General features: G+C 72.5%; 69 protein-coding genes and 1 pseudogene. 25 read left to right on the top strand and 45 right to left on the bottom strand.

The features are described 5' to 3' along the window. Nucleotides 1-67: 67 nt before the first annotated feature. Nucleotides 68-1282, bottom strand: coding sequence for a CapA family protein (locus ACZ6AA_RS35095; protein WP_471462501.1), 1215 nt, complete (start codon nt 1280-1282; stop codon nt 68-70). Nucleotides 1283-1573: 291 nt separating this feature from the next. Here ACZ6AA_RS35095 and ACZ6AA_RS35090 point away from each other — a divergent pair, with 291 nt between their 5' ends. Further along, complete coding sequence (locus ACZ6AA_RS35090; protein WP_468460738.1) at nt 1574-2089, top strand: hypothetical protein; 516 nt, start codon at nt 1574-1576, stop codon at nt 2087-2089. A gap of 110 nt (nt 2090-2199) precedes the next feature. Further along, entirely contained in the window at nt 2200-2874 is a 675-nt protein-coding gene (locus ACZ6AA_RS35085) for a zf-HC2 domain-containing protein (protein WP_468460740.1), read from the top strand. 137 nt (nt 2875-3011) lie between these two features. Here the strand turns inward: ACZ6AA_RS35085 and ACZ6AA_RS35080 are convergent, their stop codons facing one another. The 4 genes from ACZ6AA_RS35080 to ACZ6AA_RS35065 form a co-directional block, all read right to left on the bottom strand. Further along, nucleotides 3012-3872, bottom strand: coding sequence for an Fpg/Nei family DNA glycosylase (locus ACZ6AA_RS35080; RefSeq protein ID WP_468460742.1), 861 nt, complete (start codon nt 3870-3872; stop codon nt 3012-3014). Between the two features lie 7 nt (nt 3873-3879). Then, nucleotides 3880-5997, bottom strand: coding sequence for a SpoIIE family protein phosphatase (locus tag ACZ6AA_RS35075; protein ID WP_468460744.1), 2118 nt, complete (start codon nt 5995-5997; stop codon nt 3880-3882). 80 nt (nt 5998-6077) lie between these two features. Continuing rightward, nucleotides 6078-7304 carry a DUF6777 domain-containing protein gene (locus tag ACZ6AA_RS35070; protein ID WP_471462498.1) on the bottom strand — a complete coding sequence of 409 codons (1227 nt, stop codon included), beginning with the start codon at nt 7302-7304 and terminating at the stop codon, nt 6078-6080. A gap of 92 nt (nt 7305-7396) precedes the next feature. Continuing rightward, a complete protein-coding gene (locus ACZ6AA_RS35065) occupies nt 7397-8221 on the bottom strand; it encodes a hypothetical protein (protein ID WP_471462496.1) in 825 nt (274 codons plus the stop codon). Nucleotides 8222-8775: 554 nt separating this feature from the next. Between ACZ6AA_RS35065 and ACZ6AA_RS35060 the strand changes: the two genes are divergently transcribed. Beyond that, complete coding sequence (locus ACZ6AA_RS35060; protein ID WP_471462494.1) at nt 8776-9972, top strand: S1 family peptidase; 1197 nt, start codon at nt 8776-8778, stop codon at nt 9970-9972. Between the two features lie 19 nt (nt 9973-9991). On the opposite strand, the gene ACZ6AA_RS35055 is transcribed toward ACZ6AA_RS35060, so the two are convergent. After that, nucleotides 9992-10849, bottom strand: coding sequence for an ABC transporter permease (locus tag ACZ6AA_RS35055; protein ID WP_468483323.1), 858 nt, complete (start codon nt 10847-10849; stop codon nt 9992-9994). Beyond that, nucleotides 10846-11757 carry an ABC transporter ATP-binding protein gene (locus tag ACZ6AA_RS35050; protein WP_468460754.1) on the bottom strand — a complete coding sequence of 304 codons (912 nt, stop codon included), beginning with the start codon at nt 11755-11757 and terminating at the stop codon, nt 10846-10848. Before ACZ6AA_RS35050 ends, ACZ6AA_RS35055 begins: the two co-directional genes overlap by 4 nt. 133 nt (nt 11758-11890) lie before the next feature. Between ACZ6AA_RS35050 and ACZ6AA_RS35045 the strand changes: the two genes are divergently transcribed. From ACZ6AA_RS35045 to ACZ6AA_RS35035, 3 genes are all read left to right on the top strand, one after another. Then, the gene (locus ACZ6AA_RS35045) at nt 11891-13129 is read left to right on the top strand and encodes a sensor histidine kinase (RefSeq protein WP_471462491.1); all 1239 of its coding nucleotides are present in this window, start codon (nt 11891-11893) and stop codon (nt 13127-13129) included. Beyond that, nucleotides 13126-13815 (top strand): response regulator, encoded by a 690-nt coding sequence (locus ACZ6AA_RS35040; RefSeq protein WP_471462489.1) that lies wholly within the window; start codon nt 13126-13128, stop codon nt 13813-13815. Before ACZ6AA_RS35045 ends, ACZ6AA_RS35040 begins: the two co-directional genes overlap by 4 nt. 78 nt (nt 13816-13893) lie before the next feature. Beyond that, nucleotides 13894-15333, top strand: a complete 1440-nt coding sequence (locus ACZ6AA_RS35035; protein WP_471462487.1) for a lipase maturation factor family protein — start codon at nt 13894-13896, stop codon at nt 15331-15333. A gap of 2 nt (nt 15334-15335) precedes the next feature. Here ACZ6AA_RS35035 and ACZ6AA_RS35030 read toward each other — a convergent pair whose 3' ends face one another. Further along, nucleotides 15336-15698, bottom strand: a complete 363-nt coding sequence (locus ACZ6AA_RS35030; protein ID WP_468460762.1) for a DUF805 domain-containing protein — start codon at nt 15696-15698, stop codon at nt 15336-15338. Between the two features lie 346 nt (nt 15699-16044). Between ACZ6AA_RS35030 and ACZ6AA_RS35025 the strand changes: the two genes are divergently transcribed. Then, complete coding sequence (locus ACZ6AA_RS35025) at nt 16045-16608, top strand: GNAT family N-acetyltransferase (protein WP_471462594.1); 564 nt, start codon at nt 16045-16047, stop codon at nt 16606-16608. Nucleotides 16609-16678: 70 nt separating this feature from the next. Here ACZ6AA_RS35025 and ACZ6AA_RS35020 read toward each other — a convergent pair whose 3' ends face one another. The 8 genes from ACZ6AA_RS35020 to ACZ6AA_RS34985 are packed head-to-tail and all read right to left on the bottom strand — an operon-like array spanning nt 16679 to nt 24883. Next, on the bottom strand, nt 16679-17545 hold the full coding sequence (locus ACZ6AA_RS35020; protein WP_471462485.1) for an amidohydrolase family protein: 867 nt from the start codon (nt 17543-17545) through the stop codon (nt 16679-16681). After that, nucleotides 17530-17844: an L-rhamnose mutarotase gene (locus ACZ6AA_RS35015; RefSeq protein WP_468460766.1), complete on the bottom strand. Its 315-nt coding sequence runs from the start codon at nt 17842-17844 to the stop codon at nt 17530-17532. Before ACZ6AA_RS35015 ends, ACZ6AA_RS35020 begins: the two co-directional genes overlap by 16 nt. After that, nucleotides 17841-18905, bottom strand: a complete 1065-nt coding sequence (locus ACZ6AA_RS35010) for an aldo/keto reductase (protein WP_468483319.1) — start codon at nt 18903-18905, stop codon at nt 17841-17843. The genes ACZ6AA_RS35015 and ACZ6AA_RS35010 overlap by 4 nt, the downstream gene beginning before the upstream one ends. Continuing rightward, entirely contained in the window at nt 18902-19657 is a 756-nt protein-coding gene (locus ACZ6AA_RS35005) for an SDR family NAD(P)-dependent oxidoreductase (protein ID WP_471462482.1), read from the bottom strand. The genes ACZ6AA_RS35010 and ACZ6AA_RS35005 overlap by 4 nt, the downstream gene beginning before the upstream one ends. After that, nucleotides 19654-21075 carry an L-fuconate dehydratase gene (locus tag ACZ6AA_RS35000; protein ID WP_471462480.1) on the bottom strand — a complete coding sequence of 474 codons (1422 nt, stop codon included), beginning with the start codon at nt 21073-21075 and terminating at the stop codon, nt 19654-19656. Before ACZ6AA_RS35000 ends, ACZ6AA_RS35005 begins: the two co-directional genes overlap by 4 nt. Before the next feature lie 46 nt (nt 21076-21121). After that, nucleotides 21122-22168 (bottom strand): ABC transporter permease, encoded by a 1047-nt coding sequence (locus tag ACZ6AA_RS34995; protein WP_468460772.1) that lies wholly within the window; start codon nt 22166-22168, stop codon nt 21122-21124. Beyond that, nucleotides 22161-23804 carry a sugar ABC transporter ATP-binding protein gene (locus ACZ6AA_RS34990; protein ID WP_471462478.1) on the bottom strand — a complete coding sequence of 548 codons (1644 nt, stop codon included), beginning with the start codon at nt 23802-23804 and terminating at the stop codon, nt 22161-22163. The genes ACZ6AA_RS34995 and ACZ6AA_RS34990 overlap by 8 nt, the downstream gene beginning before the upstream one ends. Next, nucleotides 23801-24883, bottom strand: coding sequence for a sugar ABC transporter substrate-binding protein (locus tag ACZ6AA_RS34985; protein WP_468460776.1), 1083 nt, complete (start codon nt 24881-24883; stop codon nt 23801-23803). The genes ACZ6AA_RS34990 and ACZ6AA_RS34985 overlap by 4 nt, the downstream gene beginning before the upstream one ends. A 231-nt stretch (nt 24884-25114) precedes the next feature. Between ACZ6AA_RS34985 and ACZ6AA_RS34980 the strand changes: the two are divergent. From ACZ6AA_RS34980 to ACZ6AA_RS34965, 4 genes and pseudogenes are all read left to right on the top strand, one after another. After that, nucleotides 25115-25843 (top strand): annotated as a pseudogene (locus tag ACZ6AA_RS34980) (FadR/GntR family transcriptional regulator); the annotation flags it as partial. 145 nt (nt 25844-25988) lie between these two features. Then, entirely contained in the window at nt 25989-26498 is a 510-nt protein-coding gene (locus tag ACZ6AA_RS34975; protein ID WP_471462476.1) for a helix-turn-helix transcriptional regulator, read from the top strand. A 5-nt stretch (nt 26499-26503) separates the two neighbouring features. Then, the gene (locus tag ACZ6AA_RS34970; protein WP_468460780.1) at nt 26504-26926 is read left to right on the top strand and encodes a VOC family protein; all 423 of its coding nucleotides are present in this window, start codon (nt 26504-26506) and stop codon (nt 26924-26926) included. Between the two features lie 90 nt (nt 26927-27016). Beyond that, nucleotides 27017-29416, top strand: coding sequence for an excinuclease ABC subunit UvrA (locus ACZ6AA_RS34965; RefSeq protein WP_471462474.1), 2400 nt, complete (start codon nt 27017-27019; stop codon nt 29414-29416). 5 nt (nt 29417-29421) lie between these two features. On the opposite strand, the gene ACZ6AA_RS34960 is transcribed toward ACZ6AA_RS34965, so the two are convergent. From ACZ6AA_RS34960 to ACZ6AA_RS34940, 5 genes are all read right to left on the bottom strand, one after another. Then, nucleotides 29422-32436: a glycoside hydrolase family 38 N-terminal domain-containing protein gene (locus tag ACZ6AA_RS34960; protein ID WP_471462472.1), complete on the bottom strand. Its 3015-nt coding sequence runs from the start codon at nt 32434-32436 to the stop codon at nt 29422-29424. A gap of 172 nt (nt 32437-32608) precedes the next feature. Then, nucleotides 32609-33886: a glycoside hydrolase 5 family protein gene (locus tag ACZ6AA_RS34955; protein ID WP_468483313.1), complete on the bottom strand. Its 1278-nt coding sequence runs from the start codon at nt 33884-33886 to the stop codon at nt 32609-32611. A 57-nt stretch (nt 33887-33943) separates the two neighbouring features. Then, nucleotides 33944-34882 carry a carbohydrate ABC transporter permease gene (locus tag ACZ6AA_RS34950; protein WP_468460787.1) on the bottom strand — a complete coding sequence of 313 codons (939 nt, stop codon included), beginning with the start codon at nt 34880-34882 and terminating at the stop codon, nt 33944-33946. Continuing rightward, on the bottom strand, nt 34882-35835 hold the full coding sequence (locus ACZ6AA_RS34945) for a carbohydrate ABC transporter permease (RefSeq protein WP_468460789.1): 954 nt from the start codon (nt 35833-35835) through the stop codon (nt 34882-34884). The genes ACZ6AA_RS34950 and ACZ6AA_RS34945 overlap by 1 nt, the downstream gene beginning before the upstream one ends. Nucleotides 35836-35846: 11 nt before the next feature. Beyond that, nucleotides 35847-37085, bottom strand: coding sequence for an extracellular solute-binding protein (locus ACZ6AA_RS34940; RefSeq protein ID WP_471462592.1), 1239 nt, complete (start codon nt 37083-37085; stop codon nt 35847-35849). Nucleotides 37086-37489: 404 nt separating this feature from the next. Between ACZ6AA_RS34940 and ACZ6AA_RS34935 the strand changes: the two genes are divergently transcribed. Together ACZ6AA_RS34935 and ACZ6AA_RS34930 are read left to right on the top strand one after the other, a co-directional pair. Next, nucleotides 37490-38554 carry a LacI family DNA-binding transcriptional regulator gene (locus tag ACZ6AA_RS34935; RefSeq protein WP_468460791.1) on the top strand — a complete coding sequence of 355 codons (1065 nt, stop codon included), beginning with the start codon at nt 37490-37492 and terminating at the stop codon, nt 38552-38554. Nucleotides 38555-38799: 245 nt separating this feature from the next. Next, nucleotides 38800-39741, top strand: a complete 942-nt coding sequence (locus ACZ6AA_RS34930; protein ID WP_471462468.1) for a phosphotransferase — start codon at nt 38800-38802, stop codon at nt 39739-39741. A 48-nt stretch (nt 39742-39789) separates the two neighbouring features. On the opposite strand, the gene ACZ6AA_RS34925 is transcribed toward ACZ6AA_RS34930, so the two are convergent. Both ACZ6AA_RS34925 and ACZ6AA_RS34920 read right to left on the bottom strand, forming a co-directional pair. Continuing rightward, nucleotides 39790-40518 carry a class I SAM-dependent methyltransferase gene (locus ACZ6AA_RS34925; protein WP_471462466.1) on the bottom strand — a complete coding sequence of 243 codons (729 nt, stop codon included), beginning with the start codon at nt 40516-40518 and terminating at the stop codon, nt 39790-39792. Nucleotides 40519-40723: 205 nt separating this feature from the next. Further along, nucleotides 40724-41518, bottom strand: a complete 795-nt coding sequence (locus tag ACZ6AA_RS34920; protein WP_471462464.1) for an MFS transporter — start codon at nt 41516-41518, stop codon at nt 40724-40726. Here ACZ6AA_RS34920 and ACZ6AA_RS34915 point away from each other — a divergent pair. Next, entirely contained in the window at nt 41505-42089 is a 585-nt protein-coding gene (locus tag ACZ6AA_RS34915; RefSeq protein WP_471462462.1) for a hypothetical protein, read from the top strand. The two genes, ACZ6AA_RS34920 and ACZ6AA_RS34915, sit on opposite strands and share 14 nt — an antisense overlap. A gap of 39 nt (nt 42090-42128) precedes the next feature. Here ACZ6AA_RS34915 and ACZ6AA_RS34910 read toward each other — a convergent pair whose 3' ends face one another. Further along, a complete protein-coding gene (locus ACZ6AA_RS34910; protein WP_471462460.1) occupies nt 42129-42926 on the bottom strand; it encodes a helix-turn-helix transcriptional regulator in 798 nt (265 codons plus the stop codon). Between the two features lie 338 nt (nt 42927-43264). Here ACZ6AA_RS34910 and ACZ6AA_RS34905 point away from each other — a divergent pair, with 338 nt between their 5' ends. Continuing rightward, nucleotides 43265-43972, top strand: a complete 708-nt coding sequence (locus ACZ6AA_RS34905; protein WP_471462458.1) for a methyltransferase — start codon at nt 43265-43267, stop codon at nt 43970-43972. Nucleotides 43973-43979: 7 nt separating this feature from the next. Here the strand turns inward: ACZ6AA_RS34905 and ACZ6AA_RS34900 are convergent, their stop codons facing one another. From ACZ6AA_RS34900 to ACZ6AA_RS34865, 8 genes are all read right to left on the bottom strand, one after another. After that, nucleotides 43980-44612, bottom strand: a complete 633-nt coding sequence (locus ACZ6AA_RS34900) for a histidine phosphatase family protein (protein ID WP_471462456.1) — start codon at nt 44610-44612, stop codon at nt 43980-43982. 61 nt (nt 44613-44673) lie between these two features. Continuing rightward, a complete protein-coding gene (locus ACZ6AA_RS34895) occupies nt 44674-46050 on the bottom strand; it encodes an MFS transporter (protein WP_471462454.1) in 1377 nt (458 codons plus the stop codon). Beyond that, nucleotides 46043-47101 carry an ArsR/SmtB family transcription factor gene (locus ACZ6AA_RS34890; RefSeq protein ID WP_471462452.1) on the bottom strand — a complete coding sequence of 353 codons (1059 nt, stop codon included), beginning with the start codon at nt 47099-47101 and terminating at the stop codon, nt 46043-46045. The genes ACZ6AA_RS34895 and ACZ6AA_RS34890 overlap by 8 nt, the downstream gene beginning before the upstream one ends. A gap of 175 nt (nt 47102-47276) precedes the next feature. Then, on the bottom strand, nt 47277-47450 hold the full coding sequence (locus ACZ6AA_RS34885) for a hypothetical protein (RefSeq protein WP_169786629.1): 174 nt from the start codon (nt 47448-47450) through the stop codon (nt 47277-47279). A 274-nt stretch (nt 47451-47724) separates the two neighbouring features. Beyond that, complete coding sequence (locus ACZ6AA_RS34880) at nt 47725-49308, bottom strand: SDR family NAD(P)-dependent oxidoreductase (protein WP_468460809.1); 1584 nt, start codon at nt 49306-49308, stop codon at nt 47725-47727. Between the two features lie 74 nt (nt 49309-49382). Then, nucleotides 49383-50786 (bottom strand): wax ester/triacylglycerol synthase family O-acyltransferase, encoded by a 1404-nt coding sequence (locus ACZ6AA_RS34875; RefSeq protein WP_471462449.1) that lies wholly within the window; start codon nt 50784-50786, stop codon nt 49383-49385. 259 nt (nt 50787-51045) lie between these two features. Continuing rightward, nucleotides 51046-53394 (bottom strand): GH92 family glycosyl hydrolase, encoded by a 2349-nt coding sequence (locus tag ACZ6AA_RS34870; protein WP_468483303.1) that lies wholly within the window; start codon nt 53392-53394, stop codon nt 51046-51048. Between the two features lie 193 nt (nt 53395-53587). After that, a complete protein-coding gene (locus tag ACZ6AA_RS34865; protein ID WP_471462447.1) occupies nt 53588-56245 on the bottom strand; it encodes a PA14 domain-containing protein in 2658 nt (885 codons plus the stop codon). Between the two features lie 183 nt (nt 56246-56428). Between ACZ6AA_RS34865 and ACZ6AA_RS34860 the strand changes: the two genes are divergently transcribed. The 5 genes from ACZ6AA_RS34860 (at nt 56429) to ACZ6AA_RS34840 (ending at nt 62413) form a co-directional block, all read left to right on the top strand. Next, nucleotides 56429-57451: a LacI family DNA-binding transcriptional regulator gene (locus ACZ6AA_RS34860; RefSeq protein WP_468483301.1), complete on the top strand. Its 1023-nt coding sequence runs from the start codon at nt 56429-56431 to the stop codon at nt 57449-57451. 239 nt (nt 57452-57690) lie between these two features. Beyond that, the gene (locus tag ACZ6AA_RS34855; RefSeq protein ID WP_471462444.1) at nt 57691-58818 is read left to right on the top strand and encodes an ABC transporter substrate-binding protein; all 1128 of its coding nucleotides are present in this window, start codon (nt 57691-57693) and stop codon (nt 58816-58818) included. Between the two features lie 49 nt (nt 58819-58867). Then, nucleotides 58868-60433, top strand: coding sequence for a sugar ABC transporter ATP-binding protein (locus tag ACZ6AA_RS34850; RefSeq protein ID WP_471462590.1), 1566 nt, complete (start codon nt 58868-58870; stop codon nt 60431-60433). After that, the gene (locus ACZ6AA_RS34845) at nt 60426-61391 is read left to right on the top strand and encodes an ABC transporter permease (RefSeq protein ID WP_468460821.1); all 966 of its coding nucleotides are present in this window, start codon (nt 60426-60428) and stop codon (nt 61389-61391) included. The genes ACZ6AA_RS34850 and ACZ6AA_RS34845 overlap by 8 nt, the downstream gene beginning before the upstream one ends. Before the next feature lie 29 nt (nt 61392-61420). Further along, on the top strand, nt 61421-62413 hold the full coding sequence (locus ACZ6AA_RS34840; RefSeq protein ID WP_471462442.1) for an ABC transporter permease: 993 nt from the start codon (nt 61421-61423) through the stop codon (nt 62411-62413). Nucleotides 62414-62435: 22 nt separating this feature from the next. Here the strand turns inward: ACZ6AA_RS34840 and glgC are convergent, their stop codons facing one another. Genes glgC through ACZ6AA_RS34825 form a run of 3 tightly spaced genes read right to left on the bottom strand, consistent with a single transcriptional unit; the run spans nt 62436 to nt 65586 of the window. After that, on the bottom strand, nt 62436-63680 hold the full coding sequence (gene glgC, locus ACZ6AA_RS34835; RefSeq protein ID WP_468460825.1) for a glucose-1-phosphate adenylyltransferase: 1245 nt from the start codon (nt 63678-63680) through the stop codon (nt 62436-62438). Between the two features lie 18 nt (nt 63681-63698). Beyond that, entirely contained in the window at nt 63699-64868 is a 1170-nt protein-coding gene (gene glgA, locus ACZ6AA_RS34830; protein WP_468460827.1) for a glycogen synthase, read from the bottom strand. A gap of 37 nt (nt 64869-64905) precedes the next feature. After that, nucleotides 64906-65586, bottom strand: coding sequence for a (2Fe-2S)-binding protein (locus ACZ6AA_RS34825; RefSeq protein ID WP_468460869.1), 681 nt, complete (start codon nt 65584-65586; stop codon nt 64906-64908). A gap of 316 nt (nt 65587-65902) precedes the next feature. On the opposite strand from ACZ6AA_RS34825, the gene ACZ6AA_RS34820 reads away from it, so the two are divergent. After that, complete coding sequence (locus ACZ6AA_RS34820; RefSeq protein WP_468483297.1) at nt 65903-67093, top strand: DMT family transporter; 1191 nt, start codon at nt 65903-65905, stop codon at nt 67091-67093. A gap of 100 nt (nt 67094-67193) precedes the next feature. Here ACZ6AA_RS34820 and ACZ6AA_RS34815 read toward each other — a convergent pair whose 3' ends face one another. Both ACZ6AA_RS34815 and ACZ6AA_RS34810 read right to left on the bottom strand, forming a co-directional pair. Then, nucleotides 67194-68513, bottom strand: coding sequence for a transglycosylase family protein (locus tag ACZ6AA_RS34815; protein ID WP_468460831.1), 1320 nt, complete (start codon nt 68511-68513; stop codon nt 67194-67196). Nucleotides 68514-68643: 130 nt separating this feature from the next. Beyond that, a complete protein-coding gene (locus ACZ6AA_RS34810) occupies nt 68644-69615 on the bottom strand; it encodes an acetylxylan esterase (RefSeq protein WP_471462439.1) in 972 nt (323 codons plus the stop codon). A gap of 109 nt (nt 69616-69724) precedes the next feature. Between ACZ6AA_RS34810 and gndA the strand changes: the two genes are divergently transcribed. Then, complete coding sequence (gene gndA / locus ACZ6AA_RS34805) at nt 69725-71164, top strand: NADP-dependent phosphogluconate dehydrogenase (protein ID WP_468460834.1); 1440 nt, start codon at nt 69725-69727, stop codon at nt 71162-71164. A gap of 431 nt (nt 71165-71595) precedes the next feature. Here the strand turns inward: gndA and ACZ6AA_RS34800 are convergent, their stop codons facing one another. From ACZ6AA_RS34800 to ACZ6AA_RS34780, 5 genes are all read right to left on the bottom strand, one after another. Next, entirely contained in the window at nt 71596-72036 is a 441-nt protein-coding gene (locus tag ACZ6AA_RS34800) for a nitroreductase family deazaflavin-dependent oxidoreductase (protein WP_468460836.1), read from the bottom strand. A gap of 35 nt (nt 72037-72071) precedes the next feature. Beyond that, nucleotides 72072-72770: an aspartate/glutamate racemase family protein gene (locus tag ACZ6AA_RS34795; protein ID WP_471462436.1), complete on the bottom strand. Its 699-nt coding sequence runs from the start codon at nt 72768-72770 to the stop codon at nt 72072-72074. After that, nucleotides 72767-73123, bottom strand: coding sequence for a GNAT family N-acetyltransferase (locus ACZ6AA_RS34790; protein ID WP_471462434.1), 357 nt, complete (start codon nt 73121-73123; stop codon nt 72767-72769). Before ACZ6AA_RS34790 ends, ACZ6AA_RS34795 begins: the two co-directional genes overlap by 4 nt. A 112-nt stretch (nt 73124-73235) precedes the next feature. Beyond that, complete coding sequence (locus ACZ6AA_RS34785) at nt 73236-73661, bottom strand: cold-shock protein (protein ID WP_468460841.1); 426 nt, start codon at nt 73659-73661, stop codon at nt 73236-73238. 34 nt (nt 73662-73695) lie between these two features. Continuing rightward, nucleotides 73696-75444 (bottom strand): flavin monoamine oxidase family protein, encoded by a 1749-nt coding sequence (locus tag ACZ6AA_RS34780; protein WP_468483361.1) that lies wholly within the window; start codon nt 75442-75444, stop codon nt 73696-73698. A gap of 122 nt (nt 75445-75566) precedes the next feature. Between ACZ6AA_RS34780 and ACZ6AA_RS34775 the strand changes: the two genes are divergently transcribed. Further along, complete coding sequence (locus tag ACZ6AA_RS34775) at nt 75567-76301, top strand: hypothetical protein (protein ID WP_471462432.1); 735 nt, start codon at nt 75567-75569, stop codon at nt 76299-76301. Between the two features lie 131 nt (nt 76302-76432). Beyond that, entirely contained in the window at nt 76433-76699 is a 267-nt protein-coding gene (locus ACZ6AA_RS34770; RefSeq protein WP_405652471.1) for a DUF5988 family protein, read from the top strand. 124 nt (nt 76700-76823) lie between these two features. On the opposite strand, the gene ACZ6AA_RS34765 is transcribed toward ACZ6AA_RS34770, so the two are convergent. The 3 genes from ACZ6AA_RS34765 to ACZ6AA_RS34755 all read right to left on the bottom strand — a co-directional run bounded on the left by ACZ6AA_RS34765 (nt 76824) and on the right by ACZ6AA_RS34755 (nt 81226). Next, nucleotides 76824-79016: an MMPL family transporter gene (locus ACZ6AA_RS34765; RefSeq protein WP_468460847.1), complete on the bottom strand. Its 2193-nt coding sequence runs from the start codon at nt 79014-79016 to the stop codon at nt 76824-76826. Nucleotides 79017-79085: 69 nt separating this feature from the next. After that, nucleotides 79086-80675 carry a PH domain-containing protein gene (locus ACZ6AA_RS34760; protein ID WP_468460849.1) on the bottom strand — a complete coding sequence of 530 codons (1590 nt, stop codon included), beginning with the start codon at nt 80673-80675 and terminating at the stop codon, nt 79086-79088. Beyond that, a complete protein-coding gene (locus ACZ6AA_RS34755; RefSeq protein WP_471462429.1) occupies nt 80672-81226 on the bottom strand; it encodes a PH domain-containing protein in 555 nt (184 codons plus the stop codon). The genes ACZ6AA_RS34760 and ACZ6AA_RS34755 overlap by 4 nt, the downstream gene beginning before the upstream one ends. 196 nt (nt 81227-81422) lie before the next feature. On the opposite strand from ACZ6AA_RS34755, the gene ACZ6AA_RS34750 reads away from it, so the two are divergent. Then, nucleotides 81423-81634 (top strand): hypothetical protein (locus ACZ6AA_RS34750; RefSeq protein WP_380839950.1); only part of this gene is annotated, 212 nt, incomplete at its 3' end.

The following is an 81634-nucleotide window of genomic DNA, read 5'->3' as shown; positions in this document are numbered from 1 at the left end:
TTCTCAGCCGCCCACCCATAATCCCTTTTGTGGTGCCCCCCTGGTTAGGGGTGGTGCGGCGGGTGGGTTAGGGGGTGTTGTGCCCTCCCCCGCCGCGGGCGGGGGCCGTGTGGGGGTGGACGACGCGGCCCTCGCCCGTGTCGAACCAGTACGGCACGAACTCGGCCCTGCGCACCTCCCAGCGGTCGCCGGGGCGTTCGGGGGCGGCGAAGGTGAAGCGGCCCGCGGTGCCCTGGTTGCCGCGCGGGTCGTGGGCGCCCGCGTGGTTGATCATGTCGCCGGCGATCTGGTCGCCCATGCCGTAGACGATCCAGGTCCCGTTGACCTTCTCGTACGCCTGCGGGACGTGTGCGTGGGTGCCGATGATCAGGTCGACGTCCGGCCGCCCCGCGGTGCGCGCGGACGTCAACTGCTTGCCGAGGCTCAGCTGTTGGCGGTCCGGGGCGTCCTGCCACTCGCTGCCCCAGTGCAGCGAGACGACCACCACGTCCGCTCCCGTCTTCCGGGCGGCGCGGGCGTCGGCCAGGATCCGGTCCCGGTCGATGAGGTTGACCGACCAGGGCTTGCCCTTGGGCAGCGCGATGCCGTTGGTGCCGTACGTGTACGCGAGCTGGGCGACCTTCGCGGCACCCGCGCGCAGCCACGCCGGGGAGCGGCCCTCGGTGGCGGTGCGGCCGGAGCCCGCGTGCTTGACGCCCGCCCGGTCGAGGGCGGCCAGGGTGCGGTGGATGCCGTCCGCGCCGTCGTCGAGGGTGTGGTTGGACGCGGTGGAGCAGGCGTCGTAGCCGGTGGCCCTGAGGGCGGTGGCCACCTGCGGAGGCGACTTGAAGGACGGATAGCCCGTGTAGTCGCCGTTCGCGCCGTACACCGTCTCCATGTGACAGATCGCCAGGTCCGCCTTGGCGACCACGGAGCGCGCGCCCGCGAGCATCGGCGTGAAGTCGTAGCCGTCGCCGCCCGCGTCGGCGTTCGCCTTGCGGATGATCGAGGCGTGCGGCAGGACGTCGCCGGTGGCGACCAGGGTGAAGGAGCGCGCGTCGCCCGCGCCGCCGCCCGCCGCGGACGGCGCGGGCGCCGGGTGCCGGGGCGCGGACGCCCGCCGCTGCTCCTTCTCGCCCTCCGCGGACGGCTGCTGCGCGGCGCAGGCCGCCGTGGCCCCGACGAGGGCGGCCGTGAGGACGGCCAGGGCCTGGCGGGTGCGGCGGGTGTGCCGGGTGCTGCGGCCGCGCCGGTTGCTGAGAGTGAGGCGGCCGGGCCGGGCGGGGCGTGTGCGCTGTGTCATCGACCGGACTTCCGTATGGGGAGTTTTTAGATAAAAACGATCCACATACGAATACAAGGGTGAGTCAAGGAGCAATGCCGCGCAATTCACCGAAACGGACTTAAACCCAGAGTGATGTGACCCGAAGAACACAGCCGCCCTCACCTGCGGTGAAACCGGACCCAAGGTCAAGGATCCGTAAAGCGCCTTGCTCAGCACCCCCGTTGGGTAATCGGCTGTCCTCATCCGTGTTCCGGGTCGGGGGGCCTGAAGCCGGTGACGCGTACACGGAGCACAGGAAGGCGGAGCGTGATGCTGCACGAGAGCACGGACGGCACCCAGGGCCCCGGCGGCGACGAGCTGACGGTCCCGATGGCCTGGCTGTACGCCGAGTACATCGCGGACGAGTTGCTGCGCACAGGCGACCTGATGCCGCCCACGTCCTTCGAGTACCGGGCCGGTCGTGACGCGCTCGCGCTCACCATCTTCCTGTCGGACACACGCGGCGAGCTGTCCTGCATCCGCGTGGTCTCCCAACTGGACACCTGGCTCTCCCTGACGGCGCACGACGAGCACTGGCAGGAGTGGGTCCGCGAGCGCATGGACGGCGTCACCGCCGACGCGATGGCCGCGCGCGGCCCCGCGCCCGACCTCGTGCTCGCCGAGGCGGCGTGGCGCTGGCTGGAGGAGACCGAGCTCCTCGCGCCGGACCTGGACGCGGTGCCCGGCGGCGGCTCGGTCCTCGGCGAGGACGACGGCCCCAAGGTGTGGACCCCCGCGTGGCGGCTCGGCCTGCCCCTCGGACATCTGGCCATCCAGCTCTTCTGACGGCTCCCCTTCGGCGTCCGGCACGGCACCCGATCTCGTCCGCCCTTGAGTGATTCGGTGGCCGATTGCGTACGGGAGGGCAAGAAGCACCCTCACCGACAAGGAACGCCATGAGGTCCCTGGAGCGGCATCGTGACGCCGGCGCCTACGCGCTCGGCGTCCTGGACAAGGCGGACGCCTTCCGCTTCGAGGACCACCTCACGGAGTGCGTCCACTGCCGGGAGCGGGTGTCCGAACTCGCCGCGCCCGCACGTCTTCTGAGGACCCACGGCAGGTCCGTCGCGCACGTCTTCGACCCGGCCGCGGCGCCCGGCCCCCACCTGCTCGACCGCCTCGTCGTCGAGACCGGGCGCGTCCGCAGGGCCCACCGTCGGCGGTGGCTCTGCGCCGTCGCCGCGGGCGTGGTGCTCGCCGTCGTCGGACCCGCCGCGGCGGTCCTGAGCGCGGGCGGGGGCGACGCGGCGGTACGGGTCGCGGCGCACGACGGGCGCAGCGGGATGGCGGCCGTGCTCACCGCGCGGGAGCGGGCGTGGGGCACGGAGGTCGGGATCCAGGTGCGGGACGGGGGCGCGGGCCGACGGGTGTGCGAGCTGGTCGCCGTCGGCGACGACGGGTCCCGGGAGGTCGTGACGACGTGGCGGGCGCCGGGTCCCGCGGAGCCCGGGCGGTCGGTGCAGCGGGAGTGGGAGACCCGGGGCGGCACCGCCCTTTCGCCGGACCGGATCGACCGGTTCGAGGTCCGTGACGACGAAGGAGAGCGGCTGCTCACGCTGCGGCCGCGTTAGCCGTGGGCAACCCCGGCACAGGGGAGCGGGGTTGCCCGCCCGCGCACCGGCGGCGGACGGCGCGGCCGGTGCGACGGGTCCCGATCGGCGGGCTGCCTGGTGGCGGGCGGCCTGCCAGCCGTGTCCCTGTCGGCGGGCTACTTGAGGAGGCGCGACATGCGGCGGTCGGCCAGTGGCTTGCCGCCGGTCTGGCAGGTGGGGCAGTACTGGAGGGAGGAGTCCGCGAAGGACACCTCGCGGATCGTGTCGCCGCACACCGGGCACGGCAGCCCCGCCCGCCCGTGCACCCGGAGGCCGGACTTCTTCTCGGACTTCAGGCGCGCCGCGGCGAGCCCGCGCGAGCGCGTCACCGCCTCGTCCAGCGTCGACCGCAGTGCCTCGTACAGCTGCTCCGTCTCCTCCTCGGAGAGGCTGCCCGCGAGCTTGTACGGCGACATGCGGGCCGCGTGCAGGATCTCGTCGCTGTAGGCGTTGCCGATGCCCGCGATCAGGCTCTGGTCGCGCAACGCGCCCTTGATGCGGCGACGTTCACCGTCGAGGAGCCCCGCGAACCGCTCCGGCGTGAAGTCCGCCGCCAGCGGGTCGGGGCCGAGGCGGGCGATGCCGGGCAGCGCGGCGGGGTCCTCGGTGACGTACACGGCGAGGCGCTTTTGCGTACCGGCCTCCGTGAGGTCGAAGCCCGCGCCGGTCGCGAGCGCCACGCGCAGCGCCAGCGGTCCCTTGCCGGGCTTCGGCGGGCCGCTCGGCAGCGGGTCCTTCCACTGGAGCCAGCCCGCGCGGGCGAGGTGCGTGACGAGGTGCAGGCCGCCCGCGTCGACGGCGAGGAACTTGCCGTGGCGGGCGACGCCCGTCACCTCGCGCCCTTCGAGCGCGGTCACCGGCGGGTCGTACGTCTTCAGGACACTGATGGCCACCGGGAGCACCCGGACGATCTCACGCCCGGTCAGCTCCTCGGCGAGGAAGGCCCGCAGGGCCTCGACCTCCGGCAGTTCCGGCACGACCGCCTCACCCCTCACCCGTCCCGTCGCGCGCGGGCACGATGAACTCGCACCACACGCACTTCCCGCCGCCCCGCGAGTCGACACCCCACACGTCCGCGAGCCGGTCCACGAGCAGCAGCCCCCGCCCGGACACCCCGTCGTCGGAGGCCGCCCGCAGCCGGGGCAGCGCGCTGGAGGAGTCCTCGACGTCGACGCGCAGCCGCCGGTCGGCGCCGGACACCACCCGCAGCGTGACGATGGCGGTGCCCTCGGTGTGCATGAGGGCGTTGGTGATCAGCTCGTCGGCGGCCAGCTCGATCTCGTCGGCCCGGTCCCGCGCGCCCCACGCGCGCACGGCGGCCCGGATCATGTGCCGCGCCTCCGCGAGCGCCTCCGGGTCGTTGGGCGCGACGTGCTGCTGGAGGCGGCCGCCGGAGCGCGGCGCGTCCACCACGCGGCGGCGCAGCAGGAGCAGCGCGGCGTCGTCGTCGCCCCGCCCGTCGTCCAGCCGCCCGCAGAGCAGGTCGGCCAGGTCCTCCAGGTCGCGGGGTCCGACCGAGACCATCTCGGCGAGTGCCTGGGTGCCGTCGTCGAGGTCGGCGCCCGGCTCCTCGACGAGGCCGTCGGTGTAGAGCAACAGCATCTGGTCGGGGTCGAGTTCGAGGGTGGTGACGGGGTAGTCGAGGCGCCCGAACTCGGCGGACAGGCCGAGCGGCAGGCCGCCCTCGACGGGCACCCGGCGGCAGGTGCCGTCGGTGAGGCGAAGGAGCGGGTCGATGTGACCGGCGCGCACGAGCTGCACCACGCCGGTGCTGAGGTCGGTCTCGGCGTACAGGCAGGTGGCGAAGCGGTCGGTGTCGAGTTCGTGCAGGAAGCCGGAGGCGCGGGCCATGACGGTGGCGGGGGTGTGGCCCTCGGCGGCGTACGCGCGCAGCACGATGCGCAGTTGGCCCATCACGGCGGCGGCGTGCGTGTCGTGACCCTGGACGTCGCCGATGACGGCGCCGACGCGGCCGCCGGGCAGCGGGATCACGTCGTACCAGTCGCCGCCGATGTCCCGGCCGACCGCCGCGCTGCGGTAGCGCACCGCGATGTCGGCGCCGGGGACGCCGGGGATGGAGCGGGGCAGCATCGCCTGCTGGAGGCCCTGGGCGAGGTCCTTCTCCTGCTCGTAGAACATCGCCCGCTGCAGGCTCTGCGCGATGCTGCTGCCGAGGGCGACCAGGACGGTGCGCTCCTCCTGGGTGAAGCCGGTGCGGTCCTGGTAGAGCAGGCCGAGCACACCGAGCGGCTTGGCCTGGGCGATCAGCGGCAGATACGCGGCCGAGGCGATCCCGAGGTGCTCGATGTGGGGCCAGAGCAGCGGGTAGGAGGCGGCGAACTCCTCCGGCGTCTCGATGTAGCGCGGCGAGAGGGTGCGCACGGCCTCGCTCATGGGGTACGCCTCGTCGACGCGGGTCAGGCGGGTTCCGGGCACATAGCCCTCCGGCGGGCCCTCCGCGACGAGACGGATCCGGCCGGCCTCGACCAGGCCCATCACCAGGTGCGAGGCGCCGAGGTGCGCGAGGCCCTGGGCGTCGCTCAGGACATCGATGACGTCGGCGACGGTGCGGGCGTGGGCGAGCGCCGCCGTGGTGCCCTGGACGACGCTGGTACGGCGGCGGCGGTCCGCCTCCGCCTCCACGCGCTCGCGGTGCGCGGTGCTGTCGCTCAGCTCCCGGGTGGCGTCGCGCAGGATGCCCACGATGCGCTGCGGGCGCTCGGAGCCGTCACGCAGGACGTGGCCCTGGGTGTGCCGCCAGTGCAGGCTGCCGTCGCGCAGCCGCACCCGGAAGTACGCGCCGTAGCCGCAGTCGCCGCTCTTGAGTGCCTGCGACACCTGGACGTCCAGGCGGTGGGCCTCCCCCGGCGGCACCCGGACGGCGAGGCTCTGCGGCCGGTTGTCGAACTCGTCGCGCCGCAGGTCGAAGAGGGCGAGGCCCTCGTCGTCCAGGAGCAGCTCGCCGCTCCTGAGGTCCCACTCGAAGCTGCCCATCCCGAGCCCGGCGCCGTAGGTGTCGAGGAAGCAGCCGGTGGCAGGGGATGCGGAGCCGCCGCCGCAGCGCCGCATCGCTGCCTCGACACCTCCCGTGCCCGCGTCCATGGGCCAACGCTAGGCCGACCCTCGGACGGCCGCATGTGGACGGCCGCCGACCTGCGGCGCGTCCCGTGCGGGGCCGCCCGTCAGCGGCCGCGCGCGCCGGTCGGGAGCGAGGGGCAGCCGGGCGGGAGCGGGGGCCGGGGGCCGCCGAAGGGGTCGCCGGTGCCCGGCGTGGGGCAGTCGGCCGACGTGCTGTCCTCGTCGGGGGTGGTGGGGCCGGGGACGCGGTCGGACGGGCCCGAGGGATCTGAGGGGTCCGAAGGGTCCGAGGGGTCGCCCGGGTCCGTGGCGTCCGACGGGTCGGTGGTGTCGGAGCGGTCGGAGGGATCCGTGCCGTCGGACGGGTCCGTGCCGTCGGAGGGGTCCTGGAGCTGGTCGGGGTCGCGGGTGCCGTCCGGGTCGCCGGAGTCCGAGGGGTCCGTGGAATCGGTGGCGTCCGTCGGATCGGTGGAATCCGAGGGGTCGGTGGAATCCGAGGGATCCGTGGAGTCCGTCGGATCCAAGGGCGACGGCTTCGGGGGCGGCACGGGCCGGTCGTCCTTGCAGTGCTCGTCGCCGGTCCGCCGCTCGATCCAGGTGTTGTTGACGATGTTCACGATGACGATGACGTTGATCGGCCGGGGCGCGGGCGTCACCACGACCACCTTGGCGGGCCGGTAGCCCTGCCACTGCTGCCCGCTGTGGGTCGGCGGCTGCTGGAAGGCGACCGGCGGCCGCAGCGGGTTGCCGCACGCGCAGCGCACCCGGGGCAGGCCGCGGTCGTCGACGAGGACGGCGGTACCGGCCTGGAGGACGGACTGGAAGGCGGTGGCGCGCCCGTCGCGGTAGTCGTGGTTGGTGACGCGGGTGTCCGCGCGCAGGACGACGGGGGTCAGGCCCCGCAGATAGGCGGGGACGCGGTCCTGCGCGATGCCGACGGCTCCCGCGAAGGCGCGGGCGCGCGCGGGTTCGGCGGTCAGGTACTGGATCTGGCGGCCGACGTCGCAGCTGCCGGTCCGCCGCGTGCCGCCGTACAGGCCGGGGGTGCCGCCCGCCAGGGAGCGCAGGCCCTGGTCGGCGGGCGAGGAGGAGCCGCTGGGGGACGGTTGCTGCGAACGGGTGACGGGAGGCGGGGTCGCGGCGGCCCGTGCGGTGGAGTCCGTGAAGGGGTCCGGGCCCTGGGCGGCCACGGGTTCCAGGAACAGCTCACGGCCGCTGTCGGCCTGCTTCTTCTTCTCCTGGCCGCCGCTGTCCGAACCGGAGCAACCCGCGACGGTCAGCGCCGCGGATATCCCGAGGGCCGTGGCCCACGTTCTGGTGGATGCGCGCACGGGGGGTCTCCCGCCTGTTGCCGGGGCGTTCGTCCCTCATTGTCTGGCGGGCGGAGCGGGGCCCCGCAAACGGAGACGGGGGCGGGCGGGGGCTAGGAAGAGCCGTCGTCCGGCCACCGCCAGCTCATGCCGTAGATGCCCTGTCGGCACTGCGCGGCGTACAGATGGGCCGTGCCCGAGGTGTCCACGGCCAGGGGGCGCACCTTGCGCTGCGGTGCGGAGGAGTTCTCGCGGTAGTACGAGTGGCAGAGGGCCGGGTGGCGGTCGTGGGGGAAGTACACGTGCAGGAGGTAGCAGTCCTGGTTGCCGCGTATGCCGCGTTCGTGGAACCCCGTCGGGCGGTCGTAGGGAGCGGCACGGATCTCGTACTCGACGGCCATGGTCTCGCCCAGCGTCAGCGGACGGCCGAAGCCGATCTGGAGCATCACTCCGCCCGAGGCCGCGTCCTGGCGCAGCGACTCCAGCCGCCCGCAGTGCACGGTCGCCTCGGGCAGCCCACCGTCGGGGTCGTCCAGAAAGTGCAGATTCATCATCTGCTCCGGCCCGTCGGCGACGGCGCGGACCAGGTGATTCACGATCAGGCGGCGTACGCAGCCGCGCCGGTCCAGGTGCAGGACCTCGCGGGTGAGGAGCACGACGATGTCCCGGTTGAAGTCCGCGAAGGAGTCCCCGAGTGCCTGCTCCTGCCAGGACTCCTGGCCGTAGAGACGGCGGGTCGCGTGCTCGTCGGTGCGGGCGGCCCGCCGTCCGCGTGGGCGCTGGGGCGGCAGCAGCGCGGAGAGCCCGCCGGGTGGCAGGTCGAGGATGCTCTCCAGGGCGACCACCGCGCGCAGGGAGTCGGAGCGCTCGGGCCGGGTGCGGTCGCGCTGCCAGTAGCTGAGGGTCGCGGGGGTCAGCCGGATTCCGCGGGCGGACAATCGCTCGCAGATACGGTCCAGGGGGAGCCCGCGCCGACGTACCGCCTCACGCAGTGCGGCGGCGAACGGAGCGGGGCGTTCCACCGACAGGGCCGGTGAAAGGACCGATTCCGTGTCGGTTTCCCCATGGTTCGGCTTGCTCGGCTTCAGCCCGGATGTATCCGTCACGAATTCCGCCTCCCGGCATGACAGATGACGACCCACGGCTCCGCTACCAAACCCCGCCGAGGCCGCGTACGTCAATATCCGGAACGCCGCTTCCGCATCACTTTTCGCCCGCGCCAACCCCTGGACGAGCACGGATCGTTGCGTCCGCGTCGCTCTCCGGTGCTCTCGCTTTCCCCGAGTTCGCGCATTAAGTGTTTACGTCTTTCGCCTTAAGACCCCGTGCCCCGCGATGCCTTGTGTGACCGCCCGGAGCGACGGGAGGGTTTCGCCCACGGCCCGGTCCGGGAAATCCCGCATACCGCGCCGATGGCAGTTCGGTGCACCGAATGACCCCACCCCGGTGCACCGAACCGCCATGAGCCCCCACTCAGTTGAAAGGCATTCAGATGGCGCAAGCTCGGCATTTCCTCCTCGCCGCCGCCGCGGCCGGAGCCCTGGTGGCCACAACCGGCGCCACCGGCGCACAAGCCGACGCTCCCCCCGCACCGCGCTACGAACCGCGGATGATCGCGGCCCTGGCGGACACCCTCGGCGTGAGCGACTCCGCCGCCGTGAGACACCTCGACGAACAGGCCGACCAGCAGCGGAGACTGGACCGGCTGCACAAGGACGGCGTGCGGACGGACGGCGCGTTCTTCGACGCCAAGGGCACCCTGACGGTGAACGTCGGCGCGGCCCGCGAGGCGAAGAAGGTCAAGGCCACCGGCCTGACCGCCCGCATACCGAGCCGCGGCGAAGCCGAACTGGCGCGCATCACCGCCGCACTCGACGCGACGGCCGCGAAGCGCGTCCCGAGCGGCGTCGCCTCCTGGGAGGCCGACCTGGCCTCCGACACGGTCAAGGTCACCGTGACCGACTCCGCCACCCCGGCCGCGCGCGCCTTCCTGAAGAAGGCCCGCCAGTACGGGGACGCCGTCCGCGTCGTCAAGAGCGACCGCGAGCTCCAGGCGAAGGCGGCCGTCGCTCCGGGCAGCCGGATGAACATCAACAACCAGCCGGGGTCGTGGTGCTCGGTCGGCTTCGGGGCGCGGAACGCCGCGGGCAAGCAGTACCTCGTCACCGCGGGCCACTGCGTGACCGGCAACCCGGGCCTCTACTTCGACGGCTCCAAGTTCGCCTCGGGATCGACGACCCGCTTCGCGCTCGGCCGCGACAGCGTGGACATGGGCCTGGCGACGGTCGACGCGGGCTCCTCCATCACGACGGCGGTCGGCACCTGGGGCAACGGCGCCCCGGTCGCGGTGCGCGGCAGCCAGCGCGCGGCGGTCGGCGCGAGCCTCTGCAAGTCCGGCTCGACGACGGGCTGGACCTGCGGCAAGGTCAACGCCTACGACGTCACCGTCACCTACACCGACCGCAACGGCGGCCCGGACACCGTGGTCAGGGGTCTCGGCCGGTCCACGGTGTGCGTCGAGGGCGGCGACAGCGGCGGCGCGTACATCGCGGGCAACCAGGCCCAGGGAATGACCTCGGGCGGCCCGACGAACCAGTCCTGCGGCGGGGTGAACCTCCAGGGCTCGTCCTACTTCCAGCCGTTGGACGACACGCTGCGGTACTACGGCCTGACGCTCAACACGAACTGAGGCCGCGCCCGGCTCCGCCTCACTGGTCCCTGCGGTTCACGCTGAACACGGTGACCGCGACGGCGGCCAGCGCCCACACCGCGTACACGGTCCAGGCCCCGCCCTCCGACCACGGGTACGGCCCGAAGTGTGCGCCGGGCTCGGTCAGCCGTCGCCACGCCGGGTACGGCAGGGAGTGGGCGATGAGGGCCGACCAGTAGCGGTCGGGGCTGACGACCATGGGCAGCACCAGGAGCGCCGCCACGGTGGCGACCAGGGTGCTGCCCATGTGGCGCAGGAGCGTGCCGAGCGCCATGCCCGTCAGCGCGGCGACGGGGGTGAGCAGCGCCGACGCCAGGACGACGCGCAGGGCGCCGGGGTGGCCGAGGGAGACCCCGATGTCCCGGCCGGACAGGATCGCCTGCGTGGAGAAGAAGGACACGAAGGCGACAAGGGTGCCGAACGCGGTGGTCACCCCCGCGAGCACGGCGGCCTTGGCCGCCATCACCGCGCGGCGGTCGGGGACGGCCGCGAACGTCGTCCGGATGAGCCCGGTGCCGTACTCCCCCGCGACCGTCGCGGCGCCGATGGCCCCGGCCGCGAGGAGGTGGATCACGACGGCGTTGGACGTGAAGGCCTCGGCGAGGGGGATGCCGTCGCGGATGAACGCGTCCGCGTCGCCCGCGTTCTCGTCCGTCCAGTACTGGTAGGTGTCGTATGCCTGGCCCACGTTGAAGCCGATCACGGCGAGCGCGGTGACCAGGTACGCCCACGGCGTGGACCGCAGCGACCAGAGCTTCAGCCACTCCGCGGCGAGGAGGTCGCGGAAGCGGGCGGCGGGCTCACCGGCCGTCCCGGCCGCGTAGGGGGCGGTACCGGTGGCAGTCCCTGTGGTCATCGTGCTTCTCCCGCGAGGTAGTCGACGCTGTCGGCGGTGAGTTCCATGAAGGCCTCCTCCAGGGACGCCGAGCGTGGGGCCAGTTCGTGCAGCGGCAGGGCGTGGGCGCAGGCCAGGTCGCCGACGTGGGCCGCGTCCAGGCCGGTGACGGTGAGCAGCGGCCCGTCCCGGTGGACCACGGCGCCCTCGGCGGTCAGGACGTCCGCCAGGTCGGCGGCGCGCGGGGTGCGCACGGTGACGTTCGCCCCGGTGCCCCGGGCCGCGAACCGTGTGAGGCTCTCGGCCGCGATCAGCTCGCCGCGCCCGATGACGATCAGTTCGTCGGCCGTGTTCTCCATCTCGGACATCAGATGGCTGGACACGAAGACGGTGCGGCCCTCGGCGGCCAGGCGCCGGAACAGGCCGCGCACCCACAGCACCCCTTCCGGGTCGAGCCCGTTGAGCGGCTCGTCGAAGAGGAGCACCGGCGGGTCGCCGAGCAGCGCGGCGGCGATGCCGAGGCGCTGGCGCATGCCGAGCGAGAACCCCCCGATGCGGCGCCGTCCCGCCGCCCCGGCGAGCCCGACCTCCGCGAGGACCTCGTCGACGCGGCGGCGCGGGATGCGGTTGCTGCGGGCGAGCACGGCGAGGTGCGCGGCGGCGCTGCGGCCGCCGTGCAGGTCGCCCGCGTCGAGCAGCGCGCCCACGTGGCGCAGGCCGCGCGGCCGGTCGCGGAAGGAGCGGCCGCCGACGGTGACGGAGCCGCCCGTCGGCTCGTTCAGGCCGAGGATCATGCGCAGGGTGGTGGACTTGCCCGCGCCGTTCGGCCCGAGGAAGCCCGTGACGTATCCGGGCCGCACCGTGAACGTGAGGTCCTTGACGGCCGTCGTCGCGCCGTAGCGCTTGGTCAGGTCCTTGACTTCGATCATGCGTCAACGGTGCCGGGGGCAGGGGCCGTCCGGCATCGGCCCGCCGCCGACAATCCGGGCCGCCCGGTGTCGACCCTGGTTGTACACCCGTGGACCGATCCCCTGTCGTTGATCACCCGCTTACGATGTCGACATGTCCGTGACACCACCGCAGCCCCCGTTCAAGCGCGTGCCGCCGCATACGTGGACAGCCCTGGCCTGGCTGGTGGGGTCGGCCCTGACGTTCCTCTTCCGGTTCCGGCTCCCGGGTGAGGCCCAGCCCGCACAGCAGGGCGTCCTCTTCTTCCGCTGGGACGGCCTGGCGATGCTGGCCCTCGCCACCGTGCTGGCCTTCGCGGGCGGCCACCGCCTGACCCGCAGCCCGCTGACCGGGCTCTGTCTGATCCTGCTCGCCGCTGCGGGCGCGTCGACGACGCTGAGCGTGGCCGAGATCCCGCTGCTCCAATTCGTCGCGGCCGACGTCGCGGTGTACGTCATCGCCTCGGCCCGGCCGCGCAGGACCGGCCTGGCCGCGCTGTCGTTGGCGCTCGGCACGCTCGCCGGATATCTGCTCACGCGGCTGGCCTTCGGCTGGGTCGTCGGGACCTCGGCGGAGCTGACCGTCGCGCTGACGGCCGTGGTCGCCTGGCTCCTCGGCGACGCGGCGCACCAGTCACGGCGCCACGCCGAGCAGCTTCGCGAGCAGGCCGCCGCCCAGGCCGTCACCGCCGAACGGCTTCGTATCGCGCGCGAGTTGCACGACCAAGTCGCGCACAGCATCGGCATCATCGCCCTCCAGTCCGGCGCGGCGCGCCGCGTCATCGGTACGCAGCCGGAGCGGGCCCGCGGCGCCCTCGGCGAGATCGAGACGGCGAGCCGCGAGACGCTCTCCGGCCTGCGCCGCATGCTCGGCGCGCTGCGCACCCCGGAACCGGGCAGGGCCCAGGAGACGGCCCCGCTCGACCCGGGCCTCGGCCTCGCCGACGTGGACCGGCTCGCGCGGACCACCACGGCGGCAGGCGTGCGCGTCGACGTGCGCTGGCTCGGCGAACTCCGGCCGGTGCCGCCGGAGATCGACGTGTCGGCGTACCGCATCATCCAGGAGGCCGTCACCAACGTGGTCCGGCACGCGGGCACCCGCTCCTGCCGGGTGACCGTCGACCGCCGCGACGACGAGCTGACGATCGAGGTCCTCGACGGCGGGCCCGGCAAGGCGGCGGCCGACGGCGGGACGGGGCCAGCCCGGAGCACGGCCGTGGACGCGCTCGGCTACGGCCTGCTCGGCATGCGGGAGCGGGTCGGCCTGCTGCACGGGGAGTTCAGCGCGCGGCCGCGTCCCGAGGGCGGCTTCCGCGTGGCGGCACGGCTGCCCGTGCCCGCGGGTGTGCGATGACGACGCCCGCCGCCCCGGCCGACGACCGGCGGCCCGTGCGCGTCGTCCTGGCCGACGACCAGCCGCTGGTGCGCACGGCCCTGCAGATGGTCATCACCGAGGCCGACGACCTCGAAGTCGTCGGCGAGGCCGGGAACGGCAGCGAGGCGGTCCGCCTCACCGCGGACCTGCGGCCCGACGTCGTGGTCATGGACATCCGCATGCCCGGCATGGACGGCATCGAGGCCACCCGTCTGATCACCCGGGCCACGGACGACACCCGCATCGTCGTCCTGACGACGTTCGACGACGACGATTACGTCTACGGGGCGCTGCGCGCCGGAGCCTCCGGGTTCCTCGTCAAGGACATGGCGCTCGACGAGATCCTCGCCGCCGTCCGGGTCGTCGCGGCCGGGGACGGCCTGATCGCGCCGAGCGTCACCGGCCGTCTGATCAAGGAGTTCGCGGACCGCCCCGCGGCCGCCCCGCCGCCCCGGGACGTCGCGGGCATCACGGACCGTGAGCGCGAGGTCCTGACCCTCGTCGGCGGCGGCCTGTCCAACCCCGAGATCGCCGAGCGGCTGCACATCAGCGTCGCCACCGCCAAGACGTATGTGACGCGCCTGCTGTCCAAGCTGGGCGCCCGCGACCGCGTACAGCTCGTGATCATCGCGTACGAGACGGGTCTGGTCGCGCCGCCCCGCTGAACCGGGCGGGGCCGGGCGCCCTCGGCCCACGGGGGCCGCTGAGCGGCGCCCGGCCTCACTCCCCGTCACAATGGAGGGGTGGAGTGGTTCACGGCGGACTCCTACTGGCTGGGCCGCCTGGTGTTCCAGCGGGTCCTGGCCGCGGTCTATCTCGTCGCCTTCCTGGGCGCCGCGCTGCAGTTCCGCGCGCTCATCGGCGAGCGCGGCATGCTGCCCGTGCCCCGGTTCGTCGCGGGGGTGCCGTTCCGCCGGGCCCCGAGCGTCTTCCACTTCCACTACTCGGACCGGTTCTTCGCGGTGTGGGCGTGGACGGGCTGCGCGGTGGCGGTGGCGCTGCTCGCGGGCGCCGACGGGCTGCTGCCGCTGTGGGGCGCGATGCTGCTGTGGCTGGTGCCGTGGGCGCTGTATCTGTCCATCGTGAACGTGGGGCAGACCTGGTACGGCTTCGGCTGGGAGTCGCTGCTCCTCGAGGTCGGCTTCCTCGCCGTGTTCCTCGCGGGGGACGTCGGGCCGCCGGTGCTCGTGCTGTTCCTGCTGCGCTGGGTGCTGTTCCGGGTCGAGTTCGGGGCGGGTCTGATCAAGATGCGCGGCGACCCGTGCTGGCGCAGGCTGACCTGTCTGTACTTCCACCATGAGACCCAGCCGATGCCGGGGCCGCTGAGCTGGTTCTTCCACCGGCTGCCGCGGCCGCTGCACCGCGTGGAGGCGGCCGCCAACCACGTCACGCAACTCGCCGTACCGTTCCTCCTGTTCACCCCGCAGCCGATCGCGACGGGCGCCGCCCTCCTGATGGCCGCCACCCAGCTGTGGCTGGTCCTGTCCGGCAACTTCTCCTGGCTGAACTGGCTGACGCTCGCGCTCGCCCTCAGCGCCGTCGACTTCCGGCGCCTGTTCGGCGACGCGGCGGCCCCGCCCGCGGACCTCGGCCCGCCCCCGCTCTGGTACGAGATCCTGGTCATCGCCGTGACGGCGGTACTCCTCGCCCTGAGCTACCGCCCGGCCCGCAATCTCCTCTCCCGGCGGCAGATCATGAACTACTCCTTCGACCCGCTGCATCTGGTCAACGCCTACGGCGCGTTCGGCAGCGTCAGCCGGGTGCGGCACGAGGTCGTGATCGAGGGGACGTCGGACGCGGTCCCTCGGCTGGATTCGGAATGGCGGGCGTACGAGTTCAAGGGCAAGCCCGGGGACGTACGGCGGTGGCCGCGTCAGTTCGCTCCGTACCATCTGCGGCTCGACTGGATGATGTGGTTCGCGGGGCTCTCGCCCGGCTACGCGCAGCCGTGGTTCGGGCCGCTGGTGGAGCGGCTGCTGGCCGGGGACCCGGACACGCTGCGACTGCTGCGCCGCTGCCCCTTCCCCGACCGGCCGCCGCTCCATGTGCGGGCCCGTCTGTACCGCTACCGCATGACGACGTGGCGTGAGCTGCGTGCCACGGGCGCGTGCTGGGAGCGGACGTACGTGAGGGAGTTCCTGCCGCCGACGCGGCTCGACACGGCCGCGTCACCGGACGGGTGAGCTCACCAGGCCGGTGCCGCCGAGGCCTCCTTGGGGTTCGGCCCGTACTGGTTGGGCGGCACGCTGTCCTTGGCGAGCATGACGATCAGGATGATCAGGCCGATCACCGGGACCAGGAAAAGCAGCAGCCACCAGCCCTGACGGCCCGTGTCGTGCAGGCGGCGGACGCCGACCGCGATGCCGGGAAGCAGCACCGCCACGCTGTAGAGGACTTCGAGGACCGGCGAGATGCCGAGCGCCATGTCGATGCCGAAGAGCACCAGGCTGACGATGAGGCTGACGAGCGTGAACATCCAGTATTCGGCGCGGCGCGCGCGCCCGTTGAAGACGGCGTACTTCTTGAGTACGTCCACGTACCAGTGCATCGCGTCCCCCTGGATAGCCGCGATGGGGCGCGTTCCCCCGTAGACCGCGCCAAGGACGCGAACGTACGGCTTGGGGCGATGCCGGTCAACCGGTCCGGGTTGGTCCGCTTCATACTGCTTTGGGTGACAGGAGTAAGGCGGCCTTCGTCTACGCCGAATCGGGTCCGCCGGGACCGGGCCGGGGCGGAGCGCACTCGTGGGCGAGCGCACCACCACCTCCGTCAGTCCCCTTACGGCCTGGTACGTAATTGCCTCGCGCAGGACCGCCCCGCGATCTACCCTCGCGGCCATGACCTCACACGACGCGCTTGAAGGCTCCCGGATCGCTCCCGGTGGTGCCGGGCTGGTGATCCGGCAGGAGACCGTGGACGATCACCGGGACGTGCGCGAGGTCCATACGCGCGCCTTCGGTGACGGCGAGCGGGTGCCCGGGCTCGTGGAGGCACTTCGCGTCGCGGAGGCCGCGTTGACGCCGATGTCCTTCGTCGCCACCGTTGACGCCCGGGTCGTCGGGCATGTCCTGCTGAGCGCGACGCGGCTGGACGCTCCGCGCCGGATCGTGGACGTCCTGTCCCTGTCACCGCTGGGCGTGGTCCCGGAGTTCCAGGGTCAGGGCATCGGCACGCGGCTCATCGCCCACGCCCTCGCGGCGGCCGACAGCCAGGGTGTGCCGTTGGTGTTCCTGGAGGGCTCACCGCACTACTACGGCACGCGCGGCTTCGAGGGTGCCGGCGCCGTGGGCTTCCGTTCGCCGTCGCTGCGGATCCCTGAAGCCGCGTTCCAGGTCGTCCGGCTGTCCGCTCACGAGCCGTGGATGACGGGCACCTTCGTCTACTCAGAGGCCTTCTGGGCCTTCGACTGCGTCGGCCTGCGCGACCCCGAGGCCCTCGGCGGCGAACATCCTCGTTAGTCCAGCGGGGTCAGTCCAGAGTCCAGCGGGGTCAGTCCAGCAGGCCTCACCGGTCAGGAAGGTCCCACCTTTAGCCCGGCAGCCCGTAGACCCGCCGCGCCGTCCCCGCGAAGACCTCCGCCCGCTCGGCGGCGCTCAACCCGTCCGTCAACGCCCGTGCCGCGTCGACGACTTGGTCGTACGAGGCCGCGAGGCCGGACACCGGCCAGTCCGAGCCGAACATCAGCCGGTCGGGGCCGAACGCCTCCAGGGCGGTGTCCGTGTACGGGCGCAGGTCCGAGGGCGTCCAGGTCGCCCAGTCGGCCTCCGTCACGAGGCCGGACAGCTTGGCCACGGTGTTCGGCAGGGACGCGAGGGCGCGCAGGGACCTCGCCCAGGGTTCGAGGGCGCCGGACGCGATGGGCGGCTTGCCCAGGTGGTCGAGCACGAACGTGAGGTGCGGCAGGCGTGCGGCCGCCTCGACGCACATCGGGAGCTGTTCGGGGCGCACCACGAGGTCGTACACGAGCCCCGCGTCGGCCACGGCGGCAAGGCCGCGGCGCGCGTCCGCGCGCAGCAGCCACTGGGGGTCGGGGTCGGACTGCACCTGGTGGCGGATGCCCACCAGGTGTGTGCCGCCCGGCAGTTCGGCGAGGGCGGCCAGGGTGTCGACGACGTCGGGGCGGGTCAGGTCGGTCCAGCCGACGACCCCGGCGATCAGGTCGTTGCCCGCCGCGAGGGCCAGGAACTCCGGGGTCTCCTCGGCCACGGTGACGGTCTGCACGAGGACGGTGGCGGCGACTCCCGCGGCGCGCGCGTGCGGCGCGAGGTCGTCGACGGTGAAGGTCCGCCGGATCGGGGCCAGCGCGGGCCCGGTGATCCAGTCCTGGTCGCGCACGGCGAGGTCCCACACGTGGTGGTGGGCGTCGACGACCGTCGGCGTCACGGCAGTTCCCATACGACGGGCAGGCCCGCGTCCGCGCCGTCGCCGGAGTAGTCGTGGACCACGTCGAGCAGCTCCGCCATGCGCGCCTGCCAGGCCACGTTCACGGGCAGCTTCTCCAGCTCGGCGATGAGGCGGGCGTAGTCCGCGCACTCCAGGACGTGGAACAGATCGGTGCCGCTGCGCCAGATCGTCCAGGACGTGGCACCGGCGGCGCGGATCGCGGTGGTCAGCTCGGCGGGGACCTCGCGGTGCGCGGCGTCGTACTCCTCGACGCGGTCGGCGCGGACCTTGGTGTGCAGGGCGACTCTCATCGGGCGTCAACCTCTCCGGGGAGGCCCTCTCCGGGCACGGGCACCTCGGGCGGCAGCAGGCCCTCCGCCCGGGCCTCCTTCCAGAAGTCGGTGGGCACGTCGGCCGCGAACTGTTCGGCGGCGTCGGCCACTTGGCCGGGCGCGTGGATGCCGACGAGGACGCTCGCCACCGCCGGGTGACCGAAGGGGAAGGCGAGCGCGGCGGCCCGCAGGGTGGTGCCGTGGCGGACGGCGAGGGACTGCAACGACCGGGCACGGTCGAGGAGTTCACCGGGCGCCTCGGTGTAGTCGAAGCGCGCGCCCTCCTTCGGGTCGGCGAGGAGGCCGGAGTTGAAGACGCCGCCGATGACGACCGACGCGCCGCGCGCGCTCGCGGCGGGCAGCAGCTCGGCGAGCGCCCGGTGGTCGAGGAGGGTGTAGCGGCCCGCGCACAGCACGGCGTCGACGTCGGTGTCGCGGACGAAGCGGGTCAGCATCTCGGCCTGGTTCATGCCCGCGCCGATGGCGCCCACGACGCCTTCGGAGCGCAGCCGTTCCAGGGCCGGGTAGCCCTCGCGGAAGGCCTGCTCGCCGTGGTCGTCCGGGTCGTGCAGGAAGACGATGTCGACCCGGTCGAGCCCGAGCCGCGCCAGGCTGGACTCGATCGAGCGGCGCACGCCGTCCGCGCTGAAGTCCCACCGCCGCCGGTGCGCGGCGGGCACGGCGAAGCCGCCGTCGGCCAGGTCGTCGCCGGACACCGCGCCGGTGACCGGCTCCAGGATCCGCCCCACCTTCGTGGAGAGGGTGTACGCGTCCCGGGGGCGCCCGCGCAGGGCCGCGCCGAGCCTGCGTTCGGACAGGCCGAGGCCGTAGTGCGGGGCGGTGTCGAAGTAGCGCATGCCCGCGTCCCAGGCGGAGCCGATCGCGAAGGCGGCGTCGTCGTCGCCGACGGGCGAGTAGAGGTTGCCGATGCCCGCGCCGCCGAACGACAGCTCGCTGACGCGGACGTGACTGCGGCCGAGGGGCCGCTCTCCTATGCCGCCCGTCCCACCGGTCGCACCGGCCCCACCTATGCCGCTCACTGGCCCACCGGCCGCAGCCGCAGGCCCTGCATCCCGCCGTCGACGGCGAGCGCGGTGCCGGTGGTCGCGCCGGACAGCGGGCTCGCCAGATGGGCGATGGCCCCGGCGACCTCGTCGGCGCCGACCAGACGCCCGGTGGGCTGGCGGGCCGCGAGGGCGACGCGCTCGGCCGCCGGGTCGGGGGCGGCGTCGAGGAGGCGGCCGACCCACGGGGTGTCCACGGTGCCGGGATTGACGCAGTTCACGCGCACTCCTTCGCGTACGTGGTCGGCTGCCATGGCGAGCGTGAGCGAGAGTACGGCGCCCTTGGACGCGGAGTACAGGGCGCGCTGCGGCAGGCCCGCGGTCGCGGCGATGGAGCAGGTGTTGACGATCGCGGCGTGCGCGGAGGACCTCAGGTGGGGAAGCGCGGCCCGGGTGGTGCGGACGATGCCGAGCACGTTCACGTCGAGGACGGTGTGCCACTGCGCGTCGTCGTTGTCCTCGATCGTGCCCTGGGCGCCGATGCCCGCGTTGTTGACCAGGACGTCGAGTCCCCCGAGGTCGGCCACGGCCGCCGCGACGGCGGCCCGCACCGCCGTGTCGTCGGTGACGTCGGCGGCGTATCCGAGCAGCGGTTTCTCCACGCCGCTCGGGTCGAGGTCGAGCACCGCCACCCGGGCGCCCCGGGCGGCGAGGAGTTCCGCCGTGGCCCGGCCGATGCCGGACGCGCCGCCGGTGACCAGAGCCCTGAGGCCGGTGAAGTCCGTCATGCCGCTGCCCCCTTCTGGGCCGTCTTCCGCTCGGCCGTCTTCTTCGCCGTCTGCGCTGCCGGTGCCGCGGTCGCCGTCGTGCCCGCGAGCTCGGCCTGGCGCGCGAGGTCGGCGGCCCAGAACGTGCCGCCGGGGTAGGTGAACTCCGCGAGGGACTCGGGGCGCATGGTCGCCGAGAAGCCGGGCGCGACGGGCGCCGTGTAGTGGCCGTCGTGGATCACGACGGGGTCCACGAAGTGTTCGTGGAGGTGGTCGACGTACTCGATGACGCGGTTCTCCGTGGTGCCGGACAGCGCGACGAAGTCGAACATCGACAGGTGCTGGACCAGTTCGCACAGGCCGACGCCGCCCGCGTGCGGGCACACCGGCACCCCGAAGCGGGCGGCGAGCAGCAGGATCGCGAGGTTCTCGTTGACGCCGCCGACGCGGGCCGCGTCGAGCTGGAGGACGTCGATGGCGCCCGCCTGGAGGAGCTGTTTGAACACGATGCGGTTCTGCACGTGTTCGCCGGTGGCGACCTTCACGGGGGCGACGGCCTTGCGGATGGCCGCGTGCGCGAGGACGTCGTCGGGGCTGGTGGGCTCCTCCACCCAGTACGGGTCGAACTCGGCGAGGGCGCGGGTCCAGCGCACGGCCTCGTCGAGGTCCCAGCGCTGGTTGGCGTCGATGGCCATGCGGATGTCGGGACCGATGGCCGCGCGGGCGGTGCGGCAGCGGCGGATGTCGTCGTCGAGGTCCGCGCCGACCTTCAGCTTGATCTGGGTGAAGCCGTCGGCGACGGCCTGGCGGGCGAGCCGGGTGAGCTTGTCGTCGCTGTAGCCGAGCCAGCCCGGTGAGGTGGTGTAGCCGGGGAAGCCGCGGTCCCGCAGCTGGACCTCGCGGCCGGCCGCGCCCGTGCGGCCGTCCCGGAGGAGCGCGAGGGCCTGCTCGGGCGTGAGCGCGTCGGCGATGTAGCGGAAGTCGACCTGGGAGACCAGCCACTCGGGGTCCGCGTCGGCGAGGAGCTTCCACAGCGGGGTGCGGGCGCGTTTGGCGGCCAGGTCCCAGACGGCGTTGACGACGGCGCCGACCGCCATGTGCATCACGCCCTTCTCGGGTCCGAGCCAGCGCAGTTGGCTGTCGCCGATCAGGTCGCGGTTGAGCGTGCCCGGGTCCCCGCAGAGCTCGTCGACCGACCGGCCGACGACGTGGTGGCGCAGGGCGTCGATCGCGGCGACCTGCACGTCGTTGCCGCGCCCGATGGTGAAGGTGAAGCCGTGTCCTTCGAGTCCGTCCTCGGCGTCGGTGCGCAGCACCACATAGGCGGCCGAGTAGTCCGGGTCCGGGTTCATCGCGTCGGACCCGTCCAGTTCCCGTGAGGTCGGGAAGCGGATGTCGTAGGTGTCGACCGCCGTGACGCGGCCGGGAGTTGGGGACACAGGAGGCCTTTCCGGAAAGGAACGGGGAGCCAGGCGGGCGCGGACCTCAGTCCTGGGCGCGGCCCGTGGTGACGCGGGCGATCATCAGGGCGACCAGGATGATGCCGCCGTAGATGGCCTGGATCCAGAAGGACGGCACCTGGGCGAGCGTGAGCAGGTTCTGTACGACGCCGAGCAGCAGGACGCCGGTCAGCGCGCCGAACATGGTGCCCTTGCCACCGTCGAGGCTGATGCCGCCGATGACCGCGGCCGCGAACACCGTGAAGATCATGTTGGTGCCCTGGTTGGCGTTGATCGCGCCGACATAGCCGGTCTGCATCAGACCGCCGACCGCGGCGAGGCCGCCCGCGACCACGAACACCCCGAGCATGACCCGGTCGACCCGGATGCCCGCGGCCCGCGCGGCCTCCGGGTTGCCGCCGATGGCGTACAGGGCGCGGCCCACCCGGTGGTACTTGAGCACGAGGCCCGCGATGCCGAAGGCGGCCGCCGCGATCCACACGGAGAGCGGCACGGTCAGGAACGTGGAGGTGGCCAGCGTGAAGAACGGCTCGGGCATGCCGAACAGCGTCTTGCCCTCGGTGGCGCCGACGAGAACGCCGCGCAGCACGATCAGCATGGCGAGCGTGACGATGAACGCGTTGAGCTTCAGCTTGACGACGAGCACACCGTTGAAGGCACCGATCACCGCGCCCACCAGGACGATCGCGATCAGTCCTACGGCCGTGGGCAGGTCGGTGCCGAACCCGGCCTGGGCGGCGGGCAGCACGAGCAGCGCACCGATGGCGGGCGCGATGCCGACGACCGACTCCAGGGACAGGTCGAACTTGCCGGTGATCAGCACCAGGGACTCGGCGAGCACGACCATCGCGAGGGCCGCGGACGCGCCGAGGATGGAGATGAGGTTGCGCTCGGTGAGGAACGAGTCGTTGACGAAGGCGCCGAACACCATGAGCAGCAGCAGCGCGGGGACGAGGGCGAGTTCCCTGGCCCTGTGCAGGACGATGCTCTTCGCTGAGCGGGGGGGCTTGGGGCGGGCCCCGGCGACGGGGGTGGCTGTCCTCTCAGCCGAGGGGGCCTTGATGTCAGCCATGGTGGTCTCCTTGTGATTCGGCTGCGGGACGGTGGGGGCTGGTCGCGCCGTTCCCCGCGCCCCTTACGGGGCTCGGCGCGCCGGTCCCCCTGCCCCTGACGGGGCCCGTGTGGCCCACGCCTTCTACTGATGCGATGAGCTCGTGGTCGTGCCAGCCCGCCTGATGCTCGGCGACGACGCGGCCGTGGAAGAGGACCAGGACCCGGTCGCAGCGGCGCAGGTCGTCGAGTTCGTCGGAGACGACGAGCACGGCGGTGCCGTCGTCGCGGGCGTGGTCGACGCGGGCGAGGAGGGACTCCTTGGACTTCACGTCGACGCCCGCGGTGGGGTTGATGAGGACGAGCAGCCGGGGGTCGGAGGCGAGGGCCCGGGCCATGACGACCTTCTGCGCGTTGCCTCCGGAGAGGTCGGACACGGGCTGGTCGGGCCCTTCGGCGTGGATGTCGAGCCGTTGGATGAGCCCGCCCGCGAAGGCGCGCTTGCGGTCGGGGCCAACGAAGCCGTACCGGCCGAGGCTGCCGAGGACGCTCATGGTGGCGTTGTCGCCGATGGACATGCCGTACACGAGGCCCTCGTCGTGCCGGTCGCGCGGTACACAGCCGACTCCGGCCCGCAGCGCGGCGGGCACGTCGCCGAACGGCAGGGGTGCGCCGTCCAGGAGGGCGGTGCCCGCGGTCGGGGTGTGCAGGCCCGCGAAGGACTCCGCGAGGTTGATCTTGCCGCTGCCGCTGGACCCGGCGAGGCCGACGACCTCGCCCTTGCGCACGGTGAGATCGACGTTCTCGTACGAGGTGCTGGTGAGCCCGCGCACGTCGAGCAGGACGGGGGCCTCGGCGGGGACCTCGGGCCGGGAGCGGTCCTTGCTCTCCGTGATGGCCTCGCCCGCCATGGCCTCCACGAGGGCGGCGCGCGGGAGTTCGGCGACGGGGGCGGTGGTGATCCAGCGGGCGTCGCGCAGGACGGTGACGGTCTGGCACACCTCGTACACCTCTTGCAGGTGGTGCGAGATGAACAGGAACGTCACGCCGGATTCCTGGAGCGCCCGCATGCGGGTGAAGAGGCGCTCGATCTCGCGGTTGTCGAGCTGCGCGGTGGGCTCGTCGAGGACGATGAAGCGCGCGCCGAAGCTGAGCGCCCGGGCGATCTCCACCATTTGGCGGTCCTCGACCTTGAGGTCGGCGGTGCGGGCGTCGGGGTCGACGTGGACGTCCCAGGTGTGCAGGACCTCCGCGGCCTCGGCCTTGAGGCGACGCCAGCTGATGAGTCCGCCGCGGCCCTGGGGCTGGCGGTTGATGAACAGGTTCTCGGCGACCGACAGTTCCGGTACGACGGTGGGCCGCTGGTACACGCAGGCGACCTTGCGGCGCCAGGCGTCGCGGTCGGCGAGCGGCGGCGCGCTCTCGCCGTCGAACAGGACGGTGCCGGCGTCCGGTGCCTGGAGGCCGGTGAGGATGGTGACGAGGGTGGACTTGCCCGCGCCGTTGCGGCCGACGAGGGCGTGGGACTCGCCGGCCCTGACGGTGAGGCGGCCGTCCTGGAGGGCCACGGTGGGTCCGTACCGCTTGGCTATGCCGGTCGCCTCGACGAGGGGGACGCCCCCGTGCCCGGCGACCGGCCGGTTCGCTGACGTCGTCATTTGACCGAGTTGCCCCAGAGCTTGGCGTCGTCGACGTTCTCCTTGGTGACGAGCGGCGCGGGCAGCTGGTCCTCCAGGATGCCGTTGGGCAGCTTCACGATGGTGGAGTCGTGGTCGGTGGGGCCGGGCTTGAACTTCTTTCCGTTCATCGCGGCCTTGATGTAGTACATGCCGTACTTCGCGTACGCGTCGGCGGGCTGCGAGACGGTCGCGTCGATCTGGCCCTTGCGGATCGCGTCGAACTCCTGCGGGATGCCGTCGTTCGACACGATCGTGATGTGCCCCTTGGCACCCGCCTTCTTCAGCATCCCCTTGGACTTCAGGGTCTGGAGGGTGGGCGCGAGATAGACGCCGCCCGCCTGCATGTAGATGCCCTTGATGTCGGAGTTGGAGTTCAGGAGGGTGTCCAGCTTGGACGCTGCGGTGTCCGACTCCCACTTGGCGGGGATCTCCAGGACCTTCAGCTTCGGGTACTTGTCCTTGACGCAGTCCCGGAAGGCCTTGGAGCGCTCACGTCCGTTGACGGAGGCCAGGTCGCCCATGATCTGGACGACCTTCCCGCTCTTGACCTGCTTGCCCAGGTAGTCACAGGCCTTCTGGCCGTACGCGACGTTGTTCGCGCGCACCACCATCGCGACCTTGCCCTTCTCGGGCGCCACGTCGACGGCGACCACGGGCACGCCCTTGCGCTCCGCCTGGTCGAGGCCGGCGGATATGGCGGCGCTGTCGAGCGGGGCCACGACCAGGCCCTTGACGCCCTGGTTGAGCTGGTTGTTGATGTCGGTGATCTGCTGCGAGGGGTCGCTGTTGGAGTTGACGGTCTTGAGCGCGTCGACGTCCTCGGACTTCGCCATCTTCGGCACATAGTCGTTGTACGACTGCCAGAACGGCGAGGTCAGCAGCGGCAGGATCACCCCGACCTTGCCCTCGCCGCCGTCCCCGCCACCGGATTTCCCGGTGTCCTTCGTACTGCCGCAGGCGGTGAGCGCGAGCGCGGCGCAGGCCGCCGCGGCTCCCACGCGGACACCCTGGGCGCGCCGCTTCCTCCGGGGGCTGTTCCGCACTGTACTGCCGACCATCTGACGGCTCCTCATCGAGCGAATCAAGGGGGGACTCATCACGGGACTGAGAGTCGGTCGAGTGACCGTGGGCGAATATTTATCAGACCACTTGGTGGCCACAACACCCCTACGCGGCAAGTTTCCCGGGTTTTCGGCCATAGTGGTCCGACCACATCTGTGGCTAAACTGCGCGGCACCCGGCAAGTGAAGGAGCGGTCCGTGGACCAGAGCGCCCAGAGCGCCCCACCCGTGCGCCAGGGCACCGCGCCCGCCCAACAGGGCGCCGCGGCACCCGCGCAGAAGGGCACCGTGACGCAGCGGGCCATCGAGCAGATCAAGACAATGATCGGCGAAGGCCTGCTCGAACCGGGGCAGCGGCTGCCCACGGAACGGGATCTGGCCGCCCAGTTGGGGATCTCGCGCAGCTCCATGCGGGAGGCGATCCGGGCCCTGACGGTGCTCGGCGTCCTGGAGGCACGGCACGGCTCGGGCATCTACGTGACCCAGCTGGAGGCCGGTGACCTCCTGGAGACCTTCGGCGTCGTCGCCGATCTGTCCCGCGGCCCGCGCCTGGTGGAGCTGCTCGAAGTGCGCCGGGTCCTGGAGTCCACGGCGACCGCACTCGCCGCCGCGCGCATCTCCCCCGACCAGCTGGCCGACGTGGAGAAGCACCTCGCGGCCATGAACGCCACCGACGACCCCGAGGAGATCCTCTCCCACGACCTCGCCTTCCACCGGGCCATCGCGCACGCCGCGGGCAACGACACGATGGCCGCGATCCTCGAAGGCCTCTCCTCGCGCACGTTCCGGGCCCGGGTGTGGCGCGGCTACCAGGAGGAGGGCGCCTTCGAGCGGACCCGCAGGGAGCACGCCCGCATCCACCGGGCCCTGGTCGCCCGGGACCCGGAGGCCGCGCGGGCCGCGGCGGCGGCTCATGTGGGAGAGGTCGAGGAGTGGCTGCGGGTGCATCTGGAGGCAGGAGAGGCAGGGGAAGCAGGGGCGGGGGATCCCGGGGAGGCGGGCTGGGCCCGGACCGGGGGCGGGGCGGGACCGGGGGGCAGGCGGGGCGGATGAGGCGGGCGTGACCGGGGGCAGAAGCGCGCCGCTGTGGGATGGTGGGCGCGTGAACCTGGAGGACCTCGTCCGGCTGCGCCGGGCCCGTGACCGGATGGACCGCGAGTACGCGCAGCCGCTCGACGTGCCGGAGCTGGCGCGCTTCGCGCTGATGTCGCCCGGCCACTTCTCCCGCAGCTTCCGCGCCGCCTTCGGCGAGACGCCGTACAGCTATCTGATGACGCGCCGGATCGAGCGCGCCAAGGCCCTGCTGCGGCGGGGCGACCTGTCGGTGACGGACGTCTGCTTCGAGGTGGGCTGTACGTCGCTGGGGTCGTTCAGCTCCCGGTTCACGGAGCTGGTCGGCGAGAGCCCGTCCGCGTACCGGGCCCGCCCCCATGACGAGGGCGCCGCCGTGCCCGCCTGCATCGCCAAGATCCACACCCGGCCGATCAGGAACGGCCAGGCCAGGGCCGACCAGCCCGAGACCGACCAGCCCAAGGCCGACCAGCCCAAGGCCGACCGGCCCCGGACCGATCAGGAATCGAGAAGCGAACCGCAGCCCCCGCCCGTAGCGTGAACGGCATGGACATCACGCTCTCGCAGGCCTTCATCGCCGTCGACGACCACGACAAGGCGCTCGCCTTCTACCGGGACGCGCTCGGTCTGGAAGTACGCAACGACGTCGCGTTCGAGGGCATGCGCTGGGTGACCGTCGGCTCACCGGCGCAGCCGGACGTGGAGCTGGTCCTCGAGCCGCCGCTCGCGGACCCCAACGCCTCCTCCGCCGACCGGCAGGCCATGGCGGAACTCCTCGCGAAGGGCCTGCTGCGCGGCGTGATCTTCCGGACCGACGACGTCGACGCCGCCTTCGAGCGGATCAGCTCGGCGGGCGGCGAGGTCCTCCAGGAGCCCATGGACCAGCCGTACGGCGTCCGCGACTGCGCCTTCCGCGACCCCGCCGGCAACATGCTCCGCTTCAGCCAGCCCTCCCCCGGCGAGCGGTGAGCAGGAGCCACCAGTCCCCCGCCGACACCTCCCCGACCCCACCGTGATCCCCGACGGCACCGCCGCGCGACAGATGGAGACGTGAGCACCATGGCCACCAGGACGGACCGGCGGTCGCCCGCGCCGCACGAAGCCGACAGCCACGATCTGATCCGTGTGCACGGCGCGCGCGTGAACAACCTCAAAGACGTGACCATCGAGATCCCCAAGCGCAGGCTGACGGTGTTCACCGGCGTCTCGGGTTCGGGCAAGAGCTCGCTGGTGTTCGGCACCATCGCCGCGGAGTCGCAGCGGCTGATCAACGAGACGTACAGCGCCTTCGTGCAGGGCTTCATGCCGACCCTCGCGCGGCCCGAGGTCGACGTGCTCGACGGGCTCACCACCGTCATCACCGTCGACCAGCAGCGCATGGGGTCCGACCCGCGCTCCACGGTCGGCACCGCGACCGACGCCAACGCGATGCTGCGCATCCTCTTCAGCCGCCTCGGCAAGCCGCACATCGGCCCGCCCAGCGCGTACTCCTTCAACACCGCGTCGGTCCGGGCGAGCGGCGGGATCACCGTCGAGCGCGGCGCGGACCGGACGAAGACCGTGAAGGCGACCTTCAACCGCGTCGGCGGGATGTGCACGCGCTGCGAGGGCCGGGGCGCGGTCTCCGACATCGACCTCACCCAGCTCTACGACGACTCCAAGTCGATCGCCGAGGGCGCGTTCACCATCCCCGGCTGGAAGTCGGACAACGTGTGGACGGTGGGGCTCTACTCCCAGTCGGGCTTCCTCGACCCGGACAAGCCGATCCGCCGGTTCACCAAGAAGGAGATGCGGGACTTCCTCTACCACGAGCCGGTCAAGGTGAAGGTCAACGGCGTCAACCTCACCTACGAAGGCCTGATCCCCAAGATCCAGAAGTCGTTCCTGTCCAAGGACAAGGAAGCGATGCAGCCGCACATCCGCGCGTTCGTGGAGCGGGCGGTCACCTTCACCACCTGCCCCGAGTGCGACGGGACACGGCTCAGCGAGGGCGCCAGGTCCTCGAAGATCAAGCGCGTCAGCATCGCCGACGCCTGCCAGATGGAGATCAGGGACCTGGCCGCGTGGGTCCGCGGTCTCAAGGAGCCGTCGGTCGCGCCGCTGCTCACCGCGCTCCAGGGGACGCTGGACTCGTTCGTGGAGCTGGGCCTCGGCTATCTCTCGCTGGACCGGGCGGCGGGCACGCTCTCCGGCGGCGAGGCGCAGCGCGTCAAGATGATCCGCCACCTCGGCTCCTCGCTCACCGACGTCACCTACGTCTTCGACGAGCCCACCATCGGCCTGCACCCCCACGACATCCAGCGGATGAACGAACTGCTGCTCCGGCTGCGGAACAAGGGCAACACGGTGCTCGTCGTGGAGCACAAGCCCGAGGTCATCGCCATCGCCGACCATGTCGTCGACCTCGGCCCCGGCGCCGGCACGGGCGGCGGCGCGGTCTGCTTCGAGGGCACCGTCGCGGGGCTGCGGGCGAGCGACACCGTCACCGGCCGCCACTTCGACGACCGGGCCGCCGTCAAGGACACGGTGCGCGCGCCCACCGGCACCCTGGAGATCCGCGGCGCGAGCGCGCACAACCTGCGGAACGTCGACGTCGACGTGCCTCTCGGGGTGCTCGTCGCCGTCACCGGCGTCGCGGGCTCCGGCAAGAGCTCCCTCGTGCACGGCTCGATCCCGGCCGGTGCCGACGTGGTGTCGATCGACCAGACCCCGATCCGCGGCTCGCGGCGGAGCAACCCGGCGACGTACACCGGTCTGCTCGACCCGATCCGCAAGGCGTACGCGAAGGCCAACGGCGTGAAGCCGGCGCTGTTCAGCGCCAACTCCGAGGGCGCCTGCCCCACCTGCAACGGCGCGGGCGTCGTCTACACCGACCTGGGCATGATGGCCGGGGTCGCCACGCCCTGCGAGGAGTGCGAGGGCAAGCGGTACCAGGCCTCGGTGCTCGACTACCACCTCGGCGGCCGGGACATCAGCGAGGTGCTCGCCATGTCCGTCACCGAGGCCGAGGAGTTCTTCGGCTCCGGCGAGGCGCACACCCCCGCCGCGCACAAGATCCTCGGCCGACTCGCCGACGTCGGGCTCGGCTACCTCACCCTCGGCCAGCCGCTCACCACCCTGTCGGGCGGCGAGCGGCAGCGCCTGAAGCTGGCTTCCCACATGGCCGAGAAGGGCGGCGACCGGCTCGTCTACGTACTCGACGAGCCGACCGCCGGACTCCACCTCGCCGACGTCGAGCAGCTGCTCGGCCTGCTCGACCGCCTGGTCGACTCCGGCAGGTCCGTCATCGTGGTCGAGCACCACCAGGCGGTGATGGCGCACGCCGACTGGATCATCGACCTGGGCCCGGGCGCGGGCCACGACGGCGGCGAGGTCGTCTTCGAGGGCACGCCCGCCGACCTCGTCGCCGCCCGCGCCACGCTGACCGGCGAGCACCTCGCGGCCTACGTGGGCGCCTGACCCGCTCAGGCGCGCGAGAACCTCAGCGTGACCAGCTCGAACGCCCGCAGCGACACGGCCACTTCGCCGTCCGCCAGCTCCGGAGCGGCCGCCTCGGCCAGCGGCCGCTCCAGCAGGTCCGTCACGGCGACCGAGCCCGCGGGGAAGCCCACGGCCAGCGTGGCCCTGGCCCGCCCGCCCCGGGACTCGTGGAAGCGGACGACCACGTCGCCGCTGCCGTCGTCGGCGAGCTTGACCGCGGTGACCACGACGGCGTCGTTGTCGACGGCGACCAGCGGAGCGACGGGCGCGCCGCCGGTGAGGGTCCGCCCGGGCAGGTTGATCCGGTAGCCCTCGCGCACCGCGTCGCCGATGGTCGCGCCGGGTGCGAGCGCGTGCCGGAAGCGGTGCACGCCCTGGTCGGTCTCGGGGTCGGGGAAGCGCGGGGCCCGCAGCAGCGACACCCGCACCGTCGTGGTCGTACCGGCGTCGCTGTCGCGTACGTCGCGGGTGACGTCGTGGCCGTACGTCGAGTCGTTGACGAGGGCGACGCCCCAGCCCGGCTCGTCGACGTGCACGAAGCGGTGGTTGCAGGCCTCGAACTTGGCGGCCTCCCAGCTGGTGTTGGTGTGGGTGGGCCGGTAGAAGTGCCCGAACTGGGTCTCCGAGGAGTACCGCTCGGCGTGCACGTCGAGCGGGAAGGCCAGCTTGAGGAACTTCTCCGTCTCGTGCCAGTCGACCTCGGTGTCGATGTCGAGGCGCCGCTCGCCGGGCGCGAGGGTCAGGACCTGCGTCATGCGCGAGGAGCCGAAGGCGCGCACGACCCGCACCGAGGCGCCGTCGCCGGGCACGACCTCCTCGGCGTCCGTCAGGTCGGTGACGGAGTGCCGGTAGAACTCGTCGACGTCCCAGGCGTCCCACATGTTCGGGAAGTCGGCGTGCAGCTGCGGCAGGTTCGCGGCGTGCCCGGGGGCGACGGTCTCGCGCCCCGCCTCGATGTCGTACGCGGACACCACCAGGCCCCGCCCGTCGATCTCGACGCGCAGCAGACCGTTGTCGAGGACATAGCCGCCGTCCGCGCGGGCGGCGATGGCGGACTGGCCCGCGGCCACGGGCAGGGCGGCGCCGCCCGCGGGGACCCCGTCGCGGGTGTGCGGCGCGGAGTTGAACACCAGCGTGCTGGTGCCGTCACCGGCGAGGGCGCGCTGGGCCGCGGCGATGATGCCGTTCAGGTCGGCCGCGACCGCCGCGTAGGTCGCACGGGCCTCGCGGTGCACCCAGGCGATCGACGAGCCGGGCAGGATGTCGTGGAACTGGTGCAGCAGCACCGTCTTCCAGATCCGGTCCAACTCCTCGTACGGGTACGGGGATCCGGCCCGGACCGCGGCCGTGGCCGCCCACAGCTCCGCCTCCCGGAGCAGGTGCTCGCTACGGCGGTTGCCCTGCTTGGTGCCCGCCTGGCTGGTGAGCGTGGCGCGGTGCAGCTCCAGGTACAGCTCGCCCACCCAGACCGGCGCGTTCGGGTACTCCGCCTCGGCCTTCTCGAAGAACGCCGCCGGGGTCTCCCACTGAACGGTGGCCGAGCCCTCCAGGTTCCGCAGCCGCCCCGCCTTCGCGATCATCTCGCGGGTCGTGCCGCCGCCGCCGTCGCCCCAGCCGGTCGGCGCGAGCGAGTGCCGGGCGACGCCCTTGTCCTTGAAGTTCTTGGCCGCGTGGGCGATCTCGCTGCCCTTCATGGAGCAGTTGTACGTGTCCACGGGCGGGAAGTGCGTGAAGATCCGGGTGCCGTCGATGCCCTCCCACTGGAAGGTGTGGTGCGGGAACTTGTTGGTCTGCGACCACGAGATCTTCTGCGTGAGCAGCCACTTGGCGCCCGCCGCCTTGATGATCTGCGGCAGGCCCGCCGCGAAGCCGAAGGTGTCCGGCAGCCATGCCTCGTCGTTCTCGACGCCGAACTCGTCCAGGAAGAACCGCTTGCCGTGCACGAACTGACGGGCCATCGCCTCCGAGCCCGGCATGTTCGTGTCCGACTCCACCCACATGCCGCCCGTGGGCACGAAGCGGCCGTCGGCGACGGCCTTCTTCACCTTCGCCCATACCTCGGGGCGGTGCTCCTTGATCCAGGCCCACTGCTGCGCCTGCGACATGGCGAACACGAAGTCCGGCTCGTCCTCCAGGAGCGCCGTCATGTTCGACGTCGTCCGCGCCACCTTGCGCACCGTCTCCCGCAGCGGCCACAGCCAGGCGGAGTCGATGTGCGCGTGCCCGACCGCGCTGATGCGGTGCGCCGAGTCGTGCGCGGGGGCGGCGAGCACGCCCTCCAGCGCGGCTCGGGCCGCGGGCGCCGAGCCGTTCACGTCCTGGAGGTCGACCGCGTCCAGGGCGCGGTCGACGGCCCGCAGGATCTCGTGGCGGCGGCCGGAGTCCTGCGGCAGCTCCTGCATCAGCTCGCCCAGGACCTCCAGGTCGACGACCAGCTGCCACACCGTCTCGTCGAACACCGCGAGGTCCATGCGCTCCAGGCGGTACTGCGGCTCGCTGCCCGCCGTCTCCTTGTCGCCCAGCTGCATCGGCAGGAAGGGGTGGTAGTCGAGGATCACCGGGTTCGACGCCGCCTCGATGTGCAGGCGCACCTCTTCCCCGCCCGCCGCGGGGGCCGCTATCCGCACCCACTGGTTGCGGGGGTTGAGGCCCTTCACCGGGGTGCCGTCCGGGCGGTACACCAGGCCCTCGCACTGGAAGCCCGGCATGTTCTCGTCGAAGCCGAGGTCGAGGATCGCCTCGACGGTCTTGCCCGCCCACTCCGGCGGGACCGTGCCCGTCACCCGGAACCAGCTGGTGCCCCACGGGGCGCCCCAGCGGGCGCCCACCGCGGTCGGCTCCGGGGTGGCGGCCAGGCCTTCGGCCACGGGGACCGGTTCGCCCGGGGCGTTCCAGACGGCTACGTCCAGGGGGACGGAGTGGGGGTAGACGGCGGGGCGGATGCGCTCGTCGAGGACGCGCTTGAGGCGGCCCTCGACCAGGGTGCGGTCGTCATGCATGAGGGGTCTCCGTGTTCGGGGGGAGGTGGGTGGTGCGGTGCGGGTGGGTCCTCGCGGGGGCGCCCCGGTCCCGCCCCTTCTCCGAAACCGGGGGCGGAGCCCCCACGCGGCGGAGCCGCAAATCGACACAGCCGGGAAGGGGTGGGGTTGGGGAGCCCCCGGCAGGGCCGCCTCAGCCCAGGACTTCGGGTGGGCGCACCACCTCCCGGATGCCCCGGGCAGCGAGGTGCGGGCCGTCCTCCGCGCGGTCCGCGAGGACGAACGCGGGCCGGACCCCGTCCGCGACGAGCCGGGCGAAGGCCTCGAAGACGGCGCCGCCGGGCGCACAGACGGACCGGCGCGAGAAGTCGGGGCCGACGTCGACGACGAGCGCGGTCGTCCGGGGCGCGGGCGCCGGACGCCCGTCGCGCCACTCCTTGGCGAGCCGGGCGAGGGACTCCCCCGCGGGCTTCACGCGCCCGTCGTTGGTGAGAAGCCCGAGGCTGTACTCGAGTTCGGGGAAGTCGGCGAGGGAGCGGGAGACGTCGTGGGAGCACCACCACGTGACCCCCCACACGTCCGCGCAGTCGAGCGCAGCGGCGACGGTGGCCTCGGTGAAGGCGGCAGCGTCCGCGGCGGGAATGAGGGGGGCGGGCGCGCCGACCTCCTGGAGCCAGACGGGCCGACCGGGCTCCAGGGCCCAGGCCTTGGAGAGCTCGATCATGTAGGCGGCGTGCTGCCCGGTGGCGACGCCGTCACGCCCGTGCCGCTGGGCGGTGCCGTTGAAGACCCAGGAGTGGACGGCGGTGACGGCACCGAGCCGGGCGGCCTGGGCGGGCGTGAAGGGCTGGTCGTCCTGGTACCAGGCGGCGTCGTACTCGGCGTGCAGGTGCAGCCGCCCGGGGGCGCCCTCCTCGCAGGCGGCGAGGACCTCGGTGAGCCAGGCGTCGGCCTGTTCGGGGGTGATGCGGTCGGGGTCGGGGTGCGGCCCGGCGGCGAACTGGTTGATCTCGTTGCCGATGGTCATGCCGATGAAGTTGGGCCGGTCGGCGAGCGCGGCGGCGAGGGTGCGCAGATAGTCGCGCTGGCCGGAGATCACGTCCGGGTCGGTGAAGAGGTTGCGCCGGTGCCAGGTCTGCGTCCACGCGGGCAGGAAGTCGAAGCTCGACAGATGCCCCTGGAGCCCGTCGACGTTCACGTCGAGCCCCCGCTCGGCGGCGGCGTCGGCGAGGGCGACGAGCTGCTCGACGGCGCGGGGCCGGATCAGGGTGCGGTTGGGCTGGAAGTACGGCCAGATCGGGAAGACCCGGACGTGGTCGAGCCCGAGGGCGGCGACGGCGTCGAGGTCACGGCGTACGGCGTCGAGGTCGAAGTCCAGCCAGTGGTGGAACCAGCCCTGGCTGGGGGTGTAGTTGGCGCCGAAGCGGGGCGGTGCGGCGGGGGCCGCGCCGCGCTGGTCGTCAGACGTCATGCGGATCCTGGTTCTTTGAACGCTGGTTCTGGAACGGGTGCGGGGTGCCGCGGGGCCTCAGCCCTTGACCGCTCCCTCGCCGACGCCGCGGAAGAAGTACCGCTGGAGGCAGGCGAAGAGCACGATCAGCGGCAGCACGGCGATCACGGTGCCCGCGGCGACGAGGCGTTCGTCGTTGGCGAAGGTGCCGTGGAGGTAGTTGAGGCCGATGGTGAGCGTGAACTTGTCGGGGTCGCTGAGCACGATGAGGGGCCACAGGAAGTCGTCCCAGGCGCCCATGAAGGCGAAGATGGCGACGACGGCAAGGGTGCCCTTCACGGCGGGCAGGGCGATGCGGAAGAACCGCTGCCACACGTTCGCCCCGTCGACGAACGCGGCTTCCTCCACCTCGTAGGGCAGGTTGAGGAAGGCGTTGCGCATCAGGAGGACGTTGAGTGCAGAGATGCACCCGGGCAGCAGCACGCCGATGAGGGTGTTGTTGAGGTCGAGGTCCCGCATGGTCGTGAACTGGGCGATGATGATGCCCTCGACGGGCACCAGCATGGCGAGGATGAACACGAGCGTGGCGGCCTTGCGGCCGCGGTAGCGCAGCCGGGCCAGGGCGTAGCCGGCGAGGGCGGCGCCCACGCAGTTGGTGAAGACGTTCGCGGCGGCGACCTTCAGGGAGTTGAGGGCGTAGTCCCAGACGGGGATGGTGTCGGCGACGCGTTCGTAGTTGTGCAGGGTCGGGTCGGAGGGCAGGAAGCTCGGCGGGGAGCTGAAGATGTTCTCGTGCGGGCCCTTGAGGGAGGTGGAGAGCTGCCACAGGAACGGCCCGATCATCAGGGCGAGCATGACGAGCAGCAGGGTGTAGCGCAGGGCCAGCTCCCACAGGGGCATCCGGCGCCCGTTCTCGTCGGTGACCCGACGACGGCGCCCGCGCGCACGGGGCGGAGACCCGGCCGGGTCCTTCCGGGGCGCGGAGGTGTCCTCGGTGGTGGTCGTCGGCGTGGACATCACCTGTCCTCCTTCCGGTCCGCGCGCAGCACGAGCAGCATCAGCGCGACGGTGACGACGAAAATGACCACGGAGATCGCGGAGGCGTAGCCGACGCGGCCGGTGAGGCCGGTGCCGGTGCGCTGGACCAGCATGACGAGGGTGGTGTCCTCGCCCGCGGGTCCGCCGGTCGGTCCCGCCATCAGATACACCTCGGAGAAGACCTTGAAGGCGGCGACGGAGGACAGCGCGGCGACCAGGACCATGGTGGAGCGGACGGCCGGGATGGTGACGGAGATGAAGCGGCGCACCGGCCCGGCCCCGTCCACTGCGGCGGCCTCGTGCAGTTCACGGGGCACGTTGGCGAGCGCCGCGAGATAAATGATCATGTAGTAGCCGAGGCCCTTCCAGACCGTGACGGCCATGGCGGAGAACAGCAGCAGCCACTGGTCGCTGAGGAAGCCGACCTTGCCCGCGCCCACCGCCTCCAGGACGGCGTTCACCAGGCCGCGTTCGTCGAGCATCCACACCCAGATCAGGCCGACCACGACGATGGAGGCGACCACCGGCGTGTAGAAGGCCGACCGGAAGAACGTGATGCCGGGGATCTGCTTCTGCACGAGCAGCGCGAGCAGCAGCGGCAGGACGACGAGTGCGGGCACCACCACCAGGACGTACAGCGTGCTGTTGCGCAGGCCGATCCAGAACATGTCGTCGTGCAGCAGCTCGCGGAAGTTCGCGAGCCCGACGTACTTGCCCTCGACCAACTGCCGTTTGTCCGTGAAGGAGTTGATGACGGTGCTGACGAACGGATAGAGGATGAAGACGCCGACGACGGCGAGGCCGGGCGCGGCGAACAGCCAGGGGCTGGTGACGAGTTGACGGCGGATACGGCGCCTTGGCGGGGCGGCGGCTTTCGCCGTCTCGGCGGGGCGGGCGGTGGCCGGTGCGGATGCGGCTGCTGTGCTCTTCATGCGCTCGGGGCTCAGCTCTGCTTCAGCAGCCGGTCGCAGGCCTTGACAGCGTTGTCAAGCGCTTCCTTGGGGCTCTGCTTGCCCTGCAGCGCGCGGGCGACGGCGTTGCGCAGCTCGATCTTCATCTGCTCGCTGAACAGCACCGGCGTGTAATTCACGGCCGTCTTCAGGGACTTGGCGGCGGCGATGCGCACCCGGGTCTCGTCCGAGCCGTCCTCCTTGGTGAAGTACGGGTCGTCCAGGGAGCCCTTGGTGCTGGGGAAGATGGCGACCTTCTTGGCGAAGGACATCTGGCGCTGCGCGTCGGTGACGAAGTGCGCGAAGGCGACGGCGGCGGGCGTCCGCTTGGTGCGGGTGTTCACCATCACGCCCATCACGTACATGTTGTCCTTGCCGGTGGAGCTGATCTGCGGCGTGATGCCGATGTTCTTGTAGAGGCGGGGCGCGTCCTTCTTGAACTTCTCCAGATCCAGGGCGCTGCCCGGGTTCATGGCGACGGCCTCGGTGAGGAACTTCTTGCCGGTCGACTCCGGCGTGGCCGTGAGCGCCTGCCCGTCCAGGGCCTTGGCGTCGTACAACTCCTTGTACTTGGTCAGGAGTTCGACACCCTTGGCGTCGTTGAAGGTGAAGCCGGTGCCTTCCTTGTTCATCAGGGGCACGCCGTAGCGGCCGAAGTCCTCGACCGTCGGGACGTTGGCGAGCGTCGCGACCTTACCCTTGCTCTTCTTCGCCAGCTCCTCGGCGTCGGAGAACAGCTCGTCGTAGGTCTTCGGCGGCTTGTTCGCGTCCAGGCCCGCGTCCTTGAACAGGCGCTTGTTGTAGAACAGCGGCCCGGTGTTCAGGTACCAGGGGAAGGCGTACGTGCCCTCCAGGCCCGGCACCTGGTGGCTCTTCCAGGCGCCCGGCAGGTACTCCTTCTCGTACTTGCCCGCCGACTTGTCGAGGTCGAGGGCGATCCCGGCCTTGGCGAGCGGGGCCACCAGGTCGGGCGAGACGTTCACGACGTCGGGCAGGGTGCCCCCGGCGGCGTCGGCGCTGATCTTGTCGGCGTAGCCCTCGCCGGGCTGGTCGACCCACTTCACCTTCGCGTCCGGGTACTTCTGCTCGAAGTCGTCGATCAGACCCTCGAAGTACGACTTGAAGTTGGCCTTCAGGTTCCAGGTCTGGAAGGTGATCTCGCCCTCGACCTTGCCGGAGGCGTCGGACGAGCCACCCTCGCCGCCGCCGCCGCACGCGCTCAGCGGCAGCATCACGGCGGCGAGCGCGGCGGCGACGACCGCCCTGCGGGGGCTTCTGGATATCCGGGAATGACGCACGGTGAACGGCTCCTTTGCTCGGCCCGGCGTGGGCGGTCACGACCTCGGTCCGCGGCGCCGGCCGCGGCGAATCGTGCCGAGGCAGACCCTGCATGGAGCGGAAGTAAAAAGTCAATGGATTGGGGACGATTTGCTGTTTCGCATCCCGTTCGCGGGTACGAACTCCCTGTTCAGAAGGGTTGGTTGAATCCCTTGCGAGGAACAGCTAATGCGCTTTAGGCTGACCGGGCTCAAGCGCATTAGTACGTACGAGGTCGAGCCGCCGTGCGTACCCGGCAAGGCATGCGTGTACCGCGGCCGGGACCCTGCGCAACGCCGCAGGCGGAAAGGGGCAACGCGTGCAAGGCAAGCGGTCAGCGGCACGCCGGCCGACCATGAAGGACATCGCACGGCGCGCCGGAGTCTCCGAGAGCGCCGTCTCCTTCGCGCTCAACGACCGTCCCGGCGTCTCCGAGATCACCCGCGACCGGGTGCGCAGGGTCGCCGAGCAGCTGGGCTGGCGCCCGAGCACCGCGGCCCGCGCCCTGTCCGGCGAGGGCGCCGCGACGGTCGGCCTGGTGGTGGCGCGGCCCGCGGCCACGCTCGGCGTCGACTCGTTCTTCCTCCAGCTGATCTCCGGTGTCCAGGAGGTCCTGGCCGAGCGCCAACTGGGCCTGCTCTTCCAGGTCGTGGAGGACGTCGACGCGGAGTGCGCGGTGTACCGGCGGTGGTGGGCCGAGCACCGCGTCGACGGTGTGCTCGTGGTGGACCCGCGCACCGACGACCCGCGGCCCGCGCTGCTCGCGGAGCTGGGCATCCCGGCGGTCGTCACGGGCGGTGTGCCCGATCCCGAGAGCGCGTCGCACCCGGGCCTCTCCACCGTCTGGGCCGACGACGCGGGCGCGATGGCGTCCGTCGTCGGCCATCTGCACGCCCTCGGCCATCGCCGCGTCGTGCACATCGCCGGGCTGCCCGGCCTCGCGCACACCGAGCGCCGCATCCGCACCCTGCGGGCGGAGGCCGACCGGCGCGGTCTCACCGAGGTCCGGTCGGTGACCACGGACTACTCGGACTCCGAGGGCGCGGCGGTCACGCGCCGCGTCCTCGGCTCCGAGACACCGCCGACGGCCCTGGTGTACGACAACGACGTGATGGCGGTGGCCGGGGTGGCCGCGGCGGCCTCCCTCGGCTTCGGCGTCCCGGCCGATGTGTCGGTGGTGGCCTGGGAGGACTCGGCGCTGTGCCGGATGGTGCACCCGTGGCTCACCGCGCTGTCCCGCGACACGGTGTCCTTCGGCCGGACGGCGGCACGCGAACTCCTCGGCCTCCTCGACGACGGCCCTTCGGGCACGGTGCAGGTGCCGCTGCCGCGGCTGATCGAGCGGGAGAGCACGGGGGCGGTGCGGGGGTCGGTGTCGGGGTGAGTTGGGGGCCCTGGGTGTTGGGGTGAGGCTGGGGATTCCCCGGGGGTCCGGCTGAGATTGGGGCGTTCCCGGGCGTCCGGCTGAAGCTGGCGAGTCCCCGGGGGTCCAGCTGAGATTGGGGCGTTCCCGGGCGTCCGGCTGAAGCTGGGCGATCCCCAGCGGCCCGGTGGGGTCCGGGAGAGTCCGCCTGTCCGCTGGCGGGCGGGAGGCCCCGCCGGTCCGGTGGTGTCGGGGAGACTGGGGCCATGGAGCTGACGGAGACTCGGCGGATCGGCGAGGCGCTCGGCCGTGCGGTGGTCGGGGCGCGCCCGCTGGCGGGCGGGTTCTCCCACGAGACGGCGCTGCTCGACCTCGCCGGTGGCGGGCAGGTGGTCGCGCGGCTCGGCGGCGCCGCGCCCGCCGTGGAGGCCGCGGTGATGGCGGCGGGCCGCGCCCGGGTGCCGGTGCCCGAGGTGCTGCACGTGCTGCCCGCCGTGGTGGAACCGGACGAGGCCCGCGCGGCGATGGTCCTGGAGTACGTGCCGGGGACGCCCCTCAGTCACGTGCTCGGCTCGGGCGGGGTCGACCGGGACTCCCTCGCCGCGCTCGGCACCGAGGTCGGCCGGGTCGTCGCCCGCGTCGGGGCCGTGACGTTCGACCGGCCCGGCTTCTTCACGGACGACCGGCTCACCGTCGGACGCGACGAGCTGCCGTGGTCACGGCAGTTGCCGGAGGTCGCCGAGGCATGCGCGGCCGCGGTGCCCGGGGTGCGGCTCGACACCGCCACGCGGCGGGCCTGGGTGAAGCTGTGCGAGGCCCACGCGCCCGCGCTGGAACGCGTGGACCAGCTGGCGTGCCTGGTGCACGCCGACATCAACCCCAAGAACATCCTGGTGTCCCGCGCGGGGCCCGGCTGGCGCGTGGACGCCGTCCTGGACTGGGAGTTCGCCTACTCCGGCTGTCCGTACGGGGACGCGGCGAACATGCTGCGCTTCGGGGACGCCTACCCCGACGGGTTCCTCGACGGCTTCCGCGAAGGGTTTCGTACGGGAGAGCGCGTCCATCCCCTCGACGCGGACTGGGAGTACCTGGGCCGGGTCCTCGACCTGTTCGCCCTCAGCGACCTGGTGACACGGCCGGAGGGGCATGAGGTCGCGGACGCGGCGGCCGAGGTGGTGCGGCGGTGGGTGGTGCGGCCGTTCACATGAGGGGCGCGTGCGGGGTTCGGCGCGCGTGAGGCCCCCGGCAGGCCCGCCTCAGGCAGCGGGCCTGCGCGCCAGGAACACGTACTCCCTGCCCGGCCGGTCCGGTGCGTCGCGTACGTCCACCACCGCGTACCCCTCCGCGACCAGGTCCGCCTCGACCTCCTCCCGCTCGCGGAACCGCAGCGTCGAGTCCGCCGTCAGGACCTGCCCGTCGGCGAACACACAGTTCCCACGGAACGTCACGAGCGGCCCGTCGACCTCCAGCAGGTCGAACCAGCCCTCGACCACGCCGAAGCCGGGCACGTCCGTCACGCTGTACGAGGCCTCGCGGTTCCACTCCTCCCAGGCGCGCCGCGCCGGAACGCGGGTCTCGAACACGAGATGCCCGCCCGGACGCAGCGCCGCTCGGGCTCCCTTCAGGGCCGCCCGCCACTCCCCCGGATCGGCGATCGCCTGGGCGACGTTCGCCGTCATCGTCGCGAGGTCGGCCTGGAGCGGGGGCAGCGCCGTCGCGTCGCCGTGGATCCACCGCACCCGCTCGCCGCCCTCCTTGGCCCTGGCCACGTCGAGGGAGGCCGCGGCCGGATCGACGCCGACGACGTCGATGCCCCGCGCGGCGAGGAGCAGCGCGAACACGCCGGTGCCGCAGCCGATGTCCAGGACCTGGCGGGCCCCGAACTCCTCGGCGAGGCGCAGATACGGGTCGAGGTCGCTGCGGTCGGGGTCGAGCGGGTCGTAGAGCGCGGCCAGGCGCGGGTCCTGGAAGTGTTCGGATGCCATGGCGGCGAAGGTATCCGGAGGCGGCGGCCGGGGCGGGGGATTTTTCGGCGGCCCCGGACGCCTACGCCGAACCGGCCCCGGACCAGCTCCGACTCCGGCCCCGGACCCGGACCAGCTCCAGCTCCAGCTCCAGCTCCAGCTCCAGCTCCAGCTCCAGCTCCAGCTCCAGCTCCAGCCAGGGCGAGCCGACACCAGCACCCCCGCGTCAAGGCCGAGGCCCCACGGCCCACCGCTCCCCCTCACCCGCCACCGGAGCCGGAACCTCCACCCCGGGCGGCCTCGCCCGGCGCAGCCCAGGCACGCCCACCGCCACCAGCACCGCCGCCGCGCACACCACGCCATTGACCACGGCCGCGCCCGCCGGTCTGAACCACCGCGCCACCACCGCGACTTCCGCGTCGCCGACCACGTCGCCCGTGGTGCCCTGGGTGGTGATGACGCCGACGACACGCCCGCGCAGCCGGTCGGGGGTGTGGTGCTGTAGGAGGGCGTACTCCAGGGTCTCGTGGACGGTGCCCGCCGCGCCGCCGACCGACAGCATCACGACGGCGACCGTCACCTGGCCGCTGAGGCCGAACCCGATGGTCGCGAGCCCGCCGACGCAGGCGGCGGCCAGGAGCAGACGGCCCGGGCGCGCGGACCGCGTGCCCCAGCCACTGGTCGCCGAGACGAGGACCGCGCCCACGGCGGGAGCGGTGTACAGCAGGCCGAGCATGACCTCACCGCCGCCGAAGCGGGTGTCCACGAACTCCGGGAACAGGACCACCGGCAGGTTGAACAGGGCGGTGACACCACCCAGGGCCAGGAGGCCGCCGACGACACGGTTGCGCGCGGCGTACCGGAACGCGACGAGCAGCGAACCGCCGTCGTCCTCCGCGCCCTTGCCGGGAGTACCGCCGGGCGTCTCGCCCGGAGCCTCGTCGCGGGCCGGTGGCAGCGGTCCCACGCGACGCAGCAGCAGCGTCGTCACCCCGGTGGTGACGGCCGTGAAGGCGAACACCGGCCCGGGGCCCGCCCAGGGCGAGCAGCACACCGCCGAGGAGCGGCGCGGCGATCGAGCCGATCTCGCCGGTGAGGGAGATCAGCGCCCCGGCGGCGGGGAGTTGGTCGGGGCGTACGAGGGTCAGGAAGGCGTTGACCGCGAGGCCCGCGAAGGCGAGCGCGGCGCAGGACCGGGCGCGGACGATGAGGCGGCGCCGGTCGCCGCGGTCGGCCGCCCAGCCGCCCCACAGCGATCCCAGGAGCACCGTGACGCTCATGATCATGCTGGTGACGGCGACCTGGAACGTGGCTTCCGTGAGCCCGTAGACCTGCGCGGACAGGGCGACCGCCGCCATGCCGAGGCCGAACAGGGACACGACGGGCGCGACGAAGATGGCGCGGAAGTCGGCGCCGGTGCGCAGCGGTTCGATGTCGATCAGGAGGTCACGCGCCCGCACGGAGGGCTCCTGCGGGGGCGGGAGGGGCGGCTGCAGCGGCCATGGTGGTGTCCTCGTCTCCGGATGCCCCGAACCGCCCACGCGACAAGGCGAGCCTTACCCAATGATCGATTCGCGTCCGGAGTCAAGTAGGGCCGCAGGGCCCCGAATCGGCACAAACGGGCTCCGCGCTCACCCCGCGGAGCGCCCCCGCACCGCCACGGAAGCGCGGATTCCGGCACGGCTTCCCTCGCCGCGCGCCCGCGCGTACGCACCCGGCGTACGCCCGAAGTACTTGCGGAAGGCGAGGATGTAGCCGTTCGTGCTCACGAACCCCACCCGTGCGGCGACCGCGCCCACCTGGTGCCCCTGGGCGAGGAGCGTGAGCGACTGGTTGAGGCGCAGCCGGGTGCGCCACTCGGAGAAGGCGAGCCCCGTCTCCGCACGGAAGGCACGGCGCAGGCTCGTCGAGCTGACGAAGAGGCGCTCGGCCCACTCCGACGCGGTCCGCTGGTCGTCGGGCCGCCGCAGCAGCGCCCCCGCCACCACCCGGGCCGCGCGGCTCGTGGGCTGCGGCAGGGGCAGGCAGTCCGCCTGGCCGTCCGTCAGGGCGGTGAACAGGGCGGCGTCGTCGGGCGCGGCTCCGGGTACGTCGGCGTCGCGCATGCGCCCGAGGAGCAGCCGGCGCTGGGCCGCGCTGACGTTCACGAGCGTCGCGCCCGCGTACGGCAAGGGGTGCCGCGCGGGGTCGAAGGTCTCGCTGAGCACCAGGGCGTCGGGGTCGAAGCGGGCGCTGTGCGGCAGGCCCGCGGGCAGCCACACGGCGACGGACGGGGACAGGTCGTAGTCGACACCGAGGGCCGTGACGACGATGCGTCCGAGCGGCACGTAGAGGAACTGGTGGGTGTCGTGGACGTGCGTCGGATGGCCCTCCGGCGTCACGAAGTCGTCGTCCGGCCACACCGTTTCGTACCGCGCGTCCGCCCTCACCGATTCCCCCTGCCCTCGGGGTTCCTGGATCGACCCCTGAGTGTGAGCTGTGCGCCTCCGACTTGGATCGCCGAAGGCCAGGTAAGGCTAGCCTAACTTTCTTGCGCCCCGTGAGGAGCACACCACCCATGACCCCGCATCCTGCTGCACCCCGGCGCCGGGGACTACAACTCCCAGGTGCTGTGGACCGAACGCGTCCCCCCGGACGTTCCTCGGGCTCGCCGTCGGCGCGGCCCTCGGCGCCTCCGGCCTGATCATGCAGGCGCTGCCCCTGAACCCGCTGGCCGATCGGCACCCGCACCTACGCGGGCAGCAGCACCCTCGGCCTGTTCGAGCTGGTGGACGGCGGCATCCGGGACGCGGACCTGCCGGCCGGGCGCACCGGCGCCGACCCCGTCACGCTCGCGGCGCTGCTCACCTACCTCGTGTCCATCGACCTCCTCGCCCTCGGCGGCGCCCGGGCCGCGGTCGAGGAGGAGGCACGCTGGATCGCCCCCGGTGTCGTGCGCGCCCACGGCTGGTCGGCGGTGCCCGAGGTCACCGCGACCGGGCCCGGCTCGGGCACGGTCGCGAATGCCCTGGTGCGCGCCTTCCCCGGGCTGCGGGCCCGCGTCACCGCGCTCCCCTCGGTCCTGCGGGTGCTGCGCGAGGAGATCCTCGGCACCGATGTGCTGCCGCACGTCGAGCTGGTGCCGCAGACGGGTGCCGACCCCGCCGCCGGGGCGCGGACGCCGCTGATGTGCCGTCAACTCGCCTGGCCGGCCGACGAGGACACCGAGCACCTGCTCGCCGGGACCGCCGCCGCGCTGCCCGCCGACGGCACCTTCCTCCTGGTCGAGCAGGTCACCGCGGCCGACCCGGACGACGCCGACGCCCCCCTGGACCAGCTGCGCCTGAAGTGCGCGTTCGGCTCCGGCGTACGGGACATGGCGGGGCTCGCCGCCCTGGTCGAGCGGGCCGGGCTCACGGTGGGGGCCTGCCACGACATCGGCTGGGACCACTGCCTCTGGGTCCTGACGGCGCCGGGCCGCCCCGGCAGGCGGTGAGGCCACGTCAGGGAGTGGCGAGGTGGCGGGTGTCCCCGACGCTGACGACCTGGCGGTTGTGGAAGAAGTCGTCCTCGCGCAGCAGCGTGATGCTCCCCGACGGCGCCCGGAAGCTGACGGAGCCGAGGGACTCGTACGGCATCTTGATCCAGGCCGCGACGACGAAGGTCAGGGCGAACCCGTGCGTGACGACGATCTGGTGCGCGCGCGGGCGCCGCAGCAGTTCGGCCATGGCGTCGTAGACGCGGCGCGCGCACTCGCCCCTGGTCTCGGCGCCCGGCACGCCCTCGTGGTGCCCCATCCGGTCGCCGTCGGCCGGGGGCGGCACGAACCGCCGGTCCAGCCACTCCTGCGGACCGCCCTCCGCCTCTCCGTACGACTTCTCCCGCAGCCTGCGGTCCAGGACCGGCCGTACGCCGAACAGTTCGCCCACCGCGTCGGCGGTCCGCGCCGCGCGGCGCAGGTCCGAGGAGATCAGCTCGACGTCCGCGCCCTCGGGGATGTCGGCGCGCAGCGCCCGGGCGATGGCGGCCGCGGCGCGGCGCCCGGCGGGCGTGAGGTCGGAGTCGTGCCAGCCGCCGACCACCTTCTCGACGTGGTGCGTGGCCTCCGGGTGGGCGATGACGTGGATGCTGCGCATCGGGGGGTGCCTTTCGCGTGAGTACGGGGGTGTGCAGGGGTGTGCGGGTTCTTCTCCGTGTTCAAGGGCGCGAGGCCTCTGTTACGCGCTCGGCGGCCTCGGCGGTCTCGGCGGCCTCCGGCACCGTGCGGCGGCGCACCCACAGGAGGGCGCCCGCGAGCATCACGGCGCCGCCGAGCAGCCAGCGCGGGGAGCCCTCCGGGAGGTGTCCGATGACCAGTCCCGTTCCGGCGCCGACCAGTTGGAGGGAGAGCGACTGGACGGACAGGGCGGTGGCGCGGCCCGCGCTGTCGACGCGCCGGTGCAGGATGTCGTTCTCGCTCGGCCCCGCGGCGCCGAGGCCCACGTACACGAGGGCGTAGCCGAGCACCGCGAGGGTGAGCGTGGCCGGGCCCGAGGCGACGGCGGTGAGGCCGAGGAGCAGCAGGCCGCCCGCGGCGGCGCCGAGGCCAACGAGGACCGCGCGCTCGCTCCCGCCCGCGTACCGGGCGAGCGGCGGCGCGAGGTGGCTGCCCGCCATCGAGCACAGGTACCCGGCGCAGGCGAGACCCGCGAACAGGACCGCGCCCGACTCCGGCGCGCCGGTCAGGTCGACGGCCCTGCCGGGGGTCAGGACCTCCACGGTGATCAACGCGCTGCCCGCGGCACCGGCGCTGAGGACGATCCGCCGCACCAGCGTGTCCCTGCCGCCGAGGCGGACTCCGGCGAGCACGGTGGCGGGGACGCCGCGCAGGACTCCGCGCAGGGTGGCGCGCGGCCGGGGCGGCTCGGGCAGCCGGGTCAGGACGTACGCGAGGAAGCCGACCTCGACGACCGCGCCGAGCAGGGCCGGTACGGACAGCGGGATGACCAGGCCGGACGTGCCATCGCTGAGGCGGGTGCCGAGGTCGGGGCCGAGGCTGAGCAGCCAGGGCAGGGCGCCGCCGATCAGGACTCCGGCGGCGAGCGCGGCGGAGCCGGCGGCCGCGCCGCGGGCCAGGCCGGTGCGCAGGTCGGCGTCGGGGCCCGCGCTCGCGTGCACCGTGTCGACGTACCAGGCCTCGGCGGGACCGCTCGACAGGGCACGGCCCGCGCCCTTGAGCGCCATGCCGAGGGCGAGCACCCAGGCGGTGGTGCCGAGCCCTCCCAGGACCAGCGCGACGAGGTCGAAGAGGCCCGCCGCGGCCAGGACGGCACGGCGCCCGAGCACGTCGGACAGTCCCCCGGTGGGGAGTTCGAGGGCGGCGGCGGTGAGGGAGTGCGCGGCGACGCATCCGGCGACGGCCGCGAGGGCGAGGCCGCGCTCGGTCATGAGCGCCACCATCGGCGCGATGGCCAGGCCGAGCGGCAGCCAGAACAGCGCGCTGACGGTGGCGTAGCGGCGGCGCGCGGTACGCGGGTCGAGGAACCCGGCGCCCGGTGGGCGGGGGTCGGCCATGGGTGCGCGGGGTTCAGTCATGGGTGTAGCCCCGCACGCGTCTGGGGGCGGGGGTGCCCTCCTCGGAGGGCGCGTCCGCCTGGGCGGGGGTGCGCCCAGCGGCCGTGGCGCGTGCCTGGTCCGGGCCGACCCCGTCGTCGGCGACGGCCCCGACCCCATCGCCATCGCCGCCGCCGTCGTCATCGCCGGGGCCGTCGCCATCTCCGGGGCCGTCGCCATCTCCGGGGCCGTCGCCGGGGCGCCCTGCCCCGGCTGGGCCGTCCGCCCCCGTCCGGTCCTCCCCCTCGCGCGGACCGCCTGCCCCGCCTGGGCTGTCCCCCTCACTCGGGCCGACCACCGCCGCCGGGCCGACCGCCGCCGAACCCCCCGCGCCGTCCGCCCCGCCTGCCCCGCCGGCCCCTTCCTCCCCCGCCCGCCGCCCGGCGACCGGCAGCCCCATGAAGGCCACCACGACCTTCCCGGCCCGCGGGTCCCCCACGTCGCGCGCCGTCAGCTCCTCCAGCTTGGTCTCGAACGTCTGCTTGAGCTCGGTCAGGGACTCGGGGGTCAGGTCCGGCAGAAGGTCCGTGATGCCGGACGGCTCAAGCCATTCCCTGCCGATCCGTCCGGCGGCCAGGTCGGCCTCGTACCACTCCAGCGACTCCCGCAGGTGCTCGAGCTGGCGCCGCGCCATCTTGCCCGTGAACTCCCGGCCGACCGGTGAGGCCTCCATCGCCTCGTGGTCCCAGGTGGTCACCGCGTGCACCGCGCGCCAGCGGCGCTCACGGCTGTCGCGGTGCTCCGCCTCGGCGACGAACGCGTACTTCGCGAGGACGCGCAGGTGGTAGCTGGTCGAGGCGGACGACTCGCCGGTCCTGGCCGCCAGCTCGCTCGCGGTGGCGGGTCCGTCCATGCGCAGCAGGCCGAGCAGCCGGACCCGCAGCGGGTGGGTCAGCGCCTTGATGGCGGCGGGCTCCCGCTCCGGGTCGAGAACCCGCAGGTGGTCCCGCCTGGCCGGGGGCCGCGCCGCGTCCTGTGCGCGCTCTTCCCCGGCCGCCTGTCCGGCGCCCGCCGGGCGCTCTTCGTCTGCCATACGGCGAGCGTAGAACGCCCCGACCACTTTCCCAAAGTCTTTTTGCAGAATATTTTCGGGAAAAGCCGCGGCCGAGGCGGCCCATGCGACGCGGCGGCACGGCCAACCGCCCCCGGACATGCCACGCCCCCCGCCGCGACTCGCGACGGGGGGCGTGGGGCGCGCTCACGCAGGGTCAGTCGATACCGGGGAGGATGTGGGGCTCCGCGAGGTCGTCCTCGTATCCGGCGAGTCGGATGGGGGCCGCCTTGGCCCACGAGTCCAGGTTGCGGAGCTTCTGGGGACGTCCGCCCCGCTCGCCGCCACGATCGGCCGGCCGCTTCTCCTGCTTGGTCAGATCTGGTGTCACCGCGCACTCCTTTGTGTCGCGTAACGGAAGAACGCCGGCTGCGCTGCCTGCGCTTACTGCGCTGTCTTCTCGGTCGCGGTGGCGCCGTGTCCGGGCGGGATCGCGGCAGCGGGTCGCAGCCTGTCCCGGGGCGGCGTAGAGACGCTGGTGTGCGCCTCGTGGCCGCCCGTTCGCCCTAGGTTAACCAAATGAGCGCGGGTCTGCTCGATGGCGCCAAAACAAAGGGTGGATTCCGGACATGCCTTATTCGCGAGGCACTCCGGTCACGCGGTGACTACCACTTGCCGGGCTTGTAGTCCTTGAGGAACACCCCGTACAGGTCCTCGCCCGCCTCGCCGCGCACCACCGGGTCGTACACGCGGGCCGCGCCGTCGACCAGGTCCAGCGGAGCGTGGAAGCCCTCCTCGGCGAGGCGCAGCTTGTCGTGGTGGGGGCGCTCGTCGGTGATCCAGCCGGTGTCGACGGAGGTCATGAGGATGCCGTCGGCCTCGAACATCTCCTGGCCGCTGGTGCGCGTCACCATGTTCATCGCGGCCTTGGCGGCGTTGGTGTTCGGGTGCCCCGCGCCCTTGTAGCCGCGGCCGAAGACGCCTTCCATCGCCGAGACGTTGACGACGTAGGCGCGTCCGCTCGCCGCCTTCTTCGCGGCCTCGGCCATCATCGGCCGCAGGTGGCTGATCAGGATGAACGGCGCGGTGTAGTTGCAGAGCTGGGTCTCCAGCAGCTCCACCGGGGAGATCTGTTCGATGGTCTGCACCCAGGTGTTGGTGTCGACGACGTCCGGGACCAGGCCGCCCGCGTCGATGGCGGTGCCGTCCAGGTGCCGCTCAACGCTGGCGTTGCCCGCGACCAGGGCGAGGTCGGCGACCTGCTGTGCGTCCAGGCCGCTGACGCCGACGGGCAGCGCGGCCGGTCCGCCGAGCTCGCCGACGGCGCCGGAGTTGAAGGCGCCGATCACGTGGTGGGCGGGGAGTTCCCCGGCGGGCAGCGGCGCGTTCTCGCCCTCGACGAGCGCGGCGTAGGCGGAGGGCAGGCGGCGCACGGTCTGCGTCGCGTTGTTGATGAGGATGTCGAGCGGGCCCTGCTCGGCGACCTGCTCGGCCAGGCCGACCACCTGCGCGGGGTCGCGCAGGTCGATGCCGACGACCTCCAGGCGGTGCATCCAGTCCGCCGAGTCGTCCATCGCCTTGAAGCGGCGGATGGCGTCCTTGGGGAAGCGGGTCGTGATGGTGGTGTGCGCGCCGTCGCGGAGCAGCCGCAGCGCGATGTACATGCCGATCTTGGCGCGGCCGCCGGTGAGCAGGGCGCGCTTGCCGGTGAGGTCGGCGCGGACGTCGCGCTTGGCGCGGTTCTCGGCGGCGCAGGCCTGGCAGAGCTGGTGGTAGAAGTAGTCGACTTCCACGTACCGCGTCTTGCAGGTGTAGCAGGAGCGGGGGCGCTGGAGTATCCCCGCGATCTGGCCGGCCTCGGTGACGGAGGACGGCAGGATGCCCTCCGTCTCGTCGTCGATGCGCTGCGCGGAGCCGGTGGCGGTGGCCTCGGTGACGGCCTTGTCGTGGGCGGTCTTGGCGGCCCTGCGCTCCTGACGGCGGCGCTGCTTCACGGTGCGGTAGATCCCGGCGGTGGCGCGGCGCACGGTGATCGCGTCGGGGTGGTCGACGTCCAGCTGGTCCAGCTCGTCGAGGACGCTCAGGCAGACGGCGAGCCGCTCGGGGTCGATGCCCGGGCCGTACGGACCGAAGTCCCCGGCGGCGTCGGCGGCCCCCTGGCCCTGGCGCCCCTCGTGCCCCTGGTCGCCCTCGCGGCCGTACGCAACGGCGCCGGCACCCTGCTGCTGGCTGTCCTCTGTCACCGTCATGGCCGCTGTCGTTCCTCACCGCACTCGTGCCGCGGCTCGTCTGAGGTGACCGCGGAAGCTCCAAAAGCGGAACTTTACGTAGCCCGGGCGCCCGGTACCAAACCCGAACGGTCGCCCGCCACGCCCCGTGTGCGCTCGCACACCGCCACCAGCGCCGCCAGTTCCACGCCGAGGCACCGCGCGAGAAGGTCCAGGTCCGGCACCGCGACGGCGTCGGCGACCAGGCCGTAGTGGACCCGGCCGCGGTACGTGGAGACGGCGACGGCGAGCGCCTGCCCGCGGGCCAGCGGGGCGAAGGGGTAGACCTCGGTGAGGGGGCAGCCCGCCAGGCGCAGGCCGAGGCTGGGCAGCGGCACGCTGGTGACGAGGATGTCGAAGAGCAGCCGGGCGGCGTGCGCGACGGCGGGGCCGCCGACGCGGTGGCCGATCGGGAGCACGTGGTCGGCGAGCAGCGCGACGGCGCCCGCGCCGCGGGTGGGGCCCGTGTCCTTGTTGCGGTCCATGGCGGTGCGCACGGCGCGCAGGCGGGCCAGCGGGTCCGGGTCGTCGACGGGCAGCCGCACCAGATAGCCGGAGAGGCGGTTGCCCTGCGGGTGGGCGGTGCGCGGGCGGCGCCGCGACACCGGGACGAGCGCGCGCGGGGCGACCCCCTCGCTGCCGTCGCCCCGCTCGTCCAGCCAGCGCCGCAGCGCCCCGGCGACCACGGCGATCAGGACGTCGTTGACGGTGCCCCCGACGGTCTTGCGCACCCGGTGCACGTCGTCCAGGTCCAGGGCGACGCCCGCGGTGCGGCGGGTGCCGGTGGGCCGGGAGGTGAGGGCGGGGCTGGAGCGGACGTCCCAGGTCGCCCGCGCCACGGCCGCGCCGATGTCGAGCGCCCGCCCGACGTCGGTGGCGGCGGAGCGGGCCCCGGACAGGGCGGAGCCGACGGTGTCGGGAAGCCGCCGCGGGTCGAGGGCGTGCCACCAGGGCGTCTCGGGGACGGGGCGGGGCTCGCGCGCGGGCGGGAGCTCCATCGGGTCCATGACCCCGGCGGCCAGGGTGAGGGCGCGCAGCCCGTCGGCGAGGGCGTGGTGGAACTTGAACAGGACCGCGAACGAGGCCCCGTCGGCGCCGGGCAGGACGTGCGCCTCCCACGGCGGCCGGTCCCGGTCGAGGGGCCGCTCCATGAGCGCGCCCGCCGCCGCGTGGAGGTCGGCCGCGGCCGGGGCGAGGTGGACGTGGTCCAGCGGGTCGAAGTCGGGCGCGGGCTGCCGCTGGGCGCCGCCGGGAGGCAGCAGCACGTCCCGTATCCGCATGCGCAGGCCCGGGACGGCCGGGGCGCGGGCGGCGAGCAGATCGGCGGCGTGCGCGGCGGCGGACGGCGAGTCCGCGGCGAAGACGCCGAGGGCCCCCAGGTGCATGGGGTGTGCGGCGGACTCGATGCTCCAGAAGGCGAGATCGAGAGGGGCGAGCAGGTCCGAGCTCTCAGAGGTCATGGCTCGCTCTCGCGTCGATGACGGCAGATCGATGACGGCAGATCGATGACGGCACATCGATGACGGCACATCGAAGGCAGCAGATCGAAGGCAGCTGGTCGATGACCGAGCCAGCAGCCAATCACCCTCCGACAATTACGGTCAAGTACGATCTCGCTACGTACAGTTAACAACAGATTAAGGCCCGTCCTTCCCGGAAACCGCCGGGAAGGACGGGCCTCGTGGGACCTCAGTGGTCACCCGCGCACCGCGAGCGCGCTCACCTCACCACGGGCGGCGCCGCCTCGGGTGACGTACCCCACCCCGAGGGCTTGTCCCCCACGGCGAACGACAGCTCCCGCAGCCCACGGATGTCACCGGTGCGCAGATACGTCCGCCCGTAGTCCGCCCCGTCGGCGCTCACCGACTGCACGTACCGCCGCTCCGGCGACGTGCCCGGCGCCTTCACCGTGAACCGTCCGCGCGGGTAGTAGCGGCGGTCCAGGCTGAGGTCGACCCGCTCGAAGACCGGCGTCGACAGGCCCCAGGTGTCCGTGCCCGGCTGCACCGGGAAGATCCCGATGGACGAGAGCACGTTCCAGGCGGACATGGTGCCGAGGTCGTCGTTTCCGGTCATGCCGGTCGGGGTGTCCGTGAAGAGCGTCAGCGCGGCGTGCACCACGTCCGTCGTCTTCCACGGCTGTCCGGTGGACAGATACGTGTACGGGGCGATCAGGTCGGGCTCGTTCTGCGGGTTGTACTTGTCCGCGTTGTAGTAGTCGTACGGGCCGTTGACCCACACCTCGCGGGCGGTCTTCGCCGGGTCCTTCAGGAGCTGTTCGTAGGCGAAGAAGGAGTCGAGGCGGGCGTTCGTGGCCTGCTTGCCGCCGATCAGGTCCACCATGCCCGGCAGGTCCTGCGGCACCAGCCACTGGTACTGCCAGGACGTGCCCTCGTGGAAGCCCTCGCTCTTGGCCGGATCGGCGGGCCCGGTGAACGCCCCCGCCTTGTCCCGCGCCCGGAAGAACCCGGTCGAACCGTCGAAGATCTTCCGGTAGTTCTGGGCCCGCGCCGCATAGCGCTCGGCGTCCTTCTTGTGCCCCAGCTCGCGCGCCATCTGCCCGAGCATCGCGTCCGACAGGGCGTACTCCAGCGTGGCCGACGCGCCGTGGTCGTAGTCGGAGTCGCCGGGCTTGGCGTGCGGGCGGCCCTTGACGTAGGGCGCGAAGCCCTCGGCGATGTACTCCTTGTTGGCCTCGCGGCCCACCGGCGCGGAGTCGGCGGGCGGCACCCCGTCGGCGTTCTTCTTCAGCGCGCGGTACGCCTCCTCCGCCAATCCGGGGGACCCCTTCAACAGTCCCTGCTGGTAGGCGTTCGTGAGGAACGGCGTGACCGGGTCGCCGGTCATGATGTTCGTCTCGACGGTGCCGTAGCCCCACTTGGGCAGCCAGCCACTCTCCTTGTCGATGCGGAGGACGGAGAGTGCCATGTCACGCGACTCGCGCGGGGCGAGGAGCGCGAGAAGCTGGGCCTGGGTGCGGTAGGTGTCCCACAGTGACCAGTTCTGGTAGTACGTGAAGCCCTTCGCCCGATGGGGCTTCTGGTCCCAGCCGGTGTAGCGGCCGTCGACGTCACTGCCGATGTTGGGCGCGAGGAACGAGCGGTACAGGGACGAGTAGAAGGTGCGCCGCAGCGTCTTGTTCCCGCCCTGGGCGCGCACGTCGTCGAGCCGGTCCTCCCACTTCGCGCGCGCCGCGTGCTCGACACGGCCGAAGGAACGCCCGCCCTCCGCACGGAGGTTGAGCGCGGCGCCCCGCGCGTCGACGTAGGACAGCGCGGTCGTCGCCTCGACGGTGCGGTCCTTGGAGGTGTCGAAGCGGACGTACGCGCCGTTGCGCTCACCGTCGGCCGAGGACTTCCGGGAGCCCGCCGTGACCGTGCCGCCCTTCCAGGTACCGGCCGACGCGAAGGGCCGGTCGAAGCGCGTGACGGTGTAGAGCGTGTACGGCTTCGTGTCCTGGCAGAAGCCGCTGCCGGTGATCTTCGTGCGGACGGTGCGACGGTCGAGGATCTCCACGTCGGTGCCGACCGTCTTGTGCAGCGACTGCCCCGCGTTGACGAGGACGTTGGCCTTGTCCGTCGCCGGGAACGTGTAGCGCTGCACGCCGGTGCGCGCGGTCGCGGTCAGCTCGGCGTCGACGCCGGACTTCAGACCGACCTTGTAGTAACCCGGGCGCGCCGTCTCCGTGTCGTGGCTGAACTCCGCCGCGTACTTGGCGTAGTCGGTCTCCGTCACGTCCCCGGTCGTCGGCAGGACCGGCAGGTCCCCGCCGAGGCCGCAGCCCACACCGGACAGATGCACGGCGGAGAAGCCCCGGATGTGGGTGTCGGAGTGGTCGTAGCCGGTGTTGTGGCCGGTGTCGGGCGAGAGCTGCACCATGCCGAAGGGCACGGCGGCGCCCGGGTAGGTGTTGCCCTCGTTCTCGGTGCCGATGAACGGGTTGACCAGGTCGGTCAGGCGCTCGCCGCGCGGGGCGGCGTCGGCCGACGGGACGGCGAGGGCCCCGCCGAGGAGCGCGGCCGCCACGGCCGCCGTCCCCGCGCCGCGCAGCCGGTGGGTCCATCTCATGGGTGGGAACGCCTCCTTGGACAACGTTGTCACTGCATCGGGCGCGCTCATTCTTCGGGCGCGTACGTGTACTCGTCAAGGGTGGTGCGGGGGTGGCGTCCGGGCGCCCCGGCCCTGATTGTCCGGATACGGCCGCGCGCACGGAGATGCGCCCCGGCCCGCCCCCACGGACGGGCCGGAGCACATCGGTCCGTCAGGCGCAGCCCCGCACGGGCGCCTGCGAGGCGTCCTTGATCAGGGACTCGTGCGCGGCGCGCAGCCGTGGCACATCGGGCTTGACGACCTCGCGGTCATAGGTGAGCAGGCCGTTCAACTCCCCTTCCACGTCGGAGATCTGGGTGTAGACGGCGCCGTTGCCGCCCTTGCAGGCGAGGGCGCGCACCTCGCGGAGCTTGGTGAGGTACTCCTCCGTGTACTTCGCGGGGTCCACGTCGACGTAGCTCTGCTGCACGGACCAGGCGTGGCCGGGCACCGCGAGTCCGAGGCCGCCGTACTCCCCGTTGATCAGGGCCCGTTCGCCGTCCGGCCGGGGCGGCAGGGCCGGGCTCGGGTAGCCGTGCTCGTCCATGAGGTCGCCCTTGCCGCCGTCGGCGCCCAGGTTGAGCCCCGACATGCCGTTGACGAGGCGCGTGGGATCCCAGGCCTTGGCCTGTTCGGCGATGCGGCCCTGGTCGTACTGGCCCCAGCCCTCGTTGAAGGTGACCCACATGACGATGGACGGGCTGTTGCCGTGCTCGTCGATCATCTGCTTCATCTCGTGCTCGTACTGGGCGCGGGCGGCGGCGTCCGGGTTCCGCTCGGCCCGCATGGACGGCATGTCCTGCCACACCATCAGACCCAGCCTGTCCGCCCAGTAGAACCACCGGTCGGGCTCCACCTTGATGTGCTTGCGGACGGAGTTGAAGCCCATCTCCTTGTGCATCCTCAGGTCGTACGCGAGGGCTTCGTCGGTGGGCGCGGTGTGCAGACCGTCGGGCCAGAAGCCCTGGTCGAGGGTGGCCATGAGGAAGGTGGGCTTGCCGTTGAGGACGGTGCGCGGGGTGCCGTCGATCTTCTCCACGGCGACGGAGCGCATCCCGAAGTAGCTCCGCAGCTCATCGGCGCGGCTGGCGTGCTTGCCTCCGTGCTTGCTCCCGCCGAGGGTGACCTTCAGGTCGTAGAGGAACGGGTCGTCGGGTGACCACAGGTGCGGCTTCCTCAGGGTGAGCTTGAGCGGCCTGCCGGTGCGGCCGCTCGCCTCGGCGACCTTCTTCCTGCCCTCGTACGCCACCGCCTTGACGGGCACGCCGTCGCGGACGCCCTTGGCCTCGACGGCGACCTGCTTGGTCTTGACGTCGGGGGTGATCTTCAGGGACTCGGCGTGGTCGCGGGCCACGGGCTCCATCCACACCGTCTGCCAGATGCCCGACGACGGCGTGTACCAGATGCCCGACGGGTCGAGGCGCTGCTTGCCGACCGGCGGGTTCGGGCCGCCGGGGGCGTCGGTCGGGTCGTGCACGCCGACGATCAGCTCCTGCGTCCGGCCGGGCTTCAGGGCGTCGGTGATGTCGGCGCTGAACTTGTCGTAGCCGCCCTTGTGGTCGGCGACCTCGGTGCCGTTGACGTACACCTTGGCGTGCCAGTCGACGGCGCCGAAGTTCAGCTTGAGCCGCTGGTCGTCGCGGTGGTCGCCGACCTTCCAGCCGGCCGGGACGGTGAAGGTGCGGCGGTACCACATGCGGTCCTCGTGCCGTTGGAGGCCCGAGAGCTGGGACTCCACCGGGTAGGGGACGAGGATCTTCTCCTTGAGCTTCTCGCCGACCGGCGGCTGCTCCCCAGCCTCGGCCGCGGCGAACTGCCAACTTCCGTTGAGATTGCGCCAGTCAGCGCGCTTCAGCTGCGGGCGCGGATACTCGGGCAGTGCGTTGCCGGGGCCGACGTCGTCCGCCCACTTGGAGCGCAGTTCGTACGTGGACTTGTTGCCGCCGCTGCTCCAGAACGCCCCGACCTGCTTGCCGTCGGCGCCGGTCAGGCCGCCCTTGCCGTCGTAGCGCAGATCGGCGGTGCCGCGGGCGGTGCCGGTCTTGTTGCCGACGACGGGCTGCTTGAGGGTGACGAGCAGGGCGCGCGGGTCGGCGGGGTCCTGCCTGGCCGCGTCCAGCGGCCACTTGGCGCCGCCGATGACGGCTTCGAGGTGGCCGACGAGACCGGCGGGGGGTGCGGCGAGCTCCTGGACGAACTCCAGCCTCAGGACCCGGCCGTCCTTCTGCACGGTGGCGGCGGTCGCCCCGTCGTAGTCCCAGCCGTCGGGGAGGCGGAACGCGGACTGCGGCACGGCCTTCTTGGTCCCGCCGGGCTCGGTCCAGCGCAGGTGCAGGTTGGAGCCGCCGTAGTGCTCGAAGTACTCGACCTTGAAGTCGTAGGCCTCGCCCGCGGTCAACTCGACTGGCCGGGAGGTCTGTTCGCGGTCCCAGTCGTCGACCCAGTGGTCGATGGCGAGCTTGCCGTCGACCCAGAGGCGGAAGCCGTTGTCGCCGGTCATGGCGAAGGTGCGGGCACCGGACCGCTCCGGGACGATCTTCCCCGTCCAGCGGACGGTGGCGTCGTCGGACTTGCCGGTGGCGAGGTTCAGCCGGGGTTCGAGGGTGTCGAAGTCGATGTTCCGGTCGAAGCCGGTGGCCTTGAGCTCGTGGAAGTCGAAGGCCCCGGGGGCGGACTGGGTGTAGTACTCGCCCTTCAGGCCGTGGACCTCGGGTGCCTCGTCGCCCGCCGCGTTCGCGGCGGACTGGGCGACGAGACCCGAGAACACCAGGGCGGCGGTGAGCAGCAGGGCCAGTTGGTGCCGGAGCTTTCCTGATCGTCTAGGGCGCACGGATCCTCCTTGTCGAGGAAGGGTGGCGGCTCGTCGCTCCAGTCGGTACAACGAGTCTGTACAACGTTGGAAGGAACGGCAGTTGGCATGACAGCACGGCTCCGGGCGCGCTGTCCAGGGCCGCGGCGCATGCCGCCGAACGCCCCGGGGGGCCGGGGCGCACATCGACGCGAGGAGTGGCACGTGCGGGTGAGCCTCAAGGATGTCGCGGAACGCGCGGGCGTCTCGATCAAGACCGTCTCGAACGTGGTGAACAAGTATCAGCACGTCACCCCGGCGATGCGCGCCCGGGTGCAGCAGGCCATCGACGAGCTGGGCTACCGCCCGAACTTGACGGCACGTCACCTCCGCAAGGGCCGCACCGGCATCATCGCGCTCGCCGTCCCCGAGCTCGGCAACCCCTACTTCGCGGAGCTCGCCGGAGCCGTCATCGACGCCGCCGCCGCGCACGACTTCACCGTCCTGCTCGACCACACCCGCGGCGACCGCGAGCAGGAGGTCCTGGTCAGCCAGGGCTTCCGGGCCCGCGTCATCGACGGCCTGATCCTGAGCCCGCTGGAGCTGGAGGCGGAGGACCTGCGCGGCCGTGACGGCCGCAACGACGATGTGCCGCTGGTGCTGCTCGGCGAGCGCGAGTACGACCTGCCCTACGACCACATCGCCATCGACAACGTCGCCGCCGCGCGCGCCGCCGTGGGCCACCTGATCAGCCGCGGCCGGAGCGCCATCGCCTACCTCGGAGCCCGCACCGACTCCGCGAACCGCCCCGCCCACCTGCGCCTTGAGGGCTGGCGGGCGGAGCTGGCAGCGGCCGGGATCCCCGCCCCCGAGTCCCTGGTGGGGGCGGTCGGCGGCTGGAACCGCGACGACGGGGCGAAGGCGATGGCGCGGATGCTGGACTCCGGGGTGCGGCCCGACGCGGTGTTCGCGTACAACGACCTGGTCGCGATCGGGGCGATGCGGGTGCTGCACGAGCGGGGCCTTCGGGTGCCGTGGGACGTGGCGGTGGTCGGCTTCGACGACATCGCGGAGGGGCAGTTCGGCGCCGTCACGCTGACCACGATCTCGCCCGACAAGCAGGCCATCGCCCGGCTCGCGGTGGCCTCGCTGCTGCGCAGCCTCGCGGGCGACGGGGAGCCCGGCGGGCGGACGCTGTCGGCGGAGTTCCGGCTGGTGGAGCGGGAGAGCACGCTCGGGCGCCGGTGAGTCGCGGGGGCCGTTTCCGCACGCCGGATCCACCCGGAGCGAGGCCCAAGTCCCCTCCGTCCCCGGGCGGTTCCGGCCGTCCCGGCGCGGCGCCGGTGTGCGGCCCGCGCGTGCGCGAAGGGTTTACAGCCCTCTTTCAACGATGTAAAAAGCTCCCCGTACCGCTGAGTTGACCGCAAACCCGTATCTCCCGTGAGCGCTCTCAGTGTGCGCCGGGGCCGTGCCGTTTGGGGACTCCCATGAAGCCGAACATCTTCCTTCGCCCTACCTCGGGCCGTTCCGTAGGCCGCGCCTCGGCCAGCACCCTGCTCGCCGTCGGCCTCGCCGCGAGCCTCGCGCTCACCGCCACGGGATGCGCCAAGTCCGAGGACGACGGGGCCGACTCCGGCGACTCCCAGTCCGCTGCCGACGGCGACGCGGGCCAGGTCGTCTCCTCCCCCGGCGCGGGCGGCAAGACCTGTGTGATCGGGGACTACGGCGCCAAGAAGCTGGACCTGAAGTCCGCGACGGTCGGCTTCTCGCAGTCCGAGAAGGAGGCCAACCCCTTCCGGATCGCCGAGACCGCGTCCATCAAGGCCGAGGCCGACAAGCGCGGCGTGAAGCTCCTGACGGCCAACGCCCAGTCGCAGTTCTCCAAGCAGATCAGCGACGTCCAGGACCTCATCGCCAAAGGCGCCGACCTGCTGGTCATCGCCCCGCTAAACTCCGACGGCTGGGAGCCGGTCCTGCGCCAGGCCAAGGCCAAGCACATCCCGATCGTCACCATCGACCGCAAGATCAACGCGGCCGCCTGCGAGGACTATGTGAGCTTCATCGGCTCGGACTTCGTCGAACAGGGCAGGCGCGCCGCCGACCGCATGATCGAGGCGACCGGCGGCAAGGGCGAGATCGCGATCCTGCTCGGCGCGGCGGGCAACAACGTCACCACCGACCGCACCAAGGGCTTCCAGGAACGGCTCAAGGCCAAGGCCCCGGACCTGAAGGTCGTCTTCAAGCAGACCGGCGAGTTCGCCCGTGAGAAGGGCCAGCAGGTCACCGAGCAGCTCATCCAGTCCAAGCCGGGCATCGACGGGATCTACGCCGAGAACGACGAGATGGGACTCGGCGCGGTCGGCGCCCTGAAGGGCGCGGGCAAGAAGGCCGGCGATGTGAAGATCGTGACGATCGACGGCACGAAGAACGCCGTGCGCGGCATCGTCGACGGCTGGATCGACGGCGTCATCGAGTCCAACCCGCGCTTCGGGCCGCTGGCCTTCAAGACCCTGGACACCTTCACCAAGGGCGGCGAAGTCGCGCAGGACATCGTTATCAAGGACAGCTCCTACACCAAGGACAACGCGAAGTCGGACCTCGGCAAGGCGTACTGAGGTGCCGTCGGTGACGGAGTCCGCGGCGCGGCCGGTCATGGGGGCCGCCGTGCTCTCGGTGACGGGCCTCAGCAAGACCTTCCCCGGCGTACGGGCCCTGGACGGCGTCGACTTCACGGCCCGCGCGGGCGAGGTGCACGCGCTGATCGGGGAGAACGGCGCCGGGAAGTCCACGCTCATCAAGGTCCTCACCGGCGTGTACCGGCCCGACCCGGCCGCGGCGCCGGGCTCGGGCGTCATCACGTACGACGGCAGCCAGGTGGAGTTCACCACCCCGCTCGCGGCCCAGCACGCGGGGATCTCCACCATCTACCAAGAGGTCAATCTGGTCCCGCTGATGAGCGTGGCCCGCAACCTCTTCCTCGGCCGCGAGCCGCGCGGCCGCCTCGGCCTGATCGACTTCCGCCGGATGCACCGCGAGGCCGAGCAGGCCCTCGGCAGCCTCGGCGTCCGCGTGGACGTGCGCCGCCCGCTGCGTGAACTCGGCGTCGGCGCGCAGCAGATGGTGGCGCTCGCCCGCGCGGTCGCGGTCGACGCGCGGGTCGTCATCATGGACGAGCCGACGTCGTCCCTGGAGCCGCGCGAGGTGGCCACGCTGTTCGGCGTGATCCGGATGCTGCGCGCACGCGGCATCGCCGTGATCTACGTCAGCCACCGCCTGGACGAGCTGTACGAGGTGTGCGACACCGTGACCGTGCTGCGGGACGGCAAGTCGGTGCACAGCGGCCCGATCGCCGCCCTCGACCGGCTGCGGCTCGTCTCGCTGATGCTCGGCCGCGACGTCGGCGACGTACGCGAGGAAGGCCTGACGAAGTTCAGTGGGAGCCACGACACCGAGGCCCAACCCGTCCTTGAGGCAACGGAGCTGACGGTCCGCCACCAGCTGCGGGGCGTGTCCCTGGCGATCCGGCCCGGGGAGGTCGTCGGGCTCGGCGGGCTGCTCGGCTCCGGGCGCAGCGAGACCGCGAAGGCCATCGCGGGGGCGCTGCCGCCGGACTCGGGCCGGGTGGTGGTCGCCGGGGTGCCGGTGCGCACCGGCTCCACGCCGGCCGCGATCCGGGCCGGGGTGAGCCTGCTGCCCGAGGACCGCAAGGCCGAGGGCATCGTGCCGGGCCTTTCGGTGCGCGAGAACATCGCGCTCGCCGCCCTTCCGGGCCTGTCCCGGTTCGGCCTGGTCGACGAGGCCCGCATCGACCGCGTGGTCGACACCTTCATGAAGCGCCTGCGCATCAAGGCGTCCGGACCGCACCAGAAGGTCGGCGAACTCTCCGGCGGCAACCAGCAGAAGGTCCTCCTCGCCCGCTGGCTCGCCATGAACCCCAAGGTCCTTCTCCTTGACGAGCCGACGCGCGGCATCGACGTGGGCGCGAAGGCCGAGGTGCAGAAGCTCATCGACGAGCTGGCCGACGACGGGCTCGGCGTACTCCTGATCTCCTCGGACGTGGAGGAGCTGATCGAGGGCAGCGACCGCGTGGTGGTCCTCAAGGACGGCGCGGTCGTCGAGGAACTCACCGGCGACGCCGTCACGGAGGACCGCCTGATGCGCGCCATCGCGGCCGCGCCCGCCGCTCGGGCCACCGCCGCCCCCGCCCCACCTGGAGGTGACGATGACTGACCTCAGCCTCGGCGGCCGCACCCGCATCGACCGCGACCGCCTCCTGCGCCTGCTCCAGGACTACGGCGTCCATCTGGGCGTCGCCGTCCTGCTCCTGGTGAACATCGCCGTCACCCCGCACTTCCTGTCCGCCGAGAACTTCCGCACCCAGGCCGTCCAGGTGGCGCCCGTCCTGATCGTGGCGCTCGGCATGGCCCTGGCGATCGGCAGCGAGGGCGTGGACCTGTCGGTGGGCTCGGTGATGGCGCTCTCCACGTCCCTGCTCTCCCTGTACCTCGGCTACGGCATGTGGATCGCGCTGCTCGTCGCCGTGCTCGGCGGAGTCGCCGTCGGCGTCGCGAACGGGGCGCTCATCGCCTTCATAGGCGTCCAGCCGATCGTCGCCACGCTCGCGTTGATGGTGGCGGGCCGGGGCCTCGCCCAGGTCCTGCTGCCCCAGCTCAAGGACGTCCACGACCCGACCATGGCCTCGCTCGGCTCCGGCGACCTCCTCGGCGTCCCCTATCTGGTGCTCATCGCGGTGGCGCTCGCGCTGCTCGTCGCGTTCGTCGTCCGCCGCACGACCTTCGGCCGCCAGTTGCTCGCGATCGGCGACAGCCGCCCCGCGGCCAGGCTCGCCGGTCTGCCCGTGCGCCGCGTCCTCGTCCTGGTGTACGTGTGCTCGGGCGCCCTCGCCGCGATCGCGGGCGTCCTCGCGACCGCGCGCCTGACCGCCAGCGACCCGACGTCGCTGGGCAATCTGATGGAGCTGTCCGCGATCACCGCGGTCGTCGTCGGCGGCACCCCGCTCAGCGGCGGCCGGGTCCGCGTCGGCGGCACCGTCGCGGGCGCCGTCCTGATCCAGTTGCTCACGGCCACCCTCATCAAGCACGACCTGCCGCCGTCGTGGACGCAGATCGCGCAGGCCGTGGTGATCGTCCTGGCCGTGTACGCGGCCCGCGAGAGGGGGAAGCGATGACGGTCGACACGGAGAGTCCGGTCGCGCCCATGAACACACTCACGCAGCACGAGCCGTCCGGCGCGACGCGCTCGGAGCGCCTCAGCGCACTGGCCCAGCAGCACGGCGCCCTCGTCACCCTGGTGATCGCCGTCCTCGCCGCCTGGCTGTCCTTCGACACGTTCATGACGACCGACAACATGCAGAACATGGCAGCGTCCTCGGCCTTCCTGGCCGTCGTCGCGCTCGGCATGACGTTCGTGATCGTCACGGGCGGCATCGACCTGTCCGTGGGCTCGCTGTTCGCGCTCGGCGGCGTGCTCGCCGCATGGGGCTCGCAGTACGGCACGGCGGTGGCACTGCTGCTGCCGCTCGCGGTGTGCGGGCTCATCGGCCTGGTGAACGGCCTGCTGATCGCCCGGTCCCGGCTCGCCCCGTTCATCGTGACGCTGGCCGCGCTGCTCGGCGCGCGCGGCATCCTGCTGGCCGTCACCGACGAGGGCTCCAAGACGTACCTCGTCGACAAGGACTCCTTCTTCGCGACCCTCGGCCAGGGCAAGCTGCTCGGCGTCGGCGCGCCCGTGTGGATCACGGCGGGCCTGTTCGTGGCGGGCGCCGTGGTGCTGCGGCGCACCCGTTTCGGGCAGTACGTGTACGCGGTCGGCGGCAACGAGGACGCGGCGGCGCTCATGGGCGCGCCCGTGGCCCGCACGAAGACGGCCGTCTACACGCTGTCCGGCCTGTGCGCGGGCCTCGCGGGCGCGCTCAACGCGGCCTGGCTGGCGTCCGGCGTGACCATCCTCGGCTCCGGCATGGAACTGGAGGCGATCTCCGCCGTCGTCATCGGCGGCACGCTCCTGTCCGGCGGCTTCGGCTTCCTCAGCGGCTCCCTCGTCGGCGTACTGCTCCTGAAGGTCATCCAGAACGTCATCAACCAGATCGGCTCCCTGGACTCCGCCTACCAGCAGGTCGTCAGCGGCGGCTTCCTGGCGGTGGTCGTGGTGGCGCAGACGTGGCTGGGGCGCAGAAGGCGGGTGCTGTAGGGGGTACGCGGCGGCGGATCGCCTAGGGATACGTGGGTGACGCGCCGTCGAGCGCCACCCGCTGCCCCTTCCCGAGCGCGATCACCCCGCCCTCCGACACCGTGTACAGCTCCTCGTCCCGCTCCGGGTTGACGCCGATGGTGGCGCCGGGCGGGACGTCGACGTTCTTGTCGAGGACGGCGCCGCGCACCACCGCGCCCCGGCCGACGCGGACGTTGTCGTGCAGCACCGAGCCCTGGACCACGGCGCCCTCGTCGATGCTCACCCCGGGCGAGAGGACGGAGCGGGTGACCTGGCCACGGATGACGCAGCCGGGGCTGACCACGGACTCGCTCGCGATGCCGCCCGCGCAGAACTTGGCGGGCGGCAGCTGGCCGGAGTGGGTGTAGATGGGCCAGCGGCGGTTGTCCAGGTTGAAGGCGGGCTGGTCGGAGATCAGGTCCATGTGGGCCTCGTAGTACGCGTCCATGGTGCCCACGTCGCGCCAGTAGCCGTGGTCGCGGGGGGTCTCGCCGGGGACGTGGTTGTCGCCGAAGTCGTAGACCTGCGCGACGCCGCGCTCGGTGAGGGACGGCAGGATCGAACCACCCATGTCGTGCACGGAGTCCGAGTTCTCGGCGTCCCGCTGCAACGCGTCCACCAGGGCCTTGGTCGTGAAGATGTAGTTGCCCATGGAGGCGAGCACCTGGTGGGGGGACCCGGGCAGGCCCGGCGGGCTCTCGGGCTTCTCCAGGAAGCTCTCCACGCGGGTGCCGTCCCCGGCCGGGGTGATGATCCCGAACTGCGAGGCGTCCGCGCGCGGCACCCGGATCCCGGCGACCGTGACGCCCGCGCCGGACTCGATGTGCCGGGCCAGCATGTGGCGCGGGTCCATGCGGTAGACGTGGTCGGCGCCGAACACCGCGATGTAGTCCGGCTGTTCGTCGTGCACGAGGTTCAGGGACTGCAGGATGGCGTCGGCGCTGCCCAGGTACCAGCGGGGGCCGAGGCGCTGCTGGGCGGGGACCGGCGTGACGTAGTTGCCGAGCAGGCTCGACATCCGCCAGGTGGTGGAGACGTGCCGGTCCAGGGAGTGCGACTTGTACTGCGTGAGGACGCAGATCCGCAGGATGTCGCCGTTGACGAGGTTGGAGAGCACGAAGTCGACGAGGCGGTACGTCCCGCCGAAGGTCACCGCCGGTTTCGCCCGGTCGGCCGTGAGCGGCATCAGCCGTTTGCCCTCCCCGCCCGCGAGCACGATCCCCAGCACCGAAGGTCCACCGCGCATGGCCGCCCCCTGCCGCTCCTAGGACTTGAGTAACCCTGTGACGCCCTCGTACACATCGAGCGTGCGCCGCGCCACCGCGCCCCAGCCGAACTCGCGCTCCGCGCGGTGGCGTCCGGCCGCGCCCATCGCCCCGGCCCGGCGCGGGTCGGCGGCGAGGTGGTTGAGGAGCACGGCCAGGTCGTGCTCGAAACGCTCGGGTCGGCGCGCGTCGTAGGGCACGAGGAGACCCGTCGTGCCGTCGGAGACGACCTCCGGGATGCCGCCGACGCGCGAGGCCACGACGGCGGTGCCGCACGCCATCGCCTCCAGGTTGACGATGCCGAGCGGCTCGTACACCGACGGGCACACGAACACCGCCGCGTGGGTGAGGAGTTGGACGACCTCGGGGCGGGGCAGCATCCGCGGGATCCAGGTGACGCCGTCGCGGGTGCGGCCGAGCTCCTCGAAGAGTTCCCGGAACTCCCGGTCGATCTCCGGGGTGTCGGGGGCGCCCGCGCACAGCACGAGCTGGACGCCGGGGTCCAGGTGCCGGGCGGCGCGCAGCAGATGCGGCACGCCCTTCTGGCGGGTGATGCGGCCGACGAACAGCACATAGGGGCGGGCCTCGTCGATGCCGTTCCGGTGCAGGGCGCTGGTGCCCGGGTCGGGGCGGTACACGTCGGTGTCGATGCCGTTGTGGACGACGTGCACCTTCGCCGGGTCGACGGCCGGGTAGCAGTCGAGGATGTCCTCGCGCATGCCGCGGGAGACGGCGATGACGGCGTCGGCGGCCTCGATGGCGGTGCGTTCGGCCCAGCAGGAGAGGGCGTAGCCGCCGCCGAGCTGCTCGGCCTTCCAGGGGCGCCGGGGCTCCAGGGAGTGCGTGGTCATGACGTGCGGGATGCCGTGCAGGAGCTTGCCGACGTGTCCGGCGAGGTTGGCGTACCAGGTGTGGGAGTGGACGAGGTCGCGGCCTTCGAGGGCGGCCGCCATGGAGAGGTCCACGGACAGGGTGCGCAGCGCGTCGTTGGCGGTGTCGAGGTCCGCCCAGGCGCGGTGGCGCACGACGCCGTCGGCCGAGCCCTCGCCCCAGCAGTGCACGTCGAGTTCGGTGAGCTTCTGTAACTCCCGTGCCAGGAACTCGACATGGACACCCGCGCCGCCATAGACGTCCGGCGGGTACTCGCGGGTGAGCAGTCCCACTTTCACGAGCGGAGCCCCCCGTCGTCGGCCGGCTCCCTCATGGTCACCCAGACGCCGCGCCGTGGGAAGACCGCTGCGGGGGCCGGTCGAAACAGCAGTCGCCGCACAGGCCGCCATTCGGACAGCGGTAGTAGAGGCAGCAGCTGCGGCGCCTGAACGCGGTCCCCCGGAGGGTTCCGGTTCCGGTGAGGGAGGGGTGGGCGAAGAGTTCGGCGGCGAGGCCCAGGGCTCGTTCCCCCACGTCGGGGCGGCCCTCGCGGGCGGCCCATGCGTGCAGTTCGCGGGCCGCTCCGGCGAGGGCGGAACCGGAGTTGCCGCGCAACAGGGCCGGGGAGATCCGGAAGCGGGCGCGCAGGGCGGTGGCGAGCGGCGCGAGGTGCCGGTCGTGGACGACCTCGTGGACGCGGGTGGCGTCGGCCGGAAACGTACGGTCGCCGGTGAGCCGCAGGTCGTCGGGCGAGGTGCCGTCCGCGTCCCACAGCAACCGCTGCGGGTCCAGGTCGGGCACGCGCCCGTACAGCGCCGCGGGGCCGAGCGCCAGGGACCACAGCCGGGCGGCGAGGCCGAGCTGCGCCACCGAGGCGGCGACACGGTCCTCGGGGGCGGCGAGGCGGGCGGCGACCTTGGCCACCCGGAAGGCGAGCGGGTCACCCTCCGCGTCCGTTCCGTCACTCGCGTAGCAACTTGCCAGCGGCACATGGCGCCCGCCGCCGCCCTGGCCCATCCTGAGAGAGAAGAAGCCACCCACGGACCCGACGACGGCCCAGTCGATTCCGCGCTCCCGATACTCCTGAGTAGTCACCAGAGCAGTACAGCAGGCCAACGATTCCCAGGGGCAACCAGACCTGGGGAGGACATGGAGGGGGTCGTACTCCATCGGTAGTAGGACAGATTGACTGCTCAGGGACGACGACTTGGCGCGCTCCGCGCGACATTGTGGTGAACATGGAAGCCGACCGCTCGCCGCACCGGGCACACCGGATGCACAGGGACCCCGCCGACCGTTCCGCACGGTCGTGCCGCGCGCCCCGGAGCACCTCATGAGTGCCCTCGCGCTGTCCATCGTGCTCTCCCTGATCTCCGCCGTGGCCTACGCGGGCGGGGCGATCATCCAGGAGCAGGTGGCGGCCAAGTCCGCGGAGCAGCAGTACGCTCCCCTGCGCAACGGCGCCTGGTGGATCGCCGTGGTCCTCAACGGCCTCGGCGGCCTCCTGCACGTGGTGGCGCTCGCCTACGGGCCGCTGAGCCTGGTGCAGCCGCTGGGCGCCCTGACGATCGTGTTCGCGCTACCGATGGCGGCGGTGTTCGTCCGCCGCAAGGCGGGTTCCACGGCCTGGCGCGGCGCGATCATGGCGACGGTGGGTCTGGTCGGGATGCTCTCGCTGACGCAGGCGACCGCCTCGCAGTCGCTCGCCGACACCGAGCGGATCGGGCTCGCCCTCGGCACCGGTGGCGCGGTCGTCACGCTGATGCTCCTTGCGCATGCCGCCCACCGGCACCCCGCGGTGCGCGGCATGCTGCTCGCCACGGCCGCGGGCATCGCCTTCGGCATCTCCTCGGTGTTCACCAAGACGGTCGCGGTGGACTGGGACGCGCACGAGCCGCTGACGCGGCAGGTGCCGAGCCTCGCCGTCATCGCGGTCCTCGCGGTCAGCGGGCTGCTGCTCTCGCAGGCCTCCTACCGGGGCGCGGGCCTCGCGGCGCCGCTGTCGGCGGTGACCGTCGTGAACCCGGTGATCGCGGCCGCGGTCGGGCTCACCCTGTTCGGAGAATCCTTCCGCTACGGCACGGCGGGCACGGCCGTCGCCCTGGCCTGCGGCGTCGTCGCGGCGGGCGGACTCATCCTGCTGACGACGGAACGTATCGGCGCCCCGCACCAGAGCGACGCGCCCGCCACGGCGAGCGAACGCCCCACCGGCACCGGGACGGGCACCCAGTTCCTGGACCGCCCCCTGGACAGCCTCGACGGCGCCGACAGCACCGCGTCGCCGTCACCCGCAGCCCGCGCCGCCGACGACACCAAAGTCACCGAGCAGCGCAGGCCCGTCCACGACGAACGCCCCCGGACCGAGCCGGGCCGCCGCCCACTGACCGGCGAACAGCCCGCTCCGGAACAGCATCTGGTGCCCGAGCCCCTGACCGCGATGCCGCTCCAGCCGTCGTCGGTGAAGACGGCGTTCCCGCGGGCGTCGCTGACGCGGCCCGCGCGGGAGCAGCACAGCGTGCCCTGAACCCGAGACAGCGACTGCCGGGCCCGCGTGGGACCTCCCTGAGCCCCTGCGGGGAACGAGACGGTGCGGGGAACGGAGCCTCAGATACGCACCCCGCGTCTCAGATACGCACCCCACGCGCCCGCAAGTACGCCAGCGGATCCACGTCCGCGCCGAAGCCGGGGCCCGTCCTGATCTCGAAGTGCAGGTGCGGCCCCGTGCTGTTGCCGGTCGAGCCGGAGCGGCCGATGCGCTGGCCGGGGCCGACCTTCTGCCCGGCCTTCACCGTGAGCGCCGACAGATGGGCGTACTGCGAGTACTTGCCGTCGGTGTGCCGGATGACGACCTGGTAGCCGTAACTGCCGCCCCATCCGGACGAGACGACCGTGCCCGAGGCGACGGCCTTCACGGACGTGCCGGTGGGCACGGGGAAGTCGACGCCCGTGTGGTAGCCCTTCGACCAGGAGCTGCCCGTGGCGTGGTACGGCGTGCCGATGGAGCCGGAGACGGGTGCGGTCGCGCCGGACGAGGACGTGGCGGCCTCGGCCTTCTGCCGCCCCGCGGGCGCGGTGTCCCGCTTTGGCTTGGGCGCGGGCCTGTGCTCCTTGGCCGGCGGGTGTGCCCGCTCGGGCCTGCGCTCCTGCTTCTTCTCGGGCTTCTTCGCGTCGTGCTGCACGGGCCGCTTCTCCGGGCGCTTCTCGCGCTCGGGCGGCGTGCGGCGCTCCGGCGGGCGCACGGGGGCCTTGCCCCGCTCCGCGCCGCGCAGCGAGAGCCGCTGGCCGGGCGTGATGAGGTCCGGGTCGGCGCCGATGGAGCGGCGGTTGTTCTCGTACAGCTGCGGCCAGCCGCCCCGGACGCGGCGCTCCTCGGCGATGCCGGAGAGGGTGTCGCCGCGGACGACCGTGTACATCCGGGCGGTGCCCGCGGTGGACTGCGGTGTCACCTCGGGCTTGACGTCACGGACGGTGCGCTTGGGGGTCTTGGGGGCGCCGTCGGTCTTCGCCGCGCCGGTCGCCTTCCGCTGCTGCGGGGCCGAGGCCGGCCGGAGGTCGGGGCCGTCGCCGCCGCGCGTGAGGCCCGCGCGCTGGGAGCACACCGGCCAGGCGCCGGGGCCCTGGCCGTCGAGGACCTTCTCGGCGACGGCGATCTGCTGGCTCTTGGTGGCGAGGTCGGCGCGCGAGGCATAGGCCGTGCCGCCGTAGGCCGCCCAGGTGGACTGGGTGAACTGGAGGCCGCCGTAGAAGCCGTTGCCGGTGTTGATGCTCCAGTTGTTGGTGGACTCGCAGGCCGCGACCTTGTTCCAGGTGTCCACGTCCGCGGCGTGGCCCGTGCCCGCGGACATCAGCGGCAGGGCGATGCCGGCCCCGCCCGCCGTGACCGTGAGCGAGGCACGGTTGATCCGGCTCGGCTGGTACCGGCGATGCCGGCCTCGTAAGGCCATGAAAGCCCCCTCAGACACACGTCGGACTGGTCACACGTTCAGCCACAGGACAAGGCCGCAAGTTAGCCGGTCGGCCATGGGCGTGACAAGAGTACGGCGCCGAGGGGGCTTTGCACGGGGTGGTTCCGAGTCACTTTCCCAAATGCCCCGCAAGCCACCGGAGTTGCACGTCTTCCTGATAAGGTCCGCCGCCTTCATGGTCGTTGAAGGAGTACACCTCCATCGAACGTTCCGCCCCCGCATAGGAGTTGAATGCGGCGAAAACGGTGGACGGCGGGCAGGTCTCGTCCTCCAGGGCGGCGGAGAAAAGCGCGGGCGCACGACCGCGCGCGGCGAAGTGCACCCCGTCGAAGTACGAAAGCGTCCGGAACACCCGCTCGTCCCGGCCGGTCCGGGTCCGCAGATACTGGGCGATCTCCCGGTACGGCAGCCGCTCCGAGAGCGTCACCGCGCGCGGGAAGTCGCACAGGAACGGCACGTCGGGGGCGATCGCCGCGAGGTCGCCGAGCAGCCCGCCGACGGCGATGGAGATACCGCCGCCCTGGCTGCCGCCGACCGCGGCGACGCGTGCGGCGTCCACCAGGGGGTGGCTGCGGGCGGCCTCGACGGCGCGCACGCCGTCGGTGAACACGCGCCGGTAGTAGTAGTCGTGCGGGTCGTCGATGCCGCGGGTCAGGTAGCCCGGGTGCGCGGGGCCGCTGCCCACCGGGTCCGGCGTGTCCCCCGCGGAGCCGCTGCTGGCCTGCCCCCGCGTGTCCATCACGAAGTGCGCGTACCCGGCGGCCGACCACAGCAGCCGCTGGTGCGGCAGCCCCCGCCCGCCCCCGTACCCGATGTACTCCACGATCGTGGGCAGCGGCCCGGTCGTCCCCGCGGGGACCAGGAGCCAGCCCTTGACCGGCTGCCCGCCGAAGCCCGCGTACGTCACGTCGAACACCTCGACCGTCGCCAGGGGCGTCGCGACCCGCTCGAACCGCGCGTTCAGATCGTGTTCACGCGCGGCCGAAAGGGTCTTCTCCCAGAACCCGTCGAAGTCGTCCGGCTCGGGCAATTCCGGACGGTATCGGCGGAGTTCCTCCAAGGGCAGGTCGAAATGGGGCACGGGCGCCTCCTCCTTCGGACACGCTGTCGGGAAGTCACGGTACGCCGCCGGGTGATACTGGCGCACAGATGCGATACCTCGGTTTACCCAGGAACTCAGGAGCCAGAGCATGAGTGCTTCAGCGCAGATCGGTGTCACGGGACTCGCGGTGATGGGGCGCAACCTCGCCCGCAATTTCGCCCGCAACGGCTACACGGTCGCGGTGCACAACCGCACGGCGGCCAAGACCCGTGCCCTTGTCGAGGAGTTCGGCCACGAGGGCGAGTTCGTCGCCGCCGAGTCCGCCGAAGATTTCGTCGCGGCCCTGGAGCGCCCGCGCCGCCTTGTCGTCATGGTCAAGGCCGGGGAGCCCACGGACGCGGTCATCAAGGAGTTCGCGCCGCTGCTCGAGCCGGGCGACATGATCGTGGACGGCGGCAACGCGCACTTCGCGGACACCCGGCGGCGCGAGCGCGAGCTGCGCGAGCAGGGCATCCACTTCGTCGGCACGGGCGTGTCCGGCGGCGAGGAGGGCGCCCTGAACGGCCCGAGCATCATGCCGGGCGGCTCCAAGGAGTCCTACGAGGCGCTCGGCCCGATGCTGGAGAAGATCTCCGCGAAGGCCGCCGACGGCAGCCCCTGCACGGCGCACATCGGCCCGGACGGCGCCGGTCACTTCGTGAAGATGGTGCACAACGGCATCGAGTACGCGGACATGCAGCTGATCGCCGAGGCGTACCAACTGCTGCGTGACGTCGCCGGATACTCCCCCGCCGAGATCGCGGACATCTTCCGGACCTGGAACACCGGCCGCCTCGACTCCTACCTGATCGAGATCACCGCCGAGGTCCTCGCGCACGTCGACGCCGCGACCGGCGCGCCGTTCGTGGACGTCGTCCAGGACCAGGCGGAGCAGAAGGGAACCGGCCGCTGGACCGTGCAGATCGCCCTCGACCTCGGCGTGCCGGTGTCGGGCATCGCGGAGGCGGTGTTCGCCCGTTCGCTGTCCGGTCACAAGGACCTGCGCGACGCCTCCCGCGGCCTCGCGGGCCCGAAGGCGGAGCCGCTCGGCAAGGAGGAGGCGGCCGCGTTCGCCGACCAGGTCGAGCAGGCGCTGTACGCGTCCAAGATCGTGTCGTACACGCAGGGCTTCCACGAGATCGCGGCGGGCAGCGACGAGTACGACTGGAACATCGACCTGGGCCAGGTCGCCTCGATCTGGCGCGGCGGCTGCATCATCCGCGCCGCGTTCCTCGACCGCATCCGCGCCGCCTACGACGCGCGCGGCGACCTGCCGAGCCTGCTCGCCGACGAGGGCTTCGCGCGGGAGATCGGCGAGGCCCAGGACGACTGGCGTGCCGTCCTGGTCGCCGCGACGCTCCAGGGCGTCCCCGCACCGGGCTTCGCCGCGGCCCTCGCCTACTACGACGCGCTGCGCGCCGACCGGCTCCCGGCCGCGCTCACGCAGGGGCAGCGGGACTACTTCGGGGCGCACACCTACCGGCGCACGGACCGGGAAGGGTCGTTCCACACGCTGTGGGGCGGCGACCGCTCCGAGGTGTCCGCGTAGCGCTCGGTCACATGGGTGACGGCTCGGGCTCCGGCGGTACGGGGTCCGGGCCGGGACCCGGCGGCCTCGGCACCGGCGACGGCGACGGCTCCGGCAGCGGCACGGGGTCCGGGACGGGGCGCGGCGGCCCGCCCGGGTCGGGTGCGGGGCCGGGGCCCGGCGTCGGGTCCGGGTGGGGGCCCGGGGTGGGTCCGGGCGGTACGGGGTCGGGGAACGGGTGGGTCATGGTTCCTCCAGCGGATCGGAGGCGGGTCGCGCCCGGGGCCGGAACCGGCCCACAGGAGGCCCGGAGGACCGGGCCGCGGGCGTCTCCACTCTCTCCCGCCTCGCGTGCCCACGCCCGCCGAGTCCACGCGTCCCCGTCCCGGTGATCCGGGCCACCCGGGCCCCCGCGGACCCGGGTCACCCGATCGGCGTACGGCGGCGGCAGGTCAGTCCCGTACGCGGCTGAGGCGTACGACGGGGATGTCCCGGGTGGTCTTCCGGCGGTAGTCGGCGTACGGGGCGAAGACCTCGACGAGGTGCGGCCAGACGCGTTCCTTGTCCTCGGCCGAGAGGGTCTCCGCGCGGGCGTCGAACCGCTCGGTGCCCACGCGCAGCCGGACGTCGGGCTCGTCGCGCAGGTTCAGGTACCACAGCGGGTGCGTGTCGGCGCCGCCGTTGGACGCCACGATCAGATAGTCGTCTCCGTCGCGGCCGTAGATGAGGACGGTGCGCCGCCACTGCCCGGAGCGGCGGCCCCGGTAGTCCAGCAGCAGACAGGGGGCGCCCTGGACGACGGCGCCCTTCGTCCCGCCCGACTCCTCGTACAGGCGGGCCTGTTCGGCCACCCAGCCCGTCGGACTGATCACGGCTTCTTCGGGTGAGGTCATGGTCGAACCCTAGGCGGGGCTCCCGCGCGGACGCCTCATTCCTGGGGGTGATCCGTCCGCGGTACGGCGGCCGGGTCCGGCGCGGGTCGCGCCGCGGTGTGCCCGCACAGGCGGGCGGCTTCGCGCAGGCCGGTGCGGGGGCTGCTGAGCACGGGCGTTCCTACGGGCGCGCGGTCGGCCGCGTCGGCCATGGACGCCTGCGCGAGGAGGACCGCGCCGACCGGGCCCGCGATCCGCTCGACGGCGTCGGCGACGAGCCCCAGGTACCCCGCCCGGTCCCCCGCGTCGAACCGCTCCCAGGCGCCCTCCACCAGGAAGGTCCGGATGTCGACGGGTCGGCCCGCGCGGGCGGCCTCCTCGCGCACGAGGGCGGCGGTCGGCTCCAGGGTCGAGGCGACCGTGGCGACGACGGCGACGGCCGGGCCCGCGCGCACCGCGGCGGCCGCCATGGGCCGGTCGACGCGCAGCACGGGCACGCCCGCGTCGGCGGCGTGCGCCTCGGCGACGCCGCCGATGGTCGAGCAGGTGCACATCACGGCGTCGGCGCCCTCGGCGGCCTCGACGAGCGCCGCGCGGACGGCGTCGGCGACGGCGCCGGGGCCCTCCGCGCGGGCGCGCGCGAGCAGTTCCTCGTGGACGAGGTGGCGCAGCGTGAGGCCCGGGTGGTCCGCGTCGCGCAGGGAGTCGAAGACGGGGATGTGCGCGGGCGAGGTGTGCAGGAGCGCCAGGGTCACCACGCCGACGGGTCCGCCTCGGCCTTGGCGAGGGCGGCCTCGACGAGCGCGGCGGACGGGGCCGGTGCCTCGTCCGGGTGGCGCTCGGCCCACTTGGCGACGTACGGGCACAGCGGCACGACGGCGCGGCCCTCGCGGGCGGCGATCGCGTACAGCTCCCGGGCGAGGGCGCCCGCGATGCCCCGGCCCGCGTGCGCGGACGGCACCTCCGTGTGCACGGGCACGAGGGCGGGCGCGGGCCCGGACAGCGTGAAGTAGACGATCTCGCCGACGACTTGGCCGTCCTCGCGGGCCCGCAGGGCTCCGTCGCCCCGGTCGTCGTGGATGCCGATGGCTCCGCCGGTGTCACTCATCGCCGCTCCTCACCTTGTCCGTCCCACGGGACGGTGTCCGGCCTGCCGGGTCCGTGCGCGTCGCGCCGAGGCCGCCTGTCCCGCAGGGGGACGTGTCCACGCCGTGTCCAACCTACGGGGCGACCCAGCCCCGCGCCTGCGCCAGGTCGAGGACGCAGGCCCTGACCCGCTTGATCTGGTCGCCCGTCAGCGAGCCCACCGAGTCGAGCAGGGCCTCGGTCAGCTCCTGGCTGAAGGCGTCGGCCGTCGACGCGGTGCGCTCGCCGTCGGCGGCAGCGGCGGGGCGCGCGGCGAGGCCGCCGCGGGGCAGCTGGTGCGAGGTGGACTGGTGGACCAGGCGGATGTTGGACGCCTTGGGCCCCTTCTCCCCCATCTCCAGGAAGAACTCGACCTGGCTTCCCTCCTGGTAGAGGTACTTCTCGTCCACCAGGTCGTTCGCGTGCATGAACACGTCCTCGTCGCCCACCTCGGGGGCGATGAACCCGTAACCGCGGACCTCGTCGAACCGCAGGACCTTCCCCGCCGTCAGCACTGCCATGCCGCACACCTCACCACACGCCACACGGGAGGCATCACCCTGTGTGAGCCCCCACAACCGAATGAATCTGTAGCCCGAACCTACCTTGTCGGCCCTGGCGGGACGACGGCCGCCCGCACCCCAGGTGCTCCCGCAGCACGGTTTCGGCGCTGGCCACGGCCCCCTCGATGGAGCCGGGGTCGGACGTCCAGCAGTCGCTGACGATGTGCACCGCCTCGCCGGGCAGCGGTCTGCGGACGCGCGGCGCGATCTCGTCGGGGTCGTACCCGGGCCGCCACACGTGCCAGGCCCCGTCGTGCGGCGGCAGGTTCCAGTCCTGCCGGCGCACGGACAGCGGGGCCTCGATGCGGGGCAGGCCGTGCATCCGCTGCAGGAGGCGCTGGGCACGCTCGACCAGGGCCGGGCCGGGGTCGGTGCTGGCGGCACCCGGATCGGAGGGGGCGGCACGGGCCTCGCGCAACGCGTCCCAGGTCTTCGTGGCGGGCCCGCTGGGGTAGGCGGCGAGCAGCAGCGCGGGGCCGTCGGCGCGGGCGGGGCCGGGGGGCGGGCAGGTGCCGCCGTACCAGAGCTGCCGCAGCGGCAGGTCCGTCGTGGCGCGGCCCCGCGTCATGCCGAGGTCGTGCCACCAGGCCGTCCGGTACAGCAGGAAGAGCTTGTGCGCGGGCACGGCCTCGACCGCCGCCAGGTCCGCGCGCAGCCGGGGTGTGAACGGCAGCCCGTCCCCGTCGAGCCGCAGCAGGGGGCCCTGGGGCAGGGCCAGGACGACGGTGTGCGCATGGACGTGGGCGTACGCGCCGGTGGCGCGGCCTTCGGGGTCCTCCAGGGCGAACGTCAGGCGGTAGCGGGGGCGGCGGGTGTCCCGGGGTGCGGGGGCGGCGGGCGCGGCGCGGTCGTGGTGCGGCTCCGCGCGGTCGACGCGCAGGAGCCGGTGGCCGAGGCGCAGGGTGCCGCCCGCCGCGGTGAAGCGGTCGCGCAGGGCGAGGGGCAGGCTCTGCATGCCGCGGCGCAGCGTCAGATACGCGGCGCGGGGTGGGGTGCGGAAGAGGATGCCGAGCTGTTCGGCGGCGTTCTCCCGGCTGTACGCCACGTCGTAGCCGCCGGTGTCGTGGAGGAGCGCGACCGCCTCGGCCCCGAGCACGGCCCGCAGGGCGTCGGCGTACGTGGACCACCGCAGGGGCTGTCCCCCGACGGTCGCCCGGCCGCGGCGGGTGCGGAACGTGGTGGCGCATCGGGCGGCGCGCTCCGTGTCGCCCCGCTCCAGGGCCTCGTGGTGGCGGCGGCGCAGTGCGGTGAAGCCGGGGACGAGCGCGTCGGCCGCGCGGAGCACCAGGTCGCCGGGGCTCAGGCCGCGTTCGCCGTCCGCGAGGTGGTACGGGATGCTCCCGGCGTCGGCCAGGTGGCGCTGGCGCAGCGTCACGCCGCGTACGTGGGTGGGGTTCTCGGGGCGTCCGAAGTCGAAGGGCACCAGGTCGCCCGTGAGTCCCGCCTCGTCGACGACGTCGAGGACCTGCCGCAGTCCGCTGTGCAGCCGCATCGCCCCGAGGTCGGCGTACAGGCCGTCGCCCATGGGGACCGACCACAGCCGTCCGCCCACGCGGTGCGCGCGTTCGAAGAGCGCCACGCGACCGGGGTGGAATTCACCGGCGCGTTCCCGGTGCCGGGCCAGGCGGGACGCCAGGAGACAGCCGCTGATTCCGGCTCCGACTATCGCCGTGTCGAGTTCGGGAACGGCCGGTAATGGCTGGCGAGTTCGCGCCGTCGACGGCGTGGTCGTGTTTGCCATTGCATGGTTTACCGCACTCTGATGTTGATCTACAGTCGCGCTCACGTACCCGTCTTAGCACATTCCGTCCCCCGCGCTTCTTGCCGCCAGGGACCGCACGCCTGAGTCGCTGGAGAAACCACATGATCTTCCGCAAAGATGTCGTAGCCGAAACCGCAGGCGCCTACGACACGTTCGCCGCCTACTTCCAGGACGTCCGGTCGTTCTTCGAGGTTCTCAGCGTGCGTTTCAGTCTGCCCGAGTACGGGGTGCGACTGCGCCCCATAGCCGGGAACGAACTGTTCTCGAATGCCAACAGCTATCTGCTGTCCGACGACAGTTCGTACCCCTACTACCTGTGGCTGCCGAGCTGGCTTGGCCGGTTCTACATCGACGCCGACCGGATCACGGACGGCCGCCGCGCCGATGACGTGCGCACCGCCGACGCCCGCCACATCGCGTTCGTGTGGCCGTGGCTCGGCTTCAACGACGCCTACGTCAAGGACGCCGGGGAGCCCGAGTGTTGGTTCGGCGTGGCCGAGCCCCGGCCGCAGGACCCGCGGGAGACGGTGCGCACGACGGCGCAGAGCCTGTTCAACCACTTCCGTCTGGAGCACACCCTCGACGGCGAGGACCAGGGCTGGCTGACCGGGCACTTCACGCCGGACCCGGAGATCGGCTGCAATCTCACGGGCCGTTGGCATCTGCGCCGCGTACCGCTCTCGGCGCTCACGAGCTACTACGAGATCGAGCGGAACGTCATCCAGCCGCTCGGTGAGAAGTTCAGCGCGCTCGCGTCCAGCCCCCTTCCCTGCGCGCCGAACGGGCAGCAGCCGCAGGGGCACCCCGAGCCGGTGCCAACCGCTGTGCGGTCGTGAACTTCCCCCACTTCCACGGAGTGAGACACCCCGGCGATAGGGGTTATTGAGGGGTACTACGGGGCTATCCGAACCCCGCGCGGCCGCAGAACAATCTCACAAGTCAGAGGTGTCAAGACGAGAGGTGACCCATGCGAGGAATCGACAGCACCATCTCCGCCATCACGTTGAACTCCGTCCACCTCGAAGGCGGTCCGAGTACGCTTTCGGGGAATGTCGTCCTCGCCGAGTTGAACGAAGTGATCTGCTCCGCCGAGAAGATCAAGATTCGGCACGGAAATGGCTACGAGCACTACGAGTTCATTGACGCGCCGGTCACGCTCGACGCGGCTTCGCTCGACGACGCGTCGGGGCCGCTGAAACTGCGCTGGGTCGGCCGCACGAAAATCGCCGAGTAGCAGGAGAGCAGAACTCGACACCAGGGTCACACTCTTCGAGAACCCCCACGAGAAAGGGCCCCCACCGCTTTCGCGGTGGGGGCCCTTTCTCGTGCGGACCGGACCCGGGGGGAATCCGGTCCCGTCAGTCGCCGCGTCCCTGGGGCGGGTAGGACGCGTACGGGCTGCCGCTCTGGGCGGGCACCGGATGCTGGTGTCCGGCGCCCGGCGGGGTGCCCTGGCGCGGCGGCTCCTGCCGGATGCGGCGCGGCCACCACGCGGCCCGGCCGAGCAGGGCGGTGAGGGCGGGCGTGAAGAACATGGCCATCACGAAGGCCCCGATGACGATGCCGAAGGCGACCGCGAACCCGATCTGGGCGAGCGAGACATCGCTGGCGAGCAGCATCGACGCGAACGTGCCCGCGAGGATCACACCGGCCGCGGCCACCGTCGGGCCCGCGTGCTGGATGCTCTTGGCGGTGGCCTCACGCGGTCCGAGGCCTTCCTTCGCCTCTTCGCGCAGGCGCGCGACCATCAGGATGTTGTAGTCGGTGCCGATGGCCACGACGAACAAGTACATGATCACGGGTAGGAAGAAGGTCAGGCCCGACTGGCCCTCGATCTGCTGGAAGAGGATGACGCTCGCGCCGAGGGTCGCGCCGAAGCCGAGGGCCACGGAGACCATCAGGTAGATCGGGGCGACGATGCTGCGCAGCAGCAGGCCGAGGATGAGCATGATGAGCACGGCCGCGGTCGGGAACACCACGGAGAAGTCCCGGTTGACGGCCTTGTTGATGTCGACGAACACGGAGGTGACGCCGCCGACCTTGGTCTCGGTGCCGGGCGGCGCGGACTCGTGGGCCGTGGTCCGCAGCGGGCCGCGGACGACGTCCATGGCCTTGCGGCCGTTCGGGTCCATGGTCAGGACGGCGTTGAACTCGGCCACCGTGCCGTCCTTGCTGAGCTGCGCACGCGAGGCGCTGCCCACGCCCTCGACCTGCTTCAGCTTGCCGACGAAGGCCTTCATGTCGCCCTCGTCCAGCTTCTCGCCGTTCGTGGACCGCATCAGGACGGTGCTGGGGTTGGTGCTGCCCGCCGGCAGGTCCTGGCTCATGGCGTGCAGGGCGACCTGGGACTCCTTCTTGGAGTTCTCGTCCTCCTGGCTCGCGAAGGTCGGCTTGTAGCCGAACGAACCCAGCGCGAGGACGATCATGAGCAGGCCCGAGCCGATGGCGAACAGGCCGGGGCGGCGCGCCACGGACTTGCCCACGGCCTCGAAGCGGGCCGCGCGCGGCTCCCGCTGCCAGGACTTGGACGGCCAGAACACCTTGGTGCCCATCAGCGAGATGATCGCCGGGATCAGGGTGAGGCTGGCGAGCAGGGTCACGCCGATGGCGATGGCCAGGGCCGGGCCCATGGAGACGAGGAAGCTGAGCGAGGAGAGCAACAGCGCCAGGAAGCAGACGATGACGGCTCCGGCGGCCGAGGCGATGGCCTCGCCGACCCGGCCGACGGCGGAGATCATCGCGGTCTTCGGGTCCTCACCGAGCCGCAGCCGTTCCCGGTAGCGGAACATCAGGAACAGGATGTAGTCGGTGCCGACGCCGAAGAGCACCACGATCAGCAGCGAGGACACCGAGCTGTCGGCCTTGAGGTGGAACTCCTTGGCGGCGGTCGCGATCAGGCCGTTGGCGATCTGGGCGACCAGCGTGATGCCGACGATGGTGAGGACGGTGATCGTGGGACTGCGGAAGATGATCGTCATCAGGACGACGATCAGGACGATGGTGCCGATGAAGATCAGCCCGTCGGCCTTCTTGGACGCTTCCTCGTTGTCGAGCTGAGTGGCCGCGTCTCCGGTGACGCCGTACTTCAGCCCGGAGTCGGCGACCATCGACTTGAGGTCGTCGCGCATGTCCTCGACCGCGTGCTGCTGGCTCTTGTCGCCCGCCTTCACGTCGGCCATCGACACCATCACCGTCTGCACCTTCTTGTGCGGTGACGGCGGCGCGGTGATGACCTGCTCGACCTTGTCGTACTTCTTGGCCTGCAGCGCCTTGCCGACCTTGGTGACCTTCGCCGAGTCGGCCTTGTCCAGGGGCTTGCCGTCCGCACGCGTGAAGACCACGATCGCGGAGGGGCTGAAGCCCTTCGGGAACGCCTTCTCCTGGATCTTCTGCGCCTGGATCGACTCGTAGTGCTTGGGAAGGAACTCGGCCTGATCGGTTGTGGTGGTCAGCGACGGGGCGTAGCCGATCACGGCCGCCCCGGCGATGAGCCAGCCGATGATCACCAGCCAGCGGTGGCCGACGACGAAACGTCCTAGTGCTTTGAACACGGTTCCTTCCTCCACTCCGGATCACACCGAAGTACTTGGTCTTGCGGGGGCTTGAGGTGCGGCTCGGTGCTAGTCGCGGTGCTTGCTCGGGTCGGTCGGCGCGCCGCAGAAGGGGGCGACGAGGCCGGGCAGCGCCTCCTCCGCGAAGCGGAGCCCGTCGGCGACGCCGACGTCGCGTATGCGGACGGCGCCCTTCCCGGCCGCGGTGGTGGCGGTCAGCGTGCACAGTCCGGCGCGGCGCTGCGTGTACGTCTGTCTGCCGGTCCAGCCGACGACGCGGTCGCGCCGCAGCACCACCGTGCGCCGGACGAACGTGCCTTGTCGTACGACGAGGTAGTCGCCGCACAGGGCGTGGCCGAGGCCGCGATAGGCGTCCACCGCGAGCGGCGCCCCGCAGACCGCGGTGAGCGCCGCGGCCACGGGGGCGGCCCACCAGGGCAGCGCTCCGGCGACCGTGCCGGCCCCGGCCAGGGCGGCGGCCCCGGCCGGGGCCCACAGGCAACCGCGCACCAGACGGCGGCGCAGCGCGGGCCGGGGGTGGCCGCGCAGCACTGCCTGAGTGATCGGCGACGCGGCCTCGTTGAGGACGTCGGCCGTGATCTGGTGCGCGGAGTTCAGGGGCGCGGCCGGGATCAGCTGGGCCGGGCCGAACGCGCCGGGGAACTGGGTGCCGCGGCCGCCGAGCCCGGTGGCCAGGAGGGTCAGCCGCCCGGCGGCGAGCAGCCGCAGGGGCAGCGGGCGGCTCAGCTCCACCCCGCAGATCCGCCGCTCGGCCACGGACACCGACCGGGAGGTGAGCAGGCCGCGGCTGAGGTGCAGGGCGCCTTCCGGCTCGCGTTCGACGCGGTGTCCGTACCAGGCCTCGGCGAACGTCACGAGGGAGCCCGCGACGCCGATGGCGACCAGCACCAGCGTCACTACGGCGACGGCCACGGCGAGCGGCACGGCCGCCAGCCAGTCCCAGACGCTCCGCGCGGTGCCGCTGTCGGTGACGTCGAGCCCGAGGGTGTCCAGGAGCTTGGAGACAGCGGTGACCACGGCCAGGACCCCGGCGAACGTGGTGACGGTCAGCGGCGCGTAGCGGGCCCAGGACCAGTGCGTCCGCGCGAGCGGCACCGGCAGCGCGGGGGCCTCGCCGCCGGTGTCCCGCCCCTCGGCGCGGCTCAGCAGCAGGGCCCGGAACTGGACCGCCTGCTCGCGCGAGATCCCGTCGAGCACCAGCTCGTCGTCCTCGCTGCGGCCGGTGTGCTGCCCGGTGCCGACCTTGACGGCCGCGAGCCCGAAAAGGCGGTGCACGGGGTTGGCGGTCAGGTCGGCGCTGCGGACGCGGTCGCGGGGAATCGACTTGTCGGTACGGAAGAACAGCCCGGAGTGCAGCTCGACCTTGCTGTCGGTGATCCGGAAGCGGGTGGTGCGGTAGCGCACCCACTCGTGTCCGGCCTGGACGCCCGCCACCACGATGTAGGAGCCGAGCACGATCAGACCGTGGGTGTTGAGCAGGTCGCGGGCCACGAGGATGGCGCCGAGCAGGGGCACGGCCGGGCCCACGAGCCAGCTGACGCTGACCACGATCATGCGCGGGTGCAGTCGCTGCCACGGCTGCTCCGCGGTCGGCGGCTGCTGGTTCGGCACGTCGAGCACCGGTGTCCGCACGCTCACGTGCCGTCCTCACGCAGGGCGCGGACGCGCTCGGTGAGGTCCTGGACCAGTTCCTCGGCCAGGCGCCGGTCCAGGCCGACGATGGTGACCGGGCCCGCCGCCGACGCGGTCGTCACGGTCACCGCGGACAGCCCGAAGAGCTGCATCAGCGGGCCGCGCTTGGTGTCGAGGGTCTGGATGCGGGTGAACGGCACGACCCGCCATTCCCGGGTGAGCCAGCCGAAGGTCGCGCACACCGCGTCGTCGCCCGCCTCCCAGCGGTGCACGCGGTAGCGGTACCAGGGCGTGAGCAGCGCGTAGCCGACGCCGAGGGGGCACAGGACCGCGAAGACGGGCCACAGCCAGGAGGGGGCGTCGGGGGTCAGCGCCGCGGCCGCGAGGGCGGCAAGCACCGGTACGACGACCAGGAGGTTCTGCGTCAGCCACCAGTGGACGGCACGCCGGTCCGGGCGGCGGGCGGGCCGCGGCACACCGAGCGGGAGCGGAACACGGGCGTCCGCATGTGACGCCTCCGCCCGGTCCCGCGCTGCCTGCCGCATCTGCTGTGGCACTGCCCCTCCGCCCCTGTGGCTGTCGTTGTCCCACCAGCCAAACAACCGGGGCGGGGAGCGAGGCAGAGCGCTTCGTGTGCAGTGGAAGCGACCAAGGTTGCAACTTCGGGAGCGCGCTACCCACTTTCGTACGCTCCGCTGTTTCGTATGGACCACGTCCGCTTCGTGGGCGTGTGGGCGACAGTAGGGTGACCGCGTGACAGGGCCGATTCGATGGTTGGGCCGCAGCGCCGTTCAGGACACCATCCTCGTCGCCACTCTCATCGCACTCAACGTCTTCGTTGCCTTTTGGAGCGGCTTTCCCCGGGAAGAGCATCCGCGGTTTGGGCCGTGGGCGGGGTTGGGGTTGCAGGTGGTTGTGGTGGTGGTGTTGGTGGTGCGGCGGGTGTGGCCGTTGTTTGTGTTGGG

The sequence above is a fragment of the Streptomyces sp. NPDC040610 genome, from assembly GCF_055594065.1.
The sequence above is the reverse complement of the archived record's forward strand: the minus strand, read 5'-3'. Positions and strand labels throughout refer to the sequence as shown.

Bases quoted from the DNA above. Each gene is read 5' to 3' on its own strand.
- ACZ6AA_RS35095 (WP_471462501.1), bottom strand. From the start codon at position 1,282: ATGACACAGCGCACACGCCCCGCCCGGCCCGGCCGCCTCACTCTCAGC.
- ACZ6AA_RS35090 (WP_468460738.1), top strand. From the start codon at position 1,574: ATGCTGCACGAGAGCACGGACGGCACCCAGGGCCCCGGCGGCGACGAG.
- ACZ6AA_RS35085 (WP_468460740.1), top strand. From the start codon at position 2,200: ATGAGGTCCCTGGAGCGGCATCGTGACGCCGGCGCCTACGCGCTCGGC.
- ACZ6AA_RS35075 (WP_468460744.1), bottom strand. From the start codon at position 5,997: ATGGACGCGGGCACGGGAGGTGTCGAGGCAGCGATGCGGCGCTGCGGC.
- ACZ6AA_RS35060 (WP_471462494.1), top strand. From the start codon at position 8,776: ATGGCGCAAGCTCGGCATTTCCTCCTCGCCGCCGCCGCGGCCGGAGCC.
- ACZ6AA_RS35055 (WP_468483323.1), bottom strand. From the start codon at position 10,849: ATGACCACAGGGACTGCCACCGGTACCGCCCCCTACGCGGCCGGGACG.
- ACZ6AA_RS35050 (WP_468460754.1), bottom strand. From the start codon at position 11,757: ATGATCGAAGTCAAGGACCTGACCAAGCGCTACGGCGCGACGACGGCC.
- ACZ6AA_RS35045 (WP_471462491.1), top strand. From the start codon at position 11,891: ATGTCCGTGACACCACCGCAGCCCCCGTTCAAGCGCGTGCCGCCGCAT.
- ACZ6AA_RS35040 (WP_471462489.1), top strand. From the start codon at position 13,126: ATGACGACGCCCGCCGCCCCGGCCGACGACCGGCGGCCCGTGCGCGTC.
- ACZ6AA_RS35030 (WP_468460762.1), bottom strand. From the start codon at position 15,698: ATGCACTGGTACGTGGACGTACTCAAGAAGTACGCCGTCTTCAACGGG.
- ACZ6AA_RS35020 (WP_471462485.1), bottom strand. From the start codon at position 17,545: ATGGGAACTGCCGTGACGCCGACGGTCGTCGACGCCCACCACCACGTG.
- ACZ6AA_RS35015 (WP_468460766.1), bottom strand. From the start codon at position 17,844: ATGAGAGTCGCCCTGCACACCAAGGTCCGCGCCGACCGCGTCGAGGAG.
- ACZ6AA_RS35005 (WP_471462482.1), bottom strand. From the start codon at position 19,657: ATGACGGACTTCACCGGCCTCAGGGCTCTGGTCACCGGCGGCGCGTCC.
- ACZ6AA_RS34995 (WP_468460772.1), bottom strand. From the start codon at position 22,168: ATGGCTGACATCAAGGCCCCCTCGGCTGAGAGGACAGCCACCCCCGTC.
- ACZ6AA_RS34990 (WP_471462478.1), bottom strand. From the start codon at position 23,804: ATGACGACGTCAGCGAACCGGCCGGTCGCCGGGCACGGGGGCGTCCCC.
- ACZ6AA_RS34985 (WP_468460776.1), bottom strand. From the start codon at position 24,883: ATGGTCGGCAGTACAGTGCGGAACAGCCCCCGGAGGAAGCGGCGCGCC.
- ACZ6AA_RS34970 (WP_468460780.1), top strand. From the start codon at position 26,504: ATGGACATCACGCTCTCGCAGGCCTTCATCGCCGTCGACGACCACGAC.
- ACZ6AA_RS34965 (WP_471462474.1), top strand. From the start codon at position 27,017: ATGGCCACCAGGACGGACCGGCGGTCGCCCGCGCCGCACGAAGCCGAC.
- ACZ6AA_RS34960 (WP_471462472.1), bottom strand. From the start codon at position 32,436: ATGCATGACGACCGCACCCTGGTCGAGGGCCGCCTCAAGCGCGTCCTC.
- ACZ6AA_RS34955 (WP_468483313.1), bottom strand. From the start codon at position 33,886: ATGACGTCTGACGACCAGCGCGGCGCGGCCCCCGCCGCACCGCCCCGC.
- ACZ6AA_RS34950 (WP_468460787.1), bottom strand. From the start codon at position 34,882: ATGTCCACGCCGACGACCACCACCGAGGACACCTCCGCGCCCCGGAAG.
- ACZ6AA_RS34945 (WP_468460789.1), bottom strand. From the start codon at position 35,835: ATGAAGAGCACAGCAGCCGCATCCGCACCGGCCACCGCCCGCCCCGCC.
- ACZ6AA_RS34940 (WP_471462592.1), bottom strand. From the start codon at position 37,085: ATGCTGCCGCTGAGCGCGTGCGGCGGCGGCGGCGAGGGTGGCTCGTCC.
- ACZ6AA_RS34930 (WP_471462468.1), top strand. From the start codon at position 38,800: ATGGAGCTGACGGAGACTCGGCGGATCGGCGAGGCGCTCGGCCGTGCG.
- ACZ6AA_RS34925 (WP_471462466.1), bottom strand. From the start codon at position 40,518: ATGGCATCCGAACACTTCCAGGACCCGCGCCTGGCCGCGCTCTACGAC.
- ACZ6AA_RS34900 (WP_471462456.1), bottom strand. From the start codon at position 44,612: ATGCGCAGCATCCACGTCATCGCCCACCCGGAGGCCACGCACCACGTC.
- ACZ6AA_RS34895 (WP_471462454.1), bottom strand. From the start codon at position 46,050: ATGACTGAACCCCGCGCACCCATGGCCGACCCCCGCCCACCGGGCGCC.
- ACZ6AA_RS34890 (WP_471462452.1), bottom strand. From the start codon at position 47,101: ATGGCAGACGAAGAGCGCCCGGCGGGCGCCGGACAGGCGGCCGGGGAA.
- ACZ6AA_RS34880 (WP_468460809.1), bottom strand. From the start codon at position 49,308: ATGACGGTGACAGAGGACAGCCAGCAGCAGGGTGCCGGCGCCGTTGCG.
- ACZ6AA_RS34875 (WP_471462449.1), bottom strand. From the start codon at position 50,786: ATGACCTCTGAGAGCTCGGACCTGCTCGCCCCTCTCGATCTCGCCTTC.
- ACZ6AA_RS34870 (WP_468483303.1), bottom strand. From the start codon at position 53,394: ATGAGATGGACCCACCGGCTGCGCGGCGCGGGGACGGCGGCCGTGGCG.
- ACZ6AA_RS34855 (WP_471462444.1), top strand. From the start codon at position 57,691: ATGAAGCCGAACATCTTCCTTCGCCCTACCTCGGGCCGTTCCGTAGGC.
- ACZ6AA_RS34845 (WP_468460821.1), top strand. From the start codon at position 60,426: ATGACTGACCTCAGCCTCGGCGGCCGCACCCGCATCGACCGCGACCGC.
- ACZ6AA_RS34840 (WP_471462442.1), top strand. From the start codon at position 61,421: ATGAACACACTCACGCAGCACGAGCCGTCCGGCGCGACGCGCTCGGAG.
- glgC (WP_468460825.1), bottom strand. From the start codon at position 63,680: ATGCGCGGTGGACCTTCGGTGCTGGGGATCGTGCTCGCGGGCGGGGAG.
- ACZ6AA_RS34825 (WP_468460869.1), bottom strand. From the start codon at position 65,586: ATGGGCCAGGGCGGCGGCGGGCGCCATGTGCCGCTGGCAAGTTGCTAC.
- ACZ6AA_RS34820 (WP_468483297.1), top strand. From the start codon at position 65,903: ATGAGTGCCCTCGCGCTGTCCATCGTGCTCTCCCTGATCTCCGCCGTG.
- ACZ6AA_RS34815 (WP_468460831.1), bottom strand. From the start codon at position 68,513: ATGGCCTTACGAGGCCGGCATCGCCGGTACCAGCCGAGCCGGATCAAC.
- gndA (WP_468460834.1), top strand. From the start codon at position 69,725: ATGAGTGCTTCAGCGCAGATCGGTGTCACGGGACTCGCGGTGATGGGG.
- ACZ6AA_RS34800 (WP_468460836.1), bottom strand. From the start codon at position 72,036: ATGACCTCACCCGAAGAAGCCGTGATCAGTCCGACGGGCTGGGTGGCC.
- ACZ6AA_RS34790 (WP_471462434.1), bottom strand. From the start codon at position 73,123: ATGAGTGACACCGGCGGAGCCATCGGCATCCACGACGACCGGGGCGAC.
- ACZ6AA_RS34785 (WP_468460841.1), bottom strand. From the start codon at position 73,661: ATGGCAGTGCTGACGGCGGGGAAGGTCCTGCGGTTCGACGAGGTCCGC.
- ACZ6AA_RS34780 (WP_468483361.1), bottom strand. From the start codon at position 75,444: ATGGCAAACACGACCACGCCGTCGACGGCGCGAACTCGCCAGCCATTA.
- ACZ6AA_RS34775 (WP_471462432.1), top strand. From the start codon at position 75,567: ATGATCTTCCGCAAAGATGTCGTAGCCGAAACCGCAGGCGCCTACGAC.
- ACZ6AA_RS34770 (WP_405652471.1), top strand. From the start codon at position 76,433: ATGCGAGGAATCGACAGCACCATCTCCGCCATCACGTTGAACTCCGTC.